The organism is Pseudomonas frederiksbergensis, assembly GCF_003732665.1.
Lineage (GTDB): Bacteria > Pseudomonadota > Gammaproteobacteria > Pseudomonadales > Pseudomonadaceae > Aquipseudomonas > Aquipseudomonas frederiksbergensis_G.
Window position 1 is genome coordinate 1 of sequence record NZ_MOBP01000004.1, and the last position, 111,948, is coordinate 111,948.

At 60.3% G+C, this 111,948-nt stretch carries 109 protein-coding genes and 1 pseudogene (1 of these 110 only partly in view); 56 read left to right on the forward strand and 54 right to left on the reverse strand.

Annotated features, from left to right (window positions below; all coding sequences use genetic code 11):
• Positions 1-144: 144 nt before the first annotated feature.
• From BK665_RS05960 to exbB, 3 genes are read right to left on the reverse strand one after another with little or no spacing between them, the layout of a single operon-like run.
• Entirely contained in the window at positions 145-891 is a 747-nt protein-coding gene (locus tag BK665_RS05960) for an energy transducer TonB family protein (protein WP_123403763.1), read from the reverse strand.
• Entirely contained in the window at positions 888-1,316 is a 429-nt protein-coding gene (exbD, locus tag BK665_RS05965; protein ID WP_123403765.1) for a TonB system transport protein ExbD, read from the reverse strand. The genes BK665_RS05960 and exbD overlap by 4 nt, the downstream gene beginning before the upstream one ends.
• A gap of 6 nt (positions 1,317-1,322) precedes the next feature.
• A complete protein-coding gene (gene exbB, locus BK665_RS05970) occupies positions 1,323-2,288 on the reverse strand; it encodes a tonB-system energizer ExbB (RefSeq protein WP_123403767.1) in 966 nt (321 codons plus the stop codon).
• Positions 2,289-2,477: 189 nt separating this feature from the next.
• Between exbB and BK665_RS05975 the strand changes: the two genes are divergently transcribed.
• A complete protein-coding gene (locus BK665_RS05975) occupies positions 2,478-3,335 on the forward strand; it encodes an SDR family oxidoreductase (RefSeq protein ID WP_123403769.1) in 858 nt (285 codons plus the stop codon).
• 140 nt (positions 3,336-3,475) lie between these two features.
• Here the strand turns inward: BK665_RS05975 and BK665_RS05980 are convergent, their stop codons facing one another.
• The 6 genes from BK665_RS05980 to BK665_RS06005 form a co-directional block, all read right to left on the reverse strand.
• Positions 3,476-4,216, reverse strand: coding sequence for a putative periplasmic lipoprotein (locus BK665_RS05980; protein WP_123403771.1), 741 nt, complete (start codon positions 4,214-4,216; stop codon positions 3,476-3,478).
• Positions 4,217-4,272: 56 nt separating this feature from the next.
• Entirely contained in the window at positions 4,273-4,653 is a 381-nt protein-coding gene (gene ridA / locus BK665_RS05985) for a deaminase RidA (RefSeq protein WP_003229509.1), read from the reverse strand.
• Positions 4,654-4,677: 24 nt separating this feature from the next.
• Positions 4,678-6,783 (reverse strand): bifunctional GTP diphosphokinase/guanosine-3',5'-bis pyrophosphate 3'-pyrophosphohydrolase, encoded by a 2,106-nt coding sequence (spoT, locus tag BK665_RS05990; RefSeq protein ID WP_123403773.1) that lies wholly within the window; start codon positions 6,781-6,783, stop codon positions 4,678-4,680.
• A gap of 57 nt (positions 6,784-6,840) precedes the next feature.
• Positions 6,841-7,104 carry a DNA-directed RNA polymerase subunit omega gene (gene rpoZ / locus BK665_RS05995; RefSeq protein ID WP_007894670.1) on the reverse strand — a complete coding sequence of 88 codons (264 nt, stop codon included), beginning with the start codon at positions 7,102-7,104 and terminating at the stop codon, positions 6,841-6,843.
• 167 nt (positions 7,105-7,271) lie between these two features.
• Positions 7,272-7,892, reverse strand: coding sequence for a guanylate kinase (gmk, locus tag BK665_RS06000; RefSeq protein WP_123403775.1), 621 nt, complete (start codon positions 7,890-7,892; stop codon positions 7,272-7,274).
• A 12-nt stretch (positions 7,893-7,904) separates the two neighbouring features.
• Positions 7,905-8,768 carry a YicC/YloC family endoribonuclease gene (locus tag BK665_RS06005; RefSeq protein WP_123403778.1) on the reverse strand — a complete coding sequence of 288 codons (864 nt, stop codon included), beginning with the start codon at positions 8,766-8,768 and terminating at the stop codon, positions 7,905-7,907.
• A gap of 269 nt (positions 8,769-9,037) precedes the next feature.
• On the opposite strand from BK665_RS06005, the gene rph reads away from it, so the two are divergent.
• The 3 genes from rph (at position 9,038) to gltS (ending at position 11,730) form a co-directional block, all read left to right on the forward strand.
• On the forward strand, positions 9,038-9,760 hold the full coding sequence (rph, locus tag BK665_RS06010; RefSeq protein ID WP_046030686.1) for a ribonuclease PH: 723 nt from the start codon (positions 9,038-9,040) through the stop codon (positions 9,758-9,760).
• Between the two features lie 29 nt (positions 9,761-9,789).
• Positions 9,790-10,158: a DUF4870 domain-containing protein gene (locus BK665_RS06015; protein ID WP_123403780.1), complete on the forward strand. Its 369-nt coding sequence runs from the start codon at positions 9,790-9,792 to the stop codon at positions 10,156-10,158.
• 366 nt (positions 10,159-10,524) lie between these two features.
• Positions 10,525-11,730: a sodium/glutamate symporter gene (gene gltS, locus BK665_RS06020; RefSeq protein WP_123403782.1), complete on the forward strand. Its 1,206-nt coding sequence runs from the start codon at positions 10,525-10,527 to the stop codon at positions 11,728-11,730.
• 79 nt (positions 11,731-11,809) lie between these two features.
• Here gltS and crc read toward each other — a convergent pair whose 3' ends face one another.
• A complete protein-coding gene (gene crc, locus BK665_RS06025) occupies positions 11,810-12,589 on the reverse strand; it encodes a catabolite repression control protein Crc (RefSeq protein ID WP_007934608.1) in 780 nt (259 codons plus the stop codon).
• A gap of 82 nt (positions 12,590-12,671) precedes the next feature.
• Between crc and pyrE the strand changes: the two genes are divergently transcribed.
• Positions 12,672-13,316: an orotate phosphoribosyltransferase gene (gene pyrE, locus BK665_RS06030; RefSeq protein WP_123403784.1), complete on the forward strand. Its 645-nt coding sequence runs from the start codon at positions 12,672-12,674 to the stop codon at positions 13,314-13,316.
• A 164-nt stretch (positions 13,317-13,480) separates the two neighbouring features.
• Here the strand turns inward: pyrE and argB are convergent, their stop codons facing one another.
• From argB to coaBC, 5 genes and pseudogenes are all read right to left on the reverse strand, one after another.
• On the reverse strand, positions 13,481-14,386 hold the full coding sequence (gene argB, locus BK665_RS06035; RefSeq protein WP_123403785.1) for an acetylglutamate kinase: 906 nt from the start codon (positions 14,384-14,386) through the stop codon (positions 13,481-13,483).
• A 25-nt stretch (positions 14,387-14,411) separates the two neighbouring features.
• Positions 14,412-15,788, reverse strand: a pseudogene (locus BK665_RS06040) (phosphomannomutase/phosphoglucomutase); the annotation flags it as partial.
• 17 nt (positions 15,789-15,805) lie between these two features.
• A complete protein-coding gene (locus tag BK665_RS34215; protein WP_148053195.1) occupies positions 15,806-16,192 on the reverse strand; it encodes a hypothetical protein in 387 nt (128 codons plus the stop codon).
• A complete protein-coding gene (dut, locus tag BK665_RS06045) occupies positions 16,143-16,598 on the reverse strand; it encodes a dUTP diphosphatase (protein ID WP_123403789.1) in 456 nt (151 codons plus the stop codon). Before dut ends, BK665_RS34215 begins: the two co-directional genes overlap by 50 nt.
• Positions 16,599-16,603: 5 nt before the next feature.
• Positions 16,604-17,812 carry a bifunctional phosphopantothenoylcysteine decarboxylase/phosphopantothenate--cysteine ligase CoaBC gene (gene coaBC, locus BK665_RS06050; protein WP_123403791.1) on the reverse strand — a complete coding sequence of 403 codons (1,209 nt, stop codon included), beginning with the start codon at positions 17,810-17,812 and terminating at the stop codon, positions 16,604-16,606.
• 136 nt (positions 17,813-17,948) lie between these two features.
• Here coaBC and radC point away from each other — a divergent pair, with 136 nt between their 5' ends.
• Entirely contained in the window at positions 17,949-18,623 is a 675-nt protein-coding gene (radC, locus tag BK665_RS06055; RefSeq protein ID WP_123403793.1) for a RadC family protein, read from the forward strand.
• Between the two features lie 135 nt (positions 18,624-18,758).
• Here radC and BK665_RS06065 read toward each other — a convergent pair whose 3' ends face one another.
• Positions 18,759-20,345: an ABC transporter substrate-binding protein gene (locus BK665_RS06065; protein ID WP_123403797.1), complete on the reverse strand. Its 1,587-nt coding sequence runs from the start codon at positions 20,343-20,345 to the stop codon at positions 18,759-18,761.
• Between the two features lie 445 nt (positions 20,346-20,790).
• Between BK665_RS06065 and rpmB the strand changes: the two genes are divergently transcribed.
• A complete protein-coding gene (gene rpmB / locus BK665_RS06070) occupies positions 20,791-21,024 on the forward strand; it encodes a 50S ribosomal protein L28 (RefSeq protein ID WP_007894701.1) in 234 nt (77 codons plus the stop codon).
• 11 nt (positions 21,025-21,035) lie between these two features.
• A complete protein-coding gene (gene rpmG / locus BK665_RS06075) occupies positions 21,036-21,191 on the forward strand; it encodes a 50S ribosomal protein L33 (RefSeq protein ID WP_007894709.1) in 156 nt (51 codons plus the stop codon).
• 190 nt (positions 21,192-21,381) lie between these two features.
• On the opposite strand, the gene BK665_RS06080 is transcribed toward rpmG, so the two are convergent.
• Positions 21,382-21,744: a cupin domain-containing protein gene (locus BK665_RS06080; protein ID WP_123403799.1), complete on the reverse strand. Its 363-nt coding sequence runs from the start codon at positions 21,742-21,744 to the stop codon at positions 21,382-21,384.
• 238 nt (positions 21,745-21,982) lie between these two features.
• Here BK665_RS06080 and BK665_RS06085 point away from each other — a divergent pair, with 238 nt between their 5' ends.
• Both BK665_RS06085 and BK665_RS06090 read left to right on the forward strand, forming a co-directional pair.
• Positions 21,983-23,476, forward strand: a complete 1,494-nt coding sequence (locus BK665_RS06085; protein ID WP_123403801.1) for an aldehyde dehydrogenase — start codon at positions 21,983-21,985, stop codon at positions 23,474-23,476.
• A gap of 157 nt (positions 23,477-23,633) precedes the next feature.
• Positions 23,634-24,779: an MFS transporter gene (locus tag BK665_RS06090; protein ID WP_123403803.1), complete on the forward strand. Its 1,146-nt coding sequence runs from the start codon at positions 23,634-23,636 to the stop codon at positions 24,777-24,779.
• A gap of 124 nt (positions 24,780-24,903) precedes the next feature.
• Here BK665_RS06090 and BK665_RS06100 read toward each other — a convergent pair whose 3' ends face one another.
• Positions 24,904-26,472 (reverse strand): phospholipase D family protein, encoded by a 1,569-nt coding sequence (locus tag BK665_RS06100; RefSeq protein WP_123403804.1) that lies wholly within the window; start codon positions 26,470-26,472, stop codon positions 24,904-24,906.
• Between the two features lie 57 nt (positions 26,473-26,529).
• Complete coding sequence (locus BK665_RS06105; protein WP_123403806.1) at positions 26,530-27,963, reverse strand: aminotransferase-like domain-containing protein; 1,434 nt, start codon at positions 27,961-27,963, stop codon at positions 26,530-26,532.
• Positions 27,964-28,142: 179 nt separating this feature from the next.
• Here BK665_RS06105 and BK665_RS06110 point away from each other — a divergent pair, with 179 nt between their 5' ends.
• A complete protein-coding gene (locus BK665_RS06110; RefSeq protein WP_123403808.1) occupies positions 28,143-28,388 on the forward strand; it encodes a DUF1127 domain-containing protein in 246 nt (81 codons plus the stop codon).
• Positions 28,389-28,523: 135 nt separating this feature from the next.
• Here BK665_RS06110 and BK665_RS06115 read toward each other — a convergent pair whose 3' ends face one another.
• Positions 28,524-29,816, reverse strand: a complete 1,293-nt coding sequence (locus BK665_RS06115; protein WP_123403810.1) for an NAD(P)/FAD-dependent oxidoreductase — start codon at positions 29,814-29,816, stop codon at positions 28,524-28,526.
• A 147-nt stretch (positions 29,817-29,963) separates the two neighbouring features.
• Between BK665_RS06115 and BK665_RS06120 the strand changes: the two genes are divergently transcribed.
• Positions 29,964-30,317, forward strand: a complete 354-nt coding sequence (locus BK665_RS06120; RefSeq protein ID WP_007947437.1) for a YkgJ family cysteine cluster protein — start codon at positions 29,964-29,966, stop codon at positions 30,315-30,317.
• A gap of 110 nt (positions 30,318-30,427) precedes the next feature.
• On the opposite strand, the gene BK665_RS06125 is transcribed toward BK665_RS06120, so the two are convergent.
• On the reverse strand, positions 30,428-30,916 hold the full coding sequence (locus BK665_RS06125; RefSeq protein WP_123403812.1) for an Lrp/AsnC ligand binding domain-containing protein: 489 nt from the start codon (positions 30,914-30,916) through the stop codon (positions 30,428-30,430).
• A gap of 156 nt (positions 30,917-31,072) precedes the next feature.
• Here BK665_RS06125 and dadA point away from each other — a divergent pair, with 156 nt between their 5' ends.
• The 6 genes from dadA (at position 31,073) to BK665_RS06155 (ending at position 37,342) form a co-directional block, all read left to right on the forward strand.
• Positions 31,073-32,377, forward strand: a complete 1,305-nt coding sequence (gene dadA, locus BK665_RS06130) for a D-amino acid dehydrogenase (RefSeq protein ID WP_123403814.1) — start codon at positions 31,073-31,075, stop codon at positions 32,375-32,377.
• Complete coding sequence (locus BK665_RS06135; RefSeq protein WP_123403816.1) at positions 32,349-32,702, forward strand: RidA family protein; 354 nt, start codon at positions 32,349-32,351, stop codon at positions 32,700-32,702. The genes dadA and BK665_RS06135 overlap by 29 nt, the downstream gene beginning before the upstream one ends.
• Positions 32,703-32,798: 96 nt before the next feature.
• Complete coding sequence (gene alr, locus BK665_RS06140; RefSeq protein WP_123403818.1) at positions 32,799-33,872, forward strand: alanine racemase; 1,074 nt, start codon at positions 32,799-32,801, stop codon at positions 33,870-33,872.
• Positions 33,873-34,000: 128 nt separating this feature from the next.
• Positions 34,001-34,549 (forward strand): cupin domain-containing protein, encoded by a 549-nt coding sequence (locus tag BK665_RS06145; RefSeq protein WP_047226150.1) that lies wholly within the window; start codon positions 34,001-34,003, stop codon positions 34,547-34,549.
• Positions 34,550-34,729: 180 nt separating this feature from the next.
• Positions 34,730-35,140: a c-type cytochrome gene (locus BK665_RS06150; protein WP_123403820.1), complete on the forward strand. Its 411-nt coding sequence runs from the start codon at positions 34,730-34,732 to the stop codon at positions 35,138-35,140.
• Between the two features lie 279 nt (positions 35,141-35,419).
• Complete coding sequence (locus BK665_RS06155) at positions 35,420-37,342, forward strand: acetyl-CoA hydrolase/transferase C-terminal domain-containing protein (RefSeq protein ID WP_123403822.1); 1,923 nt, start codon at positions 35,420-35,422, stop codon at positions 37,340-37,342.
• Between the two features lie 113 nt (positions 37,343-37,455).
• Here the strand turns inward: BK665_RS06155 and BK665_RS06160 are convergent, their stop codons facing one another.
• The gene (locus BK665_RS06160; protein WP_054048490.1) at positions 37,456-38,028 is read right to left on the reverse strand and encodes a xanthine phosphoribosyltransferase; all 573 of its coding nucleotides are present in this window, start codon (positions 38,026-38,028) and stop codon (positions 37,456-37,458) included.
• Between the two features lie 56 nt (positions 38,029-38,084).
• Positions 38,085-40,094 carry a DNA helicase Rep gene (gene rep / locus BK665_RS06165; RefSeq protein ID WP_123403824.1) on the reverse strand — a complete coding sequence of 670 codons (2,010 nt, stop codon included), beginning with the start codon at positions 40,092-40,094 and terminating at the stop codon, positions 38,085-38,087.
• Positions 40,095-40,356: 262 nt separating this feature from the next.
• Here rep and BK665_RS06170 point away from each other — a divergent pair, with 262 nt between their 5' ends.
• A complete protein-coding gene (locus tag BK665_RS06170) occupies positions 40,357-42,030 on the forward strand; it encodes a putative bifunctional diguanylate cyclase/phosphodiesterase (RefSeq protein ID WP_123403826.1) in 1,674 nt (557 codons plus the stop codon).
• A 126-nt stretch (positions 42,031-42,156) separates the two neighbouring features.
• On the opposite strand, the gene BK665_RS06175 is transcribed toward BK665_RS06170, so the two are convergent.
• The gene (locus BK665_RS06175) at positions 42,157-43,554 is read right to left on the reverse strand and encodes a NorM family multidrug efflux MATE transporter (protein WP_123404344.1); all 1,398 of its coding nucleotides are present in this window, start codon (positions 43,552-43,554) and stop codon (positions 42,157-42,159) included.
• 158 nt (positions 43,555-43,712) lie between these two features.
• Between BK665_RS06175 and BK665_RS06180 the strand changes: the two genes are divergently transcribed.
• The 3 genes from BK665_RS06180 to BK665_RS06195 all read left to right on the forward strand — a co-directional run bounded on the left by BK665_RS06180 (position 43,713) and on the right by BK665_RS06195 (position 48,258).
• Positions 43,713-44,633: a LysR substrate-binding domain-containing protein gene (locus tag BK665_RS06180; protein WP_123403828.1), complete on the forward strand. Its 921-nt coding sequence runs from the start codon at positions 43,713-43,715 to the stop codon at positions 44,631-44,633.
• A 183-nt stretch (positions 44,634-44,816) separates the two neighbouring features.
• Complete coding sequence (locus BK665_RS06190; protein WP_123403830.1) at positions 44,817-46,793, forward strand: methyl-accepting chemotaxis protein; 1,977 nt, start codon at positions 44,817-44,819, stop codon at positions 46,791-46,793.
• Positions 46,794-47,043: 250 nt separating this feature from the next.
• Positions 47,044-48,258, forward strand: a complete 1,215-nt coding sequence (locus BK665_RS06195) for an aldose 1-epimerase family protein (protein WP_123403832.1) — start codon at positions 47,044-47,046, stop codon at positions 48,256-48,258.
• Positions 48,259-48,264: 6 nt separating this feature from the next.
• On the opposite strand, the gene BK665_RS06200 is transcribed toward BK665_RS06195, so the two are convergent.
• Both BK665_RS06200 and BK665_RS06205 read right to left on the reverse strand, forming a co-directional pair.
• Positions 48,265-49,758, reverse strand: coding sequence for a YifB family Mg chelatase-like AAA ATPase (locus BK665_RS06200; RefSeq protein WP_123403834.1), 1,494 nt, complete (start codon positions 49,756-49,758; stop codon positions 48,265-48,267).
• Positions 49,759-49,870: 112 nt separating this feature from the next.
• A complete protein-coding gene (locus tag BK665_RS06205; protein ID WP_123403836.1) occupies positions 49,871-50,071 on the reverse strand; it encodes a hypothetical protein in 201 nt (66 codons plus the stop codon).
• A gap of 858 nt (positions 50,072-50,929) precedes the next feature.
• Here BK665_RS06205 and BK665_RS06210 point away from each other — a divergent pair.
• Positions 50,930-51,235 (forward strand): HigA family addiction module antitoxin, encoded by a 306-nt coding sequence (locus tag BK665_RS06210; protein WP_123403838.1) that lies wholly within the window; start codon positions 50,930-50,932, stop codon positions 51,233-51,235.
• Positions 51,236-51,290: 55 nt separating this feature from the next.
• Here BK665_RS06210 and BK665_RS06215 read toward each other — a convergent pair whose 3' ends face one another.
• A complete protein-coding gene (locus tag BK665_RS06215; RefSeq protein ID WP_123403840.1) occupies positions 51,291-51,818 on the reverse strand; it encodes a BRO-N domain-containing protein in 528 nt (175 codons plus the stop codon).
• 441 nt (positions 51,819-52,259) lie between these two features.
• A complete protein-coding gene (locus BK665_RS06220; RefSeq protein WP_054048512.1) occupies positions 52,260-52,520 on the reverse strand; it encodes an accessory factor UbiK family protein in 261 nt (86 codons plus the stop codon).
• Between the two features lie 415 nt (positions 52,521-52,935).
• Between BK665_RS06220 and glnK the strand changes: the two genes are divergently transcribed.
• From glnK to sutA, 4 genes are all read left to right on the forward strand, one after another.
• The gene (glnK, locus tag BK665_RS06225) at positions 52,936-53,274 is read left to right on the forward strand and encodes a P-II family nitrogen regulator (protein WP_002555808.1); all 339 of its coding nucleotides are present in this window, start codon (positions 52,936-52,938) and stop codon (positions 53,272-53,274) included.
• Positions 53,275-53,310: 36 nt separating this feature from the next.
• Positions 53,311-54,648, forward strand: a complete 1,338-nt coding sequence (locus tag BK665_RS06230; RefSeq protein WP_123403842.1) for an ammonium transporter — start codon at positions 53,311-53,313, stop codon at positions 54,646-54,648.
• A gap of 214 nt (positions 54,649-54,862) precedes the next feature.
• Positions 54,863-55,288: a secondary thiamine-phosphate synthase enzyme YjbQ gene (locus BK665_RS06235; protein WP_054048516.1), complete on the forward strand. Its 426-nt coding sequence runs from the start codon at positions 54,863-54,865 to the stop codon at positions 55,286-55,288.
• Positions 55,289-55,390: 102 nt separating this feature from the next.
• Entirely contained in the window at positions 55,391-55,714 is a 324-nt protein-coding gene (sutA, locus tag BK665_RS06240; protein WP_054617023.1) for a dormancy-specific transcriptional regulator SutA, read from the forward strand.
• A gap of 314 nt (positions 55,715-56,028) precedes the next feature.
• Here sutA and BK665_RS06245 read toward each other — a convergent pair whose 3' ends face one another.
• From BK665_RS06245 to lptM, 6 genes are read right to left on the reverse strand one after another with little or no spacing between them, the layout of a single operon-like run.
• Positions 56,029-56,736, reverse strand: coding sequence for an HAD family hydrolase (locus BK665_RS06245; RefSeq protein ID WP_123403844.1), 708 nt, complete (start codon positions 56,734-56,736; stop codon positions 56,029-56,031).
• On the reverse strand, positions 56,733-57,632 hold the full coding sequence (xerC, locus tag BK665_RS06250) for a tyrosine recombinase XerC (RefSeq protein WP_123403846.1): 900 nt from the start codon (positions 57,630-57,632) through the stop codon (positions 56,733-56,735). The genes BK665_RS06245 and xerC overlap by 4 nt, the downstream gene beginning before the upstream one ends.
• A gap of 2 nt (positions 57,633-57,634) precedes the next feature.
• The gene (locus BK665_RS06255; protein ID WP_123403848.1) at positions 57,635-58,360 is read right to left on the reverse strand and encodes a DUF484 family protein; all 726 of its coding nucleotides are present in this window, start codon (positions 58,358-58,360) and stop codon (positions 57,635-57,637) included.
• A 13-nt stretch (positions 58,361-58,373) separates the two neighbouring features.
• Positions 58,374-59,204, reverse strand: coding sequence for a diaminopimelate epimerase (gene dapF, locus BK665_RS06260; RefSeq protein WP_123403850.1), 831 nt, complete (start codon positions 59,202-59,204; stop codon positions 58,374-58,376).
• Positions 59,205-59,208: 4 nt separating this feature from the next.
• Positions 59,209-60,456, reverse strand: coding sequence for a diaminopimelate decarboxylase (lysA, locus tag BK665_RS06265; RefSeq protein ID WP_123403852.1), 1,248 nt, complete (start codon positions 60,454-60,456; stop codon positions 59,209-59,211).
• A 12-nt stretch (positions 60,457-60,468) separates the two neighbouring features.
• On the reverse strand, positions 60,469-60,642 hold the full coding sequence (gene lptM, locus BK665_RS06270) for an LPS translocon maturation chaperone LptM (RefSeq protein ID WP_047596733.1): 174 nt from the start codon (positions 60,640-60,642) through the stop codon (positions 60,469-60,471).
• 314 nt (positions 60,643-60,956) lie between these two features.
• Between lptM and cyaY the strand changes: the two genes are divergently transcribed.
• The 3 genes from cyaY (at position 60,957) to rnk (ending at position 62,206) form a co-directional block, all read left to right on the forward strand.
• Positions 60,957-61,289: an iron donor protein CyaY gene (gene cyaY, locus BK665_RS06280; protein WP_017341439.1), complete on the forward strand. Its 333-nt coding sequence runs from the start codon at positions 60,957-60,959 to the stop codon at positions 61,287-61,289.
• Positions 61,290-61,293: 4 nt separating this feature from the next.
• Entirely contained in the window at positions 61,294-61,512 is a 219-nt protein-coding gene (locus BK665_RS06285) for a DUF1289 domain-containing protein (protein WP_123403854.1), read from the forward strand.
• A 283-nt stretch (positions 61,513-61,795) separates the two neighbouring features.
• Complete coding sequence (gene rnk, locus BK665_RS06295) at positions 61,796-62,206, forward strand: nucleoside diphosphate kinase regulator (protein ID WP_123403855.1); 411 nt, start codon at positions 61,796-61,798, stop codon at positions 62,204-62,206.
• Positions 62,207-62,211: 5 nt separating this feature from the next.
• Here the strand turns inward: rnk and BK665_RS06300 are convergent, their stop codons facing one another.
• The 3 genes from BK665_RS06300 to BK665_RS06315 form a co-directional block, all read right to left on the reverse strand.
• Positions 62,212-65,058, reverse strand: a complete 2,847-nt coding sequence (locus BK665_RS06300) for a class I adenylate cyclase (RefSeq protein ID WP_123403857.1) — start codon at positions 65,056-65,058, stop codon at positions 62,212-62,214.
• Between the two features lie 180 nt (positions 65,059-65,238).
• Positions 65,239-65,484, reverse strand: a complete 246-nt coding sequence (locus BK665_RS06305) for a TIGR02647 family protein (protein ID WP_094470036.1) — start codon at positions 65,482-65,484, stop codon at positions 65,239-65,241.
• Between the two features lie 248 nt (positions 65,485-65,732).
• A complete protein-coding gene (locus BK665_RS06315; protein ID WP_123403861.1) occupies positions 65,733-66,017 on the reverse strand; it encodes a hypothetical protein in 285 nt (94 codons plus the stop codon).
• Between the two features lie 124 nt (positions 66,018-66,141).
• Between BK665_RS06315 and BK665_RS06320 the strand changes: the two genes are divergently transcribed.
• On the forward strand, positions 66,142-66,801 hold the full coding sequence (locus tag BK665_RS06320; RefSeq protein WP_123403863.1) for a glutathione S-transferase family protein: 660 nt from the start codon (positions 66,142-66,144) through the stop codon (positions 66,799-66,801).
• 127 nt (positions 66,802-66,928) lie between these two features.
• Here the strand turns inward: BK665_RS06320 and argH are convergent, their stop codons facing one another.
• Complete coding sequence (argH, locus tag BK665_RS06325) at positions 66,929-68,323, reverse strand: argininosuccinate lyase (RefSeq protein WP_123403865.1); 1,395 nt, start codon at positions 68,321-68,323, stop codon at positions 66,929-66,931.
• A 460-nt stretch (positions 68,324-68,783) separates the two neighbouring features.
• Between argH and BK665_RS06330 the strand changes: the two genes are divergently transcribed.
• From BK665_RS06330 to rsd, 7 genes are all read left to right on the forward strand, one after another.
• A complete protein-coding gene (locus BK665_RS06330; protein ID WP_123403867.1) occupies positions 68,784-69,530 on the forward strand; it encodes a LytR/AlgR family response regulator transcription factor in 747 nt (248 codons plus the stop codon).
• A 138-nt stretch (positions 69,531-69,668) separates the two neighbouring features.
• Positions 69,669-70,610: a hydroxymethylbilane synthase gene (gene hemC / locus BK665_RS06335; RefSeq protein ID WP_123403869.1), complete on the forward strand. Its 942-nt coding sequence runs from the start codon at positions 69,669-69,671 to the stop codon at positions 70,608-70,610.
• A complete protein-coding gene (locus BK665_RS06340) occupies positions 70,607-71,374 on the forward strand; it encodes a uroporphyrinogen-III synthase (protein ID WP_123403871.1) in 768 nt (255 codons plus the stop codon). The genes hemC and BK665_RS06340 overlap by 4 nt, the downstream gene beginning before the upstream one ends.
• Positions 71,375-71,390: 16 nt before the next feature.
• Positions 71,391-72,533 carry a uroporphyrinogen-III C-methyltransferase gene (locus BK665_RS06345; protein WP_123403873.1) on the forward strand — a complete coding sequence of 381 codons (1,143 nt, stop codon included), beginning with the start codon at positions 71,391-71,393 and terminating at the stop codon, positions 72,531-72,533.
• Positions 72,530-73,768 carry a heme biosynthesis protein HemY gene (locus BK665_RS06350; RefSeq protein WP_123403875.1) on the forward strand — a complete coding sequence of 413 codons (1,239 nt, stop codon included), beginning with the start codon at positions 72,530-72,532 and terminating at the stop codon, positions 73,766-73,768. The genes BK665_RS06345 and BK665_RS06350 overlap by 4 nt, the downstream gene beginning before the upstream one ends.
• A 347-nt stretch (positions 73,769-74,115) precedes the next feature.
• Positions 74,116-74,658 (forward strand): disulfide bond formation protein B, encoded by a 543-nt coding sequence (locus BK665_RS06355; RefSeq protein ID WP_123403876.1) that lies wholly within the window; start codon positions 74,116-74,118, stop codon positions 74,656-74,658.
• A gap of 177 nt (positions 74,659-74,835) precedes the next feature.
• The gene (gene rsd, locus BK665_RS06360; protein WP_123403878.1) at positions 74,836-75,294 is read left to right on the forward strand and encodes a sigma D regulator; all 459 of its coding nucleotides are present in this window, start codon (positions 74,836-74,838) and stop codon (positions 75,292-75,294) included.
• Between the two features lie 59 nt (positions 75,295-75,353).
• On the opposite strand, the gene BK665_RS06365 is transcribed toward rsd, so the two are convergent.
• On the reverse strand, positions 75,354-76,019 hold the full coding sequence (locus BK665_RS06365) for an FKBP-type peptidyl-prolyl cis-trans isomerase (protein ID WP_123403880.1): 666 nt from the start codon (positions 76,017-76,019) through the stop codon (positions 75,354-75,356).
• A 192-nt stretch (positions 76,020-76,211) separates the two neighbouring features.
• Between BK665_RS06365 and BK665_RS06370 the strand changes: the two genes are divergently transcribed.
• The gene (locus tag BK665_RS06370) at positions 76,212-77,378 is read left to right on the forward strand and encodes an AlgP family protein (RefSeq protein WP_123403882.1); all 1,167 of its coding nucleotides are present in this window, start codon (positions 76,212-76,214) and stop codon (positions 77,376-77,378) included.
• Here the strand turns inward: BK665_RS06370 and BK665_RS06375 are convergent.
• On the reverse strand, positions 77,375-77,839 hold the full coding sequence (locus tag BK665_RS06375) for a TIGR02444 family protein (RefSeq protein ID WP_123403884.1): 465 nt from the start codon (positions 77,837-77,839) through the stop codon (positions 77,375-77,377). The two genes, BK665_RS06370 and BK665_RS06375, sit on opposite strands and share 4 nt — an antisense overlap.
• A gap of 50 nt (positions 77,840-77,889) precedes the next feature.
• On the opposite strand from BK665_RS06375, the gene BK665_RS06380 reads away from it, so the two are divergent.
• The 3 genes from BK665_RS06380 to BK665_RS06390 all read left to right on the forward strand — a co-directional run bounded on the left by BK665_RS06380 (position 77,890) and on the right by BK665_RS06390 (position 81,230).
• On the forward strand, positions 77,890-79,800 hold the full coding sequence (locus tag BK665_RS06380; protein WP_123403886.1) for an ATP-binding cassette domain-containing protein: 1,911 nt from the start codon (positions 77,890-77,892) through the stop codon (positions 79,798-79,800).
• Positions 79,800-80,381: a mechanosensitive ion channel family protein gene (locus BK665_RS06385; RefSeq protein ID WP_123403888.1), complete on the forward strand. Its 582-nt coding sequence runs from the start codon at positions 79,800-79,802 to the stop codon at positions 80,379-80,381. Before BK665_RS06380 ends, BK665_RS06385 begins: the two co-directional genes overlap by 1 nt.
• Positions 80,382-80,597: 216 nt before the next feature.
• Positions 80,598-81,230: a LysE family transporter gene (locus tag BK665_RS06390; RefSeq protein WP_123403890.1), complete on the forward strand. Its 633-nt coding sequence runs from the start codon at positions 80,598-80,600 to the stop codon at positions 81,228-81,230.
• Positions 81,231-81,392: 162 nt separating this feature from the next.
• Here the strand turns inward: BK665_RS06390 and BK665_RS06395 are convergent, their stop codons facing one another.
• From BK665_RS06395 to BK665_RS06415, 5 genes are all read right to left on the reverse strand, one after another.
• The gene (locus BK665_RS06395; RefSeq protein WP_123403893.1) at positions 81,393-82,136 is read right to left on the reverse strand and encodes a penicillin-binding protein activator LpoB; all 744 of its coding nucleotides are present in this window, start codon (positions 82,134-82,136) and stop codon (positions 81,393-81,395) included.
• Between the two features lie 3 nt (positions 82,137-82,139).
• On the reverse strand, positions 82,140-82,727 hold the full coding sequence (gene lpoB, locus BK665_RS06400) for a penicillin-binding protein activator LpoB (RefSeq protein ID WP_123403895.1): 588 nt from the start codon (positions 82,725-82,727) through the stop codon (positions 82,140-82,142).
• 36 nt (positions 82,728-82,763) lie between these two features.
• Positions 82,764-83,135: a YcfL family putative periplasmic lipoprotein gene (locus tag BK665_RS06405; protein ID WP_123403897.1), complete on the reverse strand. Its 372-nt coding sequence runs from the start codon at positions 83,133-83,135 to the stop codon at positions 82,764-82,766.
• Between the two features lie 15 nt (positions 83,136-83,150).
• A complete protein-coding gene (locus tag BK665_RS06410) occupies positions 83,151-84,545 on the reverse strand; it encodes a COG3014 family protein (protein WP_123403899.1) in 1,395 nt (464 codons plus the stop codon).
• Positions 84,546-84,741: 196 nt separating this feature from the next.
• Positions 84,742-86,139 (reverse strand): COG3014 family protein, encoded by a 1,398-nt coding sequence (locus BK665_RS06415; protein ID WP_123403901.1) that lies wholly within the window; start codon positions 86,137-86,139, stop codon positions 84,742-84,744.
• 153 nt (positions 86,140-86,292) lie between these two features.
• Between BK665_RS06415 and BK665_RS06420 the strand changes: the two genes are divergently transcribed.
• Both BK665_RS06420 and BK665_RS06425 read left to right on the forward strand, forming a co-directional pair.
• Positions 86,293-88,191, forward strand: coding sequence for an FTR1 family protein (locus BK665_RS06420; protein ID WP_123403903.1), 1,899 nt, complete (start codon positions 86,293-86,295; stop codon positions 88,189-88,191).
• A gap of 123 nt (positions 88,192-88,314) precedes the next feature.
• Positions 88,315-88,770 carry a YaiI/YqxD family protein gene (locus BK665_RS06425; RefSeq protein ID WP_123403905.1) on the forward strand — a complete coding sequence of 152 codons (456 nt, stop codon included), beginning with the start codon at positions 88,315-88,317 and terminating at the stop codon, positions 88,768-88,770.
• A gap of 119 nt (positions 88,771-88,889) precedes the next feature.
• Here the strand turns inward: BK665_RS06425 and elbB are convergent, their stop codons facing one another.
• Positions 88,890-89,558: an isoprenoid biosynthesis glyoxalase ElbB gene (gene elbB / locus BK665_RS06430; protein WP_123403907.1), complete on the reverse strand. Its 669-nt coding sequence runs from the start codon at positions 89,556-89,558 to the stop codon at positions 88,890-88,892.
• A 115-nt stretch (positions 89,559-89,673) separates the two neighbouring features.
• On the opposite strand from elbB, the gene BK665_RS06435 reads away from it, so the two are divergent.
• The gene (locus tag BK665_RS06435; RefSeq protein ID WP_123403909.1) at positions 89,674-90,909 is read left to right on the forward strand and encodes a sterol desaturase family protein; all 1,236 of its coding nucleotides are present in this window, start codon (positions 89,674-89,676) and stop codon (positions 90,907-90,909) included.
• On the opposite strand, the gene BK665_RS06440 is transcribed toward BK665_RS06435, so the two are convergent.
• A complete protein-coding gene (locus tag BK665_RS06440; RefSeq protein ID WP_123403911.1) occupies positions 90,890-91,522 on the reverse strand; it encodes a DedA family protein in 633 nt (210 codons plus the stop codon). The two genes, BK665_RS06435 and BK665_RS06440, sit on opposite strands and share 20 nt — an antisense overlap.
• A gap of 219 nt (positions 91,523-91,741) precedes the next feature.
• Here BK665_RS06440 and hemB point away from each other — a divergent pair, with 219 nt between their 5' ends.
• Both hemB and ppk1 read left to right on the forward strand, forming a co-directional pair.
• Positions 91,742-92,755 carry a porphobilinogen synthase gene (hemB, locus tag BK665_RS06445; RefSeq protein ID WP_123403913.1) on the forward strand — a complete coding sequence of 338 codons (1,014 nt, stop codon included), beginning with the start codon at positions 91,742-91,744 and terminating at the stop codon, positions 92,753-92,755.
• An 18-nt stretch (positions 92,756-92,773) separates the two neighbouring features.
• On the forward strand, positions 92,774-94,999 hold the full coding sequence (gene ppk1 / locus BK665_RS06450) for a polyphosphate kinase 1 (protein WP_123403915.1): 2,226 nt from the start codon (positions 92,774-92,776) through the stop codon (positions 94,997-94,999).
• Between the two features lie 270 nt (positions 95,000-95,269).
• Here the strand turns inward: ppk1 and ppx are convergent, their stop codons facing one another.
• The 5 genes from ppx to BK665_RS06480 all read right to left on the reverse strand — a co-directional run bounded on the left by ppx (position 95,270) and on the right by BK665_RS06480 (position 99,850).
• Positions 95,270-96,772, reverse strand: coding sequence for an exopolyphosphatase (gene ppx, locus BK665_RS06460; protein ID WP_123403919.1), 1,503 nt, complete (start codon positions 96,770-96,772; stop codon positions 95,270-95,272).
• A gap of 231 nt (positions 96,773-97,003) precedes the next feature.
• Positions 97,004-97,741, reverse strand: a complete 738-nt coding sequence (locus BK665_RS06465; protein WP_123403921.1) for an amino acid ABC transporter ATP-binding protein — start codon at positions 97,739-97,741, stop codon at positions 97,004-97,006.
• Entirely contained in the window at positions 97,728-98,378 is a 651-nt protein-coding gene (locus BK665_RS06470) for an amino acid ABC transporter permease (RefSeq protein ID WP_123403923.1), read from the reverse strand. The genes BK665_RS06465 and BK665_RS06470 overlap by 14 nt, the downstream gene beginning before the upstream one ends.
• Positions 98,375-99,043: an amino acid ABC transporter permease gene (locus BK665_RS06475; RefSeq protein WP_123403925.1), complete on the reverse strand. Its 669-nt coding sequence runs from the start codon at positions 99,041-99,043 to the stop codon at positions 98,375-98,377. Before BK665_RS06475 ends, BK665_RS06470 begins: the two co-directional genes overlap by 4 nt.
• A 21-nt stretch (positions 99,044-99,064) precedes the next feature.
• On the reverse strand, positions 99,065-99,850 hold the full coding sequence (locus BK665_RS06480) for a transporter substrate-binding domain-containing protein (protein ID WP_123403927.1): 786 nt from the start codon (positions 99,848-99,850) through the stop codon (positions 99,065-99,067).
• A gap of 254 nt (positions 99,851-100,104) precedes the next feature.
• Between BK665_RS06480 and BK665_RS06485 the strand changes: the two genes are divergently transcribed.
• From BK665_RS06485 to BK665_RS06515, 7 genes are all read left to right on the forward strand, one after another.
• Positions 100,105-100,812 (forward strand): FadR/GntR family transcriptional regulator, encoded by a 708-nt coding sequence (locus BK665_RS06485; RefSeq protein WP_123403929.1) that lies wholly within the window; start codon positions 100,105-100,107, stop codon positions 100,810-100,812.
• A 120-nt stretch (positions 100,813-100,932) separates the two neighbouring features.
• Positions 100,933-101,262, forward strand: coding sequence for a thioredoxin TrxA (trxA, locus tag BK665_RS06490; protein ID WP_003177349.1), 330 nt, complete (start codon positions 100,933-100,935; stop codon positions 101,260-101,262).
• 243 nt (positions 101,263-101,505) lie between these two features.
• Positions 101,506-102,765 (forward strand): transcription termination factor Rho, encoded by a 1,260-nt coding sequence (gene rho, locus BK665_RS06495; protein ID WP_007942421.1) that lies wholly within the window; start codon positions 101,506-101,508, stop codon positions 102,763-102,765.
• 149 nt (positions 102,766-102,914) lie between these two features.
• Positions 102,915-104,918 (forward strand): acyltransferase family protein, encoded by a 2,004-nt coding sequence (locus BK665_RS06500; RefSeq protein ID WP_123403931.1) that lies wholly within the window; start codon positions 102,915-102,917, stop codon positions 104,916-104,918.
• Positions 104,919-104,987: 69 nt separating this feature from the next.
• Positions 104,988-106,454: a 4-hydroxy-3-polyprenylbenzoate decarboxylase gene (gene ubiD, locus BK665_RS06505; RefSeq protein WP_123403932.1), complete on the forward strand. Its 1,467-nt coding sequence runs from the start codon at positions 104,988-104,990 to the stop codon at positions 106,452-106,454.
• Positions 106,454-107,422 (forward strand): CDP-6-deoxy-delta-3,4-glucoseen reductase, encoded by a 969-nt coding sequence (locus BK665_RS06510; protein WP_123403934.1) that lies wholly within the window; start codon positions 106,454-106,456, stop codon positions 107,420-107,422. The genes ubiD and BK665_RS06510 overlap by 1 nt, the downstream gene beginning before the upstream one ends.
• A gap of 196 nt (positions 107,423-107,618) precedes the next feature.
• Positions 107,619-108,290, forward strand: coding sequence for a gamma-glutamylcyclotransferase (locus tag BK665_RS06515; protein ID WP_123403936.1), 672 nt, complete (start codon positions 107,619-107,621; stop codon positions 108,288-108,290).
• Here BK665_RS06515 and glpT read toward each other — a convergent pair.
• Positions 108,263-109,615 carry a glycerol-3-phosphate transporter gene (glpT, locus tag BK665_RS06520; RefSeq protein ID WP_123403938.1) on the reverse strand — a complete coding sequence of 451 codons (1,353 nt, stop codon included), beginning with the start codon at positions 109,613-109,615 and terminating at the stop codon, positions 108,263-108,265. The genes BK665_RS06515 and glpT overlap by 28 nt on opposite strands.
• Positions 109,616-109,935: 320 nt before the next feature.
• Between glpT and BK665_RS06525 the strand changes: the two genes are divergently transcribed.
• Positions 109,936-110,550: an energy transducer TonB gene (locus tag BK665_RS06525; protein ID WP_123403940.1), complete on the forward strand. Its 615-nt coding sequence runs from the start codon at positions 109,936-109,938 to the stop codon at positions 110,548-110,550.
• 51 nt (positions 110,551-110,601) lie between these two features.
• Here the strand turns inward: BK665_RS06525 and BK665_RS06530 are convergent, their stop codons facing one another.
• Positions 110,602-111,579, reverse strand: a complete 978-nt coding sequence (locus BK665_RS06530; protein ID WP_123403942.1) for an NADPH:quinone oxidoreductase family protein — start codon at positions 111,577-111,579, stop codon at positions 110,602-110,604.
• Positions 111,580-111,729: 150 nt separating this feature from the next.
• Between BK665_RS06530 and BK665_RS06535 the strand changes: the two genes are divergently transcribed.
• A protein-coding gene (locus BK665_RS06535; RefSeq protein ID WP_123403944.1) for a flagellar basal body-associated protein FliL crosses the window boundary here: on the forward strand, positions 111,730-111,948 show its 5' portion. 192 nt of this gene lie beyond the right edge of the window; only the first 219 of its 411 coding nucleotides appear in the window; the start codon lies at positions 111,730-111,732; its stop codon lies off the right edge, out of view.

The window sequence follows — 111,948 nt, forward strand, 5'->3', positions numbered from 1 at the left end:
AAAACGTAAAGGATGTCCCCGGTTTCGTTTGTAAAGGATGTTCCCGTTTCTACATCGCGAAGAGGCCATTACATCCAACATCTCTGTTGGCTGATGCACCGCTTTCGCGAGCAAGCCGGCTCCCACATGGGGTCTGTGTGTTGCTTACCGCCGGCGTTCCAGCGAGTAAACGAACGGTGCAACAATTTCGATGGAGCCGTTGTTCAGCATGTCCGCCGGTGGCTTGGGCAGTGGCTGGGCACGTTTGATCATGTCCAAGGTCGCCCGGTCCAGGTCGGCGTTGCCGGAGCGGCCCACCAGTTCGAACGACAACACGTTGCCTTCAGCATCGACCACGAAACGCAGACGGTTCAACCCTTCCTTGCCCCGGGACTGCGCGCTGGCCGGGTACTTTTTGTACTTGGCCAAGTGCGCGAGCAGGGTGCCTTGCCAACTGGCCTTGGCGGCCTGCTGGGCGGGCGATGGACCTGGCGCTGGCTGTGCGGATTTCTCGGTCGGGGCCTGGGTCGGCTGCGCGTCGCTCGGTTTTTCCTCGGACGGCTTTTCCTTCGGCGGCTCCGGCTTTTTCTCTACAGGCTTGGGCGGTTGCGGCTTGGGCTTGGGTTTGACCGGTTTCGGCACGGCAATTTCTGCCTTAGGCACTTCCGCCAGTTTCGGGATCGGTAACTCTTCCACCGGCGCTGGTGGCTGCGGCGGCGTGATCACCTTCGGCGGTGCCGGTGGTGGCGGGGCTGGAACCGGTGCCAACTCGACCATCATCGCCTGCGGTGGCAATTCGATCGGTGGGCGCACCGTCCAGTTCACCGCCAGCGCAATGGCCAGCGCATGGACGCCCAGCACCACGGCCAGGCTCCCGCTGTAACGCGTCAGCTTATGGCGCGTCGTGATCATTTCTTGACTGCCGTCTCAAGCCCGACCAGACCCACCTTCAGGTAACCGGCGGAGCGCAGGTTGTCCATCACGCTCATCAGGTCGCCGTAATCCACGCCTTTATCGGCCTGGAAGAAGATCGTCGTGTCTTTCTTGCCCTTGGTCCGGGCGTCGAGGGTGGCGCCGAGTGCTCCGGCCTTCACTTCGTCTTCACCGAGGAACAGGCGCTGGTCAGCTTTTACACTGAGGAACACCGGTTTCTCCGGCCGTGGCGCCGGTTTGGCGCTGGAGGCGGGCAGGTCGACCTTGATGTCCACGGTGGCCAACGGCGCGGCGACCATGAAGATGATCAACAGCACCAGCATCACGTCGATAAACGGCGTGACGTTGATTTCGTGGTTCTCGGCCAGATCGTCGTCTGCGCCTTCTTTCAAATGCAAGCCCATGGCTGATTACCCTACTTTGACCACGTGGGGTTGCGTGGAGCGCTCAGCGGTCGGCAGGTGATCCAGATCACGGCTGACCAGCAACAGGACTTCAGCAGAGGCGTCCGACACCTGCGCCTTGTAACCGGCGATGGAGCGGGCGAAGACGTTGTAGATGACAACGGCAGGAATCGCGGCAACCAGACCCAGCGCAGTAGCCAACAGGGCTTCGGCGATGCCGGGAGCCACGACGGCGAGGTTGGTGGTCTGGGTTTTGGCAATGCCGATGAAGCTGTTCATGATGCCCCACACGGTGCCGAACAAACCTACGAACGGCGCGGTGGAACCGATGGTGGCGAGCACGCCGGTGCCGCTGCTCATGTTGCGACCGCAGGCGGCAACCAGACGCTCGAGGCGGAAGGCAACACGTTCCTTGATGCCTTCTTTCTCGCGGCTGTTGGCCGACAGGCGCATTTCTTCCAGGGCGTCGTGGACCAGCAGATGGGCGAGGGTGCCTTGCTTGGTCGCGGTGGCGCTGGCTTCTTTAAGGGTGGTGGCTTTCTTCAGGTGGACGATCTCACCGCGCAGACGACGCTTGGCGCCCATCAGTTCGAAGCCCTTGGCGATCCAGATGGTCCAGGTGATGATCGAAGCGATGGCCAGGCCGATCATCACGATTTTCACGATAATATCGGCGTTCTGGTACATGCCCCATGGCGACAGGTCGTGGGCCATGCCCAGGGAATTGTCCGGTTCGAGGACTTCTGGCGCGTCTTCGGCGTTGGCGTCCAAAGCCGGATCGGTTGCAGCAGGTGCTACGACGGGAGCGGCATGATCAGCCGGGGCCGCAGCCGTGGCGGCAGGAGCGGCTGGGGCTTGTGCATCAGCGAAAGCGGCGACAGGTGCCAGCATCAGGCTGAGCAGCAGAGCGGCCACAGCGCTCCAGGCGCGAGGTCGTTTGGTTGGCGAAGCGGGGAATTGATTGCGTGTCATGCTGGCCGGACCTGAGAGAAAAATAGGGTAAATGTTCTTCCAGGCCTCGTAAGGCCGAGAACAAAAGTGGCCGGCATTATTGCAAGTAATTCTTGTTAACAAAAGTAATGGCTTCTCTTTTTTTCCTCCATTGCTAGCCGCTCGTCCTGTGCGGGCGCTAGTCTGTACCTTTCCTGTGGGAGTTTTCTGATGTCCGCGCCATCTGTTTTGATCGCCGGCTGCGGTGATGTCGGCAGCCGTTTGGCCACGCAGTTGCTGGCTGCCGGGTGGGAGGTGCACGGCTTGCGGCGTGACATCTCGCGTCTGCCCGAAGGGGTGATTGGCGTTGCCGGTGACCTGTTCAACAAAGACTGCCCGCAAACCTGGCCCATCGGTGCGGTGGATTACCTGGTGTATTGCGCGGCGGCCACCGATCGTGATGAGGCGGGTTACCGCGCCGCTTATATTCAGGGTTTGCAGCACGTGCTGGAGTGGCTGGGCGATTACGGGCAAGTGCCCAATCGGTTGCTGTTCGTTTCCAGCAGCAGTGTTTATGGCCAGCAGGATGGCGAGTGGGTCGACGAGACTTCGCCGACCGTCGCGGCTGGTTATTCCGGGGCGGTGATGCTGGAGGCTGAGCAGGTTGCGCTCAATAGCGGCATCCCGGCGAGCATCGTGCGTCTGACCGGGATTTACGGTCCGGGACGCGAATTTCTGCTGACTCAGGTGCGTCGCGGCTATCGCGTGGCGATTGATCCGCCGTTATATGGCAACCGCATTCACTCGGACGATGCGGCGGGGTTGATGGCGTATCTGCTGGAGGCGGATCAGCGGGGTGTGGCGCTGGATGACATCTATATCGGTGTCGATGACGCGCCCGCGCCGCTGGCGGAAGTGGTGGGTTGGTTGCGCGAATACCTGGGCGTAACCGAATGGGCCGAGGAGGAGAGCGTGCGCCGCACGGGCAGCAAGCGTTGCAGTAATGCCCGGGCCAAGGCGTTGGGTTGGGCGCCGAAGTATCCGAGTTATCGCGAAGGCTACGCCGCGATTCTCGAATCCAGCCGCTAACTTCCAAACACCACAAACCAAATGTGGGAGCGGGCTTGCTCGCGAAGGGGCCATAACATTCAACATCTTCGTTGACTGTTAAGCCGCTTTCGCGAGCAAGCCCGCTCCCACAATGGTTTTGTGCAGGCTTTGAATCCGGTTTATTGCTTTTCCAGCAACCACTTGCGATCACCCGGCGTGAACTGCGGCATTTCATCCGCCTGCGCCGTGTTCACCGCCTGGAAAATCTCCAGTTCCTTGCCCTTGCGCGCAAAGATCCAGGTGTTGCCCTGGCCATTTTGCTGCAGCCACATATTGTCGTTGCCGCCGCTCATCGAGGCGCAGTCGCCCGCCAGGCACAGGGCATAACGGTCCGCACCCGGCAGGCCGGACACTTGGCCATCCGCCTGGAATTGTACGGTGCTGCCTTCACCCTGGCCGTTGACGATTTTCCAGCTGCCGCCCATGTAAGCCGTGTACAACGCGCGTTCGAAGCTGGCGCCAATCGGTGCCCCTTCCGGGACCGGAATCAAGGCACGGTCGAAGACTTGCGCGGGTTCGTTATCGTTAGCGACCTGGCTCAGTTGCTTGCCGTCGCGTCGCAGTTCGCTGGCGGAGCTGCCATAGAAGTCGACTTTCCAGGCGCCGGACTCATCCGCCAGCAGCTTGCCTTCGACGTTTTCAAAACCGTTGGTGTAGCGGGCCTGACCGGCCTTGGTGTTGACGTCCCATTCCAGGTTCGGACCGTAAGCCTGGAGCGCTTCGCGCAGGGGGCCGCCCTTGGAGGCAGCATCGATGGCCACCTGGTTGATCCAGGTGCCGCTGATGTCGCGGTCGGCAGGATTGCTGGCGCAGCCGCCGAGGAAAACGGCGAGCAAGGAGAGGGCAAGCGCTTTGCGCATGGTGGAATCCTTTCAAAACGAAAACGGCGCAGCCTGAGCAGGCTGCGCCGGATGTATTACTCGATGACCAGAATGGCGTCCATTTCTACCTGCGAACCCTTTGGCAGGGCAGCAACGCCGATGGCGGCGCGGGCAGGGTAGGGTTGGTCAAAGTATTTGCCCATGATCTCGTTGACCTTGGCGAAGTGGCTCAGATCGGTGAGGAAGATGTTCAGTTTGACGATGTCCTTGAACGAACCGCCAGCGGCTTCAGCCACGGCTTTCAGGTTCTCGAACACCTGGACGGTCTGGGCTTCGAAGCCTTCGACCAGTTCCATGGTTTTTGGGTCCAGGGGAATCTGACCCGACATGTAGACGGTATTGCCAGCCTTGATCGCCTGGGAATAAGTGCCGATGGCGGCCGGGGCTTTGTCGCTGGTGATAACAGTCTTGGTCATGAATGACTCCTTGTAATGGATGGGCTACGCACGCATGCGGGTGATGCGAATCACCCCGGTCAAGGCGCGCAGTTTCTTGATCACGCGGGCCAGGTGCACACGGTCGTGCACGCTGACCACCAGTTGGACCACGCTGATGCGACCATCGCGCTCGTCCATGCTGATTTTTTCGATATTGCCGTCGGCCGCGTTGACGCTGCTGGCCAGCAGGGCGATCAGGCCGCGCTGATGTTCCAGTTCGACGCGCAGCTCGACGTTGAATTCGCCGGTGACATCCTTGGCCCACGAGAGCTGGATGCATTTCTCCGGGTTGTGGCGGATTTCGCTGATGTTGCGGCAGTTGTCCAGGTGCACGACCATGCCTTTGCCGGCGGACAGGTGCCCGACAATCGGGTCGCCCGGGATCGGTGTGCAGCACTTGGCGTAGCTGAGCACCAGGCCCTCGGTGCCGCGAATCGCCAGCGGACCTTCCGCGCTCGGCAGTTGCTCGCCTTCGCCCAGCAGGCGGCGGGCGACCACATAGGCCATGCGGTTGCCCAGGCCAATGTCTTCGAGCAGGTCTTCGATCAGTTCGAGGCGGTACTCGGTGAGCATCGCCTTGACGCGCTCGGCCGGGACTTTGTCCAGGGAGCTGTCGAAACCGTTGAGCACCTTGTTCAGCAAACGCTCGCCGAGGCTGATGGATTCGGAGCGGCGTTGCAGTTTCAGCGCATGGCGGATGTGGGTCCGCGCCTTGCCGGTGACCACGAAATTGAGCCACGCCGGGTTCGGCCGTGCGCCAGGGGCGCTGACAATTTCGACCGTGGAGCCACTTTGCAGCGGTTCGGACAGTGGTGCGAGGCGGCGATTGATCCGGCAGGCGATGCAGCTATTGCCGACGTCGGTGTGCACCGCGTAAGCGAAATCCACCGCCGTGGAGCCTTTGGGCAGCTCCATGATCCGGCCTTTTGGCGTGAACACGTAGACCTCGTCCGGGAACAGGTCGATCTTCACGCTTTCGATGAATTCCAGCGAGTTGCCGGCGCGTTGCTGCATTTCCAGCACGCCTTTGACCCACTGGCGGGCGCGGGCGTGAGTGCCTTTAGGCTGCTCGTCGCCACTGGATTTGTACAGCCAATGGGCGGCGATGCCGTTGTTGGCCATCTCTTCCATTTCGCGGGTGCGGATCTGGATCTCGATCGGTACGCCGTGCATGCCGAACAATGTGGTGTGCAGCGACTGATAGCCGTTGGCCTTGGGGATCGCGATGTAATCCTTGAAGCGACCCGGCAACGGTTTGTACAAATTATGCACAGCACCCAGCACGCGGTAGCAGGTATCGACCTTGTCGACGATGATCCGGAACGCGTAGACGTCCATGATCTCGTTGAAGGCCCGACGCTTGCCGCGCATTTTCTTGTAGATGCCGTAGAGGTGTTTCTGGCGCCCGCTGACTTCGCCCTGGATTTCATCAATCGCCAGGCAGTGGCTCAGGGACTCTTCGATCTTGTTGACGATTTCCTTGCGGTTGCCCCGGGCGCGCTTGACCGCCTGGTTGATCCGCGCGGAACGCATCGGGTGCATGGCCTTGAAGCCGAGGTCTTCGAACTCTATGCGGATGGCGTGCATGCCCAGCCGATTGGCGATGGGCGCATAGATTTCCAGGGTTTCCTTGGCGATGCGCCGGCGTTTTTCGCCGGACAGCACTTCCAGCGTGCGCATGTTGTGCAGGCGGTCGGCGAGCTTGACCAGGATCACGCGAATATCGCGGGCCATGGCCATGGCCATTTTCTGGAAGTTTTCGGCCTGGGCCTCGGCCTTGGTCTCGAAGTTCATCTGGGTCAGTTTGCTGACCCCATCGACCAGTTCGGCCACGGTTTCGCCGAACTGCGCTTGCAGCGCCTCTTTGGCAATCCCGGTGTCTTCGATCACGTCATGCAGCATGGCTGCCATCAGGCTCTGATGGTCCATGTGCATGTCGGCAAGAATATTCGCCACGGCAAGAGGATGCGTGACGTACGCCTCGCCGCTACGGCGGCGTTGGCCGTCGTGGGCTTGTTCGGCGTAGAAATACGCTCGGCGGACCAGGTTCACCTGGTCCTTGCCGAGGTAGGTCGATAAGCGATCGGCGAGGGCGTCTATGCTCGGCATGATAACTCCTGCCGTTCGCTGTGACCCCGCGCCGTGCTACGTCGACCAGGCATAGGCTTAGACGGCCTCGTTGGACTCGTCCTCGAACGCTGCGAACAGCGGTTCGTCTTCGACGATTTCAGCATTGGCGATGAACTCATAGCTCATCAGGCCTTCAGCGATTTCACGCAGCGCTACAACGGTAGGCTTGTCGTTTTCCCACTGAACCAGTGGCTCTTTGCCGCCGGTGGCCAGTTGACGGGCACGTTTGGTGGACAGCATGACCAGCTCAAAACGGTTTTCCACGTGGTTCAGGCAGTCTTCAACGGTTACGCGGGCCATGGTATTCCTCGGAGCGAATGCAATATGCGCGCTGCCCGGTTGGGCGAGCGGACTCGACAGTTTAAAAAATCACCAGCGATTAGGGAAGCGCTGATTTTTTGACCAAGCCCTTCAACGCGCTGCAAGTGCCAATGTAAAGCCCTTGCAGCGGTTTTGGGAAGAGCTGTTTAGCCGAGCAATTCAGCCAAAAGTTTTCCGTTACGTTGCTGCTGGCGTTTCTGATGCAGCTGATTGGCGCGGAAAATCGCCTTCAGATCATCCAGGGCATGGGCGAAATTGTCGTTGATGATCAGGTAGTCGTAGTCGACGTAGTGGCTCATCTCGCTGACGGCTTCCCGCATGCGGCCGTCAATAATCTCGTCGCTGTCCTGGCCGCGATTGGTCAGGCGCTGGTGCAAGGCTTCCAGGGACGGCGGCAGAATGAAGATCGAGCGGGCTTGCGGCATCAATTTGCGCACTTGCTCGGCGCCCTGCCAGTCGATTTCCAGGATCAGGTCGTGGCCCGCGTCCAGGGTCTGCTGCAGATGGCTTTGCGAGGTGCCGTAGAGATTGCCGAACACTTCGGCGCGCTCCAGGAAGTCACCGTGTTCGCCCATCTTCACGAATGCTTCGCGGGAGACGAAGTGATAGTTCACTCCGTCCACTTCACCGGGGCGCATGGCGCGGGTGGTGTGGGAAACCGAGACGCGGATCTCCTGGTCGGAGTCGGTCAGGGCCTTGACCAGGCTGCTCTTGCCCGCGCCCGAAGGGGCGGAAATGATGTAAAGGGTGCCGGTGCTGTGGGTCATGTCGGGGTGGCCTTACTCTATGTTCTGTACTTGTTCGCGCATCTGCTCGATCAACACTTTGAGGTTGACCGCAGCCTGAGTGCTGCGCGGGTCGAAGGCTTTGGAGCCCAGTGTGTTGGCTTCGCGGTTGAGTTCCTGCATCAGGAAGTCCAGGCGCCGACCGGCTGCGCCGCCGGACTTGAGTACCCGGCGAACTTCAATAATGTGGGTGCTCAGGCGATCCAGTTCTTCGGCGACGTCGCTCTTTTGCGCAAGCATGACCATTTCCTGCTCCAGGCGTTGCGGGTCCATCTCGGCTTTCATGTCGGCAAAGCGGTCGAGGACTTTCTGGCGCTGGGTGGCGAGCATCTGCGGGACCAGTTCGCGCAGGGTCACCACGTCTTCTTCAATGGAGGTCAGGCGCTCGTTGATCAGGCGTGCCAGCTCCGCGCCTTCGCGCTCGCGGCCGGCCTTCAGCTCTTTCAAGCCTTGATTGAATAGCGCCAGTGCCTCGGCATTCAGGGCTTGCGGGTCAGTAGCGTCGCCCACCAGCACGCCCGGCCAGGCCAGGACTTCCAGCGGGTTCAACGCTGCCGGGTTCTTGATCAGGCCGGCAATCGTTTCGGCGGCCGCGACCAATTGAGCGGCGCGCTCGCGATCCACTTGCAGGGTTTTGCCGGTGCTTTCTTCAGTAAAGCGCAGAGTGCATTCCAGCTTGCCTCGGGAAATGCCCTGGCGCAACGCTTCGCGGACCGCGCCTTCGAGGTCGCGAAAGGATTCCGGCAGGCGCAGGTGCGGCTCCAGGTAGCGGCTGTTGACCGAGCGCAGTTCCCAGCTCAGGGTGCCTTGGACGCCGGCGTTTTCGACGCGGGCAAAGGCGGTCATGCTGTGCACCATGGAGGACCTCGCAATGCAGGCCGGCGCGAAACCGTTGGGCTTCGCGGACCCGATATCAATGAATGTAAGCCGACTGGCAGCAAAGGCGCAGGATTGTAGCGCAGTGGGGCGGATGCGCCCAAACACACCCTGTGACAAAGGGCTGCACGCCGTCGGTTAAGCACTGTTCGCGGGCTTCAGCCGTCGGCCGGATTTTTTAGAAGTGCCCGTTCGTGGCTCACGGCTCTATAATGCTCCGCAGTTTTCCGTCCCCAGTACAGGTATTCCCTATGAAACGTCCAAGTGGTCGCGTTGCCGATCAGCTCCGCTCGATCCGCATTACCCGCAACTACACCAAACACGCCGAGGGTTCTGTGCTGGTCGAGTTCGGTGATACCAAAGTCATCTGCACCGTCAGCGTCGAGAACGGCGTGCCACGTTTCCTTAAAGGTCAGGGCCAAGGCTGGTTGACCGCTGAATACGGCATGCTGCCGCGCGCCACCGGCGAGCGTAACCAGCGTGAAGCGAGCCGTGGCAAGCAAGGCGGCCGTACCCTGGAAATCCAGCGTCTGATCGGCCGCTCCCTGCGCGCTGCGCTGGACATGTCGAAGCTGGGCGACGTCACCCTGTACGTCGATTGCGACGTGATCCAGGCTGACGGCGGCACCCGTACCGCGTCCATCACCGGCGCCATGGTTGCACTGGTCGATGCCTTGAAAGTGATCAAGAAGCGCGGCGGCCTGAAAGGCGGCGACCCGCTCAAGCAAATGATCGCCGCCGTTTCGGTCGGCATGTACCAGGGCGAACCTGTGCTTGACCTCGACTACCTGGAAGACTCGGCTGCCGAGACCGACCTGAACGTCGTGATGACCAGCACTGGCGGCTTCATCGAAGTCCAGGGCACCGCTGAAGGCGCGCCGTTCCAGCCGGAAGAGCTGAACGCCATGCTGGAACTGGCCAAGAAAGGCATGAACGAGATTTTCGAACTGCAAAAGGCTGCATTGGCTGACTGATCGAACCGTTCCACACCCAGGAGGGCGCCATGAGTGATGAACAACTGCCGCTTCCCACGCCGAGCCAAGAGGTTCGTCAGTGGGCGATGTTTTGTCACTTGTCCGCCTTGCTGGGGATCTGGATTCCGTTCGGCACCTTGATCGGCCCGCTGATCCTGTGGCAGATGAAGCGCGAGATGGACCCGTTCATCGATGCGCAGGGCAAGGAGGCGCTGAACTTTCAGCTCACCGTTGCCATTGCTTGCACCATCAGCTTCTTTTTGATGTTCATCATCATCGGGTTCTTCCTGTTTGGTCTGATCGCCATAGGTGCGTTGGTGCTGACGATCATTGCTGGCGTGAAAGCCAATGAAGGGGTGCCGTATCGGTATCCGTTTACTTGGCGGTTGATCAAGTAGGTCGCGATCGTGGTTTCAAACAAATGCCCTGACTTGTCGGGGCATTTGTTTATTTGCAATTAGATAAATGTCTCCAACTGTGTACTTTGATCGACAGTTGAGTTGAATGTTAACGCCCATTCAAAGTTATCGTCATTACACTTTTAGTCACAACTGCACAGCGCCAACATCGCCCATATGCTTGGCAATCAGACTGAGTGATTGATAAAGTTGCGCCAAGTCATATCTATCAAGAAATATTTCGATACGTTCAGGCCATTGACGGCCTCTGAATCTATATCCAATCACTGTTGAGACAATCAACGTATTCAATAGGCGTGCCCAGGTAAAAAGTTCGCCTCTGAATGTATATCTAAGAATATCCAAATGCTTCAGCTCGATTTCTATGGAACACTTGTGGCCGCCTCCTTAGTGCTTTTGCTGGGGCGTGGGCTTGTCACACATGTCGGTTTTCTACGCACTTACAATATTCCTGAACCGGTAGCGGGCGGCCTGGTAGTTGCCCTGGCGCTCTTAGGTTTGCGAGTCCTTGATATTGAAGTCCGTTTTGATACTTCTCTACAGACACCCCTGATGTTGGCGTTTTTTGCCACCATTGGCTTGAGTGCAGACTTCGCCAGCCTGAAGAAAGGCGGGCGCGTAGTGGGGATTTTTGTACTGGCGGTCACCGGACTTTTGGTGGTCCAGAATGCCATGGGCATCGGGCTCGCAACGGCGTTGGGGCTCGATCCGTTGATGGGCCTGCTGACAGGTTCGATTACGTTGGCGGGCGGGCACGGTACAGGCGCTGCGTGGGGAGCGACGTTCAGTGAGAAGTTCGGTCTGGCTTCCGCCTCTGAACTTGCGATGGCCTCTGCGACGTTTGGCTTGGTCCTGGGCGGTTTGATTGGTGGTCCGGTTGCTCGCCTGCTCATCAAGCGTGTCCATACACCTGGTTGCGAGCAAGAAAAGCCACGGCTGCCAAAGGGCTTTGAGCAACCGAACAAAGAACGCTCGATCACGCCATTTTCGTTTATTGAAACACTCGCTCTGATCGCCGTCAGCTTGTTGGCAGGCACCCTGCTCAATGGCCTGTTGCACGACACCGCATTTGAGTTGCCGACGTTCGTTTGCGTCTTGTTCGTGGGTGTGGTTTTACGCAACGGACTTTCAGCCCTTGGCCTTTATCAGGTGTTTGAGCGTGAAGTCTCAGTGCTGGGAAATGTCAGCTTGTCACTGTTTCTCGCGATCGCTCTGATGTCGCTCAAGCTGTGGGATCTGGCTGCGTTGGCTTTGCCGTTCTTTATTATCCTGGCGGCGCAAACGTTGGTCATGGCGCTGTTTGCGATTTTCGTGACGTTCAGGATGATGGGCAGTAACTATGATGCGGCGGTACTGGCGGCAGGGCATTGCGGTTTTGGCCTGGGGGCCACGCCAACGGCCATCGCTAACATGCAGGCAGTGACGCAGCGCTATGGGCCTTCGCAGATTGCGTTCCTGGTGGTGCCGATGGTGGGGGCTTTCTTCATCGACATCATCAATGTCATCGTGATCAAGTTGTACCTTGCGCTGCCGCTTTTTGCCGTTGGCTGAGGTTTGGGTCATGTCGACTGGCGCATAAAAAATGCCCGTATCTTGCGATACGGGCATTTTTTGTACTGCGAAACGACGCTTAGATGGTCAGCGTCCAGTCGTAGTCCACGATCAGCGGTGCATGCTGCGAGAACCGTGGCTGACGTGGCAGGCGCGCGCTGCGAACAAAGCGGCGCAGGCCTGGGGTCAGCAACTGGTAGTCGAAACGCCAGCCCAGGTTGAGCATCTCAGCCTGTTCGTTGTCCGGCCACCAGCTGTACTGGTCGCCTTCACGGCTGACCTCGCGCAGGGCATCGACATAACCCATGTTGCCGACAATCTCGTCCATCCAGGCACGTTCAGGTGCCAGGAAGCCCGGGGATTGCTGGCTGTCGCGCCAGTTCTTGATATCCAGCTTCTGTTGCGCCACGTACAGCGAGCCACAATAAATGTACTCGCGACGTTTGCGTCGCTGTTTATCCAGATAACGGGCGAAATCGTCCATTAGCTTGAACTTCTGGTTCAAGTCTTCATCGCCATTCTGCCCCGAAGGGAGCAGCAAGGTCGCGATGCTGACCTTATCGAAATCGGCTTGCAGGTAGCGCCCGTAGCGGTCGGCCGTCTCGAAGCCGAGACCGCTGATGACTGCCTTCGGTTGCAACCGCGAGTACAAAGCCACGCCACCCTGGGCGGGAACTTCGGCTTCGCAGGCATAAAGGAAGTAGCCATCCAGTTGGAAGGCTGGATCGTCCAGTTCAAAGGCGGAGGCGCGGGTGTCCTGCAGGCAGATGACGTCGGCATTCTGTGCTTGCAGCCAACTGAGCAAACCTCGCTCCACTGCAGCCTGAATACCATTGACGTTCACACTGATGATCCGCATAAATGGCCCCAAAAATCGCGTGCGTGTATGATACACGGCGTCAACCTAATTAGCTAAATCCGTGGTATTTGGGGTTTTTTTCATGCAAGCGTATCAGCGCGATTTCATTCGTTTTGCCATCGATCGCGGCGTTTTGCGCTTCGGTGAGTTCACCCTGAAGTCCGGGCGCACCAGTCCTTACTTCTTCAATGCCGGCCTGTTCAACTCCGGTTCGGCCCTGGCACAACTGGGTCGTTTCTACGCGGCAGCCATCGTCGAGAGCGGCATTCCCTTCGACGTGCTGTTTGGCCCTGCGTACAAAGGCATCCCGTTGGCGGCGACCACTGCGGTGGCGTTGGCCGAACATCACGGTCGCGACCTGCCATGGTGCTTCAATCGCAAGGAAGCCAAGGCCCACGGCGAAGGCGGCAGCCTGGTCGGCGCGCCGTTGACTGGCGATGTGCTGATCATCGACGACGTGATCACCGCCGGCACCGCGATCCGTGAAGTGATGCAGATCATCGCTTCCCAGGACGGCGCCAAGGCCGCGGGCGTGCTGATCGCCCTGAACCGTCAGGAGCGTGGCAACGGTGAATTGTCGGCGATCCAGGAAGTGGAGCGTGACTTCAAGATCCCGGTGATCAGCATCGTGTCGCTGACCCAGGTCCTGCAATTCCTGGCCGATGATCCGCAGCTCAAGCAGCATTTGCCAGCGGTAGAAGCCTACCGCGCACAGTTCGGCGTTTAACACCAATCCCTTGTGGGAGCGGGCTTGCTCGCGAAGAGGCCATTACATTCAACATCTTCGTTGACTGATACACCGCTTTCGCGAGCAAGCCCGCTCCCACAAGGATCGCAGGCAAAAAAGACCCCGCTCAGCCAGGCTGAGCGGGGTCTTTTTGTAGGTGTCGCTTACGGACGCTTGCGATTGCTGATCAAAGTACCCACACCGGTATCGGTGAAGATCTCAAGCAGAATCGCATTCGGCACCCGGCCGTCGATGATCAGCGAGCTGCCCACGCCGCCCTGTACCGCTTCCAGCGCGCAACGGATCTTCGGCAGCATGCCGCCGTAGATCGTGCCGTCGGCGATCAGATCGTCGACTTGCTGGGTGGTCAGGCCGGTGAGAACCGTGCCTTGCTTGTCCATCAGCCCGGCGATGTTGGTCAGCAGCATCAGCTTTTCAGCTTTCAGTGCTTCGGCCACCTTGCCCGCCACCAGGTCGGCGTTGATGTTGTACGACTCGCCGTTGGCACCCACGCCGATTGGCGCGATCACCGGGATGAAATCGCCTTTGACCAGCAGGTTCAGCAGGTCGGTGTTAATCCCGACCACTTCGCCCACTTGCCCGATGTCGATGATTTCCGGCTGGGTCATCTCCGGGGTCTGGCGGGTCACGGTGAGCTTTTTCGCACGGATCAGCTCGGCGTCTTTACCGGTCAGGCCGATGGCGCTGCCGCCATGACGGTTGATCAGGTTGACAATGTCCTTGTTCACCTGGCCGCCGAGGACCATTTCCACTACGTCCATGGTCTGCGCATCTGTCACGCGCATGCCGTCGATGAAGTGGCTCTCGATCGACAGACGCTTGAGCAGGTCGCCGATTTGCGGGCCGCCGCCGTGAACCACCACCGGGTTGATGCCCACGGCTTTCATCAGCACGATGTCGCGGGCGAAGCCGGTTTTCAGCTCCTCGCTTTCCATCGCGTTGCCGCCGTATTTGATCACCAGCGTCTTGCCGACATAGCGGCGAATGTAAGGCAGCGCTTCGGACAGGACCTTGGCGGTGTTGGCGGCGGCTTCGCGTTCGAGGGTCATTCAGGGCTCCGGGTGAATCAGAAGATCAAAACGGTAGTTGGAGATCAGGGGCAACACGCTTCAACTGGACTTTGAATACGTCCTTGATGCGCTGCAGTTCAGCCTCGTCATCAGCCTCGAAGCGCAGCACCAGCACCGGTGTGGTGTTGGAGGCGCGCACCAGGCCCCAGCCTTTGGCGTAGTCGACTCGCACGCCGTCGATGGTGGTCAGGTCGGCGCCTTCGCCCCACTTCGCGTCGTGCAGAGCATCAATGATGCTGAATTTGCTCTCTTCGGTCACATGGATATTGATTTCAGGCGTAGAAATATCGTTCGGGAAGGTCGCAAAGAGCTCTTCGGCGGTAGATTTTTCCTTGCTGAGGATCTCCAGCAACCGCGCGGCGCTGTAAATGCCGTCGTCGAAACCGAACCAGCGCTCCTTGAAGAAGATGTGCCCGCTCATTTCGCCGGCCAACAGGGCGCCGGTTTGTTTCATTTTCTTTTTGATCAACGAGTGACCGGTCTTCCACATTAGCGGACGACCACCGTATTCCTTGATCAGCGGCGTCAGGCGGCGGGTGCATTTGACGTCGAAGATGATTTCCGCGTTGGCATTGCGCGCCAGTACGTCGCGGGCAAACAGCATCAGCAGGCGGTCCGGGTAGACGATGCTGCCGGTGTTGGTCACCACGCCGACTCGGTCGCCGTCGCCGTCGAAGGCCAGGCCGATATCCGCGTTGGTTTCCTTGACCTTGGCGATCAGGTCCACGAGGTTTTCAGGCTTGCCCGGATCCGGGTGATGGTTCGGGAAGTTGCCGTCGACGTCGCAGAACAGCGGGATGACTTCGCAATTCAGCGCTTCGATCAGTTGCGGGGCGATTACGCCAGCCGCGCCGTTACCGCAATCGACCACCACTTTCAGGCGGCGGGCGAGCTTGATGTCCTGGACGATTTCGGTGTTGTAGCGATCGAGGATCTCGACCTTGGTGATGCTGCCCTTGCCGCTGGTCAGGTTGTTGGTCTTGAGGCGTTCGTGCAGGGCCTGGATCTGTTCGTTGGCCAAGGTGTCGCCGGCGATGACGATCTTGAAGCCGTTGTAGTTCGACGGGTTGTGGCTGCCGGTCAACATGACACCGGATTTGCCGGCCAGTACGTTGGCGGCGTAGTACAGGGCAGGCGTTGGCACCAGACCGACGTCGCTGACGTGGCAACCGCTGTCGGCCAGGCCTTGAATCAGGCGTTCGACCAGTTCCGGGCCGGACAGGCGACCGTCGCGGCCTACGGATACGTTGGGTTCGTCCTGAGCCAGGCTCTGGGCGCCGATGGCACGGCCGAGCCAGTAAGCGGTTTCACCGTTCAAGAATTCCGGGACGGTGCCGCGAATGTCATAGGCGCGGAAAATGCTGTCGGGGAACTTGGGTGCGACTTGGGCTGGGCTGCTCATCTGTGGGATTGCTCCATTTCGAAAGTGACTGGACCGACCTGCGAAGTGCTCGTGGGCAGGCTCAAACTGAAGGGTATGACGGCGTTTTCCACAGAGAGTTCGTGGTGTGCAAAGGCCATGACTCCAGCATCAGCGAGCATTTGGCTGGCCAATCCGTTGATTTCCAGTGGTAAACCTTTCAGATGACGGCTGTGCAATTTGTGCTGAATGAGCTGGCTTGCGCTTCCCCCTGTAGGAGCTGCCGAAGGCTGCGATCTTTTGATTTTGCTGTTTAAGATCAAGATCAAAAGATCGCAGCCTTCGGCAGCTCCTACGGGGGAGGGCCTCAGCGGATCAGTGGCTACCGGAATGCCCGAAGCCGCCAGCACCACGTTCGGTTTCAACGAACTCTTCGACCATCTCGAAATGCGCTTGAACCACCGGCACGAGAACCAGCTGAGCCAGACGCTCGCCCACTTCCAGGGTGAATTCCTTGTCGCTGCGGTTCCAGCACGAAACCATCAGCGGGCCTTGGTAATCGGAGTCGATCAACCCAACCAGGTTGCCCAGCACAATGCCGTGCTTATGGCCCAGGCCGGAGCGCGGCAGGATCAGCGCCGCCAGGCCCGGGTCACCGATGTAGACCGACAGGCCGGTAGGAATCAGCAGGGTTTCGCCCGGCTTGATCACGGTGTCTTTTTCCAGCATGGCGCGCAGGTCGAGGCCGGCGGAGCCAGGGGTGGCGTACTGTGGCAGCGGGAAATCGGTGCCGATGCGGGGGTCGAGGATCTTGGCTTGCAAAGCGTGCATGTAAATTAAACCTGGTTCAGACGGTCGGCGATAAAAGTGATCAGCTGGCGAGCAATCTTGCTCTTGCTGGTCTGGGCGAAAAGTGTGGCGTGCAGCTCCCGGTCGATCACGCTGCAGGCGTTTTCTTCGCTGTTGAAGCCAATACTCGGGTTGGCGACGTCGTTGGCGACGATCAAATCGAGGTTCTTGTCTTTCAACTTGCGCGCAGCGTAGTCGAGCAGGTGTTCGGTTTCGGCGGCGAAACCGACACTGAACGGACGGTCGGGACGGGTCGCGATGGTGGCCAGGATGTCTGGGTTACGCACCATTTGTAGCAACAAGCCGTCGCCGTTCGTAGGATCTTTCTTGAGTTTTTGTGGGGCGACGACTTCCGGGCGGTAGTCCGCGACCGCTGCCGAGGCGATGAACAGGTCGCAGGGGATCGCGGCCTCACAGGCGGCGAGCATGTCCCGGGCGCTGACCACATCGATACGCGTGACGCGATCAGGTGTCGGTAAGTGCACCGGGCCGGTGATCAGCGTCACGCGGGCGCCAGCCTCCACGGCAGCTTCGGCCAGGGCAAAGCCCATTTTCCCGGAGCTGTGGTTGGTGATGTAGCGCACCGGGTCGATGTTTTCCTGGGTCGGGCCAGCGGTAATCAGCACGTGTTTGCCGGTCAGGGCCTGACGCTGGAAGCAGTCCGCCGCGCACTGGGCGAGGTCGGTGGCTTCGAGCATGCGGCCCATGCCGACGTCGCCGCAGGCCTGGCTGCCGGAGGCCGGGCCGAAGGATTTGATGCCGCGGCTTTCGAGGATTTGCAGGTTGGCCTGGGTTGCAGGGTCGCGCCACATGGCCTGGTTCATCGCCGGGGCCACGGCGACCACCGCGTCGGTGGCCAGCACCAGGGTGGTCAGCAGGTCATTGGCAATGCCTTGGGCCAGACGGGCGATCAGGTCCGCGGTGGCAGGGGCGATCAGCACCAGATCGGCCCATTTGGCCAGCTCGATGTGGCCCATGGCGGCTTCGGCCGCAGGGTCCAGCAGGTCGAGGTGGACCGGGTGGCCGGACAAGGCCTGCATGGTCAGCGGGGTGATGAACTCGCTGCCGCCACGGGTCATGACCACGCGCACTTCGGCGCCCTGGTCGATCAGGCGGCGAACCAGGTCGGCGCTCTTGTAGGCAGCAATGCCGCCGCCGACGCCCAGAACGATGCGTTTCCGATACAGCCGCTGCATAGGTCTGCCTTTCATTTCGTTGATGACTGCAGGGCGAAACCCCCTCCCCAGGGATGAATTCGTCCGCAAAAAAGATGGGCTACGATATCACAGCGACCGCTACGGAACAGCGGCGCCCACAGACCATGGAGGTGTTATGAGTATTCGCGATTGGCCGGCGGCGGAGCGGCCGCGGGAGAGGTTATTGGAGTTGGGTTCGGCGAGTCTTTCGGATGCCGAGCTGCTGGCGATTTTTTTACGTACCGGGGTCTCCGGCAAAAGCGCGGTGGATTTGGCGCGGCACCTGTTGAGTCAGTTCGGCAGCCTGCGCTCACTGCTGGAGGCTGATCAAAAAACATTCAGCAAACAATTAGGGCTCGGACCCGCGAAATTTGCGCAATTGCAGGCAGTCCAGGAAATGGGCCGACGGCATTTGGCTGAGCACTCGCGGCTCAAATCGGCGCTGGAAAACCCGCAGGCCGTTCGTGATTACCTCAAGTCGATGCTGCGCCATGAGCAGCACGAGGTGTTTGGTTGCCTGTTTCTGGATTCCAAGCACCGGGTGCTGACGTTTGAAACGCTGTTTCGCGGCTCCATCGACAGCACCAGCGTGTATCCACGGCAAGTGGTTAAGCGCGCCCTGGCTCACAACGCCGCAGCGCTGATCCTGTGCCACAACCACCCCTCGGGCAACACCGACCCCAGCCAGGCGGACCGAATGCTGACCAAGCGCCTTCAGGAGGCGTTGGAGCTGGTTGATGTGCGGGTACTCGATCACTTCATCGTCGGGGATGGCGAGCCGTTGTCCATGGCGGAGTACGGCTGGATGTAGCGGGAAGCCCGACAAACACAAAACCCCTGTGGGAGCGGGCTTGCTCGCGAATGCGGTGTGTCAGCCAATATTGATGTCGACTGACATGGCCTCTTCGCGAGCAAGCCCGCTCCCACAGGTTTTGTGTAGGGCAGGTTATTTGAGGGTGACTTTGGAATAGTCCTGCCGGCCGAAAGGACTGACCGAGTAACCCTGCACATCCTTACGCGTCAACGCGAACGCAGTCGGATGCGCCAGCGGCAGCCACAGCGCCTGCTGCTGAATCTGCGCCTGGGCCTGTTCGTAGAGTTTGGTGCGCACGCCTTGTTCGCTGGTGGTTTTGCCGGCGCTGATCAGCTTGTCCAGGTCCTGGTTGCAGTAACGGGCGAAGTTGGTGCCGGACTTGACCGCCGCGCAGGAAAACTGCGGCGTGAGGAAGTTGTCCGGGTCGCCGTTGTCACCAGCCCAGCCCATGAACAGCAGGTCATGCTCGCCAGCCTTGGCGCGACGGATCAGCTCGCCCCATTCGATCACACGGATTTCGGCCTGAATGCCGATTTCCGCCAAGTCCGATTGCAGCAGTTGCGCACCGAGGCTCGGGTTTGGGTTCAGCAGGCTGCCGGAAGGGCGGGTCCAGATGGTGGTCTGGAAACCGTCCTTGAGCCCAGCCTTGGCCATCAACGCCTTGGCCTTCGCCACGTCGTGGGGATAGCCCGGCAGGCCTTTGGCGTAGCTCCAGGTGTTCGGCGGGTAAGGGCCGTTGGCGGCTTCGGCGGTATCTTCGAACACGGCTTTGAGGTAGTTGGCCTTGTCGAACGCGAGGTTGATGGCCTGGCGCACTTCAGGTTTGTCCAGCGGTGGATGCTGGCTGTTGATGCCGACGAAAGCGGTCATGAACGCGTCAGTCTTTTCCACATTCAGCGTCGGCTCTTGCTTGGCGGCCACCACATCCAGCGGTTTAGGCGACAGGGCGATCTGACACTCGTTGCGGCGCAATTTCTGCAACCGCACGTTGGCGTCCGGGGTAATGGCGAAGATCAGCGGGTCCACTGAAGGCTTGCCGCCGAAATAGTCCGGGTTGGCCTTGTAGCGAATCGAGGCGTCCTTCTGGAACCGGGTGAAGACGAACGGGCCGCTGCCGATTGGCTGGCTGTTGAGCTTCTCCGGGGTGCCGGCCTTCAGCAGTTTGTCAGCGTACTCAGCCGAATAGATCGAGGCGAAACCCATGCTCAGGGTGGCGAGGAAGGTCGAATCCGGGTGGTCGAGGGTGAAGCGCACGGTGAGCGGGTCGAGAGCGTCGATTTTTTTGATCAGCGCCGGCAGTTGCATCGACTGGGCATGGGGGAAGCCACTCTGGGCGACTTTGTGCCACGGGTGGGCCGGGTCGAGCATGCGGTCGAAGCTGAACTTGACGTCTTCGGCGCTCAAATCGCGAGTCGGGCTGAAGTATTCGGTTTTGTGGAACTTCACTTGCGGGTGCAACTTGAAGACGTAGGTCAGGCCGTCTGGCGTGACTTCCCAGCTGTCCGCGAGGCTGGCGACCACTTTGCCGCTGGCGGTATCGAAGTCCACCAGGCGATTCATCAGCACATCGGCCGAGGCATTGGTGGTGGTCAGCGAGTTGTACTGCACCACATCGAACCCTTCAGGGCTGGCCTCGGTACAGACGGTCAGGGCGGCGGCGTGGGCCAGCGGGCTCAGCAGCAGGGGGGCAAGCAGCAGCGGTAGGGCAGCGAGGCGCATGGTCGGATTCCTTTACAGATCGAAGGCCCATCTGCAAGTGCAGTCTGGAAAAGGCTTACCCTAGTGGGCTCTTTTGCAAATGACTATCCCCTTTTTCATTTTGCGGCGACTATAGGCGCCTGTTTCGGGTGTGCGACGGTTTGAAAACCTGAAAATTGGCGTGTTGGCCGATGCTCTGCGACGAGCGGTCGTCATCGACGACAGCCTTTGTCCAAGGCACTCGCAGCCCGGAAATTGGGCTTTTTGTGAATTCATCGCACACTGAATGTTGTTGCTCTGAGGTCTTTCTGGTATAAAGCAGCGCTCTTTTCTAGGGGCCCGGTTCCTTCACTGTAGGTGTAGCCGGTAAGACCTCTAAAGAAACGCGGCGCCTGGCGCCAAATGACTGAGAGATTAAGCGGCCAACCCATGCCGGGTTGGGCATGTGGTTTTAGAGGGCTGAGGCATGTCGAGAGTATGTCAAGTTACCGGTAAGGGTCCGGTGACTGGGAATAACATTTCCCACGCAAACAACAAAACCCGTCGTCGTTTCCTGCCGAACCTGCAGCATCACCGCTTCTGGGTTGAAGAAGAGAAACGTTTCGTGCGTCTGCGCGTATCTGCCAAAGGCATGCGTATCATCGACAAGCGTGGCATCACTGTCGTGCTGGCCGAAATCCGCAAAGCCGGCAAGATCTAAGGGAGCTAATCATGCGTGAATTGATTCGTTTGATTTCGAGCGCCGGTACTGGTCACTTCTACACTACCGACAAGAACAAGCGTACTACCCCGGACAAAATCGAGATCAAGAAATTTGATCCGGTTGTTCGCAAGCACGTGATCTACAAGGAAGGCAAAATCAAGTAATTGATTTTTCCGACTTACGAAAAAGGCCCGTATCGCGAGATACGGGCCTTTTTTGTTGCCTGTGGGTTATGGGCTGCCTGTCAGGACGCCTTCGCAGGCAAACCCGCTCCCACATTGGTTTTGTGAGTGCCACAAATCCCTGTGGGAGCGGGCTTGCTCGCGAAGAGGCCAGCCCAAACACCAAAAATCTTCAGGCCTTCTGTTCAAACACCACATAAATTTTGCGGCACGCCTCCAGCACTTCCCAAGTGCCCCGGAACCCGGCCGGAATCACAAAGCGATCACCCACCCGCAACGTCTTGCTGTTGCCATCGTTGTCTCGCAGCACCGACACGCCCTGAACAATCTCGCAGTATTCATGCTCGGTGTAGTTCACCAGCCATTGGCCGATTTCGCCTTCCCATACGCCGGCGCTCATCTGCCCGCAGGGGCTGTTGTAGTGGTTGTACACCGCTTGCTCGGGGTCGCCCTTGAGGACTTTGGCCGGGTCCGGCCGATAGCGATCGGGCTGGGTGGTGGCCTGGCTGAAGTCGACGACATCCTGGATATTCATTTTGTTGTAATCCCCCGTGATTGCGGCGCAATGGCTGAAAAGACCCAAAGTCTATGTTTATTAAAATGAACACTGCAAGGCCGTTTGCCGACCTTGTGTCAAATATATTGAAACAACCCCGGCCACTGGTTTAGGGTGGCAGGTGCCTCGGGCCGATAGCAGGCTGGCCGGGCAGAATTCCTGACAGCACCCGCGAAGAACGCGGGGCTCTCGTATTCAATAAGAGGAGGACACTCGAATGACCACCCTGACTCGTGCCGACTGGGAACAACGGGCTCGCGATCTGAAGATCGAAGGCCGCGCCTACATCAATGGCGAATACACCGATGCCGTCTCCAGCGAGACCTTCGAGTGCATCAGCCCGGTCGATGGCCGTCTGCTGGGCAAGATCGCCAGCTGTGACGCCGCCGACGCCCAGCGCGCCGTGGAAAACGCCCGCGCCACGTTCAATTCCGGCGTGTGGTCGCGCCTGGCGCCGACCAAACGCAAAGCCACCATGATTCGCTTCGCCGGCCTGCTCAAGCAGAATGCTGAAGAGCTGGCCCTGCTTGAAACCCTGGACATGGGCAAGCCGATCAGTGATTCCCTGTACATCGACGTTCCCGGCGCGGCGCAAGCCCTGAGCTGGAGCGGCGAAGCCATCGACAAGATCTACGACGAAGTCGCTGCTACCCCGCACGATCAACTGGGTCTGGTCACCCGCGAGCCGGTTGGCGTAGTCGGCGCCATCGTGCCGTGGAACTTCCCGTTGATGATGGCCTGCTGGAAACTCGGCCCGGCGCTGTCCACCGGTAACTCGGTGATCCTCAAGCCGTCGGAAAAATCCCCGCTGACCGCCATCCGCATCGCCGCACTGGCCGTTGAAGCCGGCATTCCGAAAGGCGTGCTCAACGTGCTGCCAGGCTACGGCCACACCGTCGGCAAGGCCCTGGCCCTGCACAACGACGTGGACACCCTGGTGTTCACCGGTTCGACCAAGATCGCCAAGCAACTGCTGATCTACTCCGGCGAATCGAACATGAAGCGCGTTTGGCTCGAAGCCGGCGGCAAGAGCCCGAACATCGTGTTCGCCGATGCCCCGGACCTGCAAGCGGCGGCTGAATCGGCGGCCGGCGCCATCGCCTTCAACCAGGGCGAAGTCTGCACCGCTGGTTCGCGTCTGCTGGTCGAGCGTTCGATCAAGGACACCTTCCTGCCGCTGGTGATCGAAGCGCTGAAAACCTGGAAGCCGGGCAACCCGCTGGACCCGGCGACCAACGTCGGCGCGCTGGTGGATACCCAACAGATGAACACCGTGCTGTCCTACATCGAATCCGGTCACACCGACGGCGCCAAACTGGTGGCTGGCGGCAAGCGCATCCTGCAGGAAACCGGCGGCACCTACGTTGAGCCGACGATTTTCGACGGCGTGAACAACGCGATGAAAATCGCCCAGGAAGAAATCTTTGGCCCGGTGTTGTCGGTCATCGCTTTCGATACCGCCGAAGAAGCCATTGCGATTGCCAACGACACGCCTTACGGCCTGGCCGCCGCAGTGTGGACCAAGGACATCTCCAAGGCGCACCTGACCGCCAAGGCCCTGCGTGCCGGTAGCGTGTGGGTCAACCAGTACGACGGTGGCGACATGACCGCACCGTTCGGTGGTTTCAAACAGTCGGGCAACGGTCGCGACAAGTCGCTGCACGCGTTCGACAAATACACCGAACTGAAGGCGACCTGGATCAAGTTGTAAGTACCACACAACGAAGATCCCCTGTGGGAGCGGGCTTGCTCGCGAAGGCGCCGTAACAGCCAACGATGATGTTGGATGTGATGGCCTCTTCGCGAGCAAGCCCGCTCCCACAGTTGTTTTGTGCCGTCTGAAAATAATATCCACAGGAGCGTGGAACATGCGTTGGGCGACTTATTTCGCCGTGTTGGCGTCTGTCTTGAGTGTCGGCCTGGCCCTGGGTGTCAGCATGCCGCTGGTGTCGTTTCGCCTGGAAAGCTGGGGCTACGGTTCCTTTGCGATCGGCGTGATGGCGGCGATGCCGGCCATTGGCGTGCTGCTGGGGGCGAAGATTTCCAGTCACCTGGCTGCGCGTTTCGGCACCGCGAATTTGATGCGTCTGTGCCTGTGGGGCGGGGCGGTGTCCATCGGTTTGCTGGCGCTGTTGCCGAGTTATCCGATCTGGCTGGTATTGCGCCTGATGATCGGGGTGATTCTGACCCTGGTCTTTATCCTCGGTGAAAGCTGGATCAACCAACTGGTGGTCGAAAAGTGGCGCGGGCGCTTGGTGGCGTTGTATGGCAGCAGCTATGCGTTGAGCCAACTGGGCGGGCCGCTGCTGTTGGGGGCTCTGGGTACGGAACACGATTACGGCTTCTGGGTCGGTGTCGGGTTATTGCTGACGGCGCCGTTGCTGTTGTTGGGCCGAAGCGGCGCACCGAGCAGTGAAGCCAGCAGCGTGACCTTCGGCGATTTGTGGACCTTCTGCCGTGGGCTGCCGGCGATTGCCTGGGCAGTGTCACTGTTCGCCGCGTTCGAAGCGATGATCCTGACCCTGTTGCCGGTGTACTGCCTGCGCCAGGGCTTCACCGCAGAAATTGCCCTGGCGATGGTCAGTACGGTGGTGGTCGGCGATGCCTTGCTGCAACTGCCCATCGGTGCGCTGGCGGATCGGTTGTCCCGGCGCAGTTTGTTCACCGGTTGCGCGGTGGTCCTGCTGGTGTCGAGCCTGGCGATTCCGCTGCTGATCGATACCTTGCTGATCTGGCCGCTGTGGGTGTTGTTCGGTGCCAGTGCTGGTGGCTTATTCACCCTGTCGCTGATTTTGATCGGCGAGCGCTACCGCGACGATGCACTGGTGCGGGCGAATGCCCATATTGCGCAGCTGTGGGGAATTGGGTGTCTGGTCGGGCCATTGGCGGCCGGGGCGGGGAGTCAGTGGATCAGCGGGCATGCGTTGCCATTGCTGATGGCGGTAGGGGCGTTGGGGTTGGTGATTCTGCTGATGCGCCAAGGGGCATTTGGTGCAGTGGCCGAGCCCGCATAAAACCCAACTTCCCAGTCAGCCACATCCCCCTTGTGGGAGCAGGCTTGCTCGCGAAGGCGTCATGTCAGCCAACTCAGATGCTGAATGACGCACCGCCTTCGCGAGCAAGCCCGCTCCCACAGGGTTACAGCATTCGTTCAAGTCCTACGGTGGTGCTGAACCACGCGTTAAACCGGCGCCACATGCTTCCCGGTTCCTTGGTCAGCGTATGCAGTTTGCCGTTATCCTCGGTCACCCAGACAATCTGCCCATTTTCCAGTTTCGCCTCATAACTCAGCGGCGGCGCCATGCCTTGCAGCGCCAATTCACGCACATGTGCGGCGAGTTCCGGGCTGTCCACCAGCACGCCGACTTCGGTGTTCCACAGCACCGAACGCGGGTCGAAGTTGAATGAGCCGATAAACGATTTCTGCTGATCGAAGATCATCGCTTTGCTGTGCAAACTCGAATCCGAGCCCTGATACGCCGAGCGGCGGAACAGGTGCGGACCACTGCCGCTGCCGGCGCCGGGCTGGCGTCGCAATTCGAACAGCTTCACGCCGTGCTCCAGCAACGCTTTGCGATACGGCGCGTAACCACCGTGCACCGCCGGCACGTCGGTGGCTTCCAGTGCGTTGGTCAGCAGGCTCACCGAGACCCCGGCATCGGCGCGCCCGGTCAGGTACACCAGCCCCGGTTGGCCGGGCACGAAGTAGGCAGAAATCATGATCAGCTCTTTGCTCACGCCCCTTAGTTCCGGCGCCAATTGCGTGGTCAGCAGCAGTTGCGGATCGGGCTCGCCCTTGGCCAGCACCTTGCTCGGCGCGTCCCACAGCGCCTGGTTCCAGGCCCAGATCAACTCCCGGCGCCAGATGTCCAGGCGTGGGTGCTTGTCGTAGATCATCAACTGTTGATACAGCGCGTGGTTCTGCTTGCGGGTTTCCTGCAGGGATTCTTCGAGGCGCGTGCGGGTGTTTTGCAGGTCCTTGGCCGTCGGTTTGCTCGAGAGGAATTCGTCGATCGGCTTACTCAGGGCGCTATTCCAGTACTGGTCGAAGCTGTGCCCGAGCTGCTCGGCCACCGGTCCGACGCTGAGCATGTCGATGTCGGTGAAATTCAGGTTGGGCTCGGCGTCGAAGTACTCATCGCCCAGGTTGCGCCCGCCGACGATGGCCGCGCTGTTGTCCGCCAGCCACAGCTTGTTGTGCATGCGCCGGTGTTGCAGCGACAGGTCGAACAAACGGCCCATGGCCCGCGTCACGCCAGTGCTGCGCCCAAGGTGCAACGGGTTGAACAGGCGGATCTGAATTTGCGGATGGGCCGCCAGGGTCGCGATGATCTGGTCCAGGCCATCGCTGGTGGTGTCATCGAGCAGGATCCGCACTCGCACGCCGCGATCCGCGGCCTTGAGCAATTCCTCCACCAGCATGCGCGTACTGATGCCGTCGTGGACGATGTAGTACTGCAAGTCGAGGCTGGTTTGCGCGTTGCGGATCAGCTCGGCCCGGGCCATGAAGGCTTCGGTGCTGTTGGACAGTAGCCGAAAGCCCGATTGGCCGTGGTAGGGCGCGGCCTGGGCCTGGATCGAACGGCCAAAGCTTGAATCCGCCGCCGGCAGGGCCTGGCTGGGCTCGCGCGGCACGTCGAGGCTGGCGCAACCACCAAGGAACGAGGCGAGTAACAGAAGAGCGAGTAGGGGCTGTCTGAGGCTCACGTGGGATCGTTCCGATTGGCAATGGTCGGTATATGGACGCGGGTTTGTGGATAAAGGTCAGTCGCTGAGGCAATCAGTTTCCGCCAACAGCTTGATCGCCGCCGCGCCGACCTTGCGCACGGCGTCTTCAATCTGGGCTGTCGGCTTGGCAGCGTAGTTCATCCGCAGGCAATTGCGGTACTTGCCCGAGGCCGAAAAAATGCTGCCGACGGCAATCTGTACGCCTTGATCATGCAGCGCACGATTCAGTTTCAACGTGTCGAAGCCTTCCGGCAGTTCGACCCACAGCATGAAACTGCCCTGTGGGCGGCTGGCCCGTGTGCCGGCGGGAAAATAGCGCGTGACCCAATCGATCATCATCTCGCGATTGCGCTGGTATTGGGTACGCATCCGCCGCAAATGCGGTTCGAAGTGCCCGCCCTTGAGGAAATCGGCGATGGCGATCTGCGCCTGCGGCGCGGTGGAGCCGGTGCTGATGTATTTCATGTGCAGCACCCGTTCCAGATAGCGCCCCGGCGCCACCCAGCCTATGCGCAGCCCCGGCGCCAACGTCTTGGAAAATGAACTGCACAGCAGCACGCGGCCATCTTCGTCGAAGGATTTGATCGTGCGTGGGCGCGGGTAGGTGTAGGCCAATTCGCCATACACATCGTCCTCGATGATCGCCACGTCGAAGCGCTGTGCCAGGTTCAACAACGCCCGTTTACGTGCCTCCGGCATGATGTAGCCCAAAGGGTTGTTGCAGTTGGGCGTCAACTGTATGGCCTTGATCGGCCATTGCTCCAGAGCCAGTTCCAGCGCATCGAGGCTGATGCCGGTGATCGGGTCGGTGGGGATTTCCAGGGCTTTCATGCCCAGGCCCTTGAGGGTCTGCATGGCGCCGTGAAAGCTCGGTGAGTCCACGGCAACAATGTCTCCGGGCTCGCAGATGGAGCGGATGCTGGTGGACAGCGCTTCGTGGCAACCGGTGGTCACCACCAGGTCGGCGGCGCTCAACTGGCAGCCGGAGTCGAGCATCAACCGGGCGATCTGTTCGCGCAGTTCGAGGTTGCCGTGGATGTTGTCGTAATACAGGCCGGGCATGTCCTGGCGCCGACTGATCTGCGCCAGCCCGCGCAGCAGCGGCTTCATGGTCGGCGTGGTGATGTCCGGCATGCCGCGGCCGAGTTGCACCACGTCCTTGCGTGGTACGGCGCGTATCAGCTCCAGCACCTGATCCCACTGGGAAATATCCACCGGCCGTTGCGCCGGGCGGCCCACGGCGGGCAGTTCCGGCAGCTCGCGGCCCATTGGCACGAAGTACCCGGATTTCGGTTTCGGCGTTGCCAGCCCGCTGTCTTCCAGCACCCGATACGCCTGTTGCACCGTGCTCAGGCTGACCCCGTGTTCGACACTCAGCGCCCGCACCGACGGCAGCCGGTCGCCGGGGCGATAGAAGCCTTGTTCGATACGTGTGCCGAGCAATTCGGCGAGATTGACGTAAAGGGTCATGACGTTGCCTCGGTGCAGGTGATTCGGTTAACCGGTACAGATGGGGCAAAAATACGTGATTCAGAGTTTTAAGTAGCCAATCTGTATGGAAATAATACAGTTGCTTTGAATCTGTAATGCTTTTCGCCGTCCGCGCATGATGAAACCTCTGGCTACCCAAGTAAACAGGAGCGATCAACATGAACGGCTTGAGCGATGTGCGGCTGACGTTACACAGTCAGGAACTGGCAGCAGGGCAGCACCACGGCACCCGCGGGGCGCAAATGCGCAATGCGCCGTCCTGCCTCGGGCGCTGGGGTCTGTTCTGGCATCGTCTGCACACGCGCAAGGCGTTGCTGAACCTGACTGCGGAACAATTGCGGGATGTGGGGTTGAGTCGGGAAGAGGCGTTGGCGGAGGGGCTTAAGCCTTTCTGGAGGATCTGAGTATTGTGGCGGTGTTTAGATCCATTCGCGGGCAAGCCTCGCTCCTACAGGTTTCGCGTCGTTCATTGGATCAACGCGAAACCTGTAGGAGCGAGGCTTGCCCGCGAAGGCGCCCATACAGACACCAAAAATCTATCAAACCAACTCTTTAAGCCGATGCCACAACATCCCCAACGCCAACAACGGCGAACGCAAATGCCGGCCACCGGGGAAGGTGATGTGTGGCACCTGGGCAAACAGATCGAACCCGCCACTGTGCTGACCACTGATGGCTTCAGCCAACAACTTGCCCGCCAGGTGCGTGGCATTCACGCCGTGGCCGGAATAGGCCTGGGCGTAATACACGTTCGGCTGTTCCTTGAGCCGGCCAATTTGCGGCAGGCGGTTGGCGCCGATGCCGATCATGCCGCCCCATTGATAGTCGATCTTCACCCCGGCCAGTTGCGGGAATACTTCCAGCATTTTCGGCCGCATATACGCCGCGATGTCCTTCGGGTCCCGACCTGAGTAGTGGCAAGCGCCACCGAACAACAAGCGCCGATCCGCCGAGAGCCGGTAGTAATCCAGCGCCACGCGCTGGTCGCACACCGCCATGTTCTGCGGCAACAGGGCGCGGGCCTGTTCTTCGCTCAACGGCTCGGTGGCAATGATGTAGCTGCCGGCGGGCAGCACTTTGCCGCTGAGTTCGGGGTTGAGGTCGTTGAGGTAAGCGTTGCAGCCCAGCACCAGGGTCTTGGCGCGGACCGAGCCCTGGGCGGTGTGGACTTTCACCTCGGGACCGTAATCGATGCGGATAACTGCTGACTGTTCGAACAGTCTGGCGCCCAATTGCTGCGCAGCCGCCGCTTCACCCAGCGCGAGGTTCAGCGGATGCAAATGCCCGGAACCCATGTCGATCAGGCCGCCAACATAGCGGTCAGAACCAACCACCGAATGCATTTCGTTGGCTTGCAGCAGTCGGGTTTCGTAGCGGTAACCAAGGGTGCGCAGTTCTTCGGCATCCTCGGCGAAACCTTCGAGATCCCGGGGTTTGTTGGCGAGGTCGCAGTAGCCCCAAGTCAGGTCGCAGGGGATCTGAAAACGCTCGACCCGCTGTCGGACGATTTCCACCGCTTCCAGGCCCATGAGCTTCATCTGACGTACGCCGTCGGCACCGATGACATTGGCGAACTGATCGAGGCCATGGCCAACGCCACGAATCAATTGCCCGCCATTACGCCCACTCGCGCCCCAGCCAATCTTATGGGCTTCCAGCAGCACCACGCTGAGGCCGCGCTCCGCCAGTTCCAGCGCCGTGTTCAACCCGGAAAACCCGCCGCCGACCACGCACACGTCCGCCGTCAACTCGCCTTGCAGCACCGGATGATCGGGTTGCGGCAGGCTGCTGGCGGCGTAATAAGAGGCGGTGTGCCGGGCAGGGGCATTCATGCGTGGATTCCTGATGCGTGTGTTTGAAAAAGTTGACGGAGCATAAGCCGGACCTTCCGACACGGGCAACACTGGTCGGTTGCGGCTGTATGGAACTGGCCGGATGCGTCAGAATCGCGCTCTATTCCGCTTTTGGTCACCGCTTCGATGAGCTGCAACAGTCAGAAAATTCGCACCTTGCGCCAGCAGATTCCCTCGTTCGAGTGCGTGCCCGGCTGCCATGACTGCTGCGGCCCGGTCACCACCTCGCCAGAAGAAATGTCGCGCCTGCCGCGCAAGACCCGCGCCGAGCAGGATGCGGCAATGGACGAACTCAATTGCGTACACCTGGGCCCCAACGGCTGCACCGTGTATGACGAGCGGCCGCTGATATGCCGGCTGTTCGGCACCACCAAGACCTTGCCATGCCCTAATGGGCGCGGGCCGGTGGAGTTGATTCATCCTCGGGTGGAGAAGCAGATTCATGAGTACATGGCGTCTACCCGGCAGGTCCTCGTCTAGAGGAAGACCGAGTCGTCTGCATTCGCGAGCAAGCCCGCTCCCACAGGGGAGCGCATTCCAATGTGGGAGCGGGCTTGCTCGCGAAGGCGTCCGCCCAGGCACTGCAGAAATCAATCCGGAATCGGCAAGCTCAAGCTCTCTTTCACTTCTTCCATCACGATATAGCTCTTGGACTCCCGCACATGGGGCAGTTTGAGCAAAATATCGCCCAGCAATTTGCGGTACGAGGCCATCTCGGAAATCCGCGCTTTCACCAGGTAGTCGAAATCCCCCGATACCAAATGGCACTCCAGCACATGGGGCAGTTTCAGCACCGCGCGTCGGAACTCTTCGAAAGTATCGCCGGATTTGTAGTCGAGGCTGATCTCGACGAACACCAGCAAGCTACCCTTCAAATGCTGCGGATTGAGCCGGGCGTTGTAGCTCATGATGATGCCCTCGCGCTCCAGCCGGCGGACCCGCTCAGTGCAGGGCGTGGTCGACAGGCCGACCTTTTCCCCCAGCTCGGTGAAGGAGATGCGCCCGTCCGCTTGCAGGATCCGCAGGATGTTGCGGTCGATCTTGTCCAGCTCACGTTTGGTCTGAGTGTTGGTACGCATAGGGGATGCGCCTCCGTGAAAAGGGTTTTTGCCGAGAATTGTCGCCAAATATAGGCACTTATATAGTGAAAAGCACTGGCTAATCTTTTTTAAACTGCCCGCATCTTCGGTCTGAACAACACACGTCAGCGGTACGCCGCGATGAGGGACAAAAAAATGCGCGTCATGGTCTTGGGTAGCGGCGTTATCGGTACGGCCAGTGCTTACTACCTGGCACGTGCCGGGTTTGAAGTGGTGGTCGTGGACCGGCAGCCGGCTGCGGCCATGGAGACCAGTTTCGCCAACGCCGGGCAGGTCTCGCCAGGTTATGCCTCGCCGTGGGCCGCGCCGGGCGTGCCGCTCAAGGCCATCAAGTGGCTGTTGCAGCGCCACGCGCCGCTGGCGATCAAGGCCACCGCCGACATCGACCAATACCTGTGGATGGCGCAGATGCTGCGCAACTGCACCGCCAACCGGTACGCGGTGAACAAGGAGCGCATGGTCCGCCTGTCCGAGTACAGCCGTGACTGCCTCGACGAATTGCGCGCCGAAACCGGCATTGCCTACGAAGGCCGCAGCCTGGGTACGACCCAACTGTTCCGCACCCAGGCTCAGCTCGACGGCGCCGCGAAAGACATCGCCGTGCTGAAAGAGTCCGGTGTGCCGTTCGAACTGCTCGACCGCGCCGGCATTGCCCGGGTCGAACCGGCCCTGGCCAGCGTTACCGACATCCTCGCCGGTGCCCTGCGCCTGCCGAACGACCAGACCGGCGACTGCCAGATCTTCACCACCCGCCTGGCCGAAATGGCTGTGAAGCTGGGTGTGGAGTTCCGTTACGGCCAGGACATTCAGCAACTCGACTACGCCGGTGATCGCATCAACGGCGTGTGGATCGACGGCAAGCTGGAAACCGCCGACCGCTACGTCCTCGCCCTCGGCAGCTACTCGCCGCAACTGCTCAAGCCGCTGGGCATCAAGGCCCCGGTGTATCCGCTCAAGGGTTACTCCCTGACCGTGCCGATCACCAACCCGGCGATGGCCCCGACCTCGACCATTCTCGACGAGACCTACAAGGTCGCGATCACCCGTTTCGATAACCGCATCCGCGTTGGCGGCATGGCTGAAATAGCCGGTTTTGACCTGTCGCTGAACCCGCGTCGGCGCGAAACCCTGGAGATGATCGTCAACGACCTTTATCCTCAGGGCGGCGATCTGGCCCAGGCGAGTTTCTGGACCGGCCTGCGCCCGACCACCCCGGACGGCACGCCGATCGTTGGCGCGACCCCGTTCAGCAACCTGTTCCTCAACACCGGTCACGGCACCCTCGGTTGGACCATGGCCTGTGGTTCCGGTCGTTTGCTGGCGGACCTGATGGCGAAGAGAACCCCGCAAATCAGCGCCGAAGGCCTCGATATTTCCCGTTATGGCAGCAAAATCAAGGAGTCCGCAAAACATGGCAATCCAGCGCCAGCTCACCAATGAACGCATGAGTCAGATCGTCGCCCACAACGGTACGGTGTACCTGGCGGGGCAGGTCGGCGATGACATGAGCGCCGGGATTGAACAGCAGACCCGTGAAACCCTGGCCAACATCGAGCGTTTGCTCGACCTGGCCGGCACCGACAAGAGCCACATCCTGTCGGTGACGATTTACCTGAAAGACATCAACGCGGATTTCGCCGGCATGAACTCGGTGTGGGACAAGTGGCTGCCAAAAGGCGTTGCCCCGGCCCGTGCCACGGTTGAGTCGAAGCTGTGCGAACCGGAAATCCTGGTTGAGCTGTCAGTGGTTGCCGCACTGCCTTAATCGGTTGTAACGATCCCTCTCCCGGTGCTGTTGGCGGTTCACGCCGTCAGCCAGCGCCGGTTTTTTATTCCCATGACCGCCTAGAAGTCTGCCGCCATGCGTCCTGCCCGTGCCCTGATCGACCTTCAAGCCCTGCGTCAAAACTATCAAATCGCCCGTGAAATCACCGGGGCCAAGGCCCTCGCGGTGATCAAGGCCGATGCCTACGGCCATGGCGCGGTGCGTTGCGCCCAGGCGCTGGAAGCCGAGGCGGACGGTTTTGCGGTGGCGTGTATTGAAGAAGCGCTGGAGCTGCGAGCCGCTGGGATTCGGGCGCCGGTGCTGTTGCTGGAAGGTTTTTTCGAAGCCGATGAGTTGTCGCTGATCGTCGAGCATGACTTCTGGTGTGTGGTGCATTCGCTGTGGCAGCTCGAAGCGATCGAAAAGGCTGCGTTGAGCAAGCCGATCACGGTCTGGCTGAAACTCGATTCGGGCATGCACCGGGTGGGCTTGCATCCAAAGGATTTCCAGTCGGGTTATCAACGGCTCCTGGCCAGCGGCAAAGTGGCGAAAATCGTCTTGATGAGCCACTTCGCCCGGGCCGATGAGCTGCACGAACAGGCCAGTACCGAGCAAGTCGCGGTGTTCGAAGCGGCGCGCCAGGGCTTGTCCGCCGAGATCAGCCTGCGCAACTCGCCGGCGGTGCTGGGTTGGCCGCAGATCAACAGCGATTGGGTACGTCCGGGCATCATGCTCTACGGCGCCACGCCTTTCGAAGAAGCCAACGCCGTGGCCTCGCGCCTGCAACCGGTGATGACCCTCGAATCGAAAGTGATTTGCGTGCGCGAATTGCCGGCTGGCGAGCCCGTGGGCTATGGCGCCAAGTTCATCACCCAGAAGCCGATGCGCATTGGCGTCGTGGCGATGGGCTACGCCGATGGCTACCCGCGCCACGCGCCGACCGGTACGCCGGTGCTGGTGGCCGGGCAGCGCAGCCAGTTGCTGGGCCGGGTGTCGATGGACATGCTTTGCATCGACCTGACCGACGTGCCGCAAGCCGGGCTCGGTTCGACCGTCGAGTTGTGGGGCAAAAACGTCCTGGCCAGCGAAGTAGCCATGGCCGCCGACACGATTCCGTACCAGATCTTCTGCAACCTGCGCCGGGTGCCGCTGCTCTATTCCGGGGCTTGACCGCAAACGCCGCGCGTCGGAAGTCGCCTCACCGAACGGGATTCAGGCCAAAGTGTTGTAAATACTGAACGCTGTCGCCATGATAACGCTCAATATCCTTACAACCTGAATCCCTGGAGGCTCCAGCATTGGACGTCGGTGAACGACTGCAATCCATCCGTAAGCTCAAAGGTCTTTCGCAGCGTGAACTCGCCAAACGCGCGGGCGTCACCAACAGCACCATTTCGATGATCGAGAAAAACAGCGTCAGCCCCTCGATCAGTTCGCTGCGCAAAGTGTTGGGCGGGATTCCCATGTCCATGGTCGAGTTCTTTTCCGAAGAAATCCTGCAGGAAAAACCGACCCAGATCGTCTACAAGGCCAACGAGCTGATCGATATTTCCGATGGCGCCGTGACCATGAAGCTGGTCGGCCGGGCGCACCCGAGCCGGGCCATTGCATTCCTCAATGAAATCTACCCGCCGGGCGCCGACACCGGTGACGAGATGCTCACCCATGAGGGCGAGGAAACCGGAATTTTGGTGGAGGGGCGGCTAGAGTTGGTGGTCGGTGCTGAAACTTTTGTGCTCGAAGCCGGCGACAGCTACTACTTTGAAAGTACCAAGCCGCACCGTTTCCGGAATCCGTTCGACGCACCGGCGCGACTAATCAGCGCAGCCACGCCGGCGAATTTCTAAAGAAAGAGGCGTCCTGCCAGCACGGTGAAGGCGCCCGAACCGTTTTACGCCACGCAACAAGACCCCTTTGATTTTGGGGTTGTTTCAGTGTGGCGGGCTTGCCGTTATACTTGCGCCCGCCTGCGAACCGTGGCGCGGGCGTGAATAGCCACCATTGAGGGTGAACGCGTGAACCTAATTATGAAAATGCTGGCTGCACCAGCAACTGTATTGGCCCTATGGGCAGTGAGCGCACAAGCTTCTACCACCGACGACATCGCCAAGCGCCTTGAGCCTGTCGGTCAGGTCTGTGTAACAGGTCAAGAGTGTAAAGGGATGGAAGTCGCTGCCGCTACCGCCGGCGGTGGTGCAAAGGCGCCTAAAGACGTTATTGCAAAACATTGCAACGCTTGCCATGGCACTGGCCTGCTGGGCGCGCCAAAAATCGGCGACAAAGCTGCCTGGAAAGAGCGCGCTGATCACCAGGGCGGCCTCGACGGCATCCTGGCCAAAGCCATTACCGGTATCAATTCCATGCCGCCAAAAGGCACCTGTGCCGATTGCTCCGATGACGAGCTGAAGGGCGCCATCAAAGAGATGTCCGGCCTGTAACCTGCCAGCATCTTTCGCGAAAAAGCCGCTTGCGAGCGGCTTTTTTGTGCCTGCGATTTGCCCTGAAGACCATCACAAAACCACTGTGGGAGCGGGCTTGCTCGCGAAAGCGGCACATCAGTCAACATTTAGGGTGACTGACACACCGCTTTCGCGAGCAGGCTCGCTCCCACAGGGGTCATCAGTGTTTGCATGAATTGGTATCTGTGACTGTTTTTTGCAGCAAAGACCCGGCAAGCTCGGTCCAACCCCAATTCACGGAACGTGCGGGAGGATCAGATGGTGCAGTTGTGTTCAATCGAACAGGCGGTCGATGACGTACTGGCGCGGTTGCCGGCGCATATTCACATGGGCCTGCCCCTGGGTCTGGGCAAACCCAACCACTTCGTCAACGCGCTGTTCCAGCGTGTCGCGCAACTTCCCGAGCGGCGGCTGACGATCTACACCGCTCTGTGCCTCGGCCGGCCCTCCTTGGGCGATGGCCTGCAAAAGCGCTTCCTCGAACCGTTCATCGAACGGGTCTTCGGTGATTACCCGGAACTGGATTTCCTCGCGCCGCTGCAAAAAGACAGCCTGCCGCCCAACATCCAGGTCCAGCAATTTTTCATGCAGCCTGGCAGCCTGTTGCACAGCGCCCAGGCCCAGCAGGATTACGTCAGCAGCAACTACAGCCACGCTGCCCGGGACATCAACGCCGCCGGTTTGAACCTGGTGGCGCAATTGGTAGCCAGCCATGGCGACCATCCCGATCGCCTCAGCCTGAGCTGCAACCCGGACATCACCCTCGACCTGTTGCCGATGATCGCCAAACGCCGGGCGGCGGGGGAGACGGTCCTGATCGTCGGCCAGGTGCACAACGATTTGCCCTACATGCCCGGTGATGCCGAAGTCGGCATGGACGCGTTCGACCTGCTGATCGACGAGAAGGACAACACCACGCTGTTCTCCACGCCAAACATGCCGGTGGGTTTCCAGGATCACTTTATCGGCCTGCACGCCAGCACGTTGGTGCGCGATGGCGGCACATTGCAGATTGGCATCGGCTCCATGGGCGATGCGCTGACGGCGGCATTGCTGGCGCGCCAGGCGGATAACGCCGGATACAAGGCGTTACTGGCGGATCTGAACCTGAGCCAGTGGGCGCAGTTAATCGAGCGCGAGGGCGGCGTCGAACCCTTCGTCACGGGCCTCTACGGTTGCAGCGAGATGTTCGTCAACGGTTTGCTGGTGCTGGCCGACGCCGGGATCGTACGGCGCAAGGTCTACCCGGACGTGCCGACCCAGCAACAGGCCAACGCCGGCACCCTCGACGAAACGGCGCAAACCGACGGCATCTCGGTGCACGGCGGGTTCTTCCTCGGGCCGCGCAGTTTCTACGAGCGCCTGCGCGAGTTGCCCCAAAGCAAGTTGCTCGAATTCAACATGACTCGCATCAGCTACATCAACGAGCTCTATGGCCAGGAAGAACTCAAGCGTTTGCAGCGCCTCGATGCGCGGTTTATCAACACCGTGTTCACCATGACCCTGATGGGGGCCGGTGTGGCGGATCAGTTGGAAGACGGGCGGGTGCTCAGCGGCGTCGGCGGGCAGTACAACTTCGTCGCCCAGGGCCATGCCCTGGAAGGTGCGCGTTCGGTGCTGATCCTGCGCAGTTGGCGCGAGTCTGGCGGTGAGGTCAGTTCGAACATCGTTTGGGAATATGGCCACTGCACCATTCCACGGCACCTGCGGGACATCGTGGTCACTGAATACGGCATCGCCGACCTGCGGGGCAAGACCGATGCGGCGGTGATCGAGGCGTTGTTGAACATCAGCGATTCGCGCTTCCAACCGGGGCTGATCGAACAGGCTCAAGCCGTTGGCAAGTTGCCGAAGAACTTCCGCATCGATCCACGCTTCGCGGACAACAGCCCTCAGCGTTTGCAGGACATCAAGGCGCGACACCCGAACCTGTTTCCGGAGTATCCGCTGGGCTGCGATTTCACCGAGGTGGAGCGGGACGTGTTGCGGGCGCTGAACTGGTTGAAGAGCAAGTTCAAGCTGAGCGAGATTCTGGAATTGGGCAAGGCTGCGCTGGATGCGCCGGAGGCAGCGCAATACCCGGAGCATCTGGAGCGGATGCAACTGACTGACACGGACGGGTTGAAAGAGGATTTGTTTCAGCGGTTGTTGCTTACGGGCCTTAAAGCCACCGCCATTTAACGCCCAACAGAAATCAAATGTGGGAGCGGGCTTGCTCGCGAAAGCGCAGTGTCAGTCACTGTTGATGTCGACTGACACACCGCTTTCGCGAGCAAGCCCGCTCCCACATGGGTTTATTCGATGAAGGTCACGACGCCGCCAGCCAACGACTGAACGCGAGCCAACGACTCAACCCGATAACCCTGCGCATCCAGTTCCGCACGTCCACCCTGGAACGACTTCTCAATCACAATCCCCAAACCGGCCACGGTCGCACCAGCCTGCTTGATGATCGAAATCAGCGCCTGGGACGCCTTACCGTTAGCCAAAAAGTCATCGATGATCAGCACGCGGTCGCTGCTGGTCAGGTGGCGCGGGGAGATGGCCACGGTGCTTTCGGTCTTCTTGGTGAACGAGTAAACAGTCGCCGACAGCAGGTTTTCAGTCAGGGTCAGGGACTGTTGCTTGCGGGCGAAGATCACCGGCACACCGAGGTTCAGGCCGGTCATGATCGCCGGAGCAATGCCCGAGGCTTCAATGGTGACGATCTTGGTGATGCCCGAATCCTTGAACAGCGTGGCGAATTCGTCGCCGATCAGCTTCATCAGGGCCGGGTCGATCTGGTGGTTCAGAAAGGCGTCGACTTTCAGGACCTGATCGGAAAGCACGATGCCTTCTTCGCGAATTTTCTTGTGCAGTGCTTCCATGAAGCTTTCCTCTACGGACGCCTGTGCGTCCAGGGCTGGTTAAAAAGTAGTCGATTCTAGCGCTTTAACATCGCGCGTATATCCGCCAATGCGGTGTTGCCGCGAACGGCTTTGACTTCAACGGGTGTGTCGTCGTTGCCTTCCCAGGCCAGGTCGTCCGGCGGCAGCTCATCGAGGAAGCGGCTGGGCGCGCAATCGATGATCTCGCCGTACTGCTTACGCTTGGCGGCGAAGGTGAAGGCCAGGGTCTGACGCGCCCGGGTAATCCCGACGTACGCCAGTCGGCGTTCTTCTTCAATGGTGTCGGCTTCGATGCTGGAACGGTGCGGGAGGATTTCCTCTTCCATGCCCATGATGAACACGTAGGGGAATTCCAGGCCCTTGGAGGCGTGCAAGGTCATCATCTGCACACCTTCGGCGCCGTCTTCCTCTTCCTGCTGACGCTCGAGCATGTCCCGCAGGACGAGTTTGCCGATGGCGTCTTCGACGGTCATCTCGCCTTCTTCGTCTTTCTCCAGGGTGTTTTTCAACGCCTCGATCAGGAACCAGACGTTACCCATGCGGTAGTCGGCAGCCTTGTCGCTGGAGCTGTTGGTGCGCAGCCAGTTCTCGTAATCGATGTCCATGACCATGCTGCGCAGGGCCGAGATCGGGTCTTCGCCGGCGCACTGCTCGCGGACCTTGTCCATGAAGCGCTTGAAGCGCGACAGGCGATCGGTGAAGCGCGTGTCCAGATGCTCGCCCAGGCCGATTTCGTCGGTGGCGGCGTACATCGAGATTTTGCGCTCGGTGGCGTAGTTGCCGAGTTTTTCCAGGGTGGTCGAGCCGATTTCCCGGCGCGGTACGTTGATCACTCGCAGGAAGGCGTTGTCGTCGTCCGGGTTCACGATCAGCCGGAAGTAGGCCATCAGGTCTTTCACTTCCTGGCGTCCGAAAAAGCTGTTGCCGCCGGAGAGTCGGTAAGGAATCTGATGGTGTTGCAGCTTCAGCTCGATCAGCTTGGCCTGGTAGTTACCGCGATAGAGGATCGCGAAGTCGCTGTACGGCCGGTCGGTGCGCAGGTGAAGGGTCAGCAACTCGACGGCCACGCGCTCGGCTTCGGCGTCTTCGTTGCGGCAGCGGATCACGCGAATTTCGTCGCCGTGGCCCATCTCGCTCCACAGTTGTTTTTCAAACTCGTGGGGGTTGTTCGAGATCAGCACGTTGGCGCAACGCAGGATGCGGCTGGTGGAGCGGTAGTTCTGCTCCAGCATCACCACTTTCAGGGACGGGTAATCGTCCTTGAGCAACATCAGGTTTTCCGGGCGGGCGCCGCGCCAGGCGTAGATCGACTGGTCATCGTCGCCCACCACGGTGAACTGGTTGCGCGTGCCGATCAGCAGTTTCACCAGCAAATATTGGCTGGCGTTGGTGTCCTGGTATTCGTCCACCAGCAGGTAGCGAACCTTGTTCTGCCACTTTTCGAGGATGTCGGCGTGTTCCTGGAAGAGTTTTACCGGCAGCAGGATCAGGTCGTCGAAGTCCACCGCGTTAAACGCTTTGAGCGTGCGCTGATAGTGGGTGTAGACGATGGCGGCGGTCTGCTCTTTCGGGTTACGCGCGTTTTCCAGGGCTTCGGCGGGCAGAATCAGGTCGTTTTTCCACGAGCCGATCATGTTCTTGATTTCGTCGACGCCGTCGTCGCCCGCGTATTCCTTCTGCATGATGTCGGTCATCAGGGCTTTGACGTCAGTCTCGTCAAAGATCGAGAAGCCCGGCTTGTAGCCCAGCCGCACGTGTTCCTTGCGGATGATGTTCAGGCCCAGGTTGTGGAACGTGCACACCGTCAGGCCACGGCCTTCGCCGCCCTTGAGCAGGGTGCCGACCCGTTCCTTCATCTCCCGCGCAGCCTTGTTGGTAAAGGTCATGGCGACGATGTACTGAGCACGGATGCCGCAGTTCTGGATCAAGTGCGCGATCTTGCGCGTGATCACGCTGGTCTTGCCGGAGCCTGCACCGGCGAGCACCAATAGAGGGCCGCCGACGTAGTTCACGGCTTCTTGCTGCCGGGGATTGAGTCGGGACATACGGAATCAGGGAGTCATCTGTGAAATGGGCCGGCATTTTAACAGGCTCAGCGAATTGTGCTGCTCTCTCCGACTTGTGACGCAGCACGCGATCTCTATTTGCCGGTTTTGTTACTTTCACGCAGGATGCGCGGAGAATTTGCGGCTAATGTTCGTATTCCAGACACAAAGCCGTGTTTGATAACCGGTGTCATTTGGTCATTGGTTACCGGCGCGGCATAATGCCCGCCGCCTACATCATTGCAGAGTCTAGGGAGCTAGCTTGTCTACGCCTGTCGAACCCTTGCGTTTGCTGCTACTGGCCGAAGAGCCAGCGTGGGCAGCGTTGTTGCGCGAGTGTCTGGCTCCAATGGGGAGCTCGGCAGTGCTGATCAGCGCGCCGAGTTGGGAGTCGGTCAGCAGTCTGTTCGAGGACAACCGCCACGCGGTGTTGTTGACGATCCCGGCCCTTCAGCCCGCGCCCGGCCGTTGCAGCCTGCCGACGGTGTTGTTGCTCGAACACGAACCGTCAGCGCCGCCCGATGGTGTGAGCGACTGGCTGGTGCGTGATCTGCTCGATCCCGGCATGTTGCGCCGCTGCCTGCGCCATGTGCGCGAGCGCGGCGTGCTGGAAAACACCCTGCAACGCCTGGCCGAGCAAGACCCGCTGACCGGCATCGCCAACCGCCAGGGTTTCCAGACCTTGCTCGCGGCGCGTCTGGCGGAAAACGACGGTCGCGGCCTGGCCCTCGGTCACCTCGACCTCGATAATTTCCGTTACGCCAACGATGCCCTTGGCCATCAGGCTGGCGACCGGTTGATCCTGCAAGTGGTCGCGCGGCTCAAAAGCCAGCTTGAGGCCGGCGATCAACTGGCGCGCCTCGGCAGCGATGAATTTGCCCTGCTGATCGACACCCGCCGCGCGCCGCAACGCGCGGAGTGGATGGCTGAACGCATTACCGAAGCCCTGGCCGAGCCTTACTGGATCGATGGCGAAAGCCTGTTGATCGGCTCCAGCCTCGGGATTGCCCATGCCCGTGCCCAGGCCGGCGCTGACCCGTTGATGTGGCACGCGCACATCGCCATGCAGCAGGCTAAAAGCACCCAGGGCTGCACCTTTCACATCTTCAACGAACGCATCAACCGCAATGCCCGCAGCGTCGCCGACCTCGAAAGCGAACTGCGCCGGGCCTTGCGTCGCGATGAGTTGGAACTGCATTACCAGCCGCGCCTGAACCTGCAAGACGGCCAGATCGTCGGCCTCGAAGCCCTGGTGCGCTGGCGCCATGCCGAACGGGGCTTGCTGCCGCCGAGCGAGTTCGTGCCGCTGGCGGAGCAGAGCGGTTTGATCGTGCCGTTGGGTTACTGGGTGATTTCCCGGGCCCTGCGCGATATGCAGGCGTTGCGCGAACGGGGTCTGCCGGCGTTGCACATGGCGATCAACCTGTCGTTCCGCCAGTTTCAGGACAGTCAGTTGCTCTCGACGCTTAGCCGCTTGATCAGCGAGCGCGGCGTCGAAGCGCAATGGCTGGAATTCGAACTGACCGAAACCGCGGTGATGCGTCGCAGCGATCTGGTCAAGCAGACCATGGACGCCCTCGGCCGCCTCGGCGTGCGTTTCTCCCTCGACGACTTCGGCACCGGATTCTCCTCGTTCGTGCACCTCAACAGCCTGCCGATTACCTTGCTCAAGGTCGACAAGAGCTTTGTCGGCGGCATGGAAGAACGGGAAGAGAACCGCAAACTGGTGCACGCGATGATCAACCTGGCGCACAACCTCAACCTGGAAGTGGTGGCCGAAGGCGTGGAAACCCCGGAGCAGCTGGATTTGTTGCGTGGGTTTGGGTGTGATCAGGTGCAGGGGTATTTGATCAGCAAGCCGTTGCCGTTGGCGGAACTGGTTGAATACCTGACCTTCGGCTCCAGTCAGCAGCCCGCCCTCGAAATCGTGAGCTAACACCGACCCCAATGTGGGAGCGGGCTTGCTCGCGAATGCAGTGTGTCATTCAGCCTTGATGTGACTGATACACCGCATTCGCGAGCAAGCCCGCTCCCACAGGAGATCGCATTTCACCGGGGCATCTCAGTCCGGCTGGGGGATTTCGAAGCGCTGCTGCACCGCCGGCTCCCGCCGAATCATCCGCTTCATCTTCCACTCAAACGCCAGCGTCAGACTCACCGCCGCACACGCCAGCCCCAGCGCCAGACCCCACCAGACGCCCGTCGGCCCCCAGTTCAGATTGAACGCCATCACCCACGCCGCCGGCGCGCCAATCAGCCAGTAGCAACCGAGCCCGACCAGGAACGTGGTCTTGGCATCCTTGAGCCCGCGAATGCAGCCCATGGCGATGGTTTGCGTGCCGTCGAACAGCTCGAACCACGCCGCCACCGCCAACAGGCTCACGGCCAGGTCGATGACCGGGCGGAAGGCCGGGTCGTTGTGGTCCAGGAACAAACCGATCAACTGATTCGGCAATAGCCAGAAGACCATGGCGAAAGCGACCATCGAGGCGCCGCCAAACGCGATCCCGACCCGCCCCGACAGCCGCGCGTCGAGCAATTGCCCGGCGCCGTAATGCTGGCCGATGCGCATGGTGATCGCGTACGACAGCCCCGCCGGCACCATGAACGCCACGGAGACAATCTGCAGGGCAATCTGATGCGCCGCCAATTGCGTGCTGCCCATGGTGCCCATGCACAACGCTGCGAAAGCAAACAACCCGACTTCCACCGCGTAGGTGCCGCCGATCGGCAGGCCCAGGCGCCACAGTTCTTTAAGGTACTGGCGGTTCGGCCGCGATAGGCCCTGGCGCAACGGGTAAGCGTCGTAAGCCGGATGCCGCCGAATGTGCAGCGCCAGGGCTACAGCCATCAGGTTGGCAACAATCGCGGTCACCAGGCCAATCCCCACCAGACCCATTTTCGGCAAGCCGAACATGCCGGTGATGAACGCGTAGTTCAGGGCGAAGTTGGCCACGGTGCCGCACAGGCTGATCACCATCACTGGCGTCGCCCGGCCGATGGCGCTGGTGAAACCGCGCAGGGCCATGAAGCTCAGGTAGCCGGGCAGGGCGAACGGCAGGAACGTCAGGAACAGCCCGGCGGAGTGCACGTTGGTTTCGGTCTGGCCAAACAGCAGCAACACCGGTTTGAGGTTCCACAGCAGCAAACCGGCCACCAGCGCCATCAACCACGCCAGCCACAACCCGGCCTGGGTCAGCCGTGCCGCGCCGACGATATCGCCCGCGCCTTTACGAATCGCCACCAGAGTGCCGACCGCCGCGATCACGCCGATGCAGAAAATCGACACGAACGAGTAAGTCGCCGCGCCCAGGCCACCGCCGGCCAGCGCCTCGGGGCTCAGGCGCGCCATCATCAAGGTGTCGGTGAGGACCATCAACATGTGCGCCAACTGCGAGGCAATCAACGGCCCCGCCAGCCGCAGGATGGCCCAGAGTTCGGTACGTGCTGGATGCTGCATGGTCATCACGCTCCATTGGCAGTGTTAATGGGGAAGGCTCGATTCTCGGCGCTCTGCGGGGTTTGCACAAAGGGATAAAAAGGATGGGTGGCATGATTAAAACTCATCTAGCGGGGTTTCTGATAAGTTGGCCCCATCCCGCTATAGGAGCTTTCTGCATGTCTCGTCGGCTTCCTCCCTTGTATGCCCTGCGCGCATTCGAAGCGGCAGCGCGGCATAGCTCCTTTACCCGCGCAGCGGAAGAGCTGTCGATTACCCAAAGTGCGGTCAGTCGGCATATTCGTACGCTCGAAGATCACTTTGCCTGTCGGCTGTTTCACCGCAGCGGTCGCAACCTGCAATTGACCGAATCGGCGCGGCTGATCTTGCCCGGCATCCGCGAAGGCTTCACCGCGCTGGAACGCGCCTGCAACACCCTGCGCGCCGAGGACGACATCCTGCGCATGAAAGCCCCGTCGACCCTGACCATGCGCTGGTTGCTGGCGCGGCTCAGCCGCTTCCGGCATGTGCAACCGGGCAACGAAGTGCAACTGACCAGCGCCTGGATGGACATCGACACCGTGGACTTCAACCACGAACCGTTCGACTGCGCGGTGATCCTCAGCCGAGGAAATTTCCCACCGGACTGGGAGACGACCATGCTGTTCCCGGAAGAGCTGATCCCGGTCGGTGCGCCCAATCTGCTGGACGACCAGCCCTGGGACGTCGCCCGACTGGCTACCACCGAACTGCTGCACCCGGCTCCGGACCGCCGTGACTGGCGCAATTGGTTGGAACGCATGGGCCTGGCCGATCAGGTGTCGCTCAAGGGCGGGCAGGTATTCGACACCCTGGAGCTGGGCATGATCGCCGCTGCACGGGGTTACGGCGTGTCGATGGGGGATTTGCTGATGGTGGCCGAGGACGTGGCCCAGGGACGTCTGAGTTTGCCGTGGCCGACCGCCGTTGCCAGCGGTGAGAAATATTACCTGGTCTGGCCGAAAACCCGCCCCGGCGGTGAACGCATGCGCCGGCTCAGCGATTTCCTACAGGGCGAAGTGCGGGCCATGGAATTGCCGGACGTTGAACGCCTGAGCTGAATCTCCGGCGAAACCCATTCCACAGGTCATGCGCCAAAACCGGGCTAATTACTCAAGTATTCAGGTTTGCCGCCGAAAATCTGCAGGTGGGACCTTCGTGCAGGTTCCGCGTTTGTCCCCTTATTAGAAATTTTGCTGAGTGATCGGATCAAGGAGGATCCGGTTGCTCGGCCAGGAGCTGTCATGTCTCATCCCCGTGCTCGGATCGCCTCACAGCTTGGTCTCGCGCTTGCCGTGATCCTGGCGATTGTCATCAGCGGCAGCACCGTGTTCGCCCTGCGCTCGCTGGACACCGCTAACCTCGCCACCCGTGAGGAACACCTGGCCAGTGAGGCCCGCTTGCTCGCCGATCAGCTCAGCACCTTTCACGGCACGCTGCGGGAAAGCACCCAGCGCCTGAGCGGTTTGTTCGAGAAACGCTTCAGCGCCGGCCTCAGTGTGCACCCGGATGAGCCGGTGACCGTGGCGGGCGTGCAGACGCCGGGCCTGCATTTGGGCAGTGAAGTGCTGAACAACAACTTCAAGGAAGTCGACGAGTTCAAGCAAATGACCGCCGGCGTCGCGACCTTGTTCGTACGCAGCGGCGAAGACTTCGTGCGGGTCAGCACTTCCCTGAGCAAACAGGACGGCAGCCGCGCCATCGGCACCTTGCTCGATCACGCCCACCCGGCCTACGCACGCTTGATCGCCGGGCAGGGCTACGTCGGTCGCGCCTTGTTGTTCGAACGCTCCTACATGACCCAGTACACCCCCGTTCGTGACAGCAGCGGTAAGGTGATTGCCGTGCTGTTCGTAGGATTTGATTACACCGACGCGCAGAACGCGCAGTTCGAGAACTTGAAACGCTTCCGCATCGGCACGACCGGCTCCTTGGCTTTGCTGGATGAGCAGGGCAAATGGCTGGTGCCGATTGCCGGTGTGCAAGCGCAGGATAAAGCGGTATCGGCCGTTGTTGCCTTGGCGAAAACGCCGGGCAAGGGCGATTTCTGGACCGATAAATCGGAAGATTTCTACAGTGTCGCCGTGCCGTTCGATGGCGGCCCCTGGTCGGTGGTGGCGAGCATGCCGCAAGAAGAAATCAGCGCTGTGACCTGGAGCGTCGGCATTCAGTTGGCCATCGGCAGTCTGTTGGCGATGTTGATCGCGGTGGGTTCGGCGGTCTGGTTGCTGCGCAGCAAACTGGCGCCGTTAGGGGATCTGGTGCGGCAGGCCGAAGCGCTGGGCGCCGGTGATTTGAGCGTGCGTCTGAACGTCTCGAGCAACGACGAAATCGGCCAGCTGGCCCGGGCCTTCAACCAGATGAGCCAGGCCCTGTCGACCATGGTCGAGCACATCCGCAAGGCGTCGGAAGAGGTCAACAGCCGCGCCCAGGCCTTATCCGGTTTGTCCGGTGGTGCTTATGAGGGGATGGAGCAGCAGTCCGGCGAAATCACCAGCATGGCTGGCGCCGTGGAAGAATTCAGCGCCACCTCCCTGAACATCGCCGACAACATGAGCAACACCCAGCGCATGGCCCAGGAAAACGCACAGCAAACTCAGATCGGTCGTACGTCGATGCAGGAAGCTTCTTCCTCGCTGGAGCAAATCGCTGGCGCGTTGAACAGCACCGCAACGGTGATCAACACCCTCGGCCAGCGCTCCCAGGAAATCGGCGGCATCGTTGGGGTGATTACCGCGATTGCCGATCAAACCAACCTGCTGGCACTGAACGCCGCCATCGAAGCCGCCCGTGCGGGCGAGCAGGGTCGGGGTTTTGCCGTGGTGGCCGATGAAGTGCGCAACCTGGCGTCGCGCACCCGTGAAGCGACCGATGAAATCTCCGGGATGATCCAGAGCATCCAGCAGGAAACCGGCAACGCCATCAGCACCATGGAGCAGGGCAACGTACTGATGCAGGAAGGCCTGTCGCGCAACGCCAATGTCGCCTCGGCACTGGCGCGGATTGATGAGCAAAGTCGTTCGGCGGGTCAGCAATTTGCGGCGATCACCACTGCGACTCAGGAGCAGAGCAGCACCGCGACCTTGCTTAGCAGCAATTTGCAGAGCATTGCGCTGGCCAACAGTGAGCAGCGCGAAGTGGTGTCGAACCTGGCCATTACCGCCAAAGAGCTGGAATCGCTGGCGGCGGACTTGCGGCATGAGGTTGACCGGTTTCGCTGAGACGCTGCTGAAATAGCATTCGCGAGCAAGCCCGCTCCCACATTGGACCCGTGGTGAACACAGAATTTGTGAACACTGAAGATCCCATGTGGGAGCGGGCTTGCTCGCGAAGGTATCGACTCAATTTCCCCGGTTTTAACCCCAAAACCCGCATCACGATCAATTTGCCTTCGGTGTAGTGCTTTTTAAGCTTGATGAATCGTTTCAGCAAGTCTATAAAAATGGCACAACTCCAAGAAAGGCTCCTTCCATGACCCCGCTCAAACTTCTCGTTGCCCTCAGCGCGCTGTCCGCTGCCTCCCACGCCATGGCCTGGGATTACGTCCTGCTCGACACCGACAAAGCCGCGCAGAACTGGCAAATCACCAGCCAACAACTCGGCGTGAAAACCGACAAACCTTTCTCCGTGACCCTGCGCACCCTGCACGGCGGTCGACAGGAGGGTGTCAGCATCGTCGACATCGATAACGGCACGTTGAAACTCTCGGTGGTGCCGACTCGCGGGATGAACGTCCTACAAGCGTCTGTAGGCAATGTGCGCATGGGCTGGGATTCGCCGGTCAAGGACGTGGTCAATCCATCCTTCATCGAACTCAATGGCCGTGGTGGTTTGGGCTGGCTGGAAGGCTTCAATGAACTCGTCGCCCGCTGCGGCTACGAATGGGTCGGCCACCCCGGTCTGGACAACGGCGAACTGCTGACCCTGCACGGCCGCGCCGCCAACATCCCCGCCAGCAAAGTCACCCTGCACATCGACGAAAAACCACCGTACGCCATCAGCCTGCGCGGCGAGTTGAAAGAGCAGGCGTTCAAGAAAGTCGACTTCTCAGTGCTCACCGAACTGGTCACCGCGCCCGGCAGCGTTGCGTTTTCCCTCAACGACACCCTGACCAACAACGGCGACTATCCAAAGGAATACCAAGCGCTGTACCACAGCAACTTCAGCACTCCGTTCCTGGAACAGGGCGCCCGTTTTGCCGCGCCGGTGAAGCAGGTTTCGCCGTTCAACGACAAGGCCAAGGGTGATCTGCCGGACTGGCAGACCTACCGCGCACCGACCAAGGATTACGACGAAACGGTCTACAACGTCGTGCCGTACGGCGATGCCAAGGGCGACACGTTGACCGTGCTGCATAACAAGGCCGGCAGCCTCGGAGTTTCGGTGGGCTTCAACACCCAGCAATTGCCGGTGTTCTCGTTGTGGAAAAACACCGATACCCAAGGGCAGGGGTATGTGACGGGGCTGGAGCCGGGGACGAGTTTTTCCTACAACCGCCGGTATCAGCGGCCACTGGGTTTGGTGCCGACGATTGGGGTGAAGGAGCAGAAACAGTTCCAGATTCGCTACAGCTTGTTGGCGGATAAAGGGGCTGTGGATAAGGCGTTGACGCGGGTGAATGAAATTCAGGGTGGGCGGGCGACTGAGGTGAGGCAGGCGCCGTTGGTGGATTTGACGAAGGAGTGATCACGGTTAGCTCGCTGTGGGCCGATATTGCAGCGCTTCGGCCAGATGCTCGCGGGTAATGCCATCGACTTGCTCAAGGTCCGCCAGGGTTCGGGCTACCTTGAGCAGTCGGTGCGCTGCCCGCAGTGACAACGTCAGTCGTTCGCAGGCGGATTCCAGCCAGTTCTCATCAGCTGTGGATAACTTGCAGTGCTTGCGCAAGCCCGGCAGATCGAGGAATGCATTGGCGCAGCCTTGGCGTTTGTGTTGACGTTCGCGTGCGTCGGCGACCAGTGCTGCGGCGGTGGCGGTGTCATCACCGGGTTTGGGTAAAGGATTCAACGCCGTGGCTTCTCGGGCGACGGTCAGGTGCAGGTCGATGCGATCCAGCAGCGGGCCGGAGAGTTTGTTGCGGTAGCGCTGGACCATGTCCGGTGTGCAACTGCATTTGCCGCTGGGTTCGCCAAGATATCCACAGGGGCAGGGGTTCATTGCGGCCACCAGTTGGAATCGTGCCGGGAACCGCACTCGGTCCTTGGCGCGGGAGATCACGATGTGGCCGGATTCCAGTGGTTCTCTTAAAACCTCCAATACCTTGCGATCAAACTCCGGGAGTTCGTCGAGGAACAGTACTCCGTGATGGGCTAGGGTGATTTCGCCGGGTTGCGGTTTCGAGCCGCCACCGACCAGCGCCGGGCCTGATGCGGAGTGGTGGGGTTGTCGAAACGGTCGCTGCGGCCAATGACTCAGCGGCATACAACTGACCACTGATTGAATCGCCGCGACTTCCAGCGCTTCGTTTTCGGCCAGGGGCGGCAACAGCCCTGGCAAGCGGCTCGCCAGCAAGGTTTTCCCCGTGCCCGGCGGCCCACTGAACAGCAGGTTATGAGCCCCCGCCGCCGCGATCAGCAGCGCACGCTTGGCCGACAGTTGCCCTTGCACTTCATTCAAATCGGGATAGGGTTTGCTGGCGTACAACAAGCCATCGGAAACGTAAGGCTCCACCGGCGTATGACCGTTGAAGTGCGCCACTGCCTGAAGCAAATGATCCACCGCAATCACCTTCAACCCCGAAGCCAGGCACGCCTCTTCGGCGTTCGCCCGCGGCACCACCAGCGTCCGCCCGGCCTTGCGCGCTGCCAACGCCGCCGGCAACACACCGCGAACCGCCCGCACTGCGCCCGACAGTGCTAATTCACCCAGGCATTCCACGTCATCCAAGGTCAACGTCGGCACCTGCACGCTGGCCGACAGAATCCCCAAGGCAATCGCCAGATCAAACCGCCCACCGTCCTTCGGCAAGTCCGCCGGGGCGAGATTCAGCGTGATACGTCGCGCCGGAAATTGCAGGCCGGAATTGATGATCGCGCTACGCACCCGGTCCTTGCTTTCCTTCACGGCCGCTTCGGGCAAGCCGACCATCGTCAGCGACGGTAAGCCGTTGGCCAGATGGACTTCTACGGTAACGGCGGGCGCATCGACACCAATCTGGGCGCGGCTGTGGACGATGGAGAGGGACATGGTCGTTCCTTGAGCTTTTACGGGAACCGCTTCCTGCGGTTTTTGAAGGGTAGCCGGGTCGTGTGGCGGCGCAGGTGCCAAATTTTCGCAGGATGTTGCGAGTCCGTTGCAGCTATGGGCTGACCGTTTCTTTTGAAGGGCAAATCAGGCGTGCGCCCGCTAGTAGACCGGGAGGTTCCCATTCCTTTCCACGCGTTGCGCCGACTTCCAGAAATCGACGCTGATTGGCTGACACTTGGCCGGCTAACTGGCGTGCCTGAACATGATATTCGACGACCAATAGCGCCTTCGCCCTTCGTTTTTTGTCTTTCATGGACACCTCATGGCCAGATGCTCTGTGATCTGGTGATGAAGCGTAAGCGAGCGAGGCGTACCGGCGTAATCAGTAGCGGGATGAGGTTGTTGTAGGACGTTGCCTGGATCGATGAAGGACGTCGGTGAAAGCCGAACCGAAGGCGAAAAAAAACCGCCTTGAGAAGACGGTTTTTTATTTGCAGGCTTCGGTGAGGCCGAGGCCTGCACTTCCTCAATGAACACACTCACGGTGGGAAGCCTATTCAAATTTTTTCCTCCAGGCAAGCGTCGATAACAATCTGGTGATAGCAGGAACTAACAACAGCGATGAACCGGAAAAGGCGTTCGCCACTTCATGATTTGATACAACTCGTTAACAGATTTGAAAGGTACGCATTGAAAGAACTGCGATAGCATTCGCCGCGATGAGGCTCGATGAGTGAGTGAGTCGCGAAGTGTGGCTGGGAGCGTAAAGATTTTCATGTTCCTCGACACGGTGTGAGAGTCGTGCCGGTGCAGGTTTTGAGGAACCCACACCCGGCCGCCTCAATGAGTGCACTCACATGTATTCCCAAAGGTGTGCGTACGCCGGGAAGCGCACTGGAGGTTTGGCCTCACGCAAGGAGGGCCAAAGTATGTCTAAGTTTCTTAAACATATGTGGAGCCTCGTCAGGAACGCGCTATGGGCTTTTCGCCTGTACGAGTTTCTGCGGGACCGCTGGAATGATCCGCAGTAAGGATTGACCCGGTGGAAACCGCCCTGGCTTCGGCTGGGGCGGTTTTTCGATCTGTACGAAGTTGGGAGCTTGATGTTTCGAGTGAGCGCCGTCGCTCAACGCTGAATATTCGTTGTCGGTGCCGGAGGCAATGGTGAGTAATGACTAAAAACGGTATGCGCCCGGTCCACCCCGGCGAGATCCTCAAAGAGGAATACCTTGAGCCTCTGAGCCTTACAGCGGCGGCTTTGGCCAGGGCATTGAGCGTTTCGACGCCTACGGTGAATGACATCGTGCTTCAGCGTCGTGGTGTCAGTGCTGATATGGCTATCAGGCTCTCTATCTGCCTGGACACGACCCCTGAGTTTTGGCTGAACCTGCAATCGACTTACGATTTGCGTAAAGCCGAGATTGAACGAGGGGCTGCGATTCGGGATCAGGTTGAGCGTCTTCCGCACTGCGCTTGATTCTCTAATTTAAGAACGAACCCCACGCTGCAAACGTGGGGTTTTTCTTTGTCGTTCAGAATGCCTGGAGTATTCGCGAAGCACGCTTCCACCACGGCGCATTCCCTGCGCGCTGCGGCTGTTCACCCTCCGGCAGCATGTGCGGGACATCCTGCAACCGAATCCACGGCTGGTTATTCCAGTGCAGCAAGCTCAACGACATCTCTGGCCAGTTCAGCAGGCTCAAAATCGGGCGTTCGGTTGAGGTGGGTTGTTGCGCGTCTCGTAGGGCGGGCACTACGTCGTGGGTCAGCCATTCGCGCAGGCCTCGGTATTCGGGGCAGTAATGGTAGATCAGTAGTGCGTAGATGCCGGACTCGCTGATGAGTAGGGTGTTTTCGACGGTGCCGTGGATCAGCATCAGCACAGATTGGTGTTGGTCGGGGTCGAGTTTGCGGACGGCACGTTCGTCGAGGTAGAGGCGCAGGAGGCGGCCGAGGTCGCGGGCGCTGAACCAGGGTTGGTTTTGGAGCAAGAGCGCGTGGAGATAAAGTTTGTGGCGGGTGAAGACGTGGGGGACCAGATAAGCGTCATCGCTATTCATTGATACAGCTCCTTTTGCTGAAGGGGCTGCCGTCAATCGTCGCCAAACAATTGGGTGGCAGCTGTACGCGGGTTGGCGAACCGGAGCAAAAGGAACCCGGCAGACCCGAAGGTCTCCCACGCACAGCCGCCATGACTCGATGTGGCGGAGATGAATCCGCCGTCGATGGTCGCCGTACGCCTTAAGCTTCCAGGTCGCCAAACCCAGTGCTGAACAAGTCAGCTGAGAATGAGCTTAGGACCCGGCGCTTTGCGACGCTATCGGACGGCGGTAGTGATCTTTGTAGGACGTTGCCGAGATTGTTGCGAGGCTGAAGATCAAAAGATCGCAGCCTTCGGCAGCTCCTACAGGGGTGGTCTGGCCAGTGCGGAGGGCTGGGGACCGTGGTGACCCCCATTCGCGGGCAAGCCTCGCTCCTACAGGGGATCGAATTTCACTAGGTTACTCGGTTGGCGGGTTGAGCTTCGCTTCCAGCTCCGCCACTTTTGCCTCAAGACTCTCCAACCGTGCGCGAGTGCGCGCCAACACAACCATCTGGCTATCAAACTCTTCCCGGCTCACCAGATCCAGCTTGCTGAAGCCGCTCTGCAGCAAGGCTTTGAACTGGCTTTCGATTTCGCTTTTCGGCAGCGGGGTTTCGCCGCTGAACAGGCGGGAGGCGGTGCCGCTCAGGGCGTCGAGGAAGTCTTTGGGCGCGAGCATGGGAAAGGTCCTGGAAACAATGGCGGGCAGTGTATCACGCAGTGTCTATAGTCAATCCCGCAGGCAGGGATGCACGCTTTTCGCGCAGGCGGACGGACGGCAGCGCACTGTTGTTGTGCGTAATGCCATTGGCATTTGTGGAAAGCAGCTTGCAGCAGCGACCAAGGGATTGAATTCAGTGGGTTTTGGCGAGATGGCAAGCTTTCTGCTTAGTCGCTAGTGACCCATGCACTGATGCAGTCGCTGTGACGAATGCAGTGCGCCACGTGAAACGGGGAAGTTTCGCACGGAGTGGTTAGCTGGCGTCGGACGGGCAGGTTGGGCCGACGATGCGTTACAAAGCCAGGCACTGCGCTTAGACTTGAGACGGGTTTGTTTTCCTGGGGCAAGTCCACCAATTCGGGAGAGAGTTTTCATGAAGCTAGTCACTGCCATCATCAAGCCGTTCAAACTGGACGATGTACGCGAGTCGTTGTCCGAGATCGGCGTGCAGGGCATTACCGTTACTGAGGTCAAAGGCTTCGGTCGGCAGAAGGGTCACACCGAGCTGTATCGCGGCGCGGAGTACGTGGTCGATTTTCTGCCCAAGGTGAAGATTGATGTCGCCATTGACGACAAGGATCTTGACCGGGTTATCGAGGCGATAACCAAGGCAGCCAACACCGGCAAGATCGGTGACGGCAAGATCTTCGTGGTCAATCTGGAACAGGCGATTCGCATCCGTACCGGCGAAACCGATACCGACGCAATCTAAGCCGCCACAAACCCCAACGCCCCAGGAGAAAACAATATGACTCTGCGTAAATTCGCAGGGCTAGGAGCCCTGTTGTCCCTCGTAATGCCCAGCCTGGCTATGGCGGCAGACGAAGTGGCGGCCCCAGTCCTCAATTCCGGCGATACCGCCTGGATGCTGACCTCGACAGCCCTCGTGCTGTTCATGACCATTCCGGGCCTTGCGCTGTTCTACGGCGGCATGGTTCGTTCCAAAAACATTCTTTCCGTGATGATGCAGTGCTTCGCCATTACCGGTCTGATCAGCATCCTGTGGGTCATTTATGGCTACAGCGTTGCGTTCGACACCACCGGCATGGAGCAGGGCGTCGTCAACTTCAACTCGTTCTTCGGCGGCATGGGCAAGGCGTTCCTCGCCGGCATCACGCCAGCCAGCATCACCGGCCCGGCGGCGCTGTTTCCTGAAGCGGTGTTCGTGACCTTCCAGATGACCTTCGCCATCATCACCCCGGCGTTGATCGTCGGTGCCTTCGCCGAGCGGATGAAGTTTTCCGCGATGCTGGTCTTCATGGGCATCTGGTTCACCCTGGTTTACGCACCGATTGCGCACATGGTCTGGTCCGGTAACGGCGGCCTGTTGTGGGACTGGGGCGTGCTCGACTTCGCTGGCGGCACCGTGGTGCACATCAACGCCGGTGTGGCCGGTCTGATCTGCTGCCTGGTACTGGGCAAACGCAAAGGCTTCCCGACCACCCCGATGGCCCCGCACAACCTCGGTTACACCCTGATGGGCGCCGCCATGTTGTGGGTCGGCTGGTTCGGCTTCAACGCCGGTTCCGCTGCGGCGGCCAATGGCACTGCCGGTATGGCGATGCTGGTCACCCAGATCGCAACTGCTGCCGCTGCACTGGGCTGGATGTTCGCCGAGTGGATCACCCACGGCAAACCAAGTGCACTGGGTATCGCTTCGGGTGTGGTCGCCGGTCTGGTGGCAATCACTCCGGCCGCTGGCACCGTGGGCCCGATGGGCGCGCTGGTCATCGGCCTGGCCGCTGGCGTGGTGTGCTTCTTCTGCGCCACTACCCTGAAACGCAAACTTGGCTATGACGACTCCCTGGACGCCTTCGGCGTGCACGGTATCGGCGGTATTCTCGGCGCGATTCTGACCGGTGTGTTCGCTGCACCGTCCCTGGGTGGCTTCGGCACCGTCACCGACATCGCCGCACAAGTCTGGATTCAAACCAAAGGCGTGGGCTTCACGGTGATCTACACCGCGATCGTCACCTTCATCATCCTCAAGGTCCTGGACGCCGTTATGGGTCTGCGTGTGACCGAAGAAGAAGAAGCGGTTGGCCTCGATTTGGCGCAACACAACGAACGCGGCTACAACTTGTAAGACGCGCAGAAAAAAACTTGCCCGGCTTGCCGGGCATTTTTTTGTCCGGGATTTGTCATTAAAGAGGTAGCTGAAAGGTTTTTTCCTACGGCTTAAGTCGTGTTTACGGCGAACGTTTTTCTGAGGCGAAAAACTTACAGCAATGCAGGAATATTAGGGCCTTTGTTTTTTCCCAGAGCGCGCTAGAATGCGCCCCGAACGTGCGGAGAACTGTATGTGGCAACAGACTCTGATTACCCTGCGGGCAAGGCCTCGGGGGTTTCATCTGGTAACGGACGAGTTACTCGCCGGCCTGCCTGAACTCAAGGCGTGCCGGGTCGGTCTGTTGCATTTGTGGCTGCAGCATACCTCGGCGTCGTTGACCATCAACGAGAACGCCGATCCGGCGGTACGTCGCGACTTCGAACGATTTTTCAATCGTCTGATCCCACAAGGAACAGACGACTATGAGCATAACGACGAAGGCCTGGACGACCTCCCGGCGCACTTCAAGGCCAGCGTGCTTGGCTGTCAGCTCAGTTTGCCGATCTCGGCAGGCCGACTGGCGTTGGGGACCTGGCAAGGCGTTTATCTGGGCGAGCACCGTGATTTTGGCGGTGCCCGTAAAGTCCTCGCCACCGTGCACGGTGAAGGGGCATAAGCCGCTGGTTGCCAGCGGCTGTTGATTTTTTTCCAGCGGCCTTCGACAGATGGCGAAGCTGGGCTATAACTAATCTGCTTTTCGCAAGTCATGAGGTAGAACATGAGCGACGATGATCTGGAAAACGACGACCTCGAAGTAGGCGACGAAGACGAGGCCGAAGAAGGCTTGGAAGCAGCAGCGGAAGACGTTGCTGACGACGACGGCGGTGAAACGCCGGTTCCGACCGCCAAAGGCAAGGCCAAGGCTGCTGTGTCAGTCGATGAGCTGCCAAGCGTCGAAGCCAAAAACAAGGAGCGCGACGCCCTGGCCAAGGCCATGGAAGAGTTCCTGGCCAAAGGTGGCAAGGTGCAGGAAGTGGAGGCCAATGTGGTCGCCGATCCGCCCAAGAAGCCTGACAACAAGTACGGCAGCCGGCCTATCTAAGCGCCTGCTACTGGCTTGCTGAAAAAGCCCGCCGTCGCTGCGGGCTTTTTCATGGGCGCAACAAAAGCCGGGGAACGCCTGCGTAGGAGCAAAGCTTGCTCGCGATAGCGGTGGGTCGGCCAACTTCAACATGGAATGTGATGGCCTCTTCGCGGGCAAGCCTCGCTCCTACGGATTTGTGTTGTACGCCAATCGTATGAACGCCACAAACCCTGTAGGAGCGAGGCTTGCCCGCGAAGGGGCCGTGTCAGTCAGCATTGATGCTGGCTGACCTACCGCTATCGCGAGCAAGCTTTGCTCCTACAGGTTTGTGGTCAGGCGGAAGCTGAGTTCCAGCGCGCCAGCAACGCCGGCAAATCGGTCAGGCTGCGAATCTCCGCATCCGGCAAACGATCCGCTTCCCAGGCCTTGCCCGCTGGGTTAAACCAGATTGCACGCAAACCTGCCTGTTGGGCGCCGGCAATGTCGTCGCCGGGGTGATCGCCAATGTGCACCGCCGTTTCGGCCGTCGCGCCGCCACGCTGCAAGGCCTCGTGAAACAGTCGCGCATCGGGCTTGGCGATGCCAATGTCTTCGGCGCACAACGCGAACTTAAAGTAATCCGCCAGCCCCAGGCGACGGACATCGGCGTTGCCATTGGTGACCACGCCGAGGGCGTAATGGTTGGCCAGGGTTTCCAGGGTCGGCTGCACTTCCGGGAAGATTTGCAGTTGATGCCGGGCATGCAGGAACACTTCGAAGCTTTGATCCGCCAAGTCCGAAGCCTGGTCATGGGCATAACCCGCGTCTTCCAGCGCATGGAACAGCACCCGCCGACGCAGGGCACTGATGCGGTGCTTGAGCCCCGGTTCGTTGCTCAAGACCCGCTCACGAATGGCCCACAAGTGCTCCACCGGCACCGCGCCGAGTTTCGGCGCATGTTCGGTCAACCATTCACGCAACATGGCTTCGGCGCTGACGATCACCGGGGCGGTGTCCCACAAAGTGTCGTCGAGGTCGAAGGTGATCAACTGGATTCTCATGACTCATCGCCTTTGATGCGTTTGGCCCTTGGATGGGCGCTGTCGTAGACCGTTGCCAGGTGCTGGAAGTCCAGGTGGGTGTAGATCTGGGTGGTCTTGATGTCCGAGTGGCCGAGCAGTTCCTGCACCGCGCGCAGGTCCTGGGAGGATTCGAGCAGGTGGCTGGCGAAGGAGTGCCGCAGCATGTGCGGGTGCAGGTTTTGCCCCAGCTCGCGTTCGCCGGCAGCCTTGACCCGTACCTGAATCGCCCGAGGGCCGAGGCGCCGGCCTTGCTGGCTGACAAACACCGCGTCGTCCGCCGGGTTGGTCATGGCGCGCAGCGGTAGCCACAGCTCCAGCGCTTCCCGGGCCTTTTTGCCCACCGGCAGCAGGCGGGTCTTGCTGCCCTTGCCGAGCACCTGGACCATGCCGTCAGCCAGATCAAGCTGATCCAGATTCAACCCGGTCAGCTCCGAAAGCCGCAAACCCGAGGAGTAGAACAACTCCAGAATCGCCTGATCCCGCCGCGCCAGAAAGTCATCCTCCACCGCGCCTTCCAGCAGTTGCAACGCGCGGTCGGTGTCGAGGGTTTTCGGCAGGCGACGTTCACCCTTGGGTGGCGCCAGGCCGTTGGCCGGGTCGTGGTCGCACAGGCCTTCGCGATTCAGGTAGTGATAGAGCCCGCGTACCGCCGACAGCAATCGCGCCAGGCTGCGGGAAGATTGGCCTTGTGAATGCAGGCGCGCAATCAGGCTGCGCAGGCGCTGGATATCCAGCCCGGCCCAGCTGTCGATGTTCTGTTTGACGCACCAGCCCAGCACTTTGTCGAGGTCGCGGCGGTAGGCGTACAGCGTATGCGGCGACACCTGTCTCTCACTGCGCAGGTGTTCGCAGTAAGCGTCCAGTTGTCGTTCCACGATCAGCGTACCGAGCGTAGGGAGTTGTTGACCCGAGGCAGCACACGGCCCATGACTTCGGCGATGTAGCTCAGGAACAGCGTGCCCACCGAACTCTTGTAGTGCTGTGGATCGCGGCTGGCGATGGCCAGGACGCCGTGGATGCCTTGATGGCTGATGGCGACGACGGCGGTGGAGCCGATCTGCTTGCGTTGTTCTTCGCCAAACAGGAAGTCCAGTTCGTGCTCACGCAGGCTGCCGCTGACGCTTTTGTCTTCCGAGAGCAGGCCGCCGATAGCGGTTTGCGCTTCAGCATGGGTGACCCAGCGACCCACCGGCATCGGGTTGTCGCCCAGCAGAATCAGGCTGACGAAGGGCACCTGGAAATCCTGGCGCAGGCTGTCTTCGACGCTGATCACCACGTCTTCGAGGCTGGCGGCGTCCATCAGCGTGAGAATCAGTCGCCGGGTCTTTTCGAACAGGCGATCGTTGTCGCGAGCGACGTCCATCAGGTGCGACAGGCGATGGCGCAACTCGATGTTACGGTCGCGCAGGATGGTCATCTGGCGTTCCACCAGCGAGATGGTATCGCCGCGTTGGTGAGGAATGCGCAAGGCCGGGAGCAGTTCTTCGTGCTCGACGAAGAAATCCGGATGAGCCTCCAGGTACGCGGCAATCGCCGCCGCCTCAAGGCTTTCGGAAGGGGATTCGTCGGGCTGTAGGGCGGGAACCTGGGGCTTATCTTTCATGGATTTGGCTCTCTCAAAGACGCACTTGTCCTTCATATACGCGGACTGCCGGACCCGTCATCAAGACCGGTTCGCCAGGGCCTGCCCATTCAATGGACAGACGCCCGCCGGGCAGGTCGATCAATAGCGGCGAATCCATCCACCCCTGGCTGATCGCGGCCACCGCCGCAGCACAGGCGCCGGTGCCGCAAGCCTGGGTTTCCCCGGCCCCGCGTTCCCAGACGCGCAACTGCGCACGGTTGCGGTCAATGACCTGGAGAAAACCGACATTGACCCGCGCCGGAAAGCGCGGATGGTGTTCGATTTTCGGTCCCAGTTCATGCACCGGTGCGTTATTGATGTCGCTGACCCGCAGCACGGCATGGGGGTTGCCCATGGACACCGCCGCCAGTTCCACCGTGGTGACGTCGACTTCGAGCTGATAGCTCAAGGCCTGGCCTTCGGCTTCGAACGGGATGTCCGCCGGCACCAGACGCGGTGCGCCCATGTCGACGCTGATCTGCCCGTCGCTGCGGATATCCAGTTCGATGATGCCGCTTTTGGTCTCGACGCGAATCTGCCGCTTGGCGGTCAGGCGCTTGTCGAGCACGAAGCGGGCGAAGCAGCGCGCACCGTTGCCGCACTGCTCCACTTCCGAACCGTCGGAGTTGAAGATCCGGTAACGGAAATCCACGTCCGGGTTGCTCGGCGCTTCGACAATCAGCAACTGGTCGAAACCGATGCCTGTGTGCCGATCGCCCCATTGCTTGGCGTGCTTGGGCAGAATGTGCGCGTGCTGGCTGACCAGGTCGAGGACCATGAAGTCATTGCCCAGGCCGTGCATCTTGGTAAAACGCAGCAGCATGGTTTTACTCCGGCAGCAGGCTTTCGCCAGCAAACAACTCGGCTACCGTCTCACGGCGACGCACTTCAAATGCCTGATCACCGTCCACCAACACTTCAGCGGTACGCCCGCGAGTGTTGTAGTTGGAACTCATGACAAACCCGTAGGCACCGGCCGAATGCACGGCCAGCAAGTCGCCTTCTTCCAGGGCCAGTTCACGCTCCTTGGCCAGGAAGTCGCCGGTTTCGCAGATCGGCCCGACGATGTCGTAGGCGCGAGCAGCGGTATCACGCGGGCGCACGGCGGTGACGTCCATCCAGGCCTGGTACAGCGCCGGGCGGATCAGGTCGTTCATGGCCGCATCGACGATGGCGAAGTCTTTGTGTTCGGTGTGCTTGAGGTACTCGACCTGGGTCAGCAGCACGCCGCCATTAGCGACGATGTAGCGGCCCGGTTCGAACACCAGCGCCAGCTCGCGACCTTCGCAGCGCTCGCGCACGGCTTTGATGTAGTCGGCCACCAGCGGCGGCTCTTCATCGCGATAACGCACGCCGATGCCGCCACCGAGGTCGATGTGACGCAGGTAAATGCCGCACTCGCCGAGACGATCGATCAAGCCCAGCAGGCGATCGAGGGCATCGAGGAAGGGAGGCAGGCTGGTCAGTTGCGAGCCGATGTGGCAATCGACGCCCAGCACTTCCAGGTTCGGCAGTTGCGCGGCGCGGATGTACACGTCTTCGGCGTCGGCAATGGCAATGCCGAACTTGTTCTCTTTGAGACCGGTGGAAATGTACGGGTGGGTGCCGGCATCGACGTCCGGGTTCACGCGCAGCGAGATCGGTGCGCGAACGCCCAGCTCGGCGGCGACTACTTGCAGGCGTTCCAGCTCATCGGTGGACTCGACGTTGAAGCAATGCACGCCGACTTCCAGGGCACGACGCATGTCTTCACGGGTCTTGCCGACGCCGGAGAACACGATCTTGTCCGGACTGCCGCCAGCGGCCAGTACCCGTTCCAGTTCGCCCCGGGAAACGATGTCGAAACCGGCGCCGAGACGGGCCAGGACATTCAATACACCGAGGTTGGAGTTGGCCTTGACCGCAAAACATACCAGGTGCGGAACACCGGCCAGAGCATCGGCATACGCCAGGTACTGGGCTTCGATGTGGGCGCGGGAGTAGACGTAGGTCGGCGTGCCGAAGCGTTCGGCGATGGCGGACAGGGCCACGCCTTCCGCGAACAGCTCACCGTCACGGTAATTAAAAGCGTCCATGGCGTTCCCTTATTATTGGTAGACGTCGTGCTTGTGTGCTTTGGACGGCTGCTTTTGCGAGGACTGGGCCTGCTCGGCAGGGTCCTGGTTGTCGTCAGGCAGGTACAGCGGGCCTTTTTGACCACAGGCCGACACAAGGCAGGCAACCGCGACGAGCGCAGCAAGGGAAGAGATCAGGCGCTTCATGGCGAAATCCTTGAAAATGCGTTAATTGCGCCGGAGTATACCGGCCACCCGTCAGCTTGCCTATGTAACGCGGCTCCCGTCCGGCGGGCCTTGTGCCGATGCCGGCAGTTATAGGCAATGCAGTGTGGGAGCGGGCTTGCTCGCGAAGGCGTAGTGTCAGTCAACATTGATGTTGAATATGATGGCCTCTTCGCGAGCAAGCCCGCTCCCACAGGTTTCGTGATCGCCCTTGGTCGTTATCCTTTGCAATCACCGGGGCTCGCCCGTATCTTGCGGCGCTTGAGCGTGATCAGACACTTTTTGAGGTTCCTGCAATGAGTTTGACCGAAGCCCGTTTCCACGACCTGGTCGATGCCACCCAGCAATCGCTGGAAGACATTTTCGATGAGAGTGACCTGGATATCGATCTGGAGAGCTCGGCCGGTGTGCTCACCGTCAAGTTCGAAAACGGCAGCCAGTTGATCTTCAGCCGCCAGGAACCGCTGCGTCAGCTGTGGCTGGCCGCAGTGTCCGGCGGTTTCCACTTCGACTATGACGAAGAGAGCGAGCGCTGGATGTGCGACAAGAGCGAAGAGCAGTTGGGTGAAATGCTTGAGCGCATCGTCAAGCAACAAGCCGGCGCCGAATTCGATTTCGAAGGCCTGTGAGATCGTGACTGAACCTGCACCTGTTCGTCCGCCCAAGCCGCTCTACAGCAACATCAGCCCGGCGGTGCCTTCGCCGTGCAGCGGTGTGTGCCGGCTGGATGAACAGAAGGTCTGCCTGGGGTGTTTTCGCCATGTCGAAGACATCCGCGAGTGGCGCTCGGCGGACGATAATCGCCGTCGGGTGATCTGTGCCCAGGCCGCTCAACGCAAAACCTCTGCCTGACCCAAAACCCATGTGGGAGCGGGCTTGCTCGCGAATGCGGTGTGACAGTCACTGTAGATGTCGACTGACATACCGCCTTCGCGAGCAAGCCCGCTCCCACAGGGTCTTCTGCATAAGCCCGTTCAAAATCCCCCCTATCGGGTCCGTCGCGGCCTCACTTGTATATTTATTGAGCTGTGATAGTGTCCGGAAACGCCTCAACCCATCGAGGCTCGTGAAAACCCCGCCTTTTTCTGGCGGGGTTTTGCTTTTTTTGTGCAGAAGAAAGGAGTCTGCCCGGATCATGACCGTACCTTCCATCACCCTTACCCGTCTGGACGTGCAACGTCTGGAGCGCCTGATCGACAGCCTGGATGACACGCTGCCGGGCGTTATCGCGCTGCAAACCGAACTGGATCGCGCCGATACACTGGTCGGTCACGATGAAGTGCCCGCCGATGTCGTGACCATGAACTCGCGCGTGCATTGCCGCGAAGAGATCAGCGGCAAGGACTATCACCTGACGCTGGTTTATCCCAAGGATGCCAATGCCGACGAAGGCAAGATTTCCATCCTCGCGCCAGTGGGCAGTGCTTTGCTCGGCCTGAAAGTCGGTCAACACATCGACTGGCCGGCACCGGGCGGCAAGACCTTGAAACTGACCCTGCTGGAAGTGGAATCGCAACCGGCCAATGGCGGCGACTTCCCGGAATAAATCTCTTAGACCTGCTCGAGCGCTTCGTTCAAGGCGCGCTCCAGGTCGGCCTTGTAGCGCAAATACAAATTGCTGGAACTCTGCCCATCACCGAGCAGGCCCGAGAGGTCCAGGTCGGTGATGTAGCAGCGGTAGCGCTCGGTCTCGCGACGCTGCTCGACGATTTCCCGGGCGACCACGGTAAATAGCTGATCGCCAAACTCCAGCTCCGAAAACTCCCGCTGATTGCAATACAACGTGACTTGCACCTGACCTGGCGCGGCTTTGCCGATGATCGCCTGAACGTCGTAGAACGGTTTGTTGACCGGCGTTTGCGGCGCCGGCCGCGATTCGACCCGGCGCGCCCGGCCCGGACCGGACGGCAATAGCTGGTAATACAACGTGTCGAGGCTCAGGGGTTGGGCAGCGTCCATCGGCAGCAAGGCGTCCCGGCGATACAGGATCGATTGCAGGAAACGTTGCAGCGGCACCAACAGACTTTGCTCGTCGTGATAGGGCAGGCGCTGCTGCCATAGTGCGTTGAACTCATCCAGCACATACAGATCGGCGTGTTGCTCGGTGATCCGGTAGAACACCTGAATGCATTCGGGCTGGCCCATCGGCAACAGCAACGCGAGGTCTTGCTCTTCGAGGGCCATCGGGTCCAGATGCAGCGGGCTGTAACTGGCCTGCTCTTCGCCCAGATAGTCGAACAGCGCCGGCAGGGTGGCGAGGGCGATGTGGTTGACCTGGCCGGGGACCAGTTCCAACACGTGGTAATGCTGCTGGACCTGAATCAGATAGCGATGATTGAGCTTGCTCAACAGCAGGTTCTGCGCGGTATCGAGGATTTCTTCGACCCGTCGGGCGATGAATTGCGCACGGTTGTGGCAGAAGCAACGGACCCGCAAGCGCGGCTGATCCAGGCCTTTGGGCAGGTTGTTGAGGTAGTCGCGCAAGCAGTCGAGCAGCGCATGCGGCCCGTCGTAGCGGCTGACCAGCACTTCGTTCCAGCTGTTGAGCGTGACCTGATCCAGGGTCAGCACCAGGTTTTCCCGAACCCCGGCGTAACTCAGGGAATCGGTGCGCTCGGTGGTCATCAGGATATTCAGGTCGCGATGGTGCTTGAGCGGATCGACCCCGACGTTCACCAGGATCAGCACTTCGCTGGGTACGGCAGCGCGCAGTAATGGCTCCTCGGCAACGGTGGTCAGGGGTAGGGCGACGCTTTGTTGCAGGCTGCCGAGCAGGTTGAACAGTTCGAACTCGCTCAAATCGCTGGTGCCGGGGTGCAAGGCCAGGCGGGTGCTGCTGTCGATCACGCCGTTGCGGTGGCTCCAGGTCAACAGTTCGAGCAATTGGCGGCTGCGTTTGATCGGCGCGAAATGCTCCCACTCATGGGCGTTCAGGCTGCCGTTGTACAAACCCCATTGGGTTTGCCCCGGTTCTTTCTTGTTCGGCGCCTGCACCAGGGTCAGGGTGTCTTCGGCCAAGTCCGGGGCGATGCCCGGGTTGATGAATTCGACTTTGTCGGCCTTGCGCTCGAACGCCGCGTACAGCCGCCGACCGAGCACATTGAGATCGCGTTTGTTGATCAGGCTGACGGTTTGCTCGGTGCGGGCGAATTGGGTCAGGAAGCGATAGCTGTAATTCAGTTCGTTGACCAAGGCCCGGCGCTCGGCGCTGACCTGGCGGACTTTCCACTGGCTGCGGCTGTCGAGCAGCGCCAGTTGCCGCTGATCCCAGTGCCATTCGCTGGCCAGGCGTTCCAGCAGCGAGCGCTGCCAACTCGCGGTGCGGCTGTTGCTGCCGGTGAGCTTGCGATTGACCTTCAGGTACAGCGCACGGCGCACCAGTTCCAGGCGCTCGGGCTCGCCACGGGCGGTCAGGTATTCCTCGATGCGGCGGTAGACGACGATGTACGGGTCCAGCTCATCGAGGTCCAACCGATTGGCGAACACGGCTTGCTTGAAACGCAGGCTCAGGCAGTGGACCTTGGGGTGTTCGCTGGCGTAGACCTCGATCAACAGCAGTTTGAGCACCGATTTGTAGGGCGACTCGATGCCCTTGAACAACTGCCAGAGCCCCGCGCCGATGAATTCCCCCGGCGGAATGTGCGCCAGGTGCCCCAGGTCCAGGGTTTCATCGGCGCGAATGAAACGCTTGGAAATCAGCGTGTGGGTGTACTGGTGATATCCCGTCTCTTCGTACGCCGGCACCAGCCACCAGATTGGCGTGCGTCCGGCCAGCCAGATCGCGGTGCGGTAGAACTCGTCCAGCAGCAAGTAATGCTGAGTGGTGCCGCAGTCTTCCGAGCTCAGTTGCGTATCGCGCTCGCCGTGCATGAAGCGAGTCGGGTCAATCAGAAAGAAATGCGCCTCGGCGCCCTGGCTGGCGGCCCAGGTTTCGAGCAATTGGCATTTTTTGCGCAGCTCGGTGAGTTCGCTCTCGCTCAAGTCCGGGCCGTGGCACACCCACACGTCCATGTCGCTCTGATCGGCCTGGGCCAGGGTGCCGAGGCTGCCCATCAGAAACAGGCCATGAATCGGCCGCGGCGGATTGCTGCCGTGGCGTGGCTTGTAGGAAAACGAACGGGTCAGGCGCTGGGCTTCAGCGAGGGTGTTGTTGTCGGGCTCGTAATTCGACAGCCCGGCCGGCGTGCTGCCCGACACGTAACCCGGCAACAGCGGGTGATTGACGTGGAAAAACAGCGGCAGCAGGGTCAGCACCCCTTGCTGGCGCGTCGACAACCCTTCCGTGGCCCGGGCCATGCGACCTTCGTTGAGCTTCAAAAAACGGGCGCGCAGCTGACTGAGAACCTTGCGGTCGATTCCCTCGTCCAGATCGGGGCGGATTTCATGGGTGCGGGTCATGTCAGCTCAAACCGGCTCGCGAAGCTCGGACGTGGGGTCTGCGGATGAGGGGCAGTTTAGCGCCTCGGCCCCGGGACTTTTAAGCTGAATTTGTTTTTTGGCGCCAAATTTCTATCGCCAGGCGACAAGCTGCCCGCGGAAATCCCGTAGCAGGGGTTTCCGTGGGCGATGCGATGAGGCTTAGGCTGTTTCCTGGACGCTCAGAATGGTCAGGACGGTTTGGACATTTTGCGCGGCGTCACGACCCAGGCTGGTCAGGTAACCGCCATCAGGCTGGTCGATCAGTTCTTTTTCGTACAGGCGTTGGGCGGCGGCAATGGCTTTCGGGGCAGCGGTCTGATGAATTTTCAAACCTTCCTGGGAACTGTCCAGGTTGAAGAGGGCGAGGATTTCCAGTTCGGCAACCAACTCAGGGGTAAGCGACATAAGGACTCCAGACTTTCTAGGAATTGGACGACAGCGCCCCTAAGGTGAGCCCACTCGTGCGGCATGTCCAGTGCTGGCAGCAGGGTTTTTTCGCCTTGGGAGGCATTCCCCGATAACAGGGTGCGTACGAGTGTAGACAGGGTCTGGAAGAACGGTGGAATTTGTAGGAGCGAGGCTTGCCCGCGAAGCTTTTGGCATTATCGCGGACGCCTTCGCGGGCAAGCCTCGCTCCTACAGAGGGGCGGTGATTACTTCTTTTCTGGCGGCAGCTCTGGCAGTGCACGCAGGGCGGTTTCGTACCATTCGGTGTTGAACGCGCGGTCTTCTTCGAGGATCGCGTCGATTTCCACCGCCAGCACGTGGGCCATCAGGTTGAGGATTTCTTCGCGCTCGTAACCCACCAGGGTCAGCTTGTTGAAGGTGGCCTTGGCGGCGGGCGGGTTGTCGCTTTCGATCTGGTTCTCAATCGCTTCGATCAGCGTGTTTTCGGTGAATTCTTCTTCGTCGCTATCGATATCAGTCGGCTCGCTCATGGCAGGCTCCTCAAGTTAAGGCGGGCAGTTTACCCGCATTCAGCACCGTGATGCTGCTGGCAAGAAACGCCCGGGCGATCTATAAACAGGCACTGCCCACCCCGCACGGCCTGGAGGCTTTGTGATGCTCAAGCTTTATGGATTTTCCGTCAGCAACTACTACAACATGGTGAAACTGGCGCTGCTCGAGAAGGGACTGCCGTTCGAAGAAGTGCTGTTTTACCCGGCCCCGACCCCTGAAGCGTTAGCCATCAGCCCACGCGGCAAGGTGCCGGTGCTGGGTGTGGAACAGGGTTACGTCAACGAAACCGCGATCATTCTTGAGTACATCGAGCAAACCCAGAAAGGCACACCGCTGTTGCCGAGCGATCCTTTCGAGCGCTCGCAAGCCCTGGCGCTGGCCAAGGAAATCGAGCTGTACATCGAGCTACCGGGCCGCGCCTGTTATGGCGAAGCGTTTTTCGGCTCGCCGGTGCCGGACGCGATCAAGGACAAGACCAAGGCCGAATTGCTGCTGGGCTTTGCGTCGCTGGGCCGGCACGGCAAGTTCGCCCCTTACGTGGCGGGCGACAGCCTGAGCATCGCGGATTTGTATTTCCTCTACAGCGTGCCGCTGGCCTGTTCGGTGGGGCAGAAGCTGTTCGGGATTGATTTGCTGGCCGAGATGCCGGCGGCCAAGGCGCTGCTGGAGCGACTGGAGCAGAACCCGCATGTGCAGCGGATTGCGGCGGACAAGGAAGCGGCGATGCCAGGGTTTTTGGCGATGGTCGCGTCCAAGAAGTGATTTTGTAGCGTTTTCAAGAATGCCTTCGCGGGCAAGCCTCGCTCCTACAGGTTTTGTGTCGTTCGCAATCATGCGGCACAACGTAAATCCTGTAGGAGCGAGGCTTGCCCGCGAAGCTTTTGGCTATTTAGCGGCTGGCGAGTAATTCCTGGCCGCGCACCACGGCTTTCTTGACCTGCGCCGGCGCAGTCCCGCCGATGTGGTCGCGGGCATTCACCGAGCCTTCCAGGGTCAGCACGGCAAACACGTCCTGATCGATCTGGTCGCTGAACTTGCGCAGTTCTTCCAGGCTCATTTCCGCCAGGTCCTTGCCGCTTTCCACGCCGTACTTCACCGCATGGCCAACGATTTCGTGGCAATCACGGAACGGCAGGCCACGGCGCACCAGGTAGTCCGCCAGGTCAGTAGCGGTGGAGAAACCGCGCAGCGCCGCTTCGCGCATCATCGCGTGCTTGGGCTTGATCGCCGGGATCATGTCGGCAAAGGCCCGCAGCGAGTCGCGCAGGGTATCGGCGGCGTCGAACAGCGGCTCTTTGTCTTCCTGGTTGTCCTTGTTGTAGGCCAGCGGTTGGCCTTTCATCAAGGTCAGCAAGCCCATCAGTGCACCGAATACGCGGCCAGTCTTGCCGCGAACCAGCTCCGGCACGTCCGGGTTTTTCTTTTGCGGCATGATTGAGCTGCCGGTGCAGAAGCGGTCCGGCAGATCGATGAATTGGAACTGGGCGCTGGTCCACAGCACCAATTCTTCGGAGAAACGCGACAAGTGCATCATCGCGATACTCGCGGCCGAGCAGAACTCGATCGCGAAGTCACGATCGGAAACGTTGTCCAGGGAGTTGCCGCCGACGGCATCGAAGCCCAGCAGTTGCGCGGTGAACTCACGGTCGATCGGGTACGTGGTGCCGGCCAGTGCGGCGCTGCCCAATGGCATGCGGTTGGTGCGCTTGCGGCAGTCCACCAGGCGCTCGTAGTCGCGGCTGAGCATTTCGAACCAGGCCAGCATGTGGTGCCCGAAGGTCACTGGCTGCGCGGTTTGCAGGTGGGTGAAGCCGGGCATGATGCTGCCGGCTTCGCGCTCGGCCTGCTCCAGCAAGCCTTTTTGCAGGCGGGTGATTTCGGCGAGGATCAGGTCGATCTCGTCACGCAGCCACAGGCGGATGTCGGTAGCGACCTGGTCGTTACGGCTGCGGCCGGTGTGCAGCTTTTTACCGGTCACGCCGATGCGATCGGTCAGGCGCGCCTCGATGTTCATGTGCACGTCTTCGAGGTCGATGCGCCAGTCGAACTGGCCAGCCTCGATTTCACCCTGGATGGTCTTCAGGCCATCGGTGATGCTGTCGCGCTCGGCATCGGTCAGCACGCCGACCTTGGCCAGCATGGTGGCGTGGGCAATCGAGCCCATGATGTCGTGGCGATACAGGCGCTGGTCGAAAGTGACGGAGGCGGTGAAGCGGGCGACGAAGGCGTCGACGGGTTCACTGAAGCGGCCGCCCCAGGACTGATTGGTCTTGTCAGTGCTCATGAATTCGCTCGTATCGGCTTGAAGAAGGTTGGCGTTTAACGCTGGGGCGGATAATAACAGGGTTGCCAATCCTGTCGCTGACACTGGTCGATACGTTTTTTTCTCATGTGCAGGCCCATACTCGGGGCAACGCCAGAGGGAATTGCGCAACGATATTTTTCATTTGAGCAATATCGCGCCGGCAACCGTCTACAGTTGGACAGTAGGAACAGCGCACTTCTGTGCGCTGGCGCTGCCTATAAAAAGAGGGGGTGTTCATATTGTGTATCAGCAAACCCTACGGCGATGCCTCGCCAACGCGGGCCCGGGCCGCCAATCGCCCCGCAGATGAAAATTTAGCCGCCGGTCTCGCGGCACTTTTTGGCCCTCGCGCCAGTCTTAGCGTGGATCGCGGTGACGGATGTCACTTCACCTGTCTACGCTATCCTTGTGCGAGACTCACGCAGGAATCCAGCGCAATATGAATGTCCTGATCGTTGATGACGAACCCCTAGCCCGCGAGCGCCTGAGCCGAATGGTCGGTGAACTCGAGGGATACAGTGTCATGGAGCCTGGCGCCACGAACGGCGAAGAGGCGTTAGCGCTAATCGACAGCCACAAGCCGGATATCGTGTTGCTCGATATCCGCATGCCGGGCCTTGATGGCCTGCAAGTGGCTGCCCGGTTGTGCGAACGCGAAACCCCGCCCGCCGTGGTGTTTTGCACCGGCCCCGATGACTTCGCCGCGCAAGCCTTGCAGGACAGCGGCGTGGTGTATCTGGTCAAACCGGTGCGTACCGAGCTGTTGCTGGAAGCGTTGAAGAAGGCCGAACGCCCCAATCGCGTGCAGCTCGCCGCCCTAACTCGCCCGGCTGCCGAAACCGGCAGTGGCCCACGCAGCCACATCAGTGCCCGCACCCGCAAAGGCATTGAACTGATCCCGTTGGGTCAGGTGGTCTATTTCATTGCCGACCATAAGTACGTGACCTTGCGCCATGAAGGCGGCGAAGTGCTGCTGGATGAACCGCTCAAGGCCCTTGAAGACGAATTCGGCGACCGTTTCGTACGTATCCACCGCAACGCCCTGGTCGCCCGTGAACGCATCGAACGCCTGCAACGCACGCCGCTGGGGCATTTCCAATTGTTCCTCAAAGGCCTGAATGGTGATGCGCTGATTGTCAGCCGCCGTCACGTGGCGGGCGTACGCAAAATGATGCAACAGCTTTAATCCGCCGTTCCCAGGCGGATCAAACACCCAATTGCCGGACGTTGAAGGCCAGGGAGGCCGTGCAGTTCCTGATACAAGTCAAAGTGGATTTGGCTGAGCTGTTATTATCCGCCGTATCTATTCAGTACGGATTGATCCATGTCCTCTCGCGAAATCCGCATCGCCACCCGTAAAAGTGCGTTGGCCCTCTGGCAGGCCGAATACGTCAAATCTCGCCTTGAGCAAGCCCATCCGGGTTTGCTGGTAACGCTGGTGCCCATGGTCAGTCGCGGCGACAAGCTGCTCGACTCGCCGCTGTCGAAAATTGGTGGCAAGGGTCTGTTCGTCAAGGAACTGGAAACCGCGCTGCTGGAAAACGAAGCCGACATCGCCGTGCACTCGATGAAAGACGTGCCGATGGACTTCCCTGAAGGCCTCGGTCTGTTTTGCATCTGCGAGCGCGAAGACCCGCGCGATGCCTTCGTTTCCAACACCTACGCCAGCCTCGATGAGTTGCCCCAGGGCAGCATCGTCGGCACGTCGAGCCTGCGCCGTCAGGCCCAGTTGCTGACTCGCCGCCCGGACCTAGAAATCCGTTTCCTGCGCGGCAACGTCAACACCCGCCTGGCCAAGCTCGACGCTGGGGAATATGACGCCATCATCCTCGCCGCCGCCGGTTTGATTCGCCTGGGCTTCGAAGACCGCATCACCTCGGCCATCAGCGTCGACGACAGCCTGCCGGCCGGTGGCCAGGGCGCGGTCGGTATCGAGTGCCGCAGCGCCGACACTGAAATCCACGCCTTGCTCGCACCGCTGCATCACCAGGACACCGCCACCCGTGTCACCGCCGAACGTGCCCTCAACAAACATCTGAATGGCGGCTGCCAAGTGCCGATCGCCTGCTACGCCGTGCTTGAAGGCGAGCAGATCTGGTTGCGTGGTTTGGTGGGCGATCCGAGCGGTGGTCTGTTACTCAACGCCGAAGCCCGAGCGCCGCGCAGTGAGGCCCAATCCCTTGGCGTGCAGGTCGCCGAAGACCTGCTGAACCAGGGCGCTGGCGACATCCTGAAAGCGGTTTACGGCGAGGCAGGTCACGAGTGACTGGCTGGCGACTGCTGCTGACGCGCCCGGCGGATGAGTCGGCGGCGCTGAGCAGCGTGTTGGCCGAGAGCGGGATTTTCAGCAGTTGTCTGCCGCTTTTGGAGATCGAGCCGATTGCCGCCTCTGACACAATGCGCACCGTAATCCGGGATCTGGATCGGTTTTGCGCGGTGATCGTGGTCAGCAAACCGGCGGCCCGGCTTGGCGTCGATCTGCTCAGCCAATATGGGCCGCAGTCAGCGCACCTGAAGTGGTTCAGCGTCGGCGCCGCGACCGCGCAAATCCTGGAGGATGCCGGGCTCGATGTGAGCTTCCCGGCTGATGGCGATGACAGTGAGGCCTTGCTCGAACTACCGGCGTTGCGCGAGGCTGTCGCCCGGCCCGATCCGCGCGTGCTGATCATGCGCGGGGAGGGAGGCCGCGAGTTGCTGGCTGAGCGTTTGCGCGAGCTTGGTGCTAGTGTCGAGTATCTGGAGTTATACCGTCGCGGCTTGCCACATTATGCGACGGCTGAGCTGCCGGACCGGATCGAAGCGGAACGCTTGAACGGGCTGGTGGTCAGCAGTGGACAGGGTTTCGAGCACCTGCACCAGTTGGCCGGCGATGCCTGGCCACGGTTGGCGCAGTTGCCGTTGTTTGTTCCAAGCCCAAGGGTCGCCGAGCTGGCACGTGCCGCCGGGGCTCAAACAGTTGTGGATTGTCGTGGCGCCAGTGCCACGGCTTTGCTGACGGCGTTACGGGAGCAACCCGTACCCGTTCTCTAATGCAAAGGATGGATACGTGAGCGAAACAGTCTTGCCTAAAGATGACGTGCAGCCGGTGCTCGACGCACCTGTTGAAACTCCACCACCTGCCGCGGTGCAGCGCAGAGGCAATGGACTCGCAATCGTCGCCCTGTTGCTGGGCGCCGCCGGGGTTGCCGTCGGCGGCTGGGGTGTCTGGCAGGTACGTCACCTGCAAGCCAGCACCCAGCAGCAGTTGAGCGAAGTCCAGGCCCTGAACGATCAGGCACAGAGCCTCAAGCTCAATGATCAACGCCTGACCGCACGCCTCGAACAATTGCCCGCCGCCGATGAGCTGGAAGACCGCCGTCGTCTGGTCACGCAGTTGCAGGGCGACCAGCAACGCTTGAATCAGAAACTGGAAACCGTCCTTGGTGCCAGCCGCAAGGATTGGCGTTTGGCCGAGGCCGAGCACTTGCTGCGTCTGGCCAGCTTGCGTCTGTCTGCGTTGCAAGACATCAGCAGCGCCCAGGCTCTGGTGCAGGGTGCCGATGAAATCCTTCGCGAACAGAACGACCCCGGCGCCTTCGCCGCCCGCGAGCAAGTGGCCAAGACCCTGCTGGCCTTGCGCAGCACCGAGCAGCCGGACCGCACCGGCTTGTTCCTGAAACTCGGCGCTTTGCGCGATCAAGTGATCAACCTCACCGAGCTGGCGCCGGAGTACAAGGACCGTGGCGAATCCCTGTTGGGCCTGACCGCCGATGGCGATGGCGCCAGTCGTTGGGCGCAATGGTGGGATGAGATCTCTCGCTACATCCGCATCGACTTCAATGCCGACAAGAATGTTCGACCGTTGCTGGCCGGGCAAAGCCTGAGTCAGGTGCGCCTGGCCTTGAGCCTGGCGCTGGAGCAGGCGCAGTGGGCCGCGCTCAATGGCCAGGCGTCGGTGTATACCCAGGCGCTGACCGAGGCGCGGGATGTGCTCAAGGGTAACTTCAACCCGGACAACCCGCAGAGCAAAGTCATGCTTGAGCAGGTTGCTGATCTGAGTACTCAACCGGTCACCGTCGTCACACCGGACCTGACCGGCACGTTGAGTGCAGTTCAGGCGTATCTGGAACGGCGCAATGTCAGCGCCGAAGATTCGATCAAGCCGCTGGCCAAACCTGCCGCGAACACCGCGCAGGAGGCCACGCCATGAAACGCCTGTATGTGATCCTGTTCCTGGTCATCGCCGCCGCAGGGGTACTGGGGCTGGCGATTGCCGAGCATTCCGGTTACGTGCTGATCGCCTACAAAAGCTTCCGCTACGAGTCGAGCCTGTGGGCGACCCTGGCCTTGGTGGCGGTGCTGTGGCTGGTGTTCTGGGGCATCAAGGCGTTGGTCGAACTGGTGACGACCTCCGGTGGCGTGGTCAATCCATGGTCCCGGCGCAATCGCAGTCGCCGGGTGCAAGTGGCAATCGAGCATGGTCAGCTGGATTTGGCCGAGGGCCGCTGGGCCAGTGCCCAGCGTCATCTGCATCGGGCCGCCGAAGCCGAGCGCCAGCCGTTGCTGTACTACCTCGGTGCGGCCCGCGCCGCCAACGAACAAGGTCACTACGAGGAATGCGACAACCTGCTGGAGCGCGCCCTCGAACGCCAGCCCCAGGCCGAATTGGCGATTGCCTTGAGCCACGCACAATTGCAGACCGATCGCGGCGACACCGACGGCGCCCTGGCGACCCTGGAAGCGATGCACGAGCGTCATCCGCATAACGTGCAAACCCTGCGTCAATTGCAGCGCCTGCATCAACAGCGGGGCGACTGGTCGGCGGTGATTCGCCTGCTGCCGGAGTTGCGCAAGGATAAGGTCCTGCCTGTGGCCGAGCTGGCTGAGCTGGAACGTCGGGCCTGGGGCGAAAACCTCAGCCTGGCGGCCCATCGCGAAGAAGATGGCACGGTCGGGTTGCAATCACTCACCCATGCCTGGCAACAGCTCAGTAACGGCCAGCGCCAGGAACCGCAACTGGTGCTGGCCTATGCCGAGCAACTGCGTCAGTTGGGCGCGCAGGTCGAGGCGGAAGAAATCCTGCGCACGGCCCTCAAGCGCAAGTACGACAGTCACCTGGCGCGCCTCTACGGATTGGTGCGTGGCAGCGATCCGGCGCGGCAGTTGCAAACGGCCGAGGGTTGGCTCAAGGATCACCCGGCGGATCCGAGTTTGCTCCTGACGTTGGGCCGGCTGTGCCTGCAAAGCAGTCTATGGGGCAAGGCCCGGGATTATCTGGAGAGCAGCCTGCGCTTGCAGCGCAACCCGGAAGCCTGTGCCGAGCTGGCCAGGTTGCTGGCGCAATTGGGCGATACCGAGCGCAGTAACCAGTTGTTCCAGGAAGGCCTGGGCCTGCTGGACGAGCGCCTGCTGGCGGCGCCGTTACCGGTAGCGACTCGGGCCTGATCACCGCGACCTTGTGGGAGCGAGCTTGCTCGCGATAGCAATCTTACATTCAACATGTGTGTCGTCTGTTGATCCGCTATCGCGAGCGAGCTCGCTCCCACAGGTTCGGCGCCGTATTTGACTGGTTTTAGGACAAGTTCCCTTGCCACAAAATTCGTATCCCTGCCCCTGGCGTTTAGCTCTTGTAGTCCACCAGCGGCAAAGTCCTACAAGGAGCTACATCAAATCCTCTCGTTTCTGTCGGGAATTCCCTACACCTCTGGTGAAGTGTCCGTGCTGACCCGCCTTGAAACGCTGCCGCGCTTTCCTCTACCGTAACCGCCTGTCTCTACTGTTACGGATTAGCCATGTCTTTGGCCTGCTCACGCTCCTTGTTTTTCATGGCTTTTACCGCGGGTGCCCTGGCCTTGGGCGTTTCCTATTACCTGGAATATGTGGTCGGGCTCAAACCCTGCGGCTTGTGCTTATTGCAGCGCACGTGCCTGGCGCTGCTGATGATTGTTTGCGTGGTGGCTTCGGTGCATGGCCCGCGCCGATTCGGTTCCTTCGTCTATTGGCTGTTGGGGGTGTGCGCCAGCCTTGGCGGGACGGTGACGGCGTGGCGGCAAGTATTGTTGCAGAGTGATCCGCAGCAGCTCTGTTCGCCCAATCTGGAGGAGCTTTTCGGGGGGTTGCCCTGGGCGTGCACTGTCCAACGATTGTTCGAAGCCGCTGGCGACTGCGCCGAAATATCATGGACCTTGTTTGATCTGAGCATCCCGGAATGGAGCCTGCTGTTTTTTGTCGCGATGCTGATCCTGGGTCTCTACCAGTTGCTGCGCCATGTCTGGATCGCTTGTCAGCAACCGCTCAGCGGCGAGTCGTCGCACCGGGCGCTGGCGGGTGATTAAACACTTGTATGAACTTTATCTCCTGCGTACCTTGAAGCCACAGTCGTGCGGGCATAATCTGGCCCGCACGTGTCATTGGATTTATGTTGCTCGATGACGCTCTGCCTGGCCGATTCCTGACCTTCAAGAATGCGACAGGTGTGGAGCAGCATGACCCACAAGGGAAGAGAGATCACCATGCTCGAAAGTTGTCAGAATGCTCAGGAACGCTGGGGTGGAGTGCATCTGCTGATCGACCGCTGGTTGCAGGAGCGTCACGAACTGGTTCGGGCCTATGATGCTCTCGGCGCAGAGCCTAAGGCTCTCGGCGAGAACCGAAAGCCGTTGCAGGAATTCTGCGGCGTGCTGGTCGACTACGTATCGGCGGGGCATTTCGAGATCTACGAACAGCTCACGGGCGAAGCCAAGGCCTTCGGTGATACTCGCGGGCTGGAGCTGGCCGAGACGATCTACCCACGCATCGACGTCATCACCGAGAAGCTGCTCGCGTTCAACGACCTGTGCGATGAAGGCAAGTGCGTGGCAGAAAAATTCAAGGAGCTGGGTGGTCTGTTGCATGAACGCTTCGAACTGGAAGATTGCCTGATCGAAGTGCTGCACACCGCTCACAAGGAAGAGGATTCGGTTCAAGCCTGAACCCCTTCCCGCAACAACCGAAACGGTGCGCTATGCGCGCCGTTTTTCGTTTGTGCGATTCAGCTGGTGGCGCCACGCAATTCGACTTCAAACACTAGCGGTGTGAATGGCGCGATCAAGTCGCCGGCACCGTCGGCACCATAGGCCTGGGCCGATGGAATCACCAGACGCCACTTTGCACCTACCGGCATGTTTTGCAGCGCGGTGCGCCAGCCAGTGATCACACTGTCGAGGCTGAACCACTGCGGCTGATTGTTCTGGTCGAATACGGTGCCGTCGGGCAAGCGACCGATGTACAACACCTGAACCTTGCCGTTCGGTCCCGCCTTGGCGCCGTTGCCTGGAGTCAGTTCGGTCAGCAGGATTCCATCGTCCAGTTCACGCACACCGGGCCGGGCTTTTTCTTCGGTGAGAAAACGCTGCTCTTTTTCCAGGGCTTCTTCGGTTTGCGGTGCCGGTGTTTGCAAGGCGACCTGAGCTTCGTGGTCCGCCAGGATCTGTTCGATCTGCGCGTCTTTCAGCGCCAGCGGTTTGCCTTGATAGGCTTGCTGCAAACCTTCGACCAGCGCCTGAAGTTGCAAGTCCGGGACCTCTTGGCGCAAGCGTTCGCCAAGGCTTGCGCCCAGGCTGTACGCAAGATCGTGAGCATCATCGGCGGCGGTTTTTTCGACCGCTTGAGCGGCGGAAAAACACAGCAGCAGGGATAAAAAAAGGTAACGCGACATGGGCACTCTCCGACCTGAGATGCGGTGGATTATGCCAGCGCGAATGGATAAAACGCAGAACTGCTTTTGCCTGAGTGCAGAACATTTTCAGTTCGTTGCAACGCAACGCTTTGGATACTGTCAACATGACCTAGCGGCGGTGTCAGCAGAGGTCTAGTATGAGCCGCATTCACGTCAGCCAGGAGGTAAACCATGTCGGCCACCAAGAAGCCTGTAAATACTCCGTTGCACTTACTCCAACAACTCTCGGGCAGCCTGCTCGAGCATTTGGAAACCGCTTGTTCCCAAGCCTTGGCTGATGCTGAAAAACTGCTCGCCAAACTGGAAAAGCAGCGCGGCAAAGCGCAAGAAAAACTGCACAAATCCCGCACCAAATTGCAGGACGCTGCGGCGGCCGGCAAAGCCAAGGCTCAAGCCAAGGCGAAGGACGGCGTCAAGCAACTGGAAGACTTGCTCGATGCCCTCAAGGATCGTCAGTCCGAGACTCGCAGCTACATTCTGCAACTCAAGCGCGATGCTCAAGAAAGCCTGAAACTGGCTCAGGGCGTCGGTCGCGTACAAGAGGCTGTCAGCAAGGCGTTGTCCCTGCGTTCGGCCAAGCCTGCTGCGGCACCCGCCAAGAAAGCCGCTGCCAAACCGGCTGCTGCAAAAGCAGCCGCCAAGCCTGCTGCCAAACCGGCCGCTAAAGCGCCGGCAAAAGCCGCAGCAAAACCTGCAGCGAAAAAACCAGTGGCTGCCAGCGCTGTAAAACCAGCGGCTAAAACCACTGCTGCCAAACCTGCTGCTGCCAAGCCTGCCGTTGCAAGAACCGCAGCTGCCAAACCCGCTGCAGCGAAAACGGCTGCTGCAAAACCAGCCGCAAAACCAGCTGCCAAGCCGGCAGCAAAACCAGCGGCCAGAACCGCAGCAGCGAAGCCGGCCGCCAAGCCAGCCGCTAAGCCAGTAGCTGCAAAAACCGCTGCCAAACCAGCGGCCAAGCCTGCTGCAAAACCAGCTGCGAAAACCGCCGCTGCCAAACCAGTCGCCAAGCCAGCCGCAAAACCTGCTGCCGCTAAACCGGCTACCGCCAGCGCTGCAAAACCTGCCGCAGCTAAACCCGCAGCTAAACCCGCTGCCAAACCAGTGGCCGCAAAACCGGCAGCCAAGCCAGCCGCTAAACCTGCTGCAAAACCAGCGGTGAAAAAACCAGTCGCGGCCAAACCAGTGGCCGCAAAACCGGCTACCGCGCCAGTCGCCAAGCCTGCCACTGCGGCTCCGGCAGCATCGTCTGCTCCTGCCGCTACCACCTCGACCCCGACTGCTGCGCCAACGCCAGCCGCCGCATCGAGCACTGCGACCACCCCAACCAGCGCTTCCTAAGTGCCGGTTACCGCGACGCGCAGCTGATGCAGCGCGTCGCGGTCCAGGTTGGCGGTTCCTGCCGCCACACCTTCAAGCCAGGCCGATCGTTCGGTCACCTCAGCTTGCGGCCAGCCTTGGGCTGTACGCTCCAGTTGCAACAGCAGATGCCGTTCGGCTTCCAGCTCCAGTGCCTTCACTTGCTCGCGTAACGCGTTGAGTTCGACGTCGTCCACGGCAGCGGCTTTCCATTGCATACGCAACGCCCGCAGCGGCTTTACGACATTCACCTCCCAAGGCCCGGCCACCTCAAACAGCGCCTGCAACCGTTGTTCGGTACAGCCCACGCCTCGATGTTCCAGCCACAGTCCGCACAGCAGCAGGCACACATTCGCCCCCGCCGCCTGCCATTGCAGGCACAGGCCTTCCACGCCGGGACGGGCGTACGTGTTCAGGGAAAAGCTCCACAGGTCAGCAGACATAGTGCTACTCGCGCCAGTTGCGAGCGAAGCTGATAGACTCCGCCGCCATTATGATCCGAATTCAGAACCTGACTTTACAGCGTGGCCCGCAACGTCTGCTAGAAGACGCCGAGCTGACCCTGCACGCCGGCCACAAAGCCGGCCTCATCGGTGCCAACGGCGCCGGCAAATCGAGCCTGTTCGCCTTGCTCCTGGGCGACCTGCACCCGGACTCGGGTGACTGCTTCCTGCCGGCGGACTGGCGCATCGCCCACATGCGCCAGGAGATCGACACCCTCGATCGCATCGCGGTCGACTACGTGCTCGATGGCGACCTGCGCCTGCGCGAGGTGCAACGTGACCTCGCCGCGGCCGAAGCGGCGCATGACGGTGCCGCTCAGGCCCGCCTGCATGCCGAACTCGACAGCGCCGATGGTTACACCGCCGACGCCCGGGCGCGCAAGCTGCTGGCCGGCCTTGGGTTCACCAACGATCAGATGGATCGTCAGGTAGGAGATTTCTCCGGTGGCTGGCGGATGCGTCTGAATCTGGCGCAGGCATTGATGTGCCCTTCGGACCTGTTGCTGCTCGATGAGCCGACCAACCACTTGGACCTCGACGCCATCATCTGGCTCGAAGAATGGCTCAAGAGCTATCCCGGCACCTTGATGCTGATTTCCCACGACCGGGATTTCCTCGATGCCGTGGTCGATCACGTCGCTCACGTCGATCAGCGCAAGATCACCCTGTATCGCGGCGGCTACAGCGCCTTCGAACGTGCCCGTGCCGAACGTCTGGCCCAGCAACAGCAGGCCTACGAGAAGCAGCAGGCGCAACGTGCGCACATGGAAAGCTACATCGCCCGCTTCAAGGCCCAGGCCACCAAGGCCCGTCAGGCCCAGAGCCGGATCAAGGCGCTGGAGCGGATGGAAGAGCTTTCCGCCGCCCACGTCGATTCGCCGTTCGACTTTGTGTTCCGCGAATCGCACAAAATCTCCAGCCCGTTGATTGATATCTCCGACGCTCGCCTGGGTTATGGCGAGCGCGCCGTGCTGGAGAAGGTCAAGCTGCAACTGACCCCCGGCGCGCGTATCGGTTTGCTCGGCCCCAACGGCGCGGGTAAATCGACCCTGATCAAAAACCTTGCCGGTGAACTCTCGCCGTTGTCCGGTCGCCTGACCCGTGGCGAGAACACCGTGGTCGGCTACTTCGCCCAGCATCAACTGGATTCCCTCGACTCCAAGGCCAGCCCGTTGCTGCACATGCAGCGCCTGGCGCCGACCGAACGCGAGCAGACCCTGCGCGACTTCCTCGGCGGTTTCGACTTCCGTGGTGCGCGCATCGATGAGCCGGTGCTGAATTTCTCCGGCGGCGAAAAGGCCCGTCTGGCGCTGGCATTGATCGCCTGGGGCCGGCCGAACCTGCTGCTGCTCGACGAACCGACCAACCACCTGGACCTGGAAATGCGCCTGGCGCTGACCATGGCCTTGCAGGAGTTCAGCGGCGCGGTCCTGGTGGTTTCCCACGATCGGCATTTGCTCAAAAGCACCACGGACAATTTCTACCTGGTGGCGGACGGCAAGGTCGAAGAGTTCGACGGCGATCTGGAGGACTACACCCGTTGGCTGGTGGAGTACCGTCAGCGCAATGCCCCGGTCAGCAACACCCCGGTGAACCCGGACAAGACCGACAAGAAGTCTCAGCGCCAGGCTGCTGCGGCGTTGCGTCAGCAACTGGCACCGCATAAGCGTGAAGCCGACAAGCTCGAAGCCGAGCTGGGCAAGCTGCACGAGAAGCTGGCGAAGATCGACGCCAGCCTCGGCGACAGCGATATCTACGAACCGATGCGCAAGAACGAATTGCGCGATCTGCTGGCCGAACAGGCCAAGATAAAGGTGCGTGAAGCCGAACTGGAAGAGTCCTGGATGGAAGCCCTGGAACTGCTGGAAAGCATGCAGGCGGAGTTGGAGGCGCTGTCCTGATGGACGCCTTCAAATGGCCGCTGCCGGCGGTGTGGGTCGAGCCAATCTGGCTCGTCGTGCAAATCCTGCTGATCCTGCTGGCCGGTTACTTCGCCCAGCGCTTCGTCGCCAAAGGCCTGACGCGCCTGGGTGAACGCTATCCGTTTCCGCCGCAACTGCTGATGCCGCTACGCGGTGGTCTGCGTTGGCTGATTATGGGCAGCGCGTTGATCTTCGTGCTGGAACGCCTCGGCGTATCGGCCACGGTGCTCTGGACTGCGTTGTCCGGGTTCGTCGCCGTAGCGGCGGTGGCGTTCTTCGCCATGTGGAGCGTGCTCTCCAACCTGCTGTGCGCGATCCTGATCTTCACCGTCGGCCCGTTCCGCATCGGCGATGTGGTCGAGTTGGTGGACACCCTCGACAAGCCTGGCGTCAAAGGCCGGGTGGTGGCGATCAATCTGCTGTTTACCACGTTGATCGAGGCCGAAGAGGCGGGGACTGGCAGTGCCATGGTGCAAGTGCCGAACAGCCTGTTCTTCCAGCGTTCGGTTCGGCGGTGGCGGGGGACTGATGTGTTTCCTTCCAGTGGGTTTGAAAAGTAAGTCTTCTGTTGCCTGATGGGCCGCTTTCGCGAGCAAGCCCGCTCCCACATTGGACCTGTGTTCGCAGTCCCCATGGGGGAGCGGGCTTGCTCGCGAAGGGGGCCTATTGCTGCAAACACTGGTCGGCACCCACCCTGTCCTACAAAAAATCGGTAGTCATCGGCCCAAAGCCGCATTAGCTTAGACGTCTGTCACGAGTCTGAGTCGAGGTGTGCAATGGTGCTTCAAACATGGCTGGCGTTTTTTGCCGCCTGCTGGGTGATCAGCCTGTCGCCCGGTGCCGGCGCGATTGCGTCGATGTCCAGCGGTCTGCGATACGGTTTCTGGCGCGGCTACTGGAACGCCCTGGGTCTGCAACTGGGCCTGGCGGTGCAGATTGCGATTGTCGGCGCGGGGGTTGGCGCGATTCTCACGGCATCGGCGACAGCGTTCTATGCGATCAAATGGTTCGGCGTGGCGTATCTGGTTTACCTCGCGGTCAAGCAATGGCGGGCGCTGCCCAGCGATATGAGCGACGACACAGCCGTGCGGCAGATTGGCAAGCCGCTGGCCCTGATGTTCCGGGGTTTCCTGGTGAACATCAGCAACCCCAAGGCATTGGTGTTCATGCTGGCCGTGTTGCCGCAGTTCATTGATCCCCATGCGCCGCTGCTGGCTCAATACCTGATCATCGGTGTCACCATGGTCTGCGTCGATCTGATTGTCATGGCCGGTTACACCGGGCTGGCGGCCAAAGTGTTGCGGATGTTGCGCACGCCCCAACAGCAAAAACGCATGAACCGCACGTTTGCCGGGTTGTTCATCGGCGCAGCGGCGTTCATGGCGACGTTGCGCAAAGCCGTGGTGTAAAACCGCCAGGCATAAAAAAGGCGACCTTTTCAGGTCGCCTTTTTCATTTGCCTCGTACTCATTGTGGCGAGGGAGCTTGCTCCCGCTGGGCTGCGAAGCGGCCCCAATATCTTGCGAGCGCTGCGCACTCGAGCGGGAGCAAGCTCCCTCGCCACAGGGTGTTCAGCGCAGGATAACCGGCGCCGTATCCCGTGGCAGATTGTTGCGTTGAGCCGGCTCGCGAGGCTGTTCATAGCTAGGGCCACCAAGCTGTTGGCTCAGTTGCCCGGCCACGTCTTCGCCCAAGGCTTTGGACACATCGCGCACCACCCGTGGGCGGTTCAGCGAGATTTTGATGTCCCGGTTGTTCACCAGTTTGGTGTCCTGGCCTTCGCCCATCGCCGTGAAGGCCGAGGTGATTTCGAAGGTCTTGGTGTTGATCAGGCTGAAATCCGCCACCAGGGTCAACGCCAGCACCGCTGAATAACTGTCGGTGTTGGCCAGCTCGTTGATGTCCTGGGTGAAGTCGATGTCCGACACGGTGCCGAACAGCACGTAGTCCGCGCCCTTGAAGTTACCGGCCTTGATCCGCTTGATCACATCGTAGATGTCACCCTTGGACGCAGCGGTATAAGGCGTGCCCTGGACCAGTTGGAACATGCCGGTGCGCAGGATTTCACCCTTGATGTCGCCGGTGAATTTGCGCAGTTCGGTCTGCTCGATGTAGCTGGTCGTGGCTTCGTACTCGTTGTAGCTCGAAGAACCGCTGGCGCTGTAGTAGCCCTCGCGGTGATTGCTCTGGGCCGAAATGGTGTGGATGTATTGCTCCACCCGTTCCTGATAGGCCAGATCCGTGACGGCAACTTTCGGGGCCGCTTGCACGCTGAACGCGCAAGCCAGGGCCATCATGCCAATCCATGTGCGCATCGATTAACGCTCCGTGGTTTTGCGGATCTCTTTTTCGTCCATCCATTCGGCCAGACCGCTTTCAACGTCGATCAATTGCAGGCTGAATTTGTAGAAGACGTCCTTGTAGTCGCTGCTGCGCTTGACGATCGAGCTGATCGAACCTTCCAGACGGTACTTGGCGGCGATCATGTTGCCGGTCTTGGCCACGGTCGCTTTCTTGTACAGGCCGCTCTGGTTTTGCAGTTTGAGCTGGTCAACCTGGCTCTGCATCGCAGTGTTGTCGCTGGCGAAGCGGGCGGTGCCGGTCTTCATCAGTTGGGTCTTGATGCTGGTGGTGATTTCGCGGGTATCGATGTACTCGCTGGTCTTGTTCTTCACGTCGTAGACCTGAACCACCGGGCGATTCTGCAGAATGCCGGACTGAGCCAGGGAGCGGGTCATGGACTCGGCGATCATCTGTAGGTCGGTGGAACCGAACTCGTTGGTCACGGTTTCCACAGCCTTGGTGTCACCGTAGCTGATGTTCTTGCTGCCCAGGGTCGGCGAAGTGTTGGCGCAGCCGCTGGCCAGGAGGGCGATGACGGCGATGAACGAAAAGCGTGCAAACATGGGAATGCTCTCTAGAACTGAACGAATAGGGTCGGGTTACGGCGTCTTGATTTCGAGACGGAAATCCACGGCTTTGGCGGTCGGCGCGATGGCCTGGATGAAGCTGGTCTGTTCGCCATACATCATCTGGCTTTTCCAGGTTTCTTCTTCCGCGACCGGGAAGCCCTCAGGGCCGAGCCAGGCAAAACGGTAGTAGAAGGTCTTGTTGTTGAAGCTGGTGTTGCTCAACTGCACATTGACCGTCTGGAAGCCGTTTTCCCGAGCCACGCGCATGGCGCCGACCACGATGTTCTTGAGCTTGCCCATGGCCACGACTTTACTGGCGGCGCTGCCCGGCTCCGGTGGTGGCGGGGTGGCGCACCCGGCCAGCAAGGCCAGGGCGACGACAGCGATGAGTTTGAAGCGCATGCAAAGACTCCGTTCTTAAGGTTGTTTGAAGCTGGCCACGGCGGTCGGGTTGGCGCTGGTGATCACGTGCGCGGCCAGGCCGCTGGCGAAAACCTGATTACCCACGGCGCGCAAGGTGATGACCTGATAACGCTGATCCACCGTCACCTTGACCACCGAACCGCCCACGGCGCTCGGCAGGGTGACTTGGTGCTCGCCTTTCTTCAAGCGCAAACGCACCACTTGGGTGTTGTCCGGCAGGGTGCGCCACGTACGGGTATCGGCACCTTCGAGCACGGCTGAAGAAATACCTACCGCCAGGCCTGCCAGCGGGTTGGTTTCGTTGATCTTCTTCTGCGCCACGCCTTTGGTGATGGCCCGCACAGTGGTGCGCAGGATGATGCCCGGCATGTCGTCACGCAGGGCGCGGCGGGACATGGCGGTGGTGCTGTTGAGTTGGGTCAGGTTCAGTTGCTGACCATCGACACCAATCTGGGTGAAGGTCGCGGTCGAGGTGTCCGGCTTGATGATCGGGAACGACAGCGGGGTGATCACGAGTTGGTTGCTGATCGGCAATGGCAGCGGAATGCGGATCGAATCCCGGGACGGCGCCAGGCCGCTTTGCACCACGATCAGGATGTCGCTGTCGTCGGTCTTGGCCGGTTTGTCGAGGTTGACCAGTGCCTGTTCCAGCAGCGGGATGTTCGGGCGCAGTTCAACAGCCTTGCGATAACCCGGCGCGGCGAGGTCTTTTTCACCCAGGGCTTCGTAGACGAAACCGGCCAGGTAATGGCTGAACGCACTCTGGTAGCTGTTTTTCAGGCTGACCACGTCCGGCGCATCGAGGCTCGCAACCGGGTAACCCTGCAGGTCTTTGTACTGGGTCTTGATGCCTTCTTTCTCGGCCTCGTCTTCGCTCTTGAGGTATTCCTTGTCCCGCAGATCGGCGATGACCGCTTCACGCTCGTGAGTCTTTTTGATCGACATGCGCGCGCCGTCGAAGTCGTTCACCGCCAGCAGATTGAGGGCCATCTGGGTGGTCAGCATGACTTTCTCGTAGTCGTAGCCTTCGTAGCGACGGACCTTGTCGTTGACCAGAAAGCTGCCGAACTGTGCCAGGTACTTGTCGGTATCAAGTTTGACCGAGTCTTCCCACTTGCCCACCACCTGATCGGCGCTGGTCCAGGCATTCTGGCTGCCCGACAGATCGCCCTTGGCCCGCAGCAGTTCACCTTTCTCGAAGTAATAGAGCAGGTCTTTGTCCGGGCCGGTGTTGTTCTTTTCCAGCAGGGTCAGCGCGGCATCGACGTTGCCGGCGGCCAGTTGCTGGTTGGTTTGTGCCAGTTCGGAGTCGTAGTTGCGAAACGCCGAACAGCCGGAGAGCAAGGTGACCGCGCTGAGTGCGATCGAGGTAAGGGCGCGAGAGGCCATAGGGGGTACTTCTTCCCTGAATAGAAGCAGCCGCACGTGCTGGTCGGGCTGTTGGGACCTATCGGCAGGGACACTGGCGTCCTGCCAATTCCTCATGGTCTGAGGAGCTTAAATGCCACGAGGGCGCGGCATTATAAGCTCGGATGCTGGCCATGTAATGGCTTTTTAACTACATCTTTTCACAATGTGCCATTACTTATTTCTGGCTTGATACCGGCGCAGGCCAGGACTGCACGGACGTCTTGCCGACAACGAAGGCCACGGTATTCAGGGTGCGCAGGTTGATCACTTGGAAGTCGTGGTCGATACGCAGGGTTACCGGCGCAGTGCCGGGCGCGTTCGGGGCGGTGAACAGGTGATCACCTTTTTTCAGGCGTAGACGTGCGACCAGGGTTTTGTCCGGCAGAGTGCGCCATACACGGGTGTCAGCCTCCTCGAACGGGTCTTCGGCGGTCACCACCAACGAGGCCTTGGCCGGGTTGCGTTCGTTTTCCTGGGCTTGGATGATCGCCGCCATGTTGGCGCGGAACATCGCTCGCGAAATGATCGCGGGCATGTCATCGCGCAAGGTGCGCAAAGCCATGTCGGTGACGCTGTTGAGTGCGGTCAGCGGCCGTTTGCGACCATCGACGATGATGTGGTCGAACGTGGGCGTGATGGTGTCCGGAATCATTACCGGGAAAGAAATCGGCGCAACGATCACCAGATTTTCGTTGAGCTGCACCGGAATCGGCACGCGCACCGAACTGCGTGCCGGCGCCAGACCGCTTTGGACGATGATCAACACATCGCTCTCATCGGCTTTTTTCGGCGGTTTGTCGAGATTGCGCAGCGCCTGCTCCAGAAACGGCAGATTCGGGCGCAGTTCGATGGCCTGGCGATAACCCGGCGCGGCGAGATCCCGTTCGCCCAGGGCTTCGTAGGTAAAGCCCGCCAGGTAATGACTGAAGGCACTCTGGTAGCCGTTCTTCAGTTCGATGACGGCGGGCGCATCAAGGGTGGTCACCGGATAACCCTGCAGATCCTTGTAGTGCACCGAAATGCCCTGGGCCTTGGCCTGCTCTTCGAGTGCTTCGTACTGTTTCTCCCGTTGGCGGGCAATCAGCGCTTCGCGTTCGTGGGTTTTCTTAATGTCGGCGCGAGCACCATCGAAGTCATTCGCCGCCAATTGGTTAAGGGCCATTTGCGTGGTCAACATGACTTTTTCGTAGTCGTAACCTTCGTAGCGACGCAGTTTGTCGTTCACCAGCATCGTGCCCATTTCGTTGCCAAAACGGGTGAGCAGTTTCATCGCGCCGGAGGGCACCGCTTCTTCGCGCTGGAAAATCATCTGGTCGGCGCTGCGCCAAGCCTTCTGGCTCTGCGGCAGCATGCCGGCGACACTCAGGATGGCGCCTTTCTCGAAGTAATAGAGCAGATCCTTGTCTTCCCAGGGATTGTGCAATTCCACCAGGTCCAGCGCCCCCTGAAGGTTGCCCACCAAGAGTTGGTCATTGGTCTGTTGCATCTCCTGATCGTAATTGCGGTACGCGGCACATCCACTCATCTGCAGGACAAGGCTGAGCAGCAGTGAGAAAAACAGGTGTGGGCGCATGGACGGTGATTCTTCCCTGAACGGATATCGCGAAGAGAGGGCGATTCGCCGCTGAATTTATACGCAGCCATGCAGGAAATACCAACAAAGCTTGAGTGAAACTCATTGGAAGTGAACAATGTGTTACTTCGTATTTCCCTTTGAGATTCATTCATGATTGCCTCCTCTCGTTTTCTGGCGTGGCTAGTGCTGCCGGTGATCGCGCTTTGCAGCCTTAATGCGCTGGCCGAGACAGCCGAAGGTGCGCCCAAAGCACTGCATTTACTCGACTACATTGGCGCCGATTACCCGGCGACGGTCGAGGCTGGCAAGGTTATTGATGAGTCTGAATACCGTGAACAGCAGGAATTCCTCGGCGTTCTGAAAGGTTTGATCGCTGAATTGCCGGCCAAGCCTGAGCAGGCCGAGCTGGAACAGGGTGTCAGCAGCCTGGGCGCGGCTATCGCGGCGCGCAAGGATGGCGCCGATGTCGTCCGTCAGGCCCGCCAACTCGGTGCGAAACTGGCGGTGGCCTATGAAGTCAGCCAGGCTCCGGTCATTACGCCAGACCCGACTCGCGGTGCGCCGTTGTATGCCCAGCAATGCTCGGTGTGTCACGGTGATGCCGGCGCCGGTGACGGCCCGGCGGGCGTGGGCATGACGCCGCCGCCGGCCAATCTGCGGGATGCTGCGCGACTGGATCGCCTGAGCCTCTACGCCATCTACAACACCCTCGGCCAAGGTGTCGAAGGCACCGACATGCCGTCCTTCGCCGATCAACTGGATGACCGCCAGCGCTGGGACCTGGCGACTTACATCGCGGGTTTCAGTGCCGACCCGGCCGCAGCGAAATCCGAAAAGACCTACAACATCGCCGACCTGGCCCGTCAGACCCCGACCGAAGTACTGGCTGCCGAAGGCCCGCAAGCCGTGGCGACCTTCCGTGCGCAACGGGCGCAACCGCCGCAGGTCAAGCGTGGCCCGGCGCAATTGCTCGATTACACCGCCGCGACCCTGGACAAAAGTATCGCCGCCTACCGGGCCGGCGAACACGATCAGGCCTACGACCTGTCGGTGGCCGCGTACCTGGAAGGCTTTGAACTGGTCGAAAGCTCCCTGGACAACGTCGACGCCAAGGTGCGCAAAGACACCGAAAAATCCCTGATGGCCTACCGTCAGTCGTTGCAGGACGGTTTGCCAGTAGCCCAGGTCGAGCAGCGTCTGGACGCAGCCAAGGCGAAGTTGAAGGAATCCGCCGGCCTGCTGGGCAGCGATGGCTTGAGTTGGTCCTTGAGCTACATCTCCGGCCTGTTGATTCTGCTGCGCGAAGGCCTGGAAGCGATTCTGGTGCTGGCGGCGATCCTCGCATTCCTGCGCAACACCGGCCAGCAATCGGCGGTGCGCAGCGTCAACGTCGGTTGGGGTTTGGCGTTGTTGGCCGGTTTGGCGACTTGGGCGCTGGCGGCGTATGTGATCGATGTCAGCGGTGCCCAGCGTGAACTGCTCGAAGGCTGCACCGCGCTGTTCGCCAGTGTCATGGTGCTGTGGCTTGGCGTGTGGATGCACGACCGGCGCCACGCGGCAGCCTGGCAGGATTACATCAAGAGCAGCCTGGTGGGCGGTGGCGGGCGTTTCGGTTTCGCAATCCTGGCGTTTTTCTCGGTGTATCGCGAATTGTTCGAAGTGATCCTGTTCTACGAAACCCTGTGGTTGCAGGCCGGTCCTGCCGGGCATAACGCGGTATTGGCGGGTGGCGCCACGGCGCTGGTGCTGTTGGTGGGCCTGGCCTGGGTGGTCCTGCGCGGCTCGGCGAAACTGCCGCTGGCGCTGTTTTTCGGCATCAACGCCGGGCTGCTGTGCGCGTTGTCGGTGGTGTTCGCCGGGCATGGCGTGAAGGCGTTGCAGGAAGCCGGGATCTTCGGCACCCGGCCGGTGCCGTTCTTTGATTTCGACTGGCTCGGGATTCACGCGGATCTGTATTCGCTGAGTGCACAGGCGCTAGCGATCATTGCGATCATCGTGCTGTATAGCCGTAGTCGCATGGCGGAGAAGCGGCGGGTGCAAACGTCTTAAGTCCGCGTCGTCCCCATTCGCGGGCAAGCCTCGCTCCTACAGGATTCGCGCACCATTTGCGGTGGCGTATAACCTGTAGGAGCGAGGCTTGCCCGCGAAGCTTTTAAAAAGAGGAAAAACACAATGCGTGTCTGGATCGATGCCGACGCCTGTCCCCGGGCGGCCAAGGATCTGGTGGTGAAGTTCGCCCTCAAGCGCCAGTTCGAGGTGGTGATGGTGGCCGGCCAGCCGCAGATCAAACCGGGTTTGGCCCTGGTGAAGTTGATCGTGGTGCCCAGCGGTCCCGACGCGGCGGACGATTACCTGGTGGAACACGCCGTGCCCGGTGAGCTGGTGATTTGCAGCGATGTGCCATTGGCCGACCGGTTGGTGAAGAAGGGCGTTTCAGCGCTCGACCCACGGGGCAAGGAGTTCGATGCGCAGAACATGGGGGACAGGCTGGCGGTACGTAACCTGTTCACCGACTTACGGGAGCAAGGCCAGATGAGCGGCGGCCCGGCGCCGTTTGGCGAGCGGGAGAAACAGGCGTTTGCCAATGCGCTGGACCGGATCCTCACTCGGTTGACCCGCAAACCCTGAGCCACACTGAGAACCCCTGTGGGAGCGGGCTTGCTCGCGAAAGCGGTCTGTCAGTCGGCATTAATATCAACTGAAAGGACGCCTTCGCGAGCAAGCCCGCTCCCACATTTTGTTCCGCGTTACACGTCGTTTTCGTGGGTCAGTTCGAGGACGCGGTCGACCAGTTTGTTGATACCGGAGGCCGCCTCGCTAATCGTCTGCGCCAGCATATACGCCGGTGTACTCACCAACTTGCGGGCCTTGTCCTCAACAATGTCGCCCACCGCGCAATCGGCATGGGTGGCGCCCATTTTGTTCATGGCCGCCGCCGTGTCGGCATCGTTGCCGATGGTGCAGGTCACGCCCGGCCCATAGATCTTCGCCGCTAACGCGGGTGAGATGCAGATCAGGCCCACCGGTTTCCCCGCCTCGGCAAAGGCTTCGGTCAGGGCCAGGACGTCCGGTTGCACCGTGCAACCGGCGCCTTCGACCGCGAAGTTGGAGAGGTTCTTGGCCGCGCCGAACCCGCCCGGCACGATCAGCGCGTCGAAGTCTTCGACGCTGGCCTCGCGGATGTCCTTGATCTGGCCCCGGGCAATGCGCGCCGATTCCACCAGCACGTTGCGCGACTCGGGCATTTCTTCGCCGGTCAGGTGATTGATCACATGCAACTGCGCGATGTTCGGTGCGAAGCACTGCACCTGGGCACCGCGCTGGTCCAGGCGCAGCAGGGTGATCACGCTTTCGTGGATCTCGGCGCCGTCGTACACGCCACAGCCGGAAAGGATCACTGCAATTTTTTTGCTCATGGGCTTTTCTCCAGATTCATGGCGTTAAATGTCCACTAATTTGTCACTCGTTGCCATAGGGTTAATTCCCGGCTACACCTAGGATCTGTCATCACGATTCCGTTCAGGGCGCGTCATGAACTTCATTCTGTATGCGGTGCCGTTCTTCTTTGTGCTGATTGCCGTCGAACTGCTGGCCGACCGTTGGCGCGGGGTCAGCAACTATCGCCTGGCCGACGCGATCAACAGCATCAGCACCGGCGTGTTGTCCACCACCACGGGCCTGTTGACCAAGGGCGTGGGGCTGCTGACGTATGCGTTTGCCCTGGAACACTTGGCGTTGTTCAAGCTTGCGGGCGATAGCGTCTGGGTCTGGGTATTCGCCTTCGTCCTGTATGACTTCTGCTATTACTGGCTGCACCGCATGGGCCATGAACGCAACATCCTCTGGGCCGCGCATTCGGTGCATCACCAGAGCGAGGACTACAACCTCTCCACGGCCCTGCGCCAGACCAGCACCGGGTTCCTGCTGAGCTGGATCTTCTACCTGCCCATGGCCGTGCTCGGCGTGCCGCTGCTGGTGTTTGTCAGCGTGGCGGCGCTGAACCTGCTCTATCAATTCTGGGTGCACACCAAACACATTCCCAAGCTTGGCTGGTTCGAGTGGTTCTTCGTCACGCCATCCAATCATCGGGCTCACCATGCACAGAACGCTCTCTACATGGATCGCAACTACGGCGGGGTGTTCATTATTTGGGACCGTCTATTTGGCTCGTTCCAGGAAGAGGACGACAACGAACCGGTGATTTTCGGCGTGACCACGCCGCTGGCGAGCTGGAATCCGCTGTGGGCCAACGTGCAGTTTTATGCGCAGTTGTGGGATGACGCGAAAAGGGCGCAGAGCAAGTGGGACAAGCTGCGGATCTGGTTCATGCGCACCGGTTGGCGCCCGGCGGATGTGGCGGCCCAGTACCCGATGAGCAAGCCAGACCTGAGCCAGTTCCGTAAATTCGAAGTGCCGCTGGATGGGCGTCAGCAGCTGTATGTGGCGCTGCAGTTCTGCGTCTACATCGCCTTGGGCAGCTATTTGATGAACCTGGAACCGAGCCTGCCGACCGCCGCATTAGTGCTCGGCTGGGGCGCGATCGCGCTGGGGTTGTTTACCTTGGGCGTGGCCCTGGAAAATCGCCCGTGGGCGTGGAAGCTGGAGCTGCTGCGGCTGGCGTCGAACCTGCCGCTGGTGTGGCTGGCGCCGCTGGTGGGGCTGTGGCCGGCCAGCGCGGTGGGCTGGGTCGGCCTGCTCAGTTACAGCCTGCTCAGCGGGATCGGTCTTTACTGTTGCCGGAACCGCTTTACTCGACTGGCGTCTTAGGCCCGTCGATCCTGGCTTGTTCAGCTTTCAGGGCTTGCTCGTCGGCGTAGATCTTCTTCGCCAGGCGGGCATTCTTGAAACGCCGACGCAGCCACAGGATCAGACCCAGCACCAGCAGCGCGCCGAGCACCCATAGTTCGTACTTCTTGACGCTGCCGAGCAAACCTTCAAGCACCGCACCGAAGTGATAGGCCGCCGCCGCCAGCGCGGAGGCCCAGATCGCAGCACCGATCCCGTTCAGCAGCAGGTAACGTCCCGGCGGATAGCCCGACAGGCCGATCGCCACCGGCATCACTGTGCGCAGACCGTAGACAAAGCGAAAGCTCAGGACCCAGATGTCCGGGTGCTTGCGGATATGCTCCAGCGCCCGGTCGCCCATCAATTGCCAGCGTGGTTTGCGTGCCAGCAATTTGCGGCCGTGCTTGCGCCCCAGGAAGTACCACAGCTGATCACCGGCATAACTGCCGAAGAACGCCACGACGACGACCAGATTGATGTCCATGTATCCGCGAAACGCGAGGAAGCCCGCGAGCACCAGGATGGTTTCGCCTTCGAAGAACGTGCCGAGAAAAAGGGCAAAGTAGCCGAAGTCATGCAGAAATTGTTGGAGCATTGTCTGGGTGCTGGCGAAATGAACGCGCAGCCTAACCCTTCAGGCACATTCAGGAAAGTGTCCAAATGTGTCTCGACGTGAACAATTCCTACAAGGACAATGGAATGCGGCTACAGGGAGGAGCGTCCTCACGGGGATAAGCACAACTGTCATGTCTTCGTCATAATGGCCGCTTATAACTGTCACGCTCGCCCGCCAGCGCGGGCTCAGGAGTCTGCCGTGAGCTTTACCCCCGCCAATCGTTTGTTTCCTGCAACCCGCCTGCGTCGCAACCGTCGTGATGAATTCTCGCGTCGACTGGTCCGTGAAAACGTTCTGAGCGTCGATGACCTGATCCTGCCGGTGTTCGTGCTGGACGGTGAAAACCGTCGCGAAGCGGTGGCGTCGATGCCGGGCGTAGAGCGCCTGACCATCGATCTGTTGCTCGAAGAAGCCGCGAAGTGGGTTGAGCTGGGGATTCCGGCGCTGGCGCTGTTTCCGGTCACACCACCGGAACTCAAGTCTCTGGATGCCGCCGAAGCCTGGAACCCGGACGGCATTGCCCAACGCGCCACCCGCGCTCTGCGTGATCGCTTCCCGGAACTGGGTGTGATCACCGACGTCGCCCTGGACCCGTTCACCACCCACGGCCAGGACGGCATCCTCGACGAAGAAGGCTACGTGCAGAACGACATCACTGTCGATGCACTGGTCAAGCAAGCCCTGTCCCACGCCGCAGCCGGCGCTCAGGTGGTGGCCCCGTCGGACATGATGGACGGCCGCATCCAGGCGATCCGCGAAGCCCTTGAGCTGGCCGATCACGTCAATGTGCGGATCATGGCTTACTCGGCCAAATACGCCAGCGCCTATTACGGCCCGTTCCGTGATGCGGTGGGGTCGGCGCTGAACCTGGGCAAGGCCAACAAGGCCTCTTATCAGATGGACCCGGCCAACAGCAACGAAGCCCTGCACGAAGTGGCGGCGGACTTGTCAGAAGGCGCGGACATGGTCATGGTCAAGCCAGGCATGCCGTACCTGGACATCCTTTACCGGGTCAAAGAAGAATTCAAAGTGCCGACGTTTGTTTACCAAGTCAGCGGCGAATACGCCATGCACATGGCGGCAATCCAGAATGGCTGGTTGAGCGAAGGGGTTATTCTCGAATCCCTGACCGCTTTTAAACGTGCAGGCGCAGATGGCATCCTCACTTACTTTGCCGTGCGCGCCGCCCAATTGTTACGAGAGCAAAAATAGCCCTCCCAGGAACAGTCGATGAATACCGAAGGACTCTCTGAAGTTGCTGTAAAAGACGCTCAACCCCTGGTGGAGCAAATCGACGAAACCCCGCCGGATGTGGAGCCAGCTCCCGTCCCCGTGGTCACCGAGCCCGCTGTCGCGGCGCCGGCGGCGATTGCCGTTCCGGGCCTGGATGACAGCAGCCTGTACATCCATCGCGAGCTCTCGCAACTGCAGTTCAACATCCGCGTGCTGGAACAGGCGCTGGATGAGTCCTACCCGTTGCTGGAGCGGCTGAAATTCCTGCTGATCTTCTCCAGCAACCTGGACGAGTTCTTCGAGATTCGCGTGGCCGGCCTGAAGAAGCAGATCACCTTCGCCCGTGAACAGGCCGGCGCCGATGGCCTGCAACCGCACCAGGCCCTGGCCCGTATCAGCGAACTGGTGCACGGTCATGTCGACCGCCAGTACGCGATCCTCAACGATATTCTGTTGCCGGAACTGGAGAAACATCAGGTCCGCTTCATCCGTCGTCGTCACTGGACGACCAAGATCAAAACCTGGGTCCGTCGTTATTTCCGCGACGAGATCGCGCCGATCATCACCCCGATCGGCCTGGACCCGACGCACCCGTTCCCGTTGCTGGTGAACAAGAGCCTGAACTTCATCGTCGAGCTCGAAGGTATCGACGCCTTTGGTCGCGACTCCGGCCTGGCGATCATCCCCGCGCCACGTCTGCTGCCGCGCGTCATCAAGTTGCCGGAAGAGGTGGGCGGCGCAGGCGACAACTACGTGTTCCTGTCGTCGATGATCCATGCCCACGCCGATGACCTGTTCCAGGGCATGAAGGTCAAGGGCTGCTACCAGTTCCGTCTGACCCGAAACGCCGACCTCGCCGTCGACACCGAAGACGTGGAAGACCTGGCCCGCGCCCTGCGCGGCGAGTTGTTCTCCCGTCGCTACGGTGACGCGGTGCGTCTGGAAGTGGCCGACACCTGTCCGAAACACCTGTCTGACTACTTGCTCAAGCAATTCAACCTGCACGAGACCGAGCTGTATCAGGTCAATGGTCCGGTCAACCTGACCCGCCTGTTCAGCATCACCGGTCTGGACAGCCAGCGAGCGCTGCAATACACGCCGTTCACCCCGCAGATCCCGAAATTGCTGCAAAACAGCGAGAACATCTTCAGCGTGATCAGCAAGCAGGACATCCTGTTGCTGCACCCGTTCGAGTCTTTCACCCCGGTGGTCGATTTGCTGCGCCAGGCGGCCAAGGACCCGCATGTATTGGCGGTCCGTCAGACCCTGTACCGCTCCGGCGCCAACTCGGAAATCGTTGATGCGCTGGTCGACGCGGCGCGCAACGGCAAGGAAGTCACCGCGGTGATCGAATTGCGTGCGCGGTTTGACGAAGAGTCCAACCTGCAACTGGCCAGTCGTCTGCAAGCGGCCGGTGCGGTGGTGATCTACGGCGTGGTCGGCTTCAAGACCCACGCCAAGATGATGCTGATCCTGCGGCGCGAGGCCGGCGAAATCGTGCGTTACGCGCACTTGGGCACCGGCAACTACCACGCGGCCAACGCCCGTCTGTACACCGACTACAGCTTGCTGACCTCCGACGACGCCTTGTGCGAAGACGTCGGCAAACTGTTCAGCCAGTTGATCGGCATGGGCAAGACCCTGCGCATGAAGAAACTGCTGCACGCGCCGTTCACGTTGAAGAAGGGCATGCTCGACATGATTGCCCGGGAAACCCAGTTCGCCCTCGATGGCAAACCGGCGCACATCATTGCCAAGTTCAACTCGCTGACCGATCCGAAGATCATCCGCGCGCTGTACAAAGCCAGTCAGTCCGGGGTGCGTATCGATCTGGTGGTGCGCGGCATGTGCTGCCTGCGTCCGGGCATCGCCGGGGTCTCGCACAACATCCATGTGCGCTCGATCATCGGTCGCTTCCTGGAACACACCCGGGTCTTCTACTTCCTTAATGGCGGCGAAGAGCAGATGTTCCTCTCCAGCGCCGACTGGATGGAGCGCAACCTCGATAAGCGCGTCGAGACGTGCTTCCCGGTGGAGGGCAAGAAGCTGATCATGCGGGTCAAGAAGGAGCTGGAGCTTTATCTGACCGATAACACGCATAGCTGGAGCTTGCAGGCGGACGGTCGGTACATCCGCAACACCCCGACCGGCAACCAAAACCCGCGCAGTGCCCAGGCGACGTTGCTGGAGCGGTTGGGGAGTCCGATTCTGGCCGTGCGTTAACGCGCAAAACCCTGTGGGAGCGGGCTTGCTCGCGAAAGCGGAATGTCAGTCAATAATGATGTCGACTGACACACTGCATTCGCGAGCAAGCCCGCTCCCACAGGGGGATTGGTATCGGTTGCTGAATCGCGGACACAAAAAAAGGCCTTCCGAAGAAGGCCTTTTTCATTTTCAGCGAAAGTCTGTAGGAGCAAAGCTTGCTCGCGATAGCGCCCGCAAGATCGCCATCGCGAGCAAGCTTTGCTCCTACGGGGCCTTGTTCGGCGGGGGTTAGCGCACGTTCAGGGTGAACCCGACGCGGGTCAGCCATTCCGCTTCCAGGGCGAAGTCGGCCTGGGTCAGTTGGTTTTCGTCCAGCCAGTTGGCCGGGAACAACACGTCCAGGCTGTCGCCGTTGGCGTGCAGGGTGACCTGGGGCATTTCCTGGGTGCCGCGTATGTGATGGAACAGGATCGCAAAGCGCAGCAGCACGCACAGGCGAATCAACTTGCTGCCATCACTGCCGAATTCGGCAAACTTGTCCCGGGGAATATTGCGGCGGTGACCGCGCACCAACAGCGCAAGCATTTGCTGGTCTTCCCGGGAGAACCCGGCCAGGTCCGAGTGCTCGATCAGATAGGCGCCGTGCTTGTGGTAGTGATAGTGGGCGATGTCCAGGCCGACTTCATGGACCTTGGCGGCCCAGCCCAGCAGTTCACGCCAGACGCCATCGTCCAGATCCCAATCCGCCGCCACTTGATCGAAGGCATGCAGCGCCTTGCGTTCAACCCGCGCCGCTTGTTCCAGATCGACGTGATAACGCTCCATCAGCGAGCTGAGGGTGCGTTCACGGACGTCTTCGTGATGATGACGGCCCAGCAGGTCATAGAGCACGCCTTCACGCAGGGCGCCTTCACAGTGGTCCATGCGTTGCAGTTCGAGGGCATCGAAGATTGCTTCGAGAATCGCCAGGCCGGCCGGGAAGATCGCCCGGCGGTCAGGCTTGATGCCTTCGAAGTCGATTTTCTCTACATCCCCCAGTTTGATCAGCTTGCGCTTGAGCCAGGCCAGGCCTTCGGCGTTGACTTCGCCGGTGCCATGTCCGCCAGCCTTCAACGCCAACCCGATGGCGCGGATGGTGCCCGAGGAGCCGATGGCTTCATCCCAGGTCAGGCGATGCAGGGCGTGCTCGATGCTCATGATCTCCAGCCGAGCCGCCGTATACGCCTGGGCGTAGCGGGCCGGGGTGACCTTGCCGTCCTTGAAATAACGCTGGGTGTAGCTGACGCAACCCATTTGCAGGCTTTCGCGCAGCAGCGGCTCGAAGCGCTGGCCGATGATAAATTCGGTACTGCCGCCGCCGATGTCGGCCACCAGGCGTTTACCCGGAGTGTCGGCGAGGGTGTGGGAGACGCCGAGGTAGATCAGGCGCGCCTCTTCACGGCCGGAGATGACTTCCACCGGGTGGCCGAGGATTTCTTCGGCGCGGCGGATGAATTCGGCACGGTTGCGGGCTTCGCGCAGGGCGTTGGTGCCAACGATCCGCACGGCGCCGGGTGGCATACCGTTGATCAGTTGGGCAAAACGCTTGAGGCAATCAAGCCCGCGCTGCATCGATTCTTCGTTGAGCTGGCGCTCATCGTCGATGCCGGCGGCCAGTTGTACCTTCTCGCCGAGGCGCTCAAGAATACGGATCTCGCCGTTCTGGGCCTTGGCCACGACCATGTGAAAGCTGTTGGAGCCCAGGTCGATCGCGGCGATCAGGGACAGATTCTTGGCTTGGGATTGCGGCATGGTCAGGGGGTCTCGGTCGATAACCTCGACATCGTGCCACGATCAAACGCTGACGCCAACGCGTACGGCGCAAAGCCTTGATCCAGAGCACCCGAGCCCTGATCGTTCTGCGGTGAGAGTTGCGCCATGGCGGCTGGCCTCTTCGCGAGCAAGCCCGCTCCCACATTGGAATTCGTCCCCTGTGGGAGCGGGCTTGCTCGCGAAGGCGTCTTCAAAGACACCGCAAATCTTTCAGCCCGCCGCCTCAACGGTGCCAATGAAGTTCGCCAACTCCGCCGTCTGCGGATTGGCAAACAACACCTTCGGATCCCCCACCTCATGCACCTTGCCCTGGTGCATGAACACCAACTTATCCCCCACCTCCCGGGCAAAACGCATTTCGTGGGTGACCATGATCAGCGTCATGCCTTCCTTGGCCAGTTGCCGGACCACGCTCAGCACTTCATTGACCAGTTCCGGGTCCAGGGCCGAGGTGATCTCGTCGCACAGCAACACCTTGGGCGACATCGCCAGGGCTCGGGCAATCGCCACGCGCTGTTGCTGGCCGCCGGACAAGCGATCGGGGAACGCATCAAACTTCTCCCCGAGCCCGACCCGCTCCAGCATTTCTATTGCCAGTTCTCTGGCTTTCGCCTTGGGCACTTTCTGCACCACTTGCGGCGCCAGCATCACGTTCTCGCCCACGGTCAGGTGCGGAAACAGGTTGAACTGCTGGAACACCATCCCGACCTTCTGACGCAAACTGCGCAGGTCAGCGCGAGCGGCGTCCAGGTATTCGCCATCGACTTCGATCACGCCGTCGTTGATCGACTCCAAACCATTCAAGGTACGGAGCAAGGTGGACTTGCCCGAGCCGCTGCGGCCGATGATCGCCACCACCTGGCCTTCCTCGACGCTCAGGTCGATGCCTTTGAGCACATGGTGGTCGCCGTAATATTTATGCAGGGCCGAAATTCTAAGCAGAGGCATGCAGTCTCCTTTCCAGGTAGCGCGCACTGAGGGACAAGGGGTAGCAGAGCAAAAAGTAACCAAGGGCGACGAGGCCGTAGACCATGAACGGTTCGAACGTGGCGTTGGCGAGCATGCCGCCGGTCTTGGTCAGTTCGGTGAAGCCGATGATCGAGGTGACAGCGGTGCCTTTGACCACTTGCACGGAGAAGCCCACGGTCGGCGCCACGGCGATGCGCAGGGCCTGGGGCAGGATCACGTAGCGCAATTGCTCCAGCGGATTCAGCGCCAGGCTCGACGAGGCTTCCCACTGGCCGTTGGGGATCGAATCGACGCAACCGCGCCAGATCTCCGCCAGGTAAGCGCTGGTGAACAGCGTCAGCGCCACCGCAGCGGCCATCCACGGTGAAATCTCCACTCCGGCCAATGCCACGCCGAAGAACACCAGGAACAACTGCATCAACAGCGGCGTGCCCTGGAACAGTTCGATGTAGGTGCGGGCGAAGCTGCGGGGGAAGGTCTTTTTCGAGATACGCATGACCATGACCAGCAAACCGATCACGCCACCGCCGATAAACGCCACCAGCGACAGCGCCAGGGTCCATTGCAGGCCGGTGAGCAGGTTGCGCACGACGTCCCAGAAGGTGAAATCGCTCATTGGCTGCTCCTTGCAATGTAGCGCCGACCGATCCAGTTCAGCAGTTGGCGGATCAGCAACGCCATGCACAGGTAGATCAGCGTGGTCAGGGCGTAGGTTTCAAAGGCGCGGAAGTTGCGCGACTGAATGAAGTTGGCGGCGAAGCTCAGCTCTTCGGTGGCGATCTGCGAACAGACTGCCGAGCCGAGCATGACGATGATGATCTGGCTGCTCAGTGCCGGCCAGACCTTGCCCAGCGCCGGCAGCAACACCACGTGGCGAAAGGCCTCGAAGCGGCTCATCGCCAACGCGGCGGCGGCTTCCAGTTGGCCGCGAGGGATCGCCTGGATGCCGGCGCGAATGATCTCGGTCGAATAAGCCCCGAGGTTGATCACCATCGCCAGCACCGCTGCCTGCCATTCGGAAATCTGCACGCCGAGGGACGGCAGACCGAAGAAAATGAAGAACAACTGCACCAGGAACGGCGTGTTGCGGATCAACTCGACATAGACGCCGAAGATCGCCGAGAACGGGCGGATGTTCCACGCCCGCACCAACGCCCCGACGATGCCCAGGCCCACGCCGAACACCGCGCCGATGGCCGTCAGTTCCAGGGTGAACAGCGCACCGCGCAGCAACAGGTCGGTGTTTTGCACCACCGGTAGAAAATCGAACTGGTAAGCCATGGACAGTCTCCCCCGCGACGATCAGAGATCAGCCGGCAGCGGCTCTTTGAGCCAGGTCTGGGAGTTTTTCTCCAGCGAACCGTCGGTCTTGGCGGTGGCGAGGATCTGGTTGACCTTGTCCAGCAGCGCCGCTTCGTTCTTGTTCACGCCGACATACACCGGCGAATCCTTGAGCTTCACTTTCAACGCTGGAATGCGTTTCGGGTTCTTCTCGCTGATCGCCACCATCACCACGTTGCCGCTGGCGATCAGGTCGACCTGGCCGGCGAGGTAGGCGGCGATGGTCGAGTTGTTGTCTTCGAAGCGCTTGATGGTCACGCCTTCGGGGGCGACTTTGGTCAGCTCGATGTCTTCGATGGCGCCACGGGTGACGCTGATGGTCTTGCCCTTGAGGTCGTCCAGGGTTTTGATCGCCGCGTCTGGCGGGCCGAACACGGCGAGGTAGAACGGTGCGTAGGCGCTGGAGAAGTCGATGACTTTCTCCCGCTCAGGGTTCTTGCCGAGGCTGGAAATCACCAGGTCGACCTTGCCGGTGGTCAGGAACGGAATGCGGTTGGTGCTGTTGACCGGGGTCAGTTCGAGTTTGACCTTGAGCTGGTCGGCCAGCAGTTTGGCGGTGTCGATGTCCAGGCCCCGGGGTTTCATGTCCGGGCCGACCGAACCGAACGGCGGGAAGTCCTGGGGCACGGCGACCTTGAGGGTGCCGCGCTTGACCACATCCTCCAGACCGTCGGCGTGGGCGGGTGCCTGGCTCAGCATCAGGCTGGCAAACAGGGCTGCGAGGAGGGCGCTGTAACGCTGGGTCATGGCAAATCTCCGAATCGACGAGAAGTTTTCTGCGAATCGACAGAGCACGGCGCATGCCAACATTGTGATTGCGGGGTGGCAGGCCGCGGGTTTGCTGGTGTTGGTCGGTCTTACTGGTCTGAACAGTCAGCTCCGGTTTCGCACCCCGATAGCGCATCGCTGTTGATCGTCGAACCCTGGTGGGGCACGACTTGCCGGGCGCGGCGAATAGCTTTACAACTAGCCGCTTATTGGCCTGGTTCGTCTGGAAAACCATGAACTCGATCTCTCGCGCCGTACCCGAAGTGGCGCTGCAAGCCATCCGCAAACTGATTACCGAGCAGGGTTTCGGGCCGGGGGATGCCTTGCCCTCGCAACGGGATTTGGCGGTGCAGTTGGGCGTCAGCCGGGCGTCGTTGCGTGAGGCGTTGTCGTCCTTGAGTGCGCTGGGGGTGATCAGCATTCAGCCGGGCAAGGGCGTTTTCGTGCAGTCGCCGGTGGAGTTGCCCCGAGGTGATGCGGCGGCGAGCTGGCCGTTCGCGGCCCAGGCCTCGCCACTGGATATCTTCCAGTTGCGCTATGCCTTGGAAGGCTTCGCGGCGGGGCTGGCGGCGGTGACCTTGAGCACGTTCGAGCTCGATGCCCTGGAAGACAACGTGGCCGCCATGCGCAACGAATTGAAGGCCGGCGACTTCGATGCCGCAGCGCGACTGGACTTCGAATTTCACCGGCGCATCCTGCTGGCCAGCGGCAATCAGGCGATGTTGAGCATCCTGACCGCCAGCGCCGACATCTTTCTGGAGAGCCAGAAGCTACCGTTCATCCGGGCCGAACGGGCCATGGAAACCTGGCAGGAACACCGCAAAATCCTCCGCGCACTGGCGCGCCGGGCGTCCGGGGCGGCGCAGAAAGCGATGCAGGAACATGTACGCAATGCCGCGCTGCGCACTGGAATTGCCTTCGTCGCTCCCGCCACGTCTTGACTTGAGCTATACCCAAACTCATGGACCACCATAGCGAGACTCAATCATCTGCACCTTCCTGAACGAGGGAAGGGCGGCTATGATGGGCCACGTTTTTTTGCTTACAACCTGGAGACTTCCATGAGCAGCGATCTTATCAAACACGTTAGCGACGCTAGCTTCGAGGCCGATGTACTCAAGGCCGAAGGCGCTGTACTGGTCGACTACTGGGCTGAATGGTGCGGCCCTTGCAAAATGATCGCTCCTGTTCTGGACGAAATCGCTGAGACCTACAAAGGCAAGCTGACCATCGCCAAGCTGAACATCGACGAAAACCAGGAAACCCCGGCCAAGCACGGCGTGCGTGGTATCCCGACCCTGATGCTGTTCAAGAACGGCAACGTGGAAGCGACCAAGGTTGGCGCGTTGTCCAAGTCGCAACTGGCTGCATTCCTCGACGCCAACATCTAAGTCGGCGACGTTGTAAAAAAAGCCCCGCATATTGCGGGGCTTTTTGCATATTCAGGGCTAGACGCTCCGAAACTCAGGTGGTACATTCGGCCCCGCACTGGTTTCTCCACTGCCCCCTGCTAGCCGTCGCCGACGCACTCCTTTTCGAATAAGTACGCGATCCTGTCGCCTTCTCTGCGGCGCGGCCTCATTAAGCCAAAAGCTTAATTTCCCCCCCTCCATAAATGATTACGTCATTCCTATATGAATCTGACTGAACTCAAGCAAAAGCCGATTACCGAACTGCTCGAATTGGCCGAACAGATGGGCATAGAAAATATGGCCCGTTCGCGCAAGCAGGACGTGATTTTCTCCCTGCTCAAAAAGCACGCGAAAAGCGGCGAGGAAATCTCCGGTGATGGCGTGCTGGAGATTCTCCAGGACGGCTTCGGCTTCCTCCGCTCCGCTGACGCTTCCTATCTCGCCGGCCCAGACGATATCTACGTCTCGCCGAGCCAGATCCGTCGCTTTAACTTGCGCACCGGTGACACCATCGTTGGCAAGATCCGCCCTCCAAAGGAAGGCGAGCGTTATTTCGCTCTGCTCAAGGTCGATACGATCAACTACGATCGTCCTGAGAACGCGAAAAACAAGATTCTCTTCGAGAACCTGACCCCGCTGTTCCCGACCGTGCGCATGAAGATGGAAGCCGGCAACGGTTCCACCGAAGACTTGACCGGTCGTGTCATCGACCTGTGCGCCCCGATCGGCAAAGGCCAGCGCGGTCTGATCGTTGCACCGCCGAAAGCCGGTAAAACGATCATGCTGCAGAACATCGCCGCGAACATCGCACGTAACAATCCTGAAGTTCACCTGATCGTGTTGCTGATCGATGAGCGTCCGGAAGAAGTAACCGAAATGCAGCGCACCGTGCGCGGCGAAGTGGTTGCCTCGACGTTCGATGAGCCGCCAACCCGCCACGTGCAGGTTGCCGAAATGGTGATCGAGAAGGCCAAGCGCCTGGTCGAACACAAAAAAGACGTGGTGATCCTGCTCGACTCCATCACCCGTCTGGCTCGCGCCTACAACACCGTGATCCCGAGCTCCGGCAAGGTACTGACCGGTGGTGTCGATGCCCACGCCCTGGAGAAACCGAAACGTTTCTTCGGCGCTGCACGGAACATCGAAGAAGGCGGCTCGCTGACCATCATCGCCACCGCACTGGTTGAAACCGGCTCGAAAATGGACGAAGTGATCTACGAGGAATTCAAAGGCACCGGCAACATGGAACTGCCTCTGGATCGCCGCATCGCTGAAAAACGCGTCTTCCCGGCTATCAACATCAACCGTTCCGGCACCCGCCGCGAAGAGTTGCTGACCGCCGACGACGAGTTGCAGCGTATGTGGATCCTGCGCAAACTGCTGCACCCGATGGACGAAATCGCTGCCATCGAGTTCCTGGTCGACAAGCTGAAAACGACCAAGACCAACGACGAGTTCTTCTTGTCGATGAAGCGTAAGTAAGACGGTTTTCCAACCGCTAAGAATGGCGTCCTTCGGGGCGCCATTTTTTTTGCAAAAAAAAAGGGGAGGATTGCGACTAGGGTTGGTCAGTACAGAAACGAAATGGGTCGACGAACCCAGAACTTCAATCTGACTGGCATTTTCTGTTTATGAGCACACTTGCTTATCGAAGGGATATCGACGGCTTGCGGGCAATCGCCGTGATCGCGGTCGTGTTGTTCCATTTTGGCGTTCCTGGCTTTACCGGCGGCTTTGTCGGTGTCGACGTCTTCTTTGTTATTTCCGGTTACCTGATTACCTCGATCATCTGGAACCAGCGCAAGGTCGGGCGTTTCAGCTTTGTCGATTTCTGGGCGCGGCGTGCCCGGCGGATCCTGCCGGCGCTGTTTGTGATGATTCTGGCGGTGCTGATGGTGGGCTGGTTCCTGATGGCCCCCAAGGACTATGAAGAACTGGGGCGCTCGGTGCGCTACCAGGTGATGTTCGTCTCCAACATCCTGTTCATGCGCCAGGATGGCTATTTTGATGTGGCGTCCGATCTCAAGCCGTTGCTGCACACCTGGTCGCTGGCGGTTGAGGAGCAGTTCTACATCATCTTCCCGCTGTTGCTGACGGTGCTGTCGAGCCGCCTCAAGCATTGGCGACTGGCGTTGTTCGGGGTGCTGCTGGTTTCGTTCGGGCTCAGCGTCTGGGCCGTGGCGCATCATCCTGAGAAGGCCTTTTTCCTGTTGCCGATGCGCGCCTGGGAGTTGCTGGCCGGCGCGATGCTGGCGGTTGCGCCGCGTGGGCAATGGCGTCTCACCGCGACCGGCGCCCAAGCCGTCAGCCTGTTCGGCTTCGGTCTGATTCTGCTGGCGGTATTTGCCTACGACAAAACCACGCCATTCCCCGGCGCTGCTGCGTTGCTGCCGACCCTCGGCGTGGTGGCGTTGATCTGGGCCAACGGCCATCGGCAGACCCTGGTCGGTGGGCTGCTGGCCAGTCGTGTGCTGGTCGGCCTCGGCTTGATTTCCTATTCCTGGTACTTGTGGCATTGGCCGGTGTTTGTCTTCGCCAGCTATGCCAGCGTCGAGGAGCCGGGACTGGTGGATACCGTCGGCTTGATTCTGCTCACGCTGCTGCTCGGCTACCTGTCATGGCGCTTCGTCGAGACACCGTTCCGCGAGCGCCGCTTGCTGGCCGGACGCCGGCAGATCCTGATCGCGGCCGGTTGCGGCGTGATCGTCCTCGGATTGGCCGGTCAAGCGCTGCGCTGGACCGATGGCTTGCCTTCGCGCCTGTCTGATCAAGCCTTGCAATACGCCAAGGGCAAGGAGTGGCGGCCCGAACTGATGCGCTGCCTGGCCGATGACAAGACTCCTGACGACAAACTCTTTTGTCATTACGGGAAGCTTGCGCCGAGCGCTTCAAAGGCATTGGTCTGGGGTGACAGCCATGCCACGGCGCTGATTCCGGTGTTCGATGATGGCGCGCAAAAGCATGGTGTCAGCGTGATTCTCGCCAGTTCCCCCGGCTGCATTCCGGTTGAAGGGCTTGAACACGATCAGCGATGTGCCCGTTTCAATCGTCGGGTCGAGGGTGCATTGAAGCCGCAAGCGGTGGGCGACGTGGTGTTGGTCGCGCGTTGGAGCCTGTATCTGTATGGCGATGTGAAAGGCGATCTTGGGCATGCGTTGCGTGATTCCCATGGCCGATATGACCGCGCCACCGCCGAGCAACGCTTGGCTGATGGCTTGCAAGCGACCGTTCGGCAACTGCGTGCGGACGGGCATCGCGTCTGGCTGGTCAAGGAGGCACCGCTGCAACCGTTCAGCCCGCCTTATCGCCTGACGCGCCTGGCGATGTTGCACCGGCCGACGGATAACGTGGGCCTGGCGGTGACCGAACACTTCAAGCGCCAGGCGTTCATTAGCCAGTTGTTCGCGCAAATAGCCGCGGCCAATTCGGGGGTGAGCGTGGTGGATCCGGCGCCATTGTTGTGTGATGGCGCGGGTCTTTGCCGTGTCGAGCTGGACGGTCATTCGCTGTATACCGACGACAATCACCTGTCGGAGATCGGCGCACGGTTCGTGGCGCCGGTGCTTGAGCCGTTGTTCAAGCGCCTGCAAGCCCAGGCAACACTGGGTAATGGCAACGTGAATGCGGCGAAGTAAGCAGCGATAAGCTGCCAGCGGCCGGCAGAGCAGGTAGGATGTACGCCTATTTTACGGGTGCCATCATCAATGAAATTCAAGGATCTTCGGGATTTCGTGCAGCAGCTTGAGCAGCGCGGAGAGTTGAAACGCATCCAGATCCCCGTCTCTCCAGTGCTGGAGATGACCGAAGTCTGTGATCGCACGTTGCGAGCCAAAGGCCCGGCGCTGCTGTTCGAGAACCCAACCGGCTATGACATCCCGGTGCTCGGCAACCTGTTCGGCACCCCCGAGCGGGTGGCCATGGGCATGGGCGCCGAGGCGGTCAGCGAGCTGCGTGAAATCGGCAAGTTGCTGGCGTTCCTCAAGGAACCCGAGCCGCCGAAGGGCTTGAAGGATGCCTGGTCCAAGCTGCCGATCTTCCGCAAGATCATCGCCATGGCGCCGAAAGTCGTCAAAGACGCGGTCTGCCAGGAAGTGGTCATCGAAGGCGACGACGTCGACCTGGCGATGCTGCCCGTGCAGACCTGCTGGCCCGGCGACGTCGGCCCGCTGATCACCTGGGGCCTGACCGTCACCAAAGGTCCGAACAAGGACCGGCAGAACCTCGGCATCTACCGCCAGCAAGTGATTGGCCGCAACAAGGTCATCATGCGTTGGTTGAGCCACCGTGGCGGCGCGCTGGATTATCGCGAGTGGTGCGAGAAGCATCCCGGCCAGCCGTTCCCCGTATCTGTGGCCCTGGGCGCCGACCCGGCGACCATCCTCGGCGCCGTGACGCCGGTGCCGGACAGCCTCTCCGAATACGCCTTCGCCGGTCTGCTGCGTGGCAATCGCACCGAGTTGGTGAAGTGCCGTGGCAACGACCTGCAAGTGCCGGCCACTGCCGAAATCATCCTGGAAGGCGTGATCCATCCGGGCGAGATGGCCGACGAAGGCCCGTACGGCGACCACACCGGTTATTACAACGAAGTCGACAGCTTCCCGGTGTTCACCGTCGAGCGCATCACCCACCGGATCAAACCGATCTACCACAGCACCTACACCGGCCGTCCACCGGATGAGCCGGCGATTCTCGGTGTGGCGCTGAACGAAGTGTTCGTGCCGATCCTGCAGAAGCAGTTCCCGGAAATCACCGACTTCTACCTGCCGCCCGAAGGCTGCTCGTACCGCATGGCCATCGTGACCATGAAGAAGTCGTATCCGGGCCATGCCAAGCGGGTAATGCTCGGTGTCTGGTCGTTTTTGCGACAGTTCATGTACACCAAGTTCGTTATCGTCACTGACGACGATATCAACGCGCGAGACTGGAACGACGTGGTCTGGGCCATCACCACGCGCATGGACCCCAAGCGCGACACGGTGATGATCGATAACACGCCGATCGACTACCTCGACTTCGCCTCGCCGGTGTCCGGCCTGGGCTCGAAGATGGGGCTCGATGCCACGCATAAATGGCCGGGAGAGACCACTCGCGAGTGGGGTCGGGTGATCGTCAAGGATGAAGCCGTGACAAAACGGATCGATGCCATCTGGAATCAGTTAGGAATAGATTGATGCGTGTAACCTTGCAGCCCTCCGGAGCAGTGCTTGAGATATTGCCCGGCGAGCGGATTCTCGATGGCGCGCGGCGCTTGGGCTATGAATGCCCGCAAAGCTGCCGCAACGGCAATTGCCACGTCTGTGCGGCGTTGCTGGTAGAAGGCCGGGTTGAACAGGCCGGCAATGTGCGTGACCACGGCGAGTTCTACACTTGCATAGCCGAGCCGCTGGAAGACTGCATCGTGCTGTGGGATGGCGTGCTCGCGCTGGGAGAACTGCCGGTGCGCAGCTTGTCGTGTCAGGTCATTGAATGCAGGGATGTCGGCGGGGATACCTTTCGGGTCCACCTGCGGGCGCCGGCCGGCAAGCCGCCGCGCTATCACGCCGGTCAGTATTTGATGATCGAACGCGAAAACGGCGAGAAGTCCGCATTCTCCCTGGCCTCGGCACCCCATGCCGGGCGCGACCTGGAAATCCATGTGCTGGCGCGCGAAAGCAGTGCGCTCAGCCTGATTGACCAGTTGCAACGCAACGCCATGGTGCGCATCGAGATGCCGTTCGGCGATACCCACCTGGCTGAGTTGCCGGACGGGCCATTGGTTCTGATTGCCGCCGGCACCGGCATGGGCCAGATCCACAGCCTGATCGAACATTGCCGCGCCACCGGGTTCAAGCATCCGGTGCATCTGTATTGGGGCGTGCGTCGTCCTGAAGACTTTTATGAGATCGAAGATTGGGACGAATGGCTGAAACTGCCCAATCTGTTCCTGCATAAAGTCGTCAGCGATCAATGCGGCTGGGAGGGGCGCTGCGGGATGTTGCATGAGGCGGTGTGCGAGGATTTCCCTGATCTGAAAGCCTTGCATGTCTACGCCAGCGGTTCTCCGGCGATGGTCTACGGCACGCTGGATGCCTTGGTTGAAGCGGGGATGGATGCTCATCAGATGCGTGCCGACGTATTCGCTTATGCCCCTCGGTCCTAAATCGTTATAACTCCCTATATAGCCGATCGGTATTTATAGATTTATATAAATGCCGGTAGGTTATATGTCATATGGGCAATTATTTAAGAACTGTGCCATGGCACTTAAATTGCCTTAAAACATATGTGCCTTATTGTTACAGCGGTGCGTTCTATTAAGTAATTCTTTACCCGCGGGGAGCTGAACGCTATTCGCCATGAGCGCCATTGAATCTGCTTTTTTGAACCTGGCTTACCCTCCGCGCCTCGATTTGGGGCCGCAGCTTACGCACGAACAATTGCTCAGCTCGATGCAGGCAACGATGGCGCGCCACAAGGGTGGGCCGGTCTGGCTGTTCGCGTATGGCTCACTGATCTGGCGCCCTGAATGCCCGGCGGTGGAGCGAGTGCGCGGGCGGGTTCACGGCTACCATCGCGGTTTGTACCTGTGGTCCCACGAACATCGCGGCACCCCGGAAGTGCCGGGCCTGGTGTTTGGCCTGGATCGCGGCGGTTCTTGCAGCGGTTTTGCCTATCGCCTTCCCGAAGAACAACTTGAAGCCTCGCTCTATGCCTTGTGGCAGCGCGAAATGCCGTTTCCTTCCTATCGCCCACACTGGCTCAACTGCCGTCTAGAAGACGGAAGTCAGGTTCAGGCATTGGGATTCGTGTTGGAGCGGCACCTGCCCAGCTATGCCGGGAACTTGCCGGATCACGTGCTGAGCCAAGTGTTCGAAAACGCTTGCGGGCGTTACGGCACCACTCGCGATTATGTCGAGCAGACCGCCAACGCCCTGCGTAGCCACGCCATGCCAGACCGGAATCTGGAGGCGCGGCTCAAGCGCTGCAAATCAAAGTCGGATCAGGCGATCGCTTCTTCGCGGGTCTGACTGGCGCTTTGTTTGTGCCCCAGCGTGGGAGCCAGGAAGGCCATCGCCAGCAAACAGGCGGCTACCAGCAGGATGAAGCCGCCATCCCAGCCGAAATAGTCCACGGTGTAGCCCATCAGCGCACTGGCCGCGACTGACCCGCCCAAGTAACCGAACAATCCGGTAAAACCAGCGGCTGTGCCGGCGGCCTTTTTCGGCACCAGTTCCAGCGCTTGCAAACCCACCAGCATCACCGGACCGTAGATCAGGAAACCGATAGCGAACAGCGAGATCATGTCGATCATCGGGTTGCCCGGCGGGTTCAGCCAGTAAACGATCGTCGCCACGGTCACCAACGCCATGAACACCATGCCGGTCAGGCCACGGTTGCCACGGAAGACCTTGTCCGACATCCAGCCGCACAGCAGCGTGCCCGGAATGCCCGCCCACTCGTAAAGGAAATACGCCCACGACGTCTTATCGAAGTCGAAGTGCTTGACCTCTTTGAGGTAAGTCGGCGCCCAGTCCAGGATGCCGTAGCGCAGCAAGTAGACGAAGACGTTGGCCAGGGCGATGAACCAGAGCATTTTGTTGCGCAGCACGTATTTGACGAAGATGTCCTTGGCGCTGAATTCTTCTTCGTGGCTGGCGTCGTAGCCTTCCGGGTAATCGTTCTTGTACTTCTCGATCGGCGGCAGGCCGGTCGATTGCGGGGTATCGCGCATCACAATGAAGGCAAATACCGCGACCAGCAGCGCCACGGCCGCCGGGACGTAGAACTTGCTGTGCCAGTCGTTGAACCAGCCCATCCCGAGAATCGCCAGTGGACCAATCAAACCGCCGCCGACGTTATGCGCGGTGTTCCAGACCGACACCACCTGGCCACGTTCTTTCTGCGACCACCAGTGCACCATGGTCCGGCCGCTCGGTGGCCAGCCCATACCTTGTGCCCAGCCGTTGATGAACAACAGGATGAACATCATCGTCACGCTCGACGTCGCCCAAGGAGCGAAACCGAAAACGAACATGACCCCGGCCGACACGATCAGCCCGAAAGGCAGGAAGTAACGCGGGTTGGAGCGGTCGGACACAATGCCCATCAAAAACTTGGACAGACCGTAAGCGATCGCAATCGCCGACATGGCCACACCCAGTTGACCCTTTGTGTAGCCCTGGGCGATCAGGTCCGGGAATGCCAGCGTGAAGTTCTTGCGCAGCAAGTAGTAACCCGCATACCCAATGAAAATCCCGGCGAAGATCTGCCAGCGAAGGCGTTTATAGGTGTCGTCTATTTTTTCTTCAGGCAAGGCAGCCTGGTGTGCGGCAGGTCGAAAGAAAGCAAACATTCAAGAGCTCCAAATTTCTTGTTTTGACTGCGGATGCGAATGTTACAGTTTCGTTACCGAAAATAGCACCGGTTCGCATTGACCAAACAGCGGAAATGTTGGAGATCGCGTGTTCCTTTATGAACATGTCGCTCAGGTATAAGTGTAGGGCGGTGTGGGAAAGGTTTACCCGAGGGTCTTCCTGCGCTGGATCGATCCAAAATAGGACTGGTCTTTGGGAAACGTCCTTCGTTTAAAAGGGAAGTCGTGACGTTCAGCGAATGGCGGGGGTGCTTTAACCTGTATCAGGTCGGGAAATTCAGTCGCTAAGGGATGAGTGCATGCGGTGGTTTGCATTGGTTTTGTTGTTTGTGGTGTCGGGTGTCAGTTGGGCCGGGGAGGTATTCCTGGTGCCGGAGAACAGTCCCAAGCCGGTTTACCCCAGGGCGTTATCGAGGGCAGGGATCACGGGGGATGTGAGGGTCGGTTTCACTGCTCATTCGGATGGTTCGGTCAGTAAAGTCAGCGTGTTGGAAAGTGATCATCCCGAATTGGCGGAGTCTGCGAGGATCGCGGTGAGTCAGTGGCGATTCAGGCCTTGGACGGCGAGCAATGAGCAACCCGGCGAAGTGGAAGTGGTGGCGCCGATGGCCTTTCGACTGAATCAGGGGTTGCCGCTGGATGCCAATAAATGGCTGACAGAGTTGCGCTGTCGTGAGGTTAACGAGGAGCTGCGTAACGTTCCTGAGGGCTCTTGGGTTGATTCGAGCGTGTTCAATATTACCCGCGGCTATCTGTCGAATGCTTTTCCGATGGCGCAATTGTCGAGAGACCAGCGTCTGGCGCTGATCGCCAAGCTCAATAAAAGCGTGCCCGGTATCGTTTGGGGTTGCAGGAGTTCGCCGGTTTCCAGATACGTGAAGTATTTGCCGGCGGATGTTCGGAAGTTGCTTTAGGAAAAAGCGGTCTGGACAACGTCTATTGAAGTCCAGACCGCCTCATCAGAATCAACGAACCTGCACCACCACTTTGCCGACTGCTTTACGCTGGCCCAGATCATTGATCGCCTGCGCTGCATTGCTCAGCGGGTACACCTGGGACACCAGCGGCTTCAACTTGCCCTCGGCAAACCAGCCAAATAGCTGCTGGAAGTTCGCCGCGTTGTCCTGGGGTTGGCGCTGGGCAAACGAGCCCCAGAACACTCCGACCACCGCCGCGCCTTTGAGCAGGGCGAGGTTGACCGGGAATTCGGGGATGCGTCCGCTGGCGAAACCTACCACCAGCAGGCGGCCGTTCCAGGCGATGGCGCGCACAGCCTGGTCAAACAGGTCACCGCCCACCGGGTCGTAGATCACGTCGGCACCCTGGCCGTCGGTCAGGCGTTTGATTTCATCCTTGAGGCTGGTTTCGCTGTAGTTGATCAGTTCATCGGCGCCGGCAGCCTTGGCCACGGCGAGTTTTTCCGCGCTGCTGGCGGCGGCGATCACCCGGGCGCCCATGGCTTTGCCGATTTCCACGGCGGCCAGGCCGACACCGCCGGAAGCACCGAGCACCAGCAGGGTTTCACCCGGTTGCAGATTGGCCCGTTGCTTGAGGGCGTGCATCGAAGTGCCGTAGGTCATGCTGAAAGCGGCGGCGGTGTTGAAGTCCATCGACGGCGGGATCGGCAACACGTTGTAGCCCGGCACCGCGACCTGCTCGGCGAAGCTGCCCCAACCGGTCAGGGCCATGACCCGGTCACCGACCTTGAGGTGGCTGACCTTTTCGCCCACTGCGCTGACCACTCCGGCCGCTTCGCCGCCCGGGGAAAACGGGAAGGGCGGCTTGAACTGGTATTTGCCCTCGATGATCAGCGTGTCCGGGAAGTTGACCCCGGCGGCGTGCACGTCCAGCAGGATTTCGTTCTTCTTTGGGGCAGGACTGGCGACGTCTTCCAGCACCAGCGATTCGGCGGGGCCGAAGGCTTTGCATAGCACGGCTTTCATCAGGGCTATTCCTTTGGGAGTGATGGCCGATAAGTGTAGGTGTGTGAGTCGACGGGTCAACGAGCATGCCCGGCCCTGATAGTCAGCCATAAGCTTGTGCTTGCGCGGCGGGTCGTTATGCTAGGCCGCAAACCAGATAAGGAGCGAATTGTGAAAGCGTGGATCATGTTGTTGCTGGCCCTGTCTCTGCCCTTGGCAGCAGTGGCCGAAGAAGCCGCCAAAGAAGGTGAGGCCCCAAAGGTCAACTACGTCACCCTGAGCCCGCCGTTCGTGGGTAACTATGGCTTGGACGGCTCGCCGAAGTTGAAGGTGTTCAAGGCTGATGTGGCGTTGCGGGTCACTGGTGACGAGGCGACCAAAGCGGTCAAG

What these genes read in the sequence shown, in the direction of transcription:
- rep (WP_123403824.1), bottom strand. Translation starts at nt 40,094, where the DNA reads ATGTCCCGACTCAATCCCCGGCAGCAAGAAGCCGTGAACTACGTCGGC.
- BK665_RS06410 (WP_123403899.1), bottom strand. Translation starts at nt 84,545, where the DNA reads ATGGCCTCTCGCGCCCTTACCTCGATCGCACTCAGCGCGGTCACCTTG.
- BK665_RS06350 (WP_123403875.1), top strand. Translation starts at nt 72,530, where the DNA reads ATGAAACGCCTGTATGTGATCCTGTTCCTGGTCATCGCCGCCGCAGGG.
- rpoZ (WP_007894670.1), bottom strand. Translation starts at nt 7,104, where the DNA reads ATGGCCCGCGTAACCGTTGAAGACTGCCTGAACCACGTGGAAAACCGT.
- BK665_RS06440 (WP_123403911.1), bottom strand. Translation starts at nt 91,522, where the DNA reads ATGCTCCAACAATTTCTGCATGACTTCGGCTACTTTGCCCTTTTTCTC.
- radC (WP_123403793.1), top strand. Translation starts at nt 17,949, where the DNA reads ATGAGTATTCGCGATTGGCCGGCGGCGGAGCGGCCGCGGGAGAGGTTA.
- elbB (WP_123403907.1), bottom strand. Translation starts at nt 89,558, where the DNA reads ATGAGCAAAAAAATTGCAGTGATCCTTTCCGGCTGTGGCGTGTACGAC.
- BK665_RS06175 (WP_123404344.1), bottom strand. Translation starts at nt 43,554, where the DNA reads ATGCAGCATCCAGCACGTACCGAACTCTGGGCCATCCTGCGGCTGGCG.
- BK665_RS06120 (WP_007947437.1), top strand. Translation starts at nt 29,964, where the DNA reads ATGAGCTGCAACAGTCAGAAAATTCGCACCTTGCGCCAGCAGATTCCC.
- BK665_RS06405 (WP_123403897.1), bottom strand. Translation starts at nt 83,135, where the DNA reads ATGCGCTTCAAACTCATCGCTGTCGTCGCCCTGGCCTTGCTGGCCGGG.
- rph (WP_046030686.1), top strand. Translation starts at nt 9,038, where the DNA reads ATGAAACGTCCAAGTGGTCGCGTTGCCGATCAGCTCCGCTCGATCCGC.
- BK665_RS06375 (WP_123403884.1), bottom strand. Translation starts at nt 77,839, where the DNA reads ATGTCTGCTGACCTGTGGAGCTTTTCCCTGAACACGTACGCCCGTCCC.
- gltS (WP_123403782.1), top strand. Translation starts at nt 10,525, where the DNA reads ATGCTTCAGCTCGATTTCTATGGAACACTTGTGGCCGCCTCCTTAGTG.
- BK665_RS06480 (WP_123403927.1), bottom strand. Translation starts at nt 99,850, where the DNA reads ATGACCCAGCGTTACAGCGCCCTCCTCGCAGCCCTGTTTGCCAGCCTG.
- BK665_RS06380 (WP_123403886.1), top strand. Translation starts at nt 77,890, where the DNA reads ATGATCCGAATTCAGAACCTGACTTTACAGCGTGGCCCGCAACGTCTG.
- BK665_RS06080 (WP_123403799.1), bottom strand. Translation starts at nt 21,744, where the DNA reads ATGAATATCCAGGATGTCGTCGACTTCAGCCAGGCCACCACCCAGCCC.
- lysA (WP_123403852.1), bottom strand. Translation starts at nt 60,456, where the DNA reads ATGGACGCTTTTAATTACCGTGACGGTGAGCTGTTCGCGGAAGGCGTG.
- BK665_RS06085 (WP_123403801.1), top strand. Translation starts at nt 21,983, where the DNA reads ATGACCACCCTGACTCGTGCCGACTGGGAACAACGGGCTCGCGATCTG.
- BK665_RS06245 (WP_123403844.1), bottom strand. Translation starts at nt 56,736, where the DNA reads ATGAGAATCCAGTTGATCACCTTCGACCTCGACGACACTTTGTGGGAC.
- hemC (WP_123403869.1), top strand. Translation starts at nt 69,669, where the DNA reads ATGTCCTCTCGCGAAATCCGCATCGCCACCCGTAAAAGTGCGTTGGCC.
- BK665_RS06470 (WP_123403923.1), bottom strand. Translation starts at nt 98,378, where the DNA reads ATGAGCGATTTCACCTTCTGGGACGTCGTGCGCAACCTGCTCACCGGC.
- rnk (WP_123403855.1), top strand. Translation starts at nt 61,796, where the DNA reads ATGACCGTACCTTCCATCACCCTTACCCGTCTGGACGTGCAACGTCTG.
- BK665_RS06230 (WP_123403842.1), top strand. Translation starts at nt 53,311, where the DNA reads ATGACTCTGCGTAAATTCGCAGGGCTAGGAGCCCTGTTGTCCCTCGTA.
- BK665_RS06300 (WP_123403857.1), bottom strand. Translation starts at nt 65,058, where the DNA reads ATGACCCGCACCCATGAAATCCGCCCCGATCTGGACGAGGGAATCGAC.
- gmk (WP_123403775.1), bottom strand. Translation starts at nt 7,892, where the DNA reads ATGACCCACAGCACCGGCACCCTTTACATCATTTCCGCCCCTTCGGGC.
- BK665_RS06500 (WP_123403931.1), top strand. Translation starts at nt 102,915, where the DNA reads ATGAGCACACTTGCTTATCGAAGGGATATCGACGGCTTGCGGGCAATC.
- BK665_RS06415 (WP_123403901.1), bottom strand. Translation starts at nt 86,139, where the DNA reads ATGCGCCCACACCTGTTTTTCTCACTGCTGCTCAGCCTTGTCCTGCAG.
- BK665_RS06255 (WP_123403848.1), bottom strand. Translation starts at nt 58,360, where the DNA reads ATGAAAGATAAGCCCCAGGTTCCCGCCCTACAGCCCGACGAATCCCCT.
- BK665_RS06215 (WP_123403840.1), bottom strand. Translation starts at nt 51,818, where the DNA reads ATGAATAGCGATGACGCTTATCTGGTCCCCCACGTCTTCACCCGCCAC.
- BK665_RS06370 (WP_123403882.1), top strand. Translation starts at nt 76,212, where the DNA reads ATGTCGGCCACCAAGAAGCCTGTAAATACTCCGTTGCACTTACTCCAA.
- exbB (WP_123403767.1), bottom strand. Translation starts at nt 2,288, where the DNA reads ATGACACGCAATCAATTCCCCGCTTCGCCAACCAAACGACCTCGCGCC.
- lptM (WP_047596733.1), bottom strand. Translation starts at nt 60,642, where the DNA reads ATGAAGCGCCTGATCTCTTCCCTTGCTGCGCTCGTCGCGGTTGCCTGC.
- alr (WP_123403818.1), top strand. Translation starts at nt 32,799, where the DNA reads ATGCGTCCTGCCCGTGCCCTGATCGACCTTCAAGCCCTGCGTCAAAAC.
- BK665_RS06210 (WP_123403838.1), top strand. Translation starts at nt 50,930, where the DNA reads ATGACTAAAAACGGTATGCGCCCGGTCCACCCCGGCGAGATCCTCAAA.
- dapF (WP_123403850.1), bottom strand. Translation starts at nt 59,204, where the DNA reads ATGCTGCTGCGTTTTACCAAGATGCACGGCCTGGGCAATGACTTCATG.
- BK665_RS05975 (WP_123403769.1), top strand. Translation starts at nt 2,478, where the DNA reads ATGTCCGCGCCATCTGTTTTGATCGCCGGCTGCGGTGATGTCGGCAGC.
- coaBC (WP_123403791.1), bottom strand. Translation starts at nt 17,812, where the DNA reads ATGCAGCGGCTGTATCGGAAACGCATCGTTCTGGGCGTCGGCGGCGGC.
- BK665_RS06115 (WP_123403810.1), bottom strand. Translation starts at nt 29,816, where the DNA reads ATGAATGCCCCTGCCCGGCACACCGCCTCTTATTACGCCGCCAGCAGC.
- pyrE (WP_123403784.1), top strand. Translation starts at nt 12,672, where the DNA reads ATGCAAGCGTATCAGCGCGATTTCATTCGTTTTGCCATCGATCGCGGC.
- BK665_RS06110 (WP_123403808.1), top strand. Translation starts at nt 28,143, where the DNA reads ATGAACGGCTTGAGCGATGTGCGGCTGACGTTACACAGTCAGGAACTG.
- spoT (WP_123403773.1), bottom strand. Translation starts at nt 6,783, where the DNA reads ATGCCGAGCATAGACGCCCTCGCCGATCGCTTATCGACCTACCTCGGC.
- BK665_RS06525 (WP_123403940.1), top strand. Translation starts at nt 109,936, where the DNA reads ATGCGGTGGTTTGCATTGGTTTTGTTGTTTGTGGTGTCGGGTGTCAGT.
- BK665_RS06510 (WP_123403934.1), top strand. Translation starts at nt 106,454, where the DNA reads ATGCGTGTAACCTTGCAGCCCTCCGGAGCAGTGCTTGAGATATTGCCC.
- BK665_RS06515 (WP_123403936.1), top strand. Translation starts at nt 107,619, where the DNA reads ATGAGCGCCATTGAATCTGCTTTTTTGAACCTGGCTTACCCTCCGCGC.
- glnK (WP_002555808.1), top strand. Translation starts at nt 52,936, where the DNA reads ATGAAGCTAGTCACTGCCATCATCAAGCCGTTCAAACTGGACGATGTA.
- BK665_RS06220 (WP_054048512.1), bottom strand. Translation starts at nt 52,520, where the DNA reads ATGCTCGCGCCCAAAGACTTCCTCGACGCCCTGAGCGGCACCGCCTCC.
- trxA (WP_003177349.1), top strand. Translation starts at nt 100,933, where the DNA reads ATGAGCAGCGATCTTATCAAACACGTTAGCGACGCTAGCTTCGAGGCC.
- BK665_RS06065 (WP_123403797.1), bottom strand. Translation starts at nt 20,345, where the DNA reads ATGCGCCTCGCTGCCCTACCGCTGCTGCTTGCCCCCCTGCTGCTGAGC.
- ridA (WP_003229509.1), bottom strand. Translation starts at nt 4,653, where the DNA reads ATGACCAAGACTGTTATCACCAGCGACAAAGCCCCGGCCGCCATCGGC.
- BK665_RS06385 (WP_123403888.1), top strand. Translation starts at nt 79,800, where the DNA reads ATGGACGCCTTCAAATGGCCGCTGCCGGCGGTGTGGGTCGAGCCAATC.
- BK665_RS06330 (WP_123403867.1), top strand. Translation starts at nt 68,784, where the DNA reads ATGAATGTCCTGATCGTTGATGACGAACCCCTAGCCCGCGAGCGCCTG.
- BK665_RS06425 (WP_123403905.1), top strand. Translation starts at nt 88,315, where the DNA reads ATGCGTGTCTGGATCGATGCCGACGCCTGTCCCCGGGCGGCCAAGGAT.
- BK665_RS06355 (WP_123403876.1), top strand. Translation starts at nt 74,116, where the DNA reads ATGTCTTTGGCCTGCTCACGCTCCTTGTTTTTCATGGCTTTTACCGCG.
- BK665_RS06420 (WP_123403903.1), top strand. Translation starts at nt 86,293, where the DNA reads ATGATTGCCTCCTCTCGTTTTCTGGCGTGGCTAGTGCTGCCGGTGATC.
- BK665_RS06390 (WP_123403890.1), top strand. Translation starts at nt 80,598, where the DNA reads ATGGTGCTTCAAACATGGCTGGCGTTTTTTGCCGCCTGCTGGGTGATC.
- ppx (WP_123403919.1), bottom strand. Translation starts at nt 96,772, where the DNA reads ATGCCGCAATCCCAAGCCAAGAATCTGTCCCTGATCGCCGCGATCGAC.
- BK665_RS06005 (WP_123403778.1), bottom strand. Translation starts at nt 8,768, where the DNA reads ATGGTGCACAGCATGACCGCCTTTGCCCGCGTCGAAAACGCCGGCGTC.
- BK665_RS06200 (WP_123403834.1), bottom strand. Translation starts at nt 49,758, where the DNA reads ATGTCCCTCTCCATCGTCCACAGCCGCGCCCAGATTGGTGTCGATGCG.
- BK665_RS06305 (WP_094470036.1), bottom strand. Translation starts at nt 65,484, where the DNA reads ATGTCGCTTACCCCTGAGTTGGTTGCCGAACTGGAAATCCTCGCCCTC.
- BK665_RS06190 (WP_123403830.1), top strand. Translation starts at nt 44,817, where the DNA reads ATGTCTCATCCCCGTGCTCGGATCGCCTCACAGCTTGGTCTCGCGCTT.
- BK665_RS06485 (WP_123403929.1), top strand. Translation starts at nt 100,105, where the DNA reads ATGAACTCGATCTCTCGCGCCGTACCCGAAGTGGCGCTGCAAGCCATC.
- BK665_RS06160 (WP_054048490.1), bottom strand. Translation starts at nt 38,028, where the DNA reads ATGGAAGCACTGCACAAGAAAATTCGCGAAGAAGGCATCGTGCTTTCC.
- BK665_RS06125 (WP_123403812.1), bottom strand. Translation starts at nt 30,916, where the DNA reads ATGCGTACCAACACTCAGACCAAACGTGAGCTGGACAAGATCGACCGC.
- BK665_RS06365 (WP_123403880.1), bottom strand. Translation starts at nt 76,019, where the DNA reads ATGTCGCGTTACCTTTTTTTATCCCTGCTGCTGTGTTTTTCCGCCGCT.
- BK665_RS06205 (WP_123403836.1), bottom strand. Translation starts at nt 50,071, where the DNA reads ATGAAAGACAAAAAACGAAGGGCGAAGGCGCTATTGGTCGTCGAATAT.
- rpmG (WP_007894709.1), top strand. Translation starts at nt 21,036, where the DNA reads ATGCGTGAATTGATTCGTTTGATTTCGAGCGCCGGTACTGGTCACTTC.
- BK665_RS06320 (WP_123403863.1), top strand. Translation starts at nt 66,142, where the DNA reads ATGCTCAAGCTTTATGGATTTTCCGTCAGCAACTACTACAACATGGTG.
- BK665_RS06235 (WP_054048516.1), top strand. Translation starts at nt 54,863, where the DNA reads ATGTGGCAACAGACTCTGATTACCCTGCGGGCAAGGCCTCGGGGGTTT.
- lpoB (WP_123403895.1), bottom strand. Translation starts at nt 82,727, where the DNA reads ATGTTTGCACGCTTTTCGTTCATCGCCGTCATCGCCCTCCTGGCCAGC.
- BK665_RS06395 (WP_123403893.1), bottom strand. Translation starts at nt 82,136, where the DNA reads ATGCGCACATGGATTGGCATGATGGCCCTGGCTTGCGCGTTCAGCGTG.
- BK665_RS06315 (WP_123403861.1), bottom strand. Translation starts at nt 66,017, where the DNA reads ATGAGCGAGCCGACTGATATCGATAGCGACGAAGAAGAATTCACCGAA.
- sutA (WP_054617023.1), top strand. Translation starts at nt 55,391, where the DNA reads ATGAGCGACGATGATCTGGAAAACGACGACCTCGAAGTAGGCGACGAA.
- glpT (WP_123403938.1), bottom strand. Translation starts at nt 109,615, where the DNA reads ATGTTTGCTTTCTTTCGACCTGCCGCACACCAGGCTGCCTTGCCTGAA.
- argB (WP_123403785.1), bottom strand. Translation starts at nt 14,386, where the DNA reads ATGACCCTCGAACGCGAAGCCGCCGCCAACACCGCCAAGGTCCTGTCC.
- argH (WP_123403865.1), bottom strand. Translation starts at nt 68,323, where the DNA reads ATGAGCACTGACAAGACCAATCAGTCCTGGGGCGGCCGCTTCAGTGAA.
- BK665_RS06195 (WP_123403832.1), top strand. Translation starts at nt 47,044, where the DNA reads ATGACCCCGCTCAAACTTCTCGTTGCCCTCAGCGCGCTGTCCGCTGCC.
- BK665_RS06090 (WP_123403803.1), top strand. Translation starts at nt 23,634, where the DNA reads ATGCGTTGGGCGACTTATTTCGCCGTGTTGGCGTCTGTCTTGAGTGTC.
- crc (WP_007934608.1), bottom strand. Translation starts at nt 12,589, where the DNA reads ATGCGGATCATCAGTGTGAACGTCAATGGTATTCAGGCTGCAGTGGAG.
- dadA (WP_123403814.1), top strand. Translation starts at nt 31,073, where the DNA reads ATGCGCGTCATGGTCTTGGGTAGCGGCGTTATCGGTACGGCCAGTGCT.
- rho (WP_007942421.1), top strand. Translation starts at nt 101,506, where the DNA reads ATGAATCTGACTGAACTCAAGCAAAAGCCGATTACCGAACTGCTCGAA.
- exbD (WP_123403765.1), bottom strand. Translation starts at nt 1,316, where the DNA reads ATGGGCTTGCATTTGAAAGAAGGCGCAGACGACGATCTGGCCGAGAAC.
- BK665_RS06135 (WP_123403816.1), top strand. Translation starts at nt 32,349, where the DNA reads ATGGCAATCCAGCGCCAGCTCACCAATGAACGCATGAGTCAGATCGTC.
- dut (WP_123403789.1), bottom strand. Translation starts at nt 16,598, where the DNA reads ATGCACGCTTTGCAAGCCAAGATCCTCGACCCCCGCATCGGCACCGAT.
- ppk1 (WP_123403915.1), top strand. Translation starts at nt 92,774, where the DNA reads ATGAATACCGAAGGACTCTCTGAAGTTGCTGTAAAAGACGCTCAACCC.
- ubiD (WP_123403932.1), top strand. Translation starts at nt 104,988, where the DNA reads ATGAAATTCAAGGATCTTCGGGATTTCGTGCAGCAGCTTGAGCAGCGC.
- BK665_RS06150 (WP_123403820.1), top strand. Translation starts at nt 34,730, where the DNA reads ATGAAAATGCTGGCTGCACCAGCAACTGTATTGGCCCTATGGGCAGTG.
- BK665_RS06475 (WP_123403925.1), bottom strand. Translation starts at nt 99,043, where the DNA reads ATGGCTTACCAGTTCGATTTTCTACCGGTGGTGCAAAACACCGACCTG.
- BK665_RS06435 (WP_123403909.1), top strand. Translation starts at nt 89,674, where the DNA reads ATGAACTTCATTCTGTATGCGGTGCCGTTCTTCTTTGTGCTGATTGCC.
- BK665_RS05960 (WP_123403763.1), bottom strand. Translation starts at nt 891, where the DNA reads ATGATCACGACGCGCCATAAGCTGACGCGTTACAGCGGGAGCCTGGCC.
- cyaY (WP_017341439.1), top strand. Translation starts at nt 60,957, where the DNA reads ATGAGTTTGACCGAAGCCCGTTTCCACGACCTGGTCGATGCCACCCAG.
- BK665_RS05980 (WP_123403771.1), bottom strand. Translation starts at nt 4,216, where the DNA reads ATGCGCAAAGCGCTTGCCCTCTCCTTGCTCGCCGTTTTCCTCGGCGGC.
- BK665_RS06015 (WP_123403780.1), top strand. Translation starts at nt 9,790, where the DNA reads ATGAGTGATGAACAACTGCCGCTTCCCACGCCGAGCCAAGAGGTTCGT.
- BK665_RS06180 (WP_123403828.1), top strand. Translation starts at nt 43,713, where the DNA reads ATGTCTCGTCGGCTTCCTCCCTTGTATGCCCTGCGCGCATTCGAAGCG.
- BK665_RS06155 (WP_123403822.1), top strand. Translation starts at nt 35,420, where the DNA reads ATGGTGCAGTTGTGTTCAATCGAACAGGCGGTCGATGACGTACTGGCG.
- BK665_RS06530 (WP_123403942.1), bottom strand. Translation starts at nt 111,579, where the DNA reads ATGAAAGCCGTGCTATGCAAAGCCTTCGGCCCCGCCGAATCGCTGGTG.
- BK665_RS06465 (WP_123403921.1), bottom strand. Translation starts at nt 97,741, where the DNA reads ATGCCTCTGCTTAGAATTTCGGCCCTGCATAAATATTACGGCGACCAC.
- rsd (WP_123403878.1), top strand. Translation starts at nt 74,836, where the DNA reads ATGCTCGAAAGTTGTCAGAATGCTCAGGAACGCTGGGGTGGAGTGCAT.
- BK665_RS06105 (WP_123403806.1), bottom strand. Translation starts at nt 27,963, where the DNA reads ATGACCCTTTACGTCAATCTCGCCGAATTGCTCGGCACACGTATCGAA.
- rpmB (WP_007894701.1), top strand. Translation starts at nt 20,791, where the DNA reads ATGTCGAGAGTATGTCAAGTTACCGGTAAGGGTCCGGTGACTGGGAAT.